The organism is Colwellia sp. MEBiC06753, from assembly GCF_053470325.1.
This window is the reverse complement of the sequence record NZ_JBQMTM010000011.1, coordinates 1-115,343: the sequence shown is the minus strand read 5'-3', so window position 1 is coordinate 115,343 and position 115,343 is coordinate 1. Positions and strand designations below refer to the sequence as shown.

General features: G+C 41.0%; 103 protein-coding genes and 1 pseudogene (1 of these 104 running past the window's edge). 28 read left to right on the top strand and 76 right to left on the bottom strand.

The window, feature by feature from the left end; translation table 11 throughout:
- The 8 genes from ACOB82_RS10365 to ampD all read right to left on the bottom strand — a co-directional run.
- A protein-coding gene (locus tag ACOB82_RS10365; RefSeq protein WP_448212914.1) for a hypothetical protein crosses the window boundary here: on the bottom strand, positions 1–64 show its beginning. 1,205 nt of this gene lie to the left of the window's left edge; the window shows 64 of its 1,269 coding nt (coding positions 1–64); the start codon lies at positions 62–64; its stop codon lies beyond the left edge, outside the window.
- A 16-nt stretch (positions 65–80) separates the two neighbouring features.
- Entirely contained in the window at positions 81–731 is a 651-nt protein-coding gene (locus ACOB82_RS10360) for a methylamine utilization protein (protein WP_448212913.1), read from the bottom strand.
- 348 nt (positions 732–1,079) lie between these two features.
- Positions 1,080–2,510 carry a dihydrolipoyl dehydrogenase gene (gene lpdA, locus ACOB82_RS10355; RefSeq protein WP_448212912.1) on the bottom strand — a complete coding sequence of 477 codons (1,431 nt, stop codon included), beginning with the start codon at positions 2,508–2,510 and terminating at the stop codon, positions 1,080–1,082.
- A 151-nt stretch (positions 2,511–2,661) separates the two neighbouring features.
- A complete protein-coding gene (gene aceF / locus ACOB82_RS10350; protein WP_448212911.1) occupies positions 2,662–4,356 on the bottom strand; it encodes a dihydrolipoyllysine-residue acetyltransferase in 1,695 nt (564 codons plus the stop codon).
- A gap of 23 nt (positions 4,357–4,379) precedes the next feature.
- Complete coding sequence (gene aceE, locus ACOB82_RS10345; protein WP_448212910.1) at positions 4,380–7,058, bottom strand: pyruvate dehydrogenase (acetyl-transferring), homodimeric type; 2,679 nt, start codon at positions 7,056–7,058, stop codon at positions 4,380–4,382.
- 150 nt (positions 7,059–7,208) lie between these two features.
- Positions 7,209–7,976: a pyruvate dehydrogenase complex transcriptional repressor PdhR gene (gene pdhR, locus ACOB82_RS10340; protein WP_448212909.1), complete on the bottom strand. Its 768-nt coding sequence runs from the start codon at positions 7,974–7,976 to the stop codon at positions 7,209–7,211.
- A gap of 611 nt (positions 7,977–8,587) precedes the next feature.
- Positions 8,588–9,430, bottom strand: coding sequence for a beta-lactamase regulator AmpE (gene ampE / locus ACOB82_RS10335; protein ID WP_448212908.1), 843 nt, complete (start codon positions 9,428–9,430; stop codon positions 8,588–8,590).
- Between the two features lie 13 nt (positions 9,431–9,443).
- Positions 9,444–9,992: a 1,6-anhydro-N-acetylmuramyl-L-alanine amidase AmpD gene (gene ampD / locus ACOB82_RS10330; RefSeq protein ID WP_448212907.1), complete on the bottom strand. Its 549-nt coding sequence runs from the start codon at positions 9,990–9,992 to the stop codon at positions 9,444–9,446.
- Between the two features lie 157 nt (positions 9,993–10,149).
- Between ampD and ACOB82_RS10325 the strand changes: the two genes are divergently transcribed.
- The 9 genes from ACOB82_RS10325 to yacG all read left to right on the top strand — a co-directional run bounded on the left by ACOB82_RS10325 (position 10,150) and on the right by yacG (position 18,246).
- A complete protein-coding gene (locus ACOB82_RS10325; RefSeq protein WP_448212906.1) occupies positions 10,150–10,662 on the top strand; it encodes a retropepsin-like aspartic protease family protein in 513 nt (170 codons plus the stop codon).
- A 100-nt stretch (positions 10,663–10,762) separates the two neighbouring features.
- Positions 10,763–11,659 carry a carboxylating nicotinate-nucleotide diphosphorylase gene (nadC, locus tag ACOB82_RS10320; RefSeq protein WP_448212905.1) on the top strand — a complete coding sequence of 299 codons (897 nt, stop codon included), beginning with the start codon at positions 10,763–10,765 and terminating at the stop codon, positions 11,657–11,659.
- Positions 11,660–11,819: 160 nt separating this feature from the next.
- Positions 11,820–12,263 carry a pilin gene (locus tag ACOB82_RS10315; protein WP_448212904.1) on the top strand — a complete coding sequence of 148 codons (444 nt, stop codon included), beginning with the start codon at positions 11,820–11,822 and terminating at the stop codon, positions 12,261–12,263.
- A gap of 136 nt (positions 12,264–12,399) precedes the next feature.
- Positions 12,400–14,103, top strand: coding sequence for a type IV-A pilus assembly ATPase PilB (gene pilB / locus ACOB82_RS10310; protein ID WP_448212903.1), 1,704 nt, complete (start codon positions 12,400–12,402; stop codon positions 14,101–14,103).
- Between the two features lie 82 nt (positions 14,104–14,185).
- Positions 14,186–15,448 (top strand): type II secretion system F family protein, encoded by a 1,263-nt coding sequence (locus ACOB82_RS10305; protein WP_448212902.1) that lies wholly within the window; start codon positions 14,186–14,188, stop codon positions 15,446–15,448.
- Between the two features lie 131 nt (positions 15,449–15,579).
- Complete coding sequence (locus tag ACOB82_RS10300) at positions 15,580–16,464, top strand: prepilin peptidase (RefSeq protein ID WP_448212901.1); 885 nt, start codon at positions 15,580–15,582, stop codon at positions 16,462–16,464.
- A gap of 16 nt (positions 16,465–16,480) precedes the next feature.
- The gene (gene coaE / locus ACOB82_RS10295; RefSeq protein WP_448212900.1) at positions 16,481–17,083 is read left to right on the top strand and encodes a dephospho-CoA kinase; all 603 of its coding nucleotides are present in this window, start codon (positions 16,481–16,483) and stop codon (positions 17,081–17,083) included.
- A 131-nt stretch (positions 17,084–17,214) separates the two neighbouring features.
- On the top strand, positions 17,215–17,961 hold the full coding sequence (gene zapD / locus ACOB82_RS10290; protein ID WP_448212899.1) for a cell division protein ZapD: 747 nt from the start codon (positions 17,215–17,217) through the stop codon (positions 17,959–17,961).
- Positions 17,962–18,009: 48 nt separating this feature from the next.
- Positions 18,010–18,246, top strand: coding sequence for a DNA gyrase inhibitor YacG (yacG, locus tag ACOB82_RS10285; protein WP_448212898.1), 237 nt, complete (start codon positions 18,010–18,012; stop codon positions 18,244–18,246).
- 40 nt (positions 18,247–18,286) lie between these two features.
- On the opposite strand, the gene mutT is transcribed toward yacG, so the two are convergent.
- From mutT to ACOB82_RS10165, 24 genes are all read right to left on the bottom strand, one after another.
- Entirely contained in the window at positions 18,287–18,679 is a 393-nt protein-coding gene (mutT, locus tag ACOB82_RS10280) for an 8-oxo-dGTP diphosphatase MutT (protein ID WP_448212897.1), read from the bottom strand.
- A gap of 206 nt (positions 18,680–18,885) precedes the next feature.
- Positions 18,886–21,591: a preprotein translocase subunit SecA gene (gene secA, locus ACOB82_RS10275; protein ID WP_448212896.1), complete on the bottom strand. Its 2,706-nt coding sequence runs from the start codon at positions 21,589–21,591 to the stop codon at positions 18,886–18,888.
- A gap of 89 nt (positions 21,592–21,680) precedes the next feature.
- Positions 21,681–22,580 carry a M23 family metallopeptidase gene (locus ACOB82_RS10270; RefSeq protein ID WP_448212895.1) on the bottom strand — a complete coding sequence of 300 codons (900 nt, stop codon included), beginning with the start codon at positions 22,578–22,580 and terminating at the stop codon, positions 21,681–21,683.
- Between the two features lie 267 nt (positions 22,581–22,847).
- The gene (lpxC, locus tag ACOB82_RS10265; RefSeq protein WP_448212936.1) at positions 22,848–23,762 is read right to left on the bottom strand and encodes a UDP-3-O-acyl-N-acetylglucosamine deacetylase; all 915 of its coding nucleotides are present in this window, start codon (positions 23,760–23,762) and stop codon (positions 22,848–22,850) included.
- 127 nt (positions 23,763–23,889) lie between these two features.
- Positions 23,890–25,047, bottom strand: coding sequence for a cell division protein FtsZ (gene ftsZ / locus ACOB82_RS10260; RefSeq protein WP_448212894.1), 1,158 nt, complete (start codon positions 25,045–25,047; stop codon positions 23,890–23,892).
- Between the two features lie 73 nt (positions 25,048–25,120).
- The gene (gene ftsA / locus ACOB82_RS10255; RefSeq protein ID WP_448212893.1) at positions 25,121–26,356 is read right to left on the bottom strand and encodes a cell division protein FtsA; all 1,236 of its coding nucleotides are present in this window, start codon (positions 26,354–26,356) and stop codon (positions 25,121–25,123) included.
- A 3-nt stretch (positions 26,357–26,359) separates the two neighbouring features.
- Complete coding sequence (locus ACOB82_RS10250) at positions 26,360–27,145, bottom strand: cell division protein FtsQ/DivIB (RefSeq protein WP_448212892.1); 786 nt, start codon at positions 27,143–27,145, stop codon at positions 26,360–26,362.
- Positions 27,142–28,062: a D-alanine--D-alanine ligase gene (locus tag ACOB82_RS10245; RefSeq protein WP_448212891.1), complete on the bottom strand. Its 921-nt coding sequence runs from the start codon at positions 28,060–28,062 to the stop codon at positions 27,142–27,144. Before ACOB82_RS10245 ends, ACOB82_RS10250 begins: the two co-directional genes overlap by 4 nt.
- Entirely contained in the window at positions 28,063–29,550 is a 1,488-nt protein-coding gene (gene murC / locus ACOB82_RS10240; RefSeq protein WP_448212890.1) for a UDP-N-acetylmuramate--L-alanine ligase, read from the bottom strand.
- Positions 29,543–30,631, bottom strand: a complete 1,089-nt coding sequence (murG, locus tag ACOB82_RS10235) for an undecaprenyldiphospho-muramoylpentapeptide beta-N-acetylglucosaminyltransferase (RefSeq protein WP_448212889.1) — start codon at positions 30,629–30,631, stop codon at positions 29,543–29,545. Before murG ends, murC begins: the two co-directional genes overlap by 8 nt.
- Positions 30,624–31,835 carry a cell division protein FtsW gene (gene ftsW, locus ACOB82_RS10230; protein WP_448212935.1) on the bottom strand — a complete coding sequence of 404 codons (1,212 nt, stop codon included), beginning with the start codon at positions 31,833–31,835 and terminating at the stop codon, positions 30,624–30,626. Before ftsW ends, murG begins: the two co-directional genes overlap by 8 nt.
- Positions 31,836–31,851: 16 nt before the next feature.
- Entirely contained in the window at positions 31,852–33,237 is a 1,386-nt protein-coding gene (murD, locus tag ACOB82_RS10225; protein ID WP_448212888.1) for a UDP-N-acetylmuramoyl-L-alanine--D-glutamate ligase, read from the bottom strand.
- Positions 33,238–33,277: 40 nt separating this feature from the next.
- The gene (mraY, locus tag ACOB82_RS10220; protein WP_448212887.1) at positions 33,278–34,360 is read right to left on the bottom strand and encodes a phospho-N-acetylmuramoyl-pentapeptide-transferase; all 1,083 of its coding nucleotides are present in this window, start codon (positions 34,358–34,360) and stop codon (positions 33,278–33,280) included.
- A complete protein-coding gene (gene murF, locus ACOB82_RS10215) occupies positions 34,360–35,742 on the bottom strand; it encodes a UDP-N-acetylmuramoyl-tripeptide--D-alanyl-D-alanine ligase (protein ID WP_448212886.1) in 1,383 nt (460 codons plus the stop codon). Before murF ends, mraY begins: the two co-directional genes overlap by 1 nt.
- The gene (locus ACOB82_RS10210) at positions 35,739–37,292 is read right to left on the bottom strand and encodes a UDP-N-acetylmuramoyl-L-alanyl-D-glutamate--2,6-diaminopimelate ligase (RefSeq protein WP_448212885.1); all 1,554 of its coding nucleotides are present in this window, start codon (positions 37,290–37,292) and stop codon (positions 35,739–35,741) included. Before ACOB82_RS10210 ends, murF begins: the two co-directional genes overlap by 4 nt.
- On the bottom strand, positions 37,285–39,033 hold the full coding sequence (locus ACOB82_RS10205; RefSeq protein ID WP_448212884.1) for a peptidoglycan D,D-transpeptidase FtsI family protein: 1,749 nt from the start codon (positions 39,031–39,033) through the stop codon (positions 37,285–37,287). Before ACOB82_RS10205 ends, ACOB82_RS10210 begins: the two co-directional genes overlap by 8 nt.
- Entirely contained in the window at positions 39,030–39,344 is a 315-nt protein-coding gene (gene ftsL, locus ACOB82_RS10200; protein WP_448212883.1) for a cell division protein FtsL, read from the bottom strand. The genes ACOB82_RS10205 and ftsL overlap by 4 nt, the downstream gene beginning before the upstream one ends.
- Before the next feature lie 5 nt (positions 39,345–39,349).
- Complete coding sequence (gene rsmH / locus ACOB82_RS10195) at positions 39,350–40,288, bottom strand: 16S rRNA (cytosine(1402)-N(4))-methyltransferase RsmH (protein WP_448212882.1); 939 nt, start codon at positions 40,286–40,288, stop codon at positions 39,350–39,352.
- A gap of 2 nt (positions 40,289–40,290) precedes the next feature.
- On the bottom strand, positions 40,291–40,749 hold the full coding sequence (mraZ, locus tag ACOB82_RS10190) for a division/cell wall cluster transcriptional repressor MraZ (RefSeq protein WP_448212881.1): 459 nt from the start codon (positions 40,747–40,749) through the stop codon (positions 40,291–40,293).
- A 251-nt stretch (positions 40,750–41,000) separates the two neighbouring features.
- A complete protein-coding gene (locus tag ACOB82_RS10185; RefSeq protein ID WP_448212880.1) occupies positions 41,001–42,089 on the bottom strand; it encodes an ABC transporter ATP-binding protein in 1,089 nt (362 codons plus the stop codon).
- 119 nt (positions 42,090–42,208) lie between these two features.
- Positions 42,209–43,768: an ABC transporter permease gene (locus ACOB82_RS10180; protein WP_448212879.1), complete on the bottom strand. Its 1,560-nt coding sequence runs from the start codon at positions 43,766–43,768 to the stop codon at positions 42,209–42,211.
- Between the two features lie 59 nt (positions 43,769–43,827).
- Complete coding sequence (locus tag ACOB82_RS10175; protein WP_448212878.1) at positions 43,828–44,826, bottom strand: Fe(3+) ABC transporter substrate-binding protein; 999 nt, start codon at positions 44,824–44,826, stop codon at positions 43,828–43,830.
- Positions 44,827–44,957: 131 nt separating this feature from the next.
- Positions 44,958–45,830, bottom strand: a complete 873-nt coding sequence (locus ACOB82_RS10170) for a sulfite exporter TauE/SafE family protein (protein ID WP_448212877.1) — start codon at positions 45,828–45,830, stop codon at positions 44,958–44,960.
- A 21-nt stretch (positions 45,831–45,851) separates the two neighbouring features.
- Positions 45,852–46,364, bottom strand: a complete 513-nt coding sequence (locus ACOB82_RS10165) for a YcxB family protein (RefSeq protein WP_448212876.1) — start codon at positions 46,362–46,364, stop codon at positions 45,852–45,854.
- Positions 46,365–46,484: 120 nt separating this feature from the next.
- Between ACOB82_RS10165 and ACOB82_RS10160 the strand changes: the two genes are divergently transcribed.
- Positions 46,485–47,327: an HDOD domain-containing protein gene (locus ACOB82_RS10160; RefSeq protein WP_448212875.1), complete on the top strand. Its 843-nt coding sequence runs from the start codon at positions 46,485–46,487 to the stop codon at positions 47,325–47,327.
- Positions 47,328–47,423: 96 nt separating this feature from the next.
- Here ACOB82_RS10160 and ACOB82_RS10155 read toward each other — a convergent pair whose 3' ends face one another.
- The 13 genes from ACOB82_RS10155 to zapE form a co-directional block, all read right to left on the bottom strand.
- Positions 47,424–48,899: a substrate-binding periplasmic protein gene (locus ACOB82_RS10155; RefSeq protein WP_448212874.1), complete on the bottom strand. Its 1,476-nt coding sequence runs from the start codon at positions 48,897–48,899 to the stop codon at positions 47,424–47,426.
- A gap of 195 nt (positions 48,900–49,094) precedes the next feature.
- Entirely contained in the window at positions 49,095–49,574 is a 480-nt protein-coding gene (locus ACOB82_RS10150) for a ClpXP protease specificity-enhancing factor (RefSeq protein WP_448212873.1), read from the bottom strand.
- Between the two features lie 3 nt (positions 49,575–49,577).
- Positions 49,578–50,219 carry a stringent starvation protein SspA gene (sspA, locus tag ACOB82_RS10145; protein ID WP_448212872.1) on the bottom strand — a complete coding sequence of 214 codons (642 nt, stop codon included), beginning with the start codon at positions 50,217–50,219 and terminating at the stop codon, positions 49,578–49,580.
- Positions 50,220–50,300: 81 nt separating this feature from the next.
- Positions 50,301–51,002 (bottom strand): cytochrome c1, encoded by a 702-nt coding sequence (locus ACOB82_RS10140; RefSeq protein ID WP_448212934.1) that lies wholly within the window; start codon positions 51,000–51,002, stop codon positions 50,301–50,303.
- On the bottom strand, positions 50,999–52,261 hold the full coding sequence (locus ACOB82_RS10135; RefSeq protein ID WP_448212871.1) for a cytochrome b: 1,263 nt from the start codon (positions 52,259–52,261) through the stop codon (positions 50,999–51,001). The genes ACOB82_RS10140 and ACOB82_RS10135 overlap by 4 nt, the downstream gene beginning before the upstream one ends.
- The gene (petA, locus tag ACOB82_RS10130) at positions 52,261–52,851 is read right to left on the bottom strand and encodes a ubiquinol-cytochrome c reductase iron-sulfur subunit (RefSeq protein WP_448212870.1); all 591 of its coding nucleotides are present in this window, start codon (positions 52,849–52,851) and stop codon (positions 52,261–52,263) included. The genes ACOB82_RS10135 and petA overlap by 1 nt, the downstream gene beginning before the upstream one ends.
- Before the next feature lie 288 nt (positions 52,852–53,139).
- Positions 53,140–53,532, bottom strand: coding sequence for a 30S ribosomal protein S9 (rpsI, locus tag ACOB82_RS10125; protein WP_448212869.1), 393 nt, complete (start codon positions 53,530–53,532; stop codon positions 53,140–53,142).
- Positions 53,533–53,535: 3 nt separating this feature from the next.
- Positions 53,536–53,964: a 50S ribosomal protein L13 gene (gene rplM / locus ACOB82_RS10120; RefSeq protein ID WP_448212868.1), complete on the bottom strand. Its 429-nt coding sequence runs from the start codon at positions 53,962–53,964 to the stop codon at positions 53,536–53,538.
- Between the two features lie 225 nt (positions 53,965–54,189).
- On the bottom strand, positions 54,190–54,588 hold the full coding sequence (locus ACOB82_RS10115) for a hypothetical protein (protein WP_448212867.1): 399 nt from the start codon (positions 54,586–54,588) through the stop codon (positions 54,190–54,192).
- A gap of 111 nt (positions 54,589–54,699) precedes the next feature.
- Positions 54,700–57,831 carry an error-prone DNA polymerase gene (locus ACOB82_RS10110; protein ID WP_448212933.1) on the bottom strand — a complete coding sequence of 1,044 codons (3,132 nt, stop codon included), beginning with the start codon at positions 57,829–57,831 and terminating at the stop codon, positions 54,700–54,702.
- 11 nt (positions 57,832–57,842) lie between these two features.
- On the bottom strand, positions 57,843–59,252 hold the full coding sequence (locus ACOB82_RS10105) for a Y-family DNA polymerase (RefSeq protein WP_448212866.1): 1,410 nt from the start codon (positions 59,250–59,252) through the stop codon (positions 57,843–57,845).
- Entirely contained in the window at positions 59,252–59,947 is a 696-nt protein-coding gene (imuA, locus tag ACOB82_RS10100) for a translesion DNA synthesis-associated protein ImuA (protein ID WP_448212865.1), read from the bottom strand. The genes ACOB82_RS10105 and imuA overlap by 1 nt, the downstream gene beginning before the upstream one ends.
- Positions 59,948–60,075: 128 nt before the next feature.
- Positions 60,076–61,191 carry a cell division protein ZapE gene (zapE, locus tag ACOB82_RS10095; RefSeq protein WP_448212864.1) on the bottom strand — a complete coding sequence of 372 codons (1,116 nt, stop codon included), beginning with the start codon at positions 61,189–61,191 and terminating at the stop codon, positions 60,076–60,078.
- Positions 61,192–61,364: 173 nt separating this feature from the next.
- Here zapE and ACOB82_RS10090 point away from each other — a divergent pair, with 173 nt between their 5' ends.
- Together ACOB82_RS10090 and ACOB82_RS10085 are read left to right on the top strand one after the other, a co-directional pair.
- Positions 61,365–61,817: a YhcB family protein gene (locus tag ACOB82_RS10090; RefSeq protein WP_448212863.1), complete on the top strand. Its 453-nt coding sequence runs from the start codon at positions 61,365–61,367 to the stop codon at positions 61,815–61,817.
- Between the two features lie 81 nt (positions 61,818–61,898).
- Positions 61,899–63,254, top strand: a complete 1,356-nt coding sequence (locus ACOB82_RS10085; RefSeq protein ID WP_448212862.1) for a Do family serine endopeptidase — start codon at positions 61,899–61,901, stop codon at positions 63,252–63,254.
- 113 nt (positions 63,255–63,367) lie between these two features.
- Here the strand turns inward: ACOB82_RS10085 and yjgA are convergent, their stop codons facing one another.
- Positions 63,368–63,880 (bottom strand): ribosome biogenesis factor YjgA, encoded by a 513-nt coding sequence (gene yjgA, locus ACOB82_RS10080; RefSeq protein WP_448212861.1) that lies wholly within the window; start codon positions 63,878–63,880, stop codon positions 63,368–63,370.
- A 104-nt stretch (positions 63,881–63,984) separates the two neighbouring features.
- Here yjgA and pmbA point away from each other — a divergent pair, with 104 nt between their 5' ends.
- On the top strand, positions 63,985–65,328 hold the full coding sequence (gene pmbA, locus ACOB82_RS10075) for a metalloprotease PmbA (RefSeq protein WP_448212860.1): 1,344 nt from the start codon (positions 63,985–63,987) through the stop codon (positions 65,326–65,328).
- Between the two features lie 73 nt (positions 65,329–65,401).
- Here the strand turns inward: pmbA and mgtE are convergent, their stop codons facing one another.
- The 12 genes from mgtE to ACOB82_RS10015 all read right to left on the bottom strand — a co-directional run bounded on the left by mgtE (position 65,402) and on the right by ACOB82_RS10015 (position 74,990).
- A complete protein-coding gene (mgtE, locus tag ACOB82_RS10070; RefSeq protein WP_448212859.1) occupies positions 65,402–66,760 on the bottom strand; it encodes a magnesium transporter in 1,359 nt (452 codons plus the stop codon).
- Positions 66,761–67,207: 447 nt separating this feature from the next.
- Positions 67,208–67,483: an HPr family phosphocarrier protein gene (locus ACOB82_RS10065; protein ID WP_448212858.1), complete on the bottom strand. Its 276-nt coding sequence runs from the start codon at positions 67,481–67,483 to the stop codon at positions 67,208–67,210.
- A complete protein-coding gene (rapZ, locus tag ACOB82_RS10060; protein WP_448212857.1) occupies positions 67,483–68,337 on the bottom strand; it encodes an RNase adapter RapZ in 855 nt (284 codons plus the stop codon). The genes ACOB82_RS10065 and rapZ overlap by 1 nt, the downstream gene beginning before the upstream one ends.
- Positions 68,338–68,340: 3 nt before the next feature.
- The gene (ptsN, locus tag ACOB82_RS10055) at positions 68,341–68,796 is read right to left on the bottom strand and encodes a PTS IIA-like nitrogen regulatory protein PtsN (protein ID WP_448212856.1); all 456 of its coding nucleotides are present in this window, start codon (positions 68,794–68,796) and stop codon (positions 68,341–68,343) included.
- A 3-nt stretch (positions 68,797–68,799) separates the two neighbouring features.
- Positions 68,800–69,087 carry a ribosome hibernation promoting factor gene (gene hpf, locus ACOB82_RS10050; protein WP_448212855.1) on the bottom strand — a complete coding sequence of 96 codons (288 nt, stop codon included), beginning with the start codon at positions 69,085–69,087 and terminating at the stop codon, positions 68,800–68,802.
- A 27-nt stretch (positions 69,088–69,114) separates the two neighbouring features.
- On the bottom strand, positions 69,115–70,620 hold the full coding sequence (locus ACOB82_RS10045; protein ID WP_448212854.1) for an RNA polymerase factor sigma-54: 1,506 nt from the start codon (positions 70,618–70,620) through the stop codon (positions 69,115–69,117).
- An 88-nt stretch (positions 70,621–70,708) separates the two neighbouring features.
- Positions 70,709–71,440: an LPS export ABC transporter ATP-binding protein gene (gene lptB, locus ACOB82_RS10040; protein ID WP_448212853.1), complete on the bottom strand. Its 732-nt coding sequence runs from the start codon at positions 71,438–71,440 to the stop codon at positions 70,709–70,711.
- A complete protein-coding gene (lptA, locus tag ACOB82_RS10035) occupies positions 71,441–71,947 on the bottom strand; it encodes a lipopolysaccharide transport periplasmic protein LptA (RefSeq protein ID WP_448212852.1) in 507 nt (168 codons plus the stop codon).
- On the bottom strand, positions 71,913–72,479 hold the full coding sequence (gene lptC / locus ACOB82_RS10030; RefSeq protein WP_448212851.1) for an LPS export ABC transporter periplasmic protein LptC: 567 nt from the start codon (positions 72,477–72,479) through the stop codon (positions 71,913–71,915). Before lptC ends, lptA begins: the two co-directional genes overlap by 35 nt.
- Complete coding sequence (kdsC, locus tag ACOB82_RS10025) at positions 72,476–73,024, bottom strand: 3-deoxy-manno-octulosonate-8-phosphatase KdsC (protein WP_448212850.1); 549 nt, start codon at positions 73,022–73,024, stop codon at positions 72,476–72,478. Before kdsC ends, lptC begins: the two co-directional genes overlap by 4 nt.
- Positions 73,024–73,995, bottom strand: a complete 972-nt coding sequence (locus tag ACOB82_RS10020; protein WP_448212849.1) for a KpsF/GutQ family sugar-phosphate isomerase — start codon at positions 73,993–73,995, stop codon at positions 73,024–73,026. Before ACOB82_RS10020 ends, kdsC begins: the two co-directional genes overlap by 1 nt.
- 14 nt (positions 73,996–74,009) lie before the next feature.
- Positions 74,010–74,990, bottom strand: a complete 981-nt coding sequence (locus tag ACOB82_RS10015; RefSeq protein ID WP_448212848.1) for a calcium/sodium antiporter — start codon at positions 74,988–74,990, stop codon at positions 74,010–74,012.
- A gap of 319 nt (positions 74,991–75,309) precedes the next feature.
- Here ACOB82_RS10015 and mlaF point away from each other — a divergent pair, with 319 nt between their 5' ends.
- From mlaF to ACOB82_RS09975, 8 genes are all read left to right on the top strand, one after another.
- Positions 75,310–76,116, top strand: a complete 807-nt coding sequence (gene mlaF, locus ACOB82_RS10010; RefSeq protein WP_448212847.1) for a phospholipid ABC transporter ATP-binding protein MlaF — start codon at positions 75,310–75,312, stop codon at positions 76,114–76,116.
- Positions 76,116–76,892 carry a lipid asymmetry maintenance ABC transporter permease subunit MlaE gene (gene mlaE, locus ACOB82_RS10005; protein WP_448212846.1) on the top strand — a complete coding sequence of 259 codons (777 nt, stop codon included), beginning with the start codon at positions 76,116–76,118 and terminating at the stop codon, positions 76,890–76,892. The genes mlaF and mlaE overlap by 1 nt, the downstream gene beginning before the upstream one ends.
- 34 nt (positions 76,893–76,926) lie before the next feature.
- Positions 76,927–77,397: an outer membrane lipid asymmetry maintenance protein MlaD gene (mlaD, locus tag ACOB82_RS10000; RefSeq protein ID WP_448212845.1), complete on the top strand. Its 471-nt coding sequence runs from the start codon at positions 76,927–76,929 to the stop codon at positions 77,395–77,397.
- Between the two features lie 2 nt (positions 77,398–77,399).
- Positions 77,400–78,044, top strand: coding sequence for a phospholipid-binding protein MlaC (gene mlaC / locus ACOB82_RS09995; RefSeq protein ID WP_448212844.1), 645 nt, complete (start codon positions 77,400–77,402; stop codon positions 78,042–78,044).
- A complete protein-coding gene (locus ACOB82_RS09990; protein ID WP_448212843.1) occupies positions 78,044–78,346 on the top strand; it encodes an STAS domain-containing protein in 303 nt (100 codons plus the stop codon). Before mlaC ends, ACOB82_RS09990 begins: the two co-directional genes overlap by 1 nt.
- A gap of 21 nt (positions 78,347–78,367) precedes the next feature.
- Positions 78,368–78,625 carry a BolA family protein gene (locus ACOB82_RS09985; protein ID WP_448212842.1) on the top strand — a complete coding sequence of 86 codons (258 nt, stop codon included), beginning with the start codon at positions 78,368–78,370 and terminating at the stop codon, positions 78,623–78,625.
- A 21-nt stretch (positions 78,626–78,646) separates the two neighbouring features.
- Positions 78,647–79,909 carry a UDP-N-acetylglucosamine 1-carboxyvinyltransferase gene (murA, locus tag ACOB82_RS09980; protein WP_448212841.1) on the top strand — a complete coding sequence of 421 codons (1,263 nt, stop codon included), beginning with the start codon at positions 78,647–78,649 and terminating at the stop codon, positions 79,907–79,909.
- Between the two features lie 255 nt (positions 79,910–80,164).
- Positions 80,165–81,406 carry a sterol desaturase family protein gene (locus ACOB82_RS09975; protein WP_448212840.1) on the top strand — a complete coding sequence of 414 codons (1,242 nt, stop codon included), beginning with the start codon at positions 80,165–80,167 and terminating at the stop codon, positions 81,404–81,406.
- On the opposite strand, the gene ACOB82_RS09970 is transcribed toward ACOB82_RS09975, so the two are convergent.
- The 4 genes from ACOB82_RS09970 to ACOB82_RS09955 all read right to left on the bottom strand — a co-directional run bounded on the left by ACOB82_RS09970 (position 81,359) and on the right by ACOB82_RS09955 (position 86,484).
- Positions 81,359–82,018, bottom strand: a complete 660-nt coding sequence (locus tag ACOB82_RS09970; protein WP_448212839.1) for a lysoplasmalogenase — start codon at positions 82,016–82,018, stop codon at positions 81,359–81,361. The two genes, ACOB82_RS09975 and ACOB82_RS09970, sit on opposite strands and share 48 nt — an antisense overlap.
- Before the next feature lie 33 nt (positions 82,019–82,051).
- Positions 82,052–82,807: a SapC family protein gene (locus ACOB82_RS09965; protein WP_448212838.1), complete on the bottom strand. Its 756-nt coding sequence runs from the start codon at positions 82,805–82,807 to the stop codon at positions 82,052–82,054.
- A gap of 175 nt (positions 82,808–82,982) precedes the next feature.
- Positions 82,983–85,208, bottom strand: a complete 2,226-nt coding sequence (locus tag ACOB82_RS09960) for a dehydrogenase E1 component subunit alpha/beta (protein WP_448212837.1) — start codon at positions 85,206–85,208, stop codon at positions 82,983–82,985.
- Positions 85,209–85,299: 91 nt separating this feature from the next.
- Positions 85,300–86,484, bottom strand: a complete 1,185-nt coding sequence (locus ACOB82_RS09955; RefSeq protein WP_448212836.1) for an acyl-CoA dehydrogenase — start codon at positions 86,482–86,484, stop codon at positions 85,300–85,302.
- A 238-nt stretch (positions 86,485–86,722) separates the two neighbouring features.
- Here ACOB82_RS09955 and ACOB82_RS09950 point away from each other — a divergent pair, with 238 nt between their 5' ends.
- Positions 86,723–87,556: a LysR family transcriptional regulator gene (locus ACOB82_RS09950; protein ID WP_448212835.1), complete on the top strand. Its 834-nt coding sequence runs from the start codon at positions 86,723–86,725 to the stop codon at positions 87,554–87,556.
- Between the two features lie 153 nt (positions 87,557–87,709).
- On the opposite strand, the gene ACOB82_RS09945 is transcribed toward ACOB82_RS09950, so the two are convergent.
- The 4 genes from ACOB82_RS09945 to ACOB82_RS09930 all read right to left on the bottom strand — a co-directional run bounded on the left by ACOB82_RS09945 (position 87,710) and on the right by ACOB82_RS09930 (position 92,352).
- Complete coding sequence (locus ACOB82_RS09945) at positions 87,710–89,254, bottom strand: methyl-accepting chemotaxis protein (RefSeq protein ID WP_448212834.1); 1,545 nt, start codon at positions 89,252–89,254, stop codon at positions 87,710–87,712.
- A 318-nt stretch (positions 89,255–89,572) separates the two neighbouring features.
- Positions 89,573–91,246: a M28 family metallopeptidase gene (locus ACOB82_RS09940; RefSeq protein WP_448212833.1), complete on the bottom strand. Its 1,674-nt coding sequence runs from the start codon at positions 91,244–91,246 to the stop codon at positions 89,573–89,575.
- A 267-nt stretch (positions 91,247–91,513) separates the two neighbouring features.
- Positions 91,514–91,867, bottom strand: a complete 354-nt coding sequence (locus tag ACOB82_RS09935; RefSeq protein ID WP_448212832.1) for a hypothetical protein — start codon at positions 91,865–91,867, stop codon at positions 91,514–91,516.
- 113 nt (positions 91,868–91,980) lie between these two features.
- Complete coding sequence (locus ACOB82_RS09930; RefSeq protein WP_448212831.1) at positions 91,981–92,352, bottom strand: hypothetical protein; 372 nt, start codon at positions 92,350–92,352, stop codon at positions 91,981–91,983.
- Positions 92,353–92,729: 377 nt separating this feature from the next.
- Here ACOB82_RS09930 and ACOB82_RS09925 point away from each other — a divergent pair, with 377 nt between their 5' ends.
- From ACOB82_RS09925 to ACOB82_RS09915, 3 genes are read left to right on the top strand one after another with little or no spacing between them, the layout of a single operon-like run.
- On the top strand, positions 92,730–94,229 hold the full coding sequence (locus ACOB82_RS09925; protein ID WP_448212830.1) for a sensor histidine kinase: 1,500 nt from the start codon (positions 92,730–92,732) through the stop codon (positions 94,227–94,229).
- A gap of 33 nt (positions 94,230–94,262) precedes the next feature.
- Entirely contained in the window at positions 94,263–94,820 is a 558-nt protein-coding gene (locus ACOB82_RS09920) for a hypothetical protein (RefSeq protein ID WP_448212829.1), read from the top strand.
- On the top strand, positions 94,820–96,190 hold the full coding sequence (locus ACOB82_RS09915; protein ID WP_448212828.1) for a sigma 54-interacting transcriptional regulator: 1,371 nt from the start codon (positions 94,820–94,822) through the stop codon (positions 96,188–96,190). Before ACOB82_RS09920 ends, ACOB82_RS09915 begins: the two co-directional genes overlap by 1 nt.
- Here the strand turns inward: ACOB82_RS09915 and ACOB82_RS09910 are convergent.
- The 8 genes from ACOB82_RS09910 to ACOB82_RS09875 all read right to left on the bottom strand — a co-directional run bounded on the left by ACOB82_RS09910 (position 96,187) and on the right by ACOB82_RS09875 (position 110,319).
- Positions 96,187–100,476: a PAS domain-containing protein gene (locus tag ACOB82_RS09910; protein ID WP_448212827.1), complete on the bottom strand. Its 4,290-nt coding sequence runs from the start codon at positions 100,474–100,476 to the stop codon at positions 96,187–96,189. The genes ACOB82_RS09915 and ACOB82_RS09910 overlap by 4 nt on opposite strands.
- A gap of 142 nt (positions 100,477–100,618) precedes the next feature.
- Positions 100,619–101,080 carry a TlpA disulfide reductase family protein gene (locus tag ACOB82_RS09905; RefSeq protein ID WP_448212826.1) on the bottom strand — a complete coding sequence of 154 codons (462 nt, stop codon included), beginning with the start codon at positions 101,078–101,080 and terminating at the stop codon, positions 100,619–100,621.
- Positions 101,081–101,181: 101 nt separating this feature from the next.
- Positions 101,182–103,254, bottom strand: coding sequence for an ATP-binding protein (locus ACOB82_RS09900; RefSeq protein WP_448212825.1), 2,073 nt, complete (start codon positions 103,252–103,254; stop codon positions 101,182–101,184).
- A 42-nt stretch (positions 103,255–103,296) separates the two neighbouring features.
- Complete coding sequence (locus ACOB82_RS09895) at positions 103,297–104,697, bottom strand: hypothetical protein (RefSeq protein WP_448212824.1); 1,401 nt, start codon at positions 104,695–104,697, stop codon at positions 103,297–103,299.
- The gene (locus ACOB82_RS09890; protein WP_448212823.1) at positions 104,687–106,039 is read right to left on the bottom strand and encodes a putative bifunctional diguanylate cyclase/phosphodiesterase; all 1,353 of its coding nucleotides are present in this window, start codon (positions 106,037–106,039) and stop codon (positions 104,687–104,689) included. The genes ACOB82_RS09895 and ACOB82_RS09890 overlap by 11 nt, the downstream gene beginning before the upstream one ends.
- Positions 106,040–106,081: 42 nt before the next feature.
- Complete coding sequence (locus tag ACOB82_RS09885) at positions 106,082–106,816, bottom strand: response regulator (protein ID WP_448212822.1); 735 nt, start codon at positions 106,814–106,816, stop codon at positions 106,082–106,084.
- A gap of 195 nt (positions 106,817–107,011) precedes the next feature.
- A complete protein-coding gene (locus tag ACOB82_RS09880; RefSeq protein ID WP_448212821.1) occupies positions 107,012–108,130 on the bottom strand; it encodes a PepSY-associated TM helix domain-containing protein in 1,119 nt (372 codons plus the stop codon).
- A 50-nt stretch (positions 108,131–108,180) separates the two neighbouring features.
- Positions 108,181–110,319 (bottom strand): TonB-dependent receptor, encoded by a 2,139-nt coding sequence (locus tag ACOB82_RS09875; protein ID WP_448212820.1) that lies wholly within the window; start codon positions 110,317–110,319, stop codon positions 108,181–108,183.
- A gap of 382 nt (positions 110,320–110,701) precedes the next feature.
- On the opposite strand from ACOB82_RS09875, the gene ACOB82_RS09870 reads away from it, so the two are divergent.
- Genes ACOB82_RS09870 through glpK form a run of 3 tightly spaced genes read left to right on the top strand, consistent with a single transcriptional unit; the run spans position 110,702 to position 114,811 of the window.
- Positions 110,702–111,697 (top strand): YeiH family protein, encoded by a 996-nt coding sequence (locus tag ACOB82_RS09870; RefSeq protein ID WP_448212819.1) that lies wholly within the window; start codon positions 110,702–110,704, stop codon positions 111,695–111,697.
- Positions 111,698–111,707: 10 nt separating this feature from the next.
- Positions 111,708–113,309 carry a glycerol-3-phosphate dehydrogenase gene (gene glpD / locus ACOB82_RS09865; RefSeq protein WP_448212818.1) on the top strand — a complete coding sequence of 534 codons (1,602 nt, stop codon included), beginning with the start codon at positions 111,708–111,710 and terminating at the stop codon, positions 113,307–113,309.
- Between the two features lie 23 nt (positions 113,310–113,332).
- Complete coding sequence (gene glpK, locus ACOB82_RS09860; protein ID WP_448212817.1) at positions 113,333–114,811, top strand: glycerol kinase GlpK; 1,479 nt, start codon at positions 113,333–113,335, stop codon at positions 114,809–114,811.
- Between the two features lie 176 nt (positions 114,812–114,987).
- Here the strand turns inward: glpK and ACOB82_RS09855 are convergent, their stop codons facing one another.
- Both ACOB82_RS09855 and ACOB82_RS09850 read right to left on the bottom strand, forming a co-directional pair.
- Positions 114,988–115,176: a hypothetical protein gene (locus ACOB82_RS09855; protein WP_448212816.1), complete on the bottom strand. Its 189-nt coding sequence runs from the start codon at positions 115,174–115,176 to the stop codon at positions 114,988–114,990.
- A 42-nt stretch (positions 115,177–115,218) separates the two neighbouring features.
- Positions 115,219–115,343, bottom strand: a pseudogene (locus tag ACOB82_RS09850) (IS1595 family transposase); the annotation flags it as partial.

Below are 115,343 nucleotides of genomic sequence, written 5' to 3'. Positions count from 1 at the left end.
TGCTAAGGAGGAATAGACTAAATAAAATAGCAATTTGACTAGCTTTGCTTGCAACAACATTCATATCTATTCCTTAACACTTATTCGTATTCTGATAGCTCATCCACCACAATATCTTGATCAGGGTACAATGACTGAGTTAACTGAAAGCTGATCTCATTTCCAACTAAAGTAAGATGTTGCCCGCGTTTAACATCGGCTTCATTAAATCTTGGGTGCCAAATTTTAATCGCGCTAATTTGTTCAGTTAAGGTAAATTCTACGTGGCCATGCGCATCGGTTTGTGCAAAATAAGGCGACTCAGCCACATAAATATAACCAGACATCCAATCATGAATGTTACAGCCCATGGCAACAATACCCGGTTTATCAAGCAAAATAGGCGTCGGTAATTCTTCACGATATAATTTCAACTCAAAAGATTTTGCCGGTGAAAATGAATAGACATGATGCTTAGTGTCGTCAGCATTGGGAAATGTAACACTTGTGCCTTTTAGCACTGGTAATATATGCGGTACAAAGCGCTTATTTATTTGCGTCATTGACGCAGTTAAAGAAGCTGTAGGTGGTATGTTAACTTCGTTTTGAGCTTGCTCATTATTCGCTTTAGTAAACACTTCCACCACTGCTCCAACTAGAGGCTTTCCCTCTTGTGTTACAACATTGACCGATAGCTGCTGAGCAGATACCTGCAGCGTGAATACAGCGATTAATACTAATAAATATCGCACTACTACCTCATTATTTTTTTACGCTAATTTAATTAATCGGTTTATTAAACTAATTAACTCTAGCTGCCAGCTTACAGTCAGCCAAATAATTTAACCCTGTCACTGAATATACTCACATTAGTTTTTATAAATATCAATCTCTTATCAAGAGGATAGTATCTTTGTCGTATAAGTCTGGCTTATAGACGCACCTCCGAATACCCAACCTATAAAACCAAATTCTTAAACCTAACTCTTATTACTTAACACTTAAAAACTAGGTAACAAAAAAGGGACCGAAGCCCCTTTTATTTTCTTTCAACTTATTCTTTGAAACAGTTCTTGCTAACCATTCTTTAGAACAATTGATTACTTTTTCTTTTTAACGGCTTTAGCGTTAGGTAAATCAGTGATTGAGCCTTCAAAAATTTCAGCTGCTAAACCAATTGATTCATTTAATGTTGGGTGAGCGTGAATCGTTAAACCAACATCTTCAGCATCTGCGCCCATTTCAACCGCTAAACAAATTTCACCTAACATTTCGCCAGCGTTAATACCGACAATTGCACCACCTAGTACACGACCAGTTTCTTTTTCAAAGATCATCTTAGTCTTACCTTCAGTACGTGCTGAAGCAATTGCACGACCAGAAGCTGCCCATGGGAAGTTTGCTACTTCAATGTTTAAGCCTTGCTCTTTCGCTTCACGCTCAGTTACACCTACCCAAGCCATTTCTGGATCAGTGTAAGCAATTGACGGGATACAACGTGGGTCAAATTCATGTTTCTTGCCAGAGATAACTTCAGCAGCAACGTGCGCTTCATGTACCGCTTTGTGAGCAAGCATAGGTTGACCAACTACATCACCAATTGCAAAGATATGAGGAACGTTAGTACGTAACTCTTTAGAAACGTTGATAAAGCCACGCTCATCAACGTTAACGCCCGCTTTGTCAGCTGCTACTAAGTGACCATTTGGCTTACGACCAACCGCGACTAAGATCTTGTCGTAACGAACTTGACCTTCAGGTGCGTTCTTACCTTCAAACGTTACATATAAACCGTCGTCTTTCGCGTCAACGGCCACAACTTTAGTTGAAAGCATCATGTTGAACTTGTCTTTGTTGTACTTGGTATAGATTTGAACAATGTCTTTATCTGCAGCAGGTACTAATTGATCAGCAAATTCAACCACAGAAACGTTTGAACCTAACGCGCTGTATACGGTACCCATTTCTAGGCCGATAATACCGCCACCTAGCACTAACATTTCTTCAGGAACATCTTTAAGTTCTAATGCACCTGTTGAGTCAATAACGCGAGGATCGTCATTTGGAATAAATGGTAAATCAATTACTGAAGAACCACAGGCAATAATTGCATTATCAAAGCTGATAGTAGTTGTGCCATCAGCACCTTCTACTGCAATAGTTTTATCTGAAGTAAATTTACCGTAGCCCGTTACTGTTTTAACTTTACGTGCTTTAGACATACCGCCTAAACCACCAGTTAATTGACCAATAACGCTTTCTTTCCAGCTACGAATTTTGTCTAAATCAATTTCCGGCTTACCAAAAGTTACACCGTGAGATGCCATTGCAGCGGCATCATCAATGACTTTAGCAACGTGAAGCAATGCTTTAGATGGAATACAGCCAACGTTTAAACATACACCGCCTAACGTTTCACGGCTTTCTACTAATACTACATCTAGGCCTAGATCCGCAGCACGGAATGCCGCTGAATAACCACCTGGGCCTGCCCCTAAAACTACTACTTGAGTTTTAATTTCGTTGCTCATGCTAACCTCAAATTAACTTTTGTGTAATTACGGGCATTGCTAGTTAAGTCACCCGCAAGATTGATTCTGATTTTTCTGGTGGAAGTTTACTGAAACTTCCACCAGAACTCTATCTTTTCTCAAAGATAATATTGGTACTATTCGTGAAAAACTACAGGATAAGTTTACGAATATCCGACATAACGCTGGCAATATGCACAGTAAAGCGTGCCGCAATCGCACCATCAATCACTCGATGATCGTATGACATTGATAATGGCAACATTAGTCGCGGTGCAAATTCTTTACCATTCCATTTAGGTTTCATTTCAGATTTTGACACCCCTAAAATCGCAACTTCTGGCGCATTAACAATTGGTGTAAATGCCGTACCGCCAATGCCGCCTAAGCTTGAAATAGTAAAACAGCCACCTTGCATATCAGTTGCTTTTAGCTTGCCTTCACGCGCTTTAACACTGATTTCGAGTAATTCTTTAGAAAGTTCGTAAATGCCCTTCTTATCAACATCACGAACTACCGGCACAACTAAGCCATTTGGCGTGTCAACAGCCACACCGATATGACAATATTTCTTAAGAATTAAGCTTTCACCGTCTTCACTCAAACTAGAGTTAAATACAGGGAACGCTCTAAGCGCATCAGCTACCGCTTTCATAATGAATACTAATGGCGTGATCTTAAAGCCAAGCTTTTGCTTTTCAGCCAACACATTTTGCTCTTTGCGGAAGGCTTCAACATCAGTGATATCGGCTTCATCAAATTGAGTAACATGCGGAATAGTTACCCAGCTGCGATGTAAGAATGGACCTGAAATTTTCTGAATACGGGTAAGTTCTTTAACTTCAATTTCACCAAATTTAGCAAAATCAATTTTCTTACCTGCAACTACTTGTAAGCCGCCTTCACCGCTCGCTATTGAGCTGCCAGCATTCGCTTTCGGACGTGATAGTTCGTATTTCACATAAGACTGTACATCTTCTTTTAAAATACGTCCTTTACGTCCAGAGCCTTTCACTAAGGTTAAGTCAACACCGAATTCACGCGCTAAACGGCGAATTGATGGCGAAGTATATACTTTGCCCGGCGCATTAAATTCGCCCGCATGAGGGTGATGCGGCACTGGTGCTGCTTTTTGCTCAGGTGCAGGTGTGGCTTCTTGAACTGATGCAGCCGCAGGCGCCTCAACAGCTGCAGGAGCCGGCTGCTCAATTGCTGCTGGCGCGCCGCTATTGGTTTCAACACGAATAACTAGTGAGCCTGTTTTTACTTTATCGCCGGTAGCAACTAAGACTTCTTTAACAATACCGGCATGTGATGATGGCACGTCCATGGTTGCTTTGTCTGTTTCAAGGGTGATTAAACCATCTTCTTCGGCAATTTCATCACCAACAGCAACAAGTACGTCAATAACATCAACTTCGCCATCTTCGCCAATATCTGGTACAAAAACATCAACCACTTCACTGCCACCAGCAGCAGGCGCTGGTGCTGATGTTTCTGCATTATCGGCTACTGGAACGGCAACTGGCGCTTCTGGTGCCGCAGCAGGCTCTGGTTCTACACTTGCTGCTGGTTCAGCAGCTGGCGCACTTTCACTTGAGACTGCACCAGCAACTTTCATTTCACCAATAACATCGCCTTCTTTAATTTTGTCACCAACGGCAACATTAATCGCTGTTAGTTCCCCAGCCATTGGCGCAGGAATATCCATTGATGCTTTATCAGTTTCAACAGTAACAATTCCTTCATCAGCCTCTAATGTATCGCCAACCGCGACACAAATTTCAATCACTTCAACTTCATCGCCACCAACATCGGGAACTAGAATTTTTTGAATGTCAGACATAGTTAATTCTCCTCAGTTCCTAATTATGCGTAAAGCGGGTTGATTTTAGCGGTATCGATATCAAAGCGTTTAATAGCTTCTGATACAACACTGCGCTCAACATCACCACGGTTAGCCAATTCAAATAACGCTGCAACCACAATATATGATGCGTTTACTTCAAAATGACGACGTAAGTTAGCACGGCTGTCAGAGCGGCCAAAACCGTCAGTACCTAAACAACGGTACTCGGTATCGATATATGCACGTACTTGATCTGAGTAATTTTTCACGTAGTCAGTTGCGGCAATTGCTGGCCCTGCATCTTTAGTGATCACTTGACCAATGTAAGGCACTTTCGCTTCAGACTCAGGGTTTAGCATATTTTGACGAACCACTTCCTGACCTTCGCGAGCAAGTTCATTAAACGAAGTTACTGAGTAAACATCGCTTGAAATACCATAGTCGTTGGCAAGAATTTGTGCCGCTTCACGTACCTGTAAGAAAATAGTACCTGAACCCATTAATTGAACATTAGCTTTGGCAGATTTCGGCTCGACACGTTCAAGCTGATAAATACCCTTGATAATTTGCTGTTCAACATCTTTACCTTCCGGCATTGCAGGGTGTTGGTAGTTTTCGTTCATTAGCGTTAAGTAGTAGAAAATGTTTTCATTTTCTTCGTACATACGGCGTAAGCCTTCACGAATAATTACCGCCACTTCATAACCGTAAGTTGGATCGTAAGTTACACAATTCGGAATAAGACCTGCTTGTACATGCGAGTGACCATCTTGGTGCTGTAAGCCTTCACCATTTAGCGTTGTTCTACCTGCAGTAGCACCTAATAAGAAACCACGTGCTTGGCTATCGCCTGCCGCCCAAGCTAAGTCACCAACACGTTGGAAACCAAACATTGAGTAGTATATGTAAAATGGAATGGTTGTCGCATTACAGGTTGAGTAAGAAGTACCTGACGCCACCCAAGAAGCCATTGCCCCTAGCTCGTTAATACCTTCTTGTAATACCTGACCTTTCTTATCTTCACGGTAGTAAGCCACTTGATCAGCATCTTGCGGCACATATTTTTGGCCTTCGTTCGCGTAAATCCCCACTTGACGGAACAAGCCTTCCATACCGAAAGTACGCGCTTCATCAGGAATAATTGGTACCACACGTTTACCAATTTTCTTATCTTTTAATAACGCATTTAAAATACGAACAAAGGTCATGGTGCTTGATACTTCACGATCACCAGAACCTTTGGTAATAGCTTCAAACGCTTTTAAAGATGGAATTTCCAACTCTTCTGAAGCTTGTTCGCGACGCGCAGGTAAAGTACCACCTAACGCTTCTCGACGAGCACGCATATACTGCATTTCAGGGCTATTTTCATCAAACTTGTAGAATGGTAATTCTTCTAATTGATCATCTGCAATTGGCATATTGAAACGATCGCGATATTGCTTGATTGATTCAAGATCCATTTTCTTAACGTTATGAGCAACGTTTTGTGCTTCACCAGATTGACCTAAACCGTAACCTTTAACCGTTTTCGCTAAGATTACCGTTGGGCGACCTTTGGTTTTCATTGCGCGATCGTATGCCGCGTACACTTTCACTGGATCATGACCACCACGGTTTAAACGCCATACGTCTTCATCAGACATATTTGCCACCATAGCAGCAGTTTCAGGGTATTTACCAAACCAGTTTTCGCGGGTGTATTTACCACCTTTGGCTTTACAGTTTTGATATTCACCATCAACCGTTTCATTCATTAACTGTAATAATTTACCTGAAGTATCACGAGCAATTAGCGGATCCCAGTAAGAACCCCAAATCACTTTGATCACTTCCCAGCCTGCGCCGCGGAATGTACCTTCAAGCTCTTGAATTATTTTGCCATTACCACGTACCGGACCATCAAGACGCTGTAGGTTACAGTTAATCACGAAACATAAGTTGTCTAAGCCTTCACGGGCAGCAAGGCCAATTGCACCTAATGATTCTGGTTCATCAGTTTCACCGTCTCCTAAGAAACAGTAAACACGCTGGTCTGAACAATCTTTAATACCACGATGGGTTAAATACTTTAAGAAACGAGCGGTATAAATCGCTTGCAGTGGACCTAAGCCCATAGAAACGGTAGGGAACTGCCAGAAGTCCTGCATTAAGTGCGGATGTGGATAAGATGATAAACCGTTACCATCAACTTCTTGACGGAAGTTATCCATTTGCTCTTCAGTTAAACGACCTTCTAAAAATGCACGGCCGTAAATACCTGGTGAAATATGACCTTGAGCAAAAATAAAATCGCCGCCATTTTCAGGACCCGCCGCTTTAAAAAAGTGGTTAAAACCAACATCGTAAAGCATTGCTGATGATGCAAAACTACCAATATGGCCACCAAGTTCTAAATTCTTTTTCGATGCACGAAGCACTAGTGCCATCGCATTCCAACGAATTGCTGCACGAATACGTGCTTCAATAGTTTGGTCAGCTGGCATATGCGGCTCTTGCCCCGGAGGGATAGTGTTCACATAAGCTGTTGTCGCTTCAAACGGCAAATGAGTACCACCACGACGGGCACGTTCAATTAATTTTTCTAAGATGAAATGAGCACGCTCTGGACCTTCGTTATCCAAAACTGCTTCTATCGATTCAAGCCATTCTTGAGTTTCTGCTGAATCTACATCAAATTGATTTGGGAGCTCAGACATAATTTACTTAGTCTCCGTATTGTTATTGAGTTTAAATCTTTTAAAGATAGTTAACATTGAGTGATTTACTTAACTAATTGCTCTAGTAAATTAACTATCCGCTTAATTTTCTTTTAAATACTGATGAGTGACACTGAACAGTGACGCTAATCAGTAACGCTGCATCCGGCGCATTGAACGCTCCATTCGGCTGCGCTCTTCAGTTAAATTTAGAAGCACCTCTTCAATTAACGCCAAATGGCGATGACTGGCACCCCAAGCTTTTTGTGGCTGACCACTTAATATCGCGTCCATTAGCTGGCGACGATAGCCAGTTATCTTGCTAAAAACATCAGGGCGTCTAGCAAGCACTGTTAAATTTTGTTCAATATTGTCGATAATTAAGCTCGACATACTTCGTGCTAAATGCAACATAATAGCGTTGTGGGAAGCCGCGCAGATTGCTAAATAAAATTCAAATACCGCTTCAGCTTCGGCGCGATAATCATTTTCTATTTGGGCATGACCAATGTTCTCATGCTTTAATTTGATTTCTTCAAAATCCGCTTCGGTACCACGCATTGCTGCATAATAGGCAGACATACCTTCAATACCGTAACGAAACTCTAATAGATCAAATTGCGTTTCGTGGCTGTTTGCTAACAGGTCAAACAAAGGGTCTGAAAGGCCACTTAACAATTTATCTGCGACAAAAGTACCACCACCTTGTTTACGGGTTACTAACCCTTTGACTTCCAACTTTTGAATGGCTTCTCTAAGTGAAGGTCGAGAAACTTCAAACTGAGCAGCGAGCTCTCGTTCAGGAGGTAACTTTTGACCAGGCACTAAACTGCCCTCAACAATCATTTGCTCAAGTTGAGATAAGATCACATCCGACAGTTTTTGTGGTTTCGTTTTCACACTGTTAATAGCAACCATAGCGCTTTACTAACAACCTTCAATTTTTAAAAAGTGATGTTGTGCTAAGAACATTCTCACTTAATTAATTAAACTTTTATCGCAATTTAGCTTGAGCAAAACCCTAAACCGCACTGCAAATTTAAACGCAACTCAAAATGGTAAATTGGTCTTACCAATGAGTTTTAAGGGTAATAAACTAACAAAGAATCCACTGGCTGTAAATAAATTTAGCTGATGAGAAAAATAATGCGAACAAGCATTTTTTGCTGCAACACCAATAAAAATGGGCTACTGACAAGATTTATCAAAGAGGTCTGAACAGTGTTTACCTAATAATTCGCAAAAGGTATTAGTTGGGCTATAGATCAATATGCGGTTTTAGATGTAGCTCACTATATAAGTTTAGATATGAGTCGTTGAAATATTTACGAGATACTAGCATTCGCGGGCATGACAATGATTTTTTGGTCATTGGAGTAAGCAGCGATCTTATGCATTTACTTCGTCATCATGTTTCTTTTAGTCATTGAGAAGAAAGCCACAACCTTATGCATCCTTACCGTCATTGCGGCGAAAGCCGCAATGACGGTAAGGATGCATTTATATTATTTGTTTTGCAAATTGCAGTTCTAACTAATTACGCCAGTTATGGTTAACACAGCCACAGTAGCTAGAAGTAAAAGCACATTACGTTTTGCCAATCTAACCAGCAAGCAGGGTTCTGCTGTACAGTCTCTGTCATCAACCATTATATCTTCTGATTTTTGCGCAACGTCGATCAATAAACATTGCGGCAGCTTATTTACCTCGAAAAGGTTTTCCAACCACACAGGAAAAGCTTTGGAAAAATGGCCAACCAGCATAAAGCCAAAGGAAGCAACCCGCACTGGCAACCAATCGGCCCAATATAAAATTTTGCTATAAGTATCAGTTATAGCGGGGCTTTCTGGTTCTTGAAGGCGAATGTTACGTTGCTGTTCTTCCAAACTACATAATAACCGGTAAAACACTGCACCAGCTGCACCAAATACAACAAAATACAACATCACAGCAATGTAATATCGATAGTTTAGCCAAATTAGCGTTTGACCAAATCCATAATCGGGTAAGTTTTTATCTGATATCAATTGTTGGTAATGCATATCGCAAGTGGTTAATTCACCTTGATAGGCAGACTTCAAATAGCATTTATACGTATCGCGAGTTTTTACACAGCCAAAACAGATAATTAACACCACTGTAGAAAGCAATAAATCAATGGCAGAGTCATCAATTAAAGCCAGTACAAAAGCAACAATAATTACCGGAACAGCAAGCAATAAAACAGGATATAGTGCCCCTTTAACACTTTGATAAAAATTTTGCTTTTGAGCAAAACTCATATAATGACCAAAGACATAATTAAACTGCCAAAAAGGCGATGACAATTTTTTCTCAGCAGCAAGTGAAATAAGTAGGCTAATTAACCCCATAAACATTCCATTATTAATTTTTCAGTAGCGAATAGAAATATTGCCAGTCAAAAGACTCACCTGGATCTGTTTTTCGCCCAGGAGCAATATCACAATGACCAACGATGTTATTATGAACAATAAGTGGATAAGATTCTTGCAGTTTTTTAACTAAGCTGACCAGTTGCTGATATTGCCTTTCTGTGTAGGGTTCATTATCTGTACCTTCTAATTCAATGCCGATAGAAAAGTCGTTACAGCGTTCGCGCCCAGCAAAGTTCGAAATACCGGCATGCCATGCTTTATCGTCAAAAGAAACATATTGAATAACCTCGCCATTACGGCGAATCAAACAATGGGCAGATACTTCTAGTTGATAAATGTCGGCAAAATAAGGGTCGGCTTTTTTATCAAGCCGACCTAAAAACAAGTCGGTAATATATGGCCCGCCAAACTTTCCAGGCGGTAAAGAAATATTGTGAACCACTAATAAGCTTATATCAGCATCAGGTTCACGCGGGGAAAAATGCGGAGATGCTTGATGTTCAATATTTTCAAGCCAACCGTTTTTAATTGTGAGCATTTGTGAAAAAGTAAGCCATAGTTAAGAATTTTCCGTATCATAATATAACGAGTGTCAAATACAATTGGCATTAAGTTTTATCGATGGCATAAGGCTTTATCGATTTTACCAATCATTACTAGCAACAAAACTGATAAATTTTACTCAATAACTAACTATGAATAATAACTCCAACTCTCTTGGCAAAAGCTTTATTTGGATAGCATGGATAATCGCTATTGCGCTACTGGTCTATATTTTTCAAGGTGTTTTAGATAAACAATGGAACCCTAATCAACAACCTAGCAGCCATCTATCAACTAGCGGTAAAGCAAGTGTCACGTTAAAGCAAAATCGACAGGGACATTACGTGACTAACGGCACGATAAACGAAACGCCAGTGGTATTTTTGTTAGATACTGGCGCAACGCAGGTAAGTATTCCTAGCCATATTGCCCAGCAAATAGGTTTAACCGGCACGGGGTCTTACCCAGTACAAACAGCCAACGGTACCGTAACAGTTTATCGTACTCACCTTGATTCACTGTCGATTGGTAATATTTATTTGTATGACATTAATGCTCACATTAACCCAGCCATGAGAAGCGACGAAATTCTTTTAGGCATGAGTGCACTAAAAAAGGTAGAATTTAGCCAAACTGGAAATCAACTTGTACTAACACAACGTTAACTACCGCACAACGTTAATCACTGCGTACATTAACTGTCACGTAAGGTACAAGATTAATTTCACATTCACCAATGCATTAATTCATAGAGAAAGAGAACAAATGTTGCCACAAGCACTTTTGCAAGATATTACACACACAGTTTCATGGGCATTAAGAGAAGACTTAGGCTTAAAAGAAGATCAACCCATTTGTGCAGAGCATGATGTAACTGCGATGCTTATTCCTGCTGAAAATCAAGCTGTAGCGACTATCGTTTGTCGCGATGAAGCAATTATTTGTGGTGTAGCTTGGGTCAATGAAGTATTTAAGCAATTAGATGCCACACAAGAATCAACTACAAACATTACTTGGTTTGTTAATGATGGCGAAAAAGTTAAAGCCAATACCGTACTATGCGAGCTTAACGGTAATGCACGTACCTTATTAACCGGTGAACGTGTTGCATTGAACTTTTTACAAACGTTATCAGGTACCGCGACCTTAACTGCACAATACGTTAATACGTTAGGTGATTCTAAAACGAAATTACTCGATACTCGAAAAACTTTGCCGGGTCTAAGAAGCGCGCAAAAATATGCAGTAAGTTGTGGTGGCGGTACTAACCATCGCATAGGTTTATTTGATGCTTACCTTATCAAAGAAAACCATATTGCCGCTTGTGGCGGTATCGACAAAGCCATTTCAACCGCCCGTAAAAACCAGCCTTCAATCAAAGTGGAAGTGGAAGTTGAGTCGATTGACGAACTTAATCAAGCATTAACCGCTGGTGCCGACATTATTATGTTAGATAACTTTACCACGGCAATGATTGAACAAGCAGTACATATTACCGAAACCTATAATCAAACACATACTCAGCACACCAAACTTGAAGTATCGGGCAATATGACTGAAGAAACGCTCGTTGAATATACTAGAGCCGGTGTTGATTATATTTCATCCGGCGCACTAACCAAGCATCTTAATGCCATTGATTTATCAATGCGCTTTTCTTAATAATTTTTAAGAATAAATAAGGTTAATTTTGTGTTAAAAAACAAGCGTTCTATTAAATTTTGATAAATTTTTAAAAATAATTGATTACAATATTTTACATATCTAAATTTTTGGTGCAGTATGCAATTAGCCCCCGTAATGAAAGATGGAATTATTTATTATGAATAACATTCAAAAAGCTCAAAAAGGTTTTACACTAATTGAATTAATGATCGTGGTAGCGATTATCGGTATTTTGGCTGCGGTAGCGTTGCCTGCGTATCAAACATATACCCAAAAAGCTAAATTTACTGAGGTAGTTTTAGCAATTAGCCCAGTAAAAACAGCAATGGAAATTTGTACTCAAAATGGTAATACGCTTGCTGATTGTGCAAATACAGCTACTGCTGCAGGCGCTGCTGTTGAAGGTGCTAGACTTAAAGCTTCTGATGCTGACTTAGTTGCTTCTGTAACAGTTGCCGCGACAGGTATCACCGCAACTGCAGTTTCTACAGATGGTTTTGCAGGTGAAAATTACATATTAACGGCGACCTTAACAGCCAATAACTCTATCAACTGGGATATAGATCCATCAAGTACATGTTTAGCAGAAGGTTTCTGTTAATAGTTCTTTCAAATTCTTTAAAAAAGCCCTAGTTAGGGCTTTTTTATTGTCTTAATTACTATTTATCTTTGTTTTCCCGCTTTGAATTAAGCTAGACTGAAAGTCAACTAATTAGTTAATACTGTTATAGAAGGTTATGAAAGGAATTCATCAGCAATCGAGCTTGCTATCAGCACTTGCTAAAAATAATCTAATTTCTTCAGAACAAGCTAAAGAAATTAGTGATAACTTTGTAAAACAAGAAAAGTCGTTTATTCGCTATTTGGTCGAAGATAAACACTTAAATAGTCATTCATTAGCTTCCATTTTTTCTCGCTCATTTGGCATTCCTTTAATTGATTTAAGCCAGTTCGATACCACCTTAGTACCCGAAGGTGTACGTAATGAAAAGTTGATTCGTAAACATCACGCTCTACCACTTTATTTACGTGGCAAAGTGCTATTTGTTGCGATGTCAGATCCAACAGCACATGATGCATTAGAAGACATTCAATTTAATACCGGCTATGCTTCAGAATTAGTGTTAGTTGATGAAGAAAGTTTACAAAATACCATAGATGTTGTTCTTGAGTCTGAATCTGATGCGCTAGATATTAGTGATATTGATTCAGATGAGTTATCCGGTTTAGAAGTTCAGGAAGAAAAGTCGGATAATGAGCCTGTAGGCAACGAGCAAGATGATGCGCCAATAGTTGTCTATATTAATAAAATTTTATTAGATGCCATTAAAAAAGGCGCCTCCGATTTACATTTTGAACCTTACGAACATGCCTACCGTATTCGGTTTCGCATCGATGGGATTTTAAACGAAATTGCTAAACCGCCAGTTTCACTTGCTTCTCGTATGGCTGCGCGCTTAAAAGTTATGTCTAAGCTTGATATAGCAGAGCGCCGCGTACCGCAAGATGGTCGAATAAAGCTAGCACTTTCAAAGAAAAAATCCATCGATTTTCGTGTTTCAACCCTACCAACTATGTGGGGTGAAAAAATCGTAATGCGGATTTTAGATTCATCTAGTGCCATGCTTGGCATTGATATGCTAGGTTATGACCCTGAACAAAAGAAAATTTATTTAGATGCTCTTGATCAACCCCAAGGGATGATTTTGGTAACTGGCCCAACTGGTTCTGGTAAAACCGTATCTTTATATACTGGCTTAAATATTCTAAATACTCCAGAGCGTAATATTTCGACCGCAGAAGATCCGGTGGAAATTAACTTAGAAGGTATTAACCAAGTACAAATTAACACAAAAGCAGGGTTAACCTTCCCTAGCGCCTTACGCTCTTTCTTACGTCAAGATCCCGATATTGTTATGGTGGGTGAAATTCGTGATTTAGAAACCGCAGAAATTGCGATAAAAGCAGCACAAACCGGTCACTTAGTATTATCAACACTACATACTAACTCTGCTGCTGAAACCCTTACTCGTTTACTTAATATGGGGGTACCAGCATTTAACGTGGCAAGTTCTGTAAGTATTATTATCGCGCAACGTCTTGCGCGTAGGCTTTGTACCCAATGTAAAGCTGAAGATGATATCCCTCACCAGCATTTAATTGAGCTGGGCTTTCCCGCCGATAAGGTAGGCAGCTTTAAAATATATAAACCTGTAGGATGTGACGACTGTACTGGCGGCTATAAAGGTCGTGTAGGTATCTATGAAGTAGTAAAAATTACCCAAGAGGTGGCCTCCATTATTATGGAAGGTGGTAACTCATTAGATATCGCTAAACAATTTCAAAAAGAAGGCTACAATAATTTAAGGCAGTCTGGCATAGTAAAAGCAATGAATGGCGTAACTAGCTTAGCAGAAGTTAATCGGGTAACTGCAGGGTAATGGCTACTCAATACCTAAAGAAAGCGTAAAAACACCTAAATAAAATGTCTAATCAAAGTGTCTAAATAACTAGGAAGTAACTATGGCAGTATCAACAGCAGCAAAGAAAAAGGCGTCAAAAGGCGTTAAAGTTAAGGCTAATGATACGTTTATTTGGCAAGGGGTTAACCGTAAAGGTAAAAAAATATCCGGTGAGCTTTCTGCTGCAGGTATTTTAGAGCTAAAAACCCAACTAAAAAAACAAGGTATTACTCCTGGTCGTATAAGGAAAAAACCTAAACCTCTATTTGGCTTAGGAGGTGGCGCCAAAGCTATACAGCCAGTAGATATTGCCAATATCACTAGACAAATAGCAACTATGCTTGGCGCTGGTGTGCCGCTTGTCCAAAGTATTGAAATGATCGGCAAAGGTCACGATAACCCCAATATGCAAAAGTTATTGGGCGATATAGGGGTAAAGCTAGCCTCTGGTCTTCCACTGTCTGAATGTTTACGTGAACACCCTAGGTATTTTGATGATTTATATTGTGATTTAGTTGCCTCAGGTGAGCAATCAGGCGCCTTAGAAACTATCTACGATAGAATTGCCACCTATAAAGAAAAAGCCGAAGCATTAAAAGCCAAAATTAAAAAGGCGCTTACCTACCCAATATCAGTACTTGTTGTTGCTATTATCGTAACATCAATACTACTAATTTTTGTGGTACCGGTGTTTCAAGAAATATTTGCTAGCTTTGGTGCGGATTTGCCAGCCTTTACTTTATTAGTAATTGCCATTTCTGAGTTTATGCAAGCTTATTGGTATCTTGGCTTAGGTGCATTATTTATTGCAGGTTACTTATTTAAACGCGCACATAGATCCAGCCAAGATTTTAGAGATAAGGTCGATGCGTCAATATTAAAAATTCCCGTTATTGGCGATATTTTAGATAAAGCAGCAGTAGCTCGTTATGCCCGAACTTTATCGACAACGTTTGCAGCCGGTGTACCATTAATTGATGCTTTAGAGTCAGCAGCTGGCGCATCAGGTAACGCTGTTTATCGCGATGCAATATTAGAAATTCGCTCAGAAGTATCATCGGGTATGCAAATGAATTTAGCCATGCGTAACTCTAATATATTCCCTGACATGGTCATTCAAATGGTTGCCATTGGTGAAGAATCTGGCGCGGTAGATGATATGTTAGCCAAAGTGGCCAATGTTTATGAAGCCGAAGTGGATAATGCCGTTGATAACTTAACCGCATTATTAGAGCCGATGATTATGTCAGTTCTCGGTGTCGTCATTGGTGGCTTAATTATCGCCATGTACCTGCCAATTTTCCAAATTGGACAAGTGGTTTAAGCACTCAATACATTATTGAAAGCCATTAGTTAACTGTTGACTGACAATTGTTTAACAATGGCTTTCTTTTATCCATATTTATTATCTTGTTAACATTTATATAGTTTGCATTTATAAATTTCAGGCATTTTATGATCGACAATATCTTCACTACTTTTGAGCAAAGCCCAGCATTTTATTTTGGCGCTGTATTGCTGTTTTCTTTGGCTGTTGGCAGCTTTTTAAATGTCGTTATTTATCGACTGCCTAAAATCATGGAATATAACTGGTATCAGGAATGCCGTGAATTTTTAAGCGATGAAGTGCCAGAAAAGCCAACTCGTAAATTAAACGCTATCACCTTATCTAAACCTAATTCAAGTTGCCCACACTGCGGCCACCAAATTAAGTTCTATGAAAATATTCCCGTTATCAGCTGGCTTGTTTTAAAAGGCAAATGCAGCAAGTGCCAAGCAGCAATATCTAAACGTTATCCAATTATCGAACTTATTACCGCCACACTTGGTGTAGTTGTCGCATCGCACTACGGCGTTAGCTGGACAGCATTTTGGGTGTTGCTGTTAACTTTTGCCCTGATTGCCTTAACCATGATTGACCTCGATCATATGCTGTTGCCTGATCAAATCACCTTACCGTTTTTATGGCTAGGGTTATTAATTAATCTTAATGGCACAATTGTTCCGCTTGAAGATGCGGTTATTGGCGCTATGGCAGGTTATTTAAGTTTATTTAGTGTGTTCTGGCTATTTAAACTGCTAACGGGCAAAGAAGGTATGGGCTTTGGTGACTTTAAATTAGTTGCACTATTTGGCGCTTGGATGGGCTGGCAATTGCTACCTTTGCTGATTTTAATGGCGTCATTAGTTGGGGCTATTGTTGGCATTGCGCTAATGGTCTTTAAGAATCATCAGCGTGATCAGGCAATTCCTTTTGGCCCCTATTTAGCAGTCGCTGGCTGGATATGTTTGCTGTGGGGCAATCCTATTTGGCAATGGTATTTAAACCAGCTCGGTTAGATAGAAAGCATATTTTATGATCATAGGACTAACTGGCGGTATTGGTAGTGGCAAAACTACCGTTGCTAATATGTTCGTTAAATTAGGCATAGATATTGTTGATGCTGATATTGTCGCACGTCAGGTTGTTGAAGTTGGCACACCAGGCCTTACAGCAATTGCCGAACATTTCGGCCAAGATATTTTACTAGAAGATAACACGCTTAACCGTGCTAAGCTTCGCGAAATCGTTTTTTCAGATAAACAGCGGCAAACTTGGCTCAATAACTTAATGCAACCGCTAATAAGAGCAAAGTTACTTAAAGACGTCGCCGCTTGCAAATCGCCTTACTGTATTATTGTCGCACCGTTATTGTTAGAAAATGGTCTAGAGAAAATAGTTAATCGTGTACTAGTGGTTGATGTTGATGAACAAAGCCAAATCAAGCGTGCAACAGCTAGAGATAATTGCGATATACAAGTCATTAAAAATATCATTGCTGCCCAAATAGCACGAGACAAACGGCTAGCATTAGCCGATGACGTTATTGATAATAGTGAAGCTGACTTAAGCCTAGTCGAACAACAAGTTGAACTACTGCACCATAAATACCTAGCGCTGGCACAAACTAATAACTAAAGGCTTCCGCTAACACTATTTGTCAATCATATAAGCCGCTAGCAAACAAATATGACGGTTAAATGAAAATTATTCGCCATTTGCATTCGAAGTCGTTAGTATAAGTGCAACAATTAACCTAACATATTGCTATGGCAACAGTTTTATATGAACACCCGCTCAATGAGCGTATCAGAAACTACCTAAAACTTGAGCAACTCATCGCTCAGGCAAGCCATTGTTCATCAGAAAACATCACTGACAACTATCAGGTGTTCTTTAACGCCTTGTTCGCCATACTTGATACGTTAGAAAGAAATGATATTCGCGGCGAGCTAATAAAAGATCTGGAAAAATTAGAGCAGCATTTAGTTGTTTGGTCTAAATCACCGGAAGTAGATGGCTCTGCATTAGCGGAAAACTTGCAACAAATCGTCAACTTAACCTGCATACTTCGTAGTAAAGCATTACCTTGGAGTGCACTTCGCGAAGACAAGTTATTATCGTCGATAAAGCAGCGCTTTGCCATTCAAGGGGGTAGCTCTTTATTTGATTTACCACAATTGCAATTCTGGTTAAATCAGCCAACATCGACAATTAAAAAAGATCAACTAGAGTGGATAACAAAATTAGACGTACTTGCTCAGTCGATTGAGCTGGTATTAAAGTTTATTCGACAGCGAAGTGACTTTACCTCAATTAATACTGAAAGTGGTTTTTTTCAAGATAATGGCGAAGGATTATTACTACTTCGAATTAAACTTTCTGCTAACGCTAAATATTATCCCACCGTGAGTGGCAACAAATTCCGCTATTCAATTCGTTTTATGCTGCCTTGCGAACAAGTGGGCAAAAAGTACCTGAATCAAGCAACCTCATTTGAATTAGCCAAGTGCTAGCGATATACTTCGCTCAGTGTTTCCAGCCTAGCTAATTAGTGGTACCCAATGACATTAACTGTAAAATGCCCAACTTGTGAAAAAGATGTTCAATGGACAGAAGCAAATAGCTTTCGCCCCTTTTGTAGCGAACGCTGCAAGCTAATAGATCTAGGCGATTGGGCTGAAGAAAATCATAAAATTTCTCAGCCAATGCAAAGTGCTGATCCGATCTCTGAAGAAATGTTAGACGCACTGGAAGATCAGTTTATTCAACACCATAAGTTTTTTGTTGAGCCAGAATAGCATTTCCATCAGGCCATAGCTAAGCAAGTAATTAGCTTTACTAGCTCTGTTGAGTTTGTAAACGCTCTACAATAGCAACATTGGCCTCTGGAAAATCAATGTTAGATAACTCATCAAGTGTTACCCACTGCTGATCATTACCTTCGGCTGAATTAGGTTCGCCTAGATACTGATCAACAATAAATATTTCAAGCTTAACCTGTTTATCACCATAGTCATGATTAATAGTCATGAATTCCTGACACGCAAGCACATCAATTGAAACTTCCTCTTTTAACTCTCTAGCAAGCGCCTGAGCGACAGTTTCATCACTTTCCACCTTGCCACCAGGAAATTCCCATTTCCCTCCCTGATGAACGTCTAAGTGCCTTCTAGTTAAAAACACTTTGCCATTATTTAAGATAACGCCAACAGCGACTTGTATAACTTTCATATGCTTTTCCCTAATACTACTTTAACTGGGCTCTTTTATCTGGGCTCTTTTATCTGGGCATAAGAAAGGGGAAATTAATCCCCTTATGTTTGAGCCATCTTGCCTAAGCTGATCGATTGAAGTTCGAGTTGATTGCACGGAATGTAGCCCCTACATGAGTACAATCAATAATGAAATTCAGCCTAACAGCGACGGCCTTTAAAATTTTAACTTAGCTTACCGTGACATTGCTTATACTTTTTACCAGAACCACATGGACACGGATCATTACGCCCTACTCGTGGCTGACGTTGCTGCTGCGGTGCAACTTCATTTTCCGCTTCCTGATGTTGGTAATGCTTTGGTAGTTCTTCAGCTTTGCGGTGCTGTTCTTCTACCGCTTCAACATCTGATTCCGCCTGAATACGTACTTTACTTAAAATACCAATCACATCATATTTTAAGTTATCTAACATTTCTGAGAATAACTCAAACGACTCACGCTTATATTCTTGTTTCGGGTTCTTTTGAGCATAACCACGTAAATGAATTCCTTGACGCAAGTGATCCATTGCCGATAAATGCTCTTTCCAATGTGAGTCTAAGCTTTGTAGCATAACCGCTTTTTCGAATTGGCGTAGCACATCAGCACCAACCATTTCTTCTTTAGCACGGTACGCTGCTTCAAATTCCGCTAGAATTTTTTCACGTAACGTTTCTTCGTGTAAGCTCTTATCTTCTTCTAACCATTTAGCAATTGGCAGCTCGGTATTAAACTCACCTTTCAAGCGCTCTTCTAAGCCTTGAATATCCCACATTTCATCTAATGATTGTGGTGGAATATGTTGGTCAATAACACCGTTAATTACATCTGAGCGAATCGCGTCAATTACTTCACCAATATCGCTTTCATCTAGCAATTCATTGCGCTGTTCGTAAATGACTTTACGTTGATCGTTGGCAACATCGTCAAATTCTAATAATTGCTTACGAATATCAAAGTTACGACCTTCTACCTTACGCTGGGCATTTTCAATACTCTTAGTTACCCAAGGATGTTCAATGGCTTCACCGCGTTCCATACCTAGTTTTCGCATCATATTAGCAATACGCTCAGACGCGAAAATACGCATTAATCCATCTTCCATAGAAAGATAGAAACGTGAAGAACCCGCATCGCCTTGACGCCCTGAACGACCGCGCAACTGATTATCAATACGACGTGACTCGTGACGTTCTGTCGCAATAATATGTAAGCCACCAAGTTCTAATACTTTGTCGTGCTCTTCTTTCCACTCTGCTTTTACTTTCGCAATTTGCTCGTCGGTTGGATTGCTTAACTTAGCAATTGCCGCATCTAAATTACCGCCTAGTACAATATCAGTACCACGACCGGCCATGTTGGTGGCGATAGTCACCGCACCAATTTTACCGGCTTCAGCAACAATTTCAGCTTCCTGAGCATGGAATTTAGCATTTAGCACTTTATGCTTAACTTTAGCTTTTTTAAGGTAAGCAGATAAAAACTCAGAAGTTTCAATACTAATAGTACCTACTAAAACTGGCTGACCGCGTTCAACGCAATCTTTAATGTCTTCTAAAATTGCTTCGTATTTTTCTTCTGCGGTTAAGTAAATTAAATCCGCCATATCTTTACGGATCATCGGACGGTGCGTTGGCACTATCACAGTTTCTAAACCGTAAATATGGTTAAATTCAAAAGCTTCAGTATCTGCAGTACCTGTCATACCTGACAGTTTGTTGTAAATACGGAAGTAATTTTGGAAAGTAATAGAAGCAAGTGTTTGATTTTCATTTTGAATGGTTACACCTTCTTTCGCTTCAACCGCTTGGTGTAAACCTTCAGACCAACGACGACCTTCCATCGTACGGCCAGTATGTTCGTCAACGATAACGATTTCGTCATCTTTAACAATGTAATCAACATCTTTTTGGAATAAGTTGTGAGCACGAAGCGCAGCCATTACATGATGCAATAATGAAATATTCGATGCGTCGAACAGAGATTCACCATCTTTGATCAAGCCTTTTGATTGTAAAATTTCTTCAATGTTAATTTGGCCACGCTCAGTCAAATAAACTTGCTTGGCTTTTTCATCAACAGTGAAGTCGCCCACGACGAAATCTTCTGATTGACCAGTTTCTTCGTCTTTATCTTCTTCACTTTGACGCTCAAGACTTGGCACAATTTCATTAATTGCACGGTATAACGCTGAGCTATCTTCTGCTTGACCCGAAATGATTAAAGGCGTTCTTGCTTCATCAATTAAGATTGAGTCAACCTCATCAACAATTGCGAAATTTAATGGACGCTGTACGCGATCTTCTGGAGTAAACGCCATGTTGTCACGTAAGTAATCGAAACCAAATTCATTATTGGTACCGTAAGTAATATCGCATGCGTACGCGGCTTTTTTCTCTGGCTGAGAAATACCCGGAATATTACAACCAACCGTTAACCCTAAGAACTCAAACAAAGGACGTGACCAATCAGCATCACGTTTAGCAAGGTAGTCATTAACGGTGACGACATGAACGCCTTTACCCGTTAAACCATTTAAATAGGCCGGTAATGTGGCGGTTAATGTTTTACCTTCACCTGTACGCATTTCTGCAATTTTACCTTGGTTTAACACCATGCCACCAACTAACTGCATATCGAAATGGCGCATACCGAAAACGCGTTTACTGGCTTCGCGTACCACCGCAAAAGCTTCTGGTAAAACGGCTAATAAGGCTTCACCATTAGCAATTCGCTCTTGAAATTCCGCGGTTTTCGCTTTTAGCTCTTCATCGCTTAGCGCTTCGATTGTTGGCTCTAACGCATTTATTGTATTTACTTCTTTGCGCATTTTTTTAAGTAGTCGGTCATTTCGACTACCAAAAATTTTTGTTATTAACTTTACAAACATCTTGTTAAACCATTTTGGGAAGACAATTCTTCAACTAAAAAAATTTCACAGCAGTAAGCACTGCCGTAAGTAAAATTTACTTATTTAAGTTACTTTGCTTTACGATAAACGTACTTTATTGGGTTGATTTGACTGTTATTGCGTAATATTTCGTAATGAACATGGGGCCCAGTTGAGCGCCCAGTACTACCCATTTTTGCGATAATTTGACCCTTCTCAACAACATCACCTAATTGCACTTGCAATATTTTGTTATGCCCGTATCGAGTCTTATAGCCATCACCATGATCAATTTCAATTAAATTGCCATAGCCATAGCGCTCACCTGCCCAACTCACCACACCAGAAGCGGTAGCAATAATTGGCGCATCTTCTTTACCCGCAAAATCAACACCTTTGTGCATTGCCGGTTGGCCATTAAATGGGTCTTTTCTTACACCGTAGTATGAAGATAACCACCCTTTTTCAATCGGTCGGCCTGACAAATAACTGCTACTTTGTATATGGTGACCTAGCGTTAGTGATTCAAGTATTTTTAATTGTTTTTCTTTCTGACCAAGATTTTGTTCTAGTAAATCTATGTCTAATAACAGATCTGCAAGCGTTTTATTGTTGATCTCATCGGTCGCTTGAATAGGACCACCCGACGGCGGCAAGGTATCAAAATTAAACTCTTCTTCGGGGATATTATTTTCCGTTGCTAAACGTTCACTCAAGGCATTTAGCCTTAACACTTGCGATTGCAGTTCCGCTATTTTCAAGGTAAGTGCGACAACCTGTGGCTTATTTGATGGTGAGAGTTGCTCGATAGGTTTGTCTAGGTCAATTGCCAATGAGTCAGCCATTGGCGCATTATTGGCGGTAATAAATAAATGTACTATCAAGCCAGAGACAAGCGCAAATATCAGTACAGCAGACAACCAATGAAGCTTGCTAAGTTTCATTGAAAATCTGACATTATTACCACGATATAATAAAGTTAAACTCATTGTTGCTAATCGTTCTCTCGCTGATCAAACTTGGTGATAAGCCTTCACCCAAGTTTTCAATTGAAAACAAATTTGACTAAAAACCGGAGCAGCACTTTGGCATAATTTCGACTAAATGCCAATAACTAAAAGGCGCAGCCCGATTGTACAAATAATTCTAATACGATAAATCTTAAGTTAATAGCTAGTTGCAAAACAAGCGCTTGGCACTGGCATTAACGAAAAAGACCGGTATCAAACCGGTCTTTTAATAAATTATGCGTTAGGCTAGCTTAATGCGCCAACTTCTTGGAACATAATTGGCGCTTTCGCTTCATCTTCATAACTTGCCCATTCCCAAGCATCCGTTTGCTTGAAAACTTCACGAAGCAAAATATTATTTAGCGCATGGCCCGATTTAAAGGCTTTTAATTCACCTAAAATACTTACGCCACCCATGTATAAGTCACCGATAGCATCAAGAATTTTATGTTTAACGAATTCGTCGTCATAACGTAATTCGTCTTTGTTTAGCATGCGATACTCATCAAGCACTATCGCATTTTCTAAACTGCCGCCAAGCGCTAAATTATGTGAGCGTAAAAATTCGATATCTTTCATAAAGCCAAACGTACGCGCGCGACTAATTTCTTTGATAAATGAAGACGTAGTTAAGTCCATTGTCATGTTCTGACCCGTTTTAGAAATCACTGGGTGCTCAAATTCAATTGAAAAATCAACTTTAAAGCCTTCATATGGCACAAGTTCAGCCCACTTGTCACCTTCTTCAACACGGATTGGTTTTTTAATACGTAAAAAACGTTTAGCTACATTGAGCTCTTCAACACCAACCGATTGAATCAAGTAAACGAATGGTAAGGCACTACCATCCATAATTGGGATTTCTGGCGAGTCGACATCGATAATCAAGTTATCGATACCTAAACCTGCTACAGCAGAAAGAAGATGTTCGACGGTGGAAATCTGCACACCTTCTTCATTAACCAAACAGGTACAAAGCGTAGTTTCACCTACAGCTTCTGGCGTTGCTTTAATATCAACGACAGGAGTTAAGTCGACGCGACGGAATACAATACCAGTATTAGCAGGCGCAGGACGGAGAGTGACCCTTACCTTTTCACCTTTATGCAAACCAACACCAACTGCTGAGACGCTATCTTTTAATGTACGTTGTTTAATCATGTTCGCCTTTTCTTTAGCCAAAATTTCGGACAACATCCGACCACCTAAATTCGCGGTGGCGTAATGTACCAAAAATTACCAAAAAAATCAAAATATCACATTAAACGCTGCGCGCTGACTAATAAAATTAGTCAGCTTGCTTACGTAAAAACGCTGGGATATCTAAATAATTATCTAACTCACGCTGTGATGTTGTCACTGGAGCTTCTTTAGCTTCAGGCATCGCATTCACCATAGGTTCGGCCTGTGGCGTTGAAATATAATCACCACCAACTACTTGCTGCTCTACTACTGGCGCAGGGTTAACTAAAGTGATATCAGGTTTGCGCTCGGCGCCAATACCTGTAGCAACTACTGTTACACGTAGTTCATCAGACATTTCAGGGTCAATTACCGCACCAACTACTACAGTAGCATTTTCAGAAGCAAAAGCCTTCACCTGGTTACCAACTGTTTCAAATTCGTCAATGCTGATATCCATGCCAGCTGTAATATTAACTAAGATACCGCGAGCACCAGCTAAATCGACATCTTCTAATAACGGACTAGCAATTGCAGCTTCTGCAGCTTCTTGTGCGCGATCTTCACCTGAGGCAATACCTGAACCCATCATGGCAGTCCCCATTTCAGACATAACTGTGCGTACGTCAGCAAAATCCACGTTGATTAAACCTGGGCGGGTGATTAATTCTGCAATACCTTGTACCGCACCAAGTAAGACGTTATTTGCCGCTTTAAATGCATCTAATAACGAAGTACCAGGACCTAAAACTTTCAGTAATTTTTCATTTGGAATTGTGATTAATGAATCAACATGCTGCGCTAAAAACTCAATACCTTGATCGGCATAGTTCATACGCTTTTTGCCTTCAAATGGGAACGGTTTAGTAACAACCGCTACAGTTAACACGCCCATTTCTTTCGCTACTTCAGCAACAACCGGTGCTGCACCTGTACCAGTACCACCGCCCATACCAGCAGCGATAAATACCATATCGGCACCTTGTAGCGTTTGACGGATCGTTTCACGATCTTCTTCAGCGGCACGACGACCAATTTCAGGGTTAGCACCTGCGCCTAAGCCTTTGGTTACATCACCACCTAACTGCAAGGTAACATTGGCTGACGAGTTACGTAACGCCTGTGAATCGGTATTAGCTGTGATAAATTCAACCCCTTCAATGGTTTGACTTACCATGTGTTCAACAGCGTTACCGCCACCGCCACCAACACCAATAACTTTGATTACTGCTTCTTCGTTGTGATCTTCCATCAATTCAAACATTTTCTTCTCTCCGTTTTATTAACGTTTTTTGTTCCACCAAAAATAAACATCTGCTATCGACTAGCGATAACGGTTAAAATTCGCCTTTAAACCAGGCAAGAACGCGCGACCATAAATCAGTCACACCTTCCGGATTCTTTTTACTTGCTTCTTCGCTGCTACTTTCTTTCATACCGTAATGCAATAAACCAACTACCGTTGAATATGTAGGGTCGCTCACGTATTCATACAAACCTTCAACTGGCAATGGCTTAGCAATACGTACCGGCATTTGGAATACTTCTTCAGCAAATTCCACTACCCCTTCCATTTTCGCTGTACCACCGGTAAAAACATAACCTGCAGCAATTTGATCAACGACACCTGCTTCACGCAGTTCTTCATGGATCAATTCAAATAATTCGTGATATCTCGGCTCTACGACTTCAGAAAGTGTATGACGCGACATGGTACGAGCCGGTCTGCCACCGACGCTTGGCACTTCAATGCTTTCTTCCATACTGACCATTTGACGAAGTGCGCAGGCATATTGCACTTTAATATCTTCAGCATGGCTCAGTGGTGTTCTAAATATTTTGGCAATATCGCTCGTCACCTGATTACCGGCCACTGGAATTACCGCGGTGTGGCGTAGTGCGCCACCAGTAAATACCGTTAAATCCATAGTGCCAGCGCCCATATCTACCACGCAGATACCTAATTCTTTTTCATCATCAGTAACAACGGCATAACTTGATGCTAGCGCTGAAAAAATTAGCTGATCCGCTTTTAAATCACAGCGCTCAACACATTTCACCAAATTCTTTGCCATGTCATTGGCACAGGTAACAATATGCACTTTCGCTTCCATACGAACGCCAGACATACCAATTGGGCTTTTAATACCGTCTTGGCAGTCAATACTAAATTCTTGTGGCAACACATGAAGCATGCGTCGCTCAGCCGAAATAGGCACCGAGCGTGCAGTGTGAATCACGTTATCTACGTCTTCTTGCACTACTTCGTTATCACTAATTGGCACCATGCCATTTTCGTTTTGACAGCTAATATGCTTACCTGAAATGCCCAGATAAATAGAACTAATTCGGCAATCTGCCATTAATTCAGCTTCGTTAATTGCTCGCTGAATTGATTGGATCACCAAATTTAAATCGTTAACGCCGCCTTTATCCATGCCTCGCGATGGTTGATTGCCGACACCAACAATGCTTAATTTATTTTCTGGGGTAATTTCACCCACGGCGACAGATATCTTGGATGTACCGATATCTAACCCTACTACTAATTTTCTGTCTGCCACTTTTGCCATCACTTAAACTCTTTGCTCTTGAGCAGCGGGTTTCCAACCGACCGCTACTCCGGTGTCATAACGAAGATCAATATAATCAATTACTTCATCATCTTTTTGATACTGTTTTATTTGAGGGTAAATATCCATAAAACGCTGTACGCGCCCCCCTCGCTCTTCCCTGCCTAAATTTAACTGCACGCCATCACTCAAGGTTAACTGCCATGAGAAGCGTTCAGTAAGTACTAACTCATCAATACTTAAATTCCGATAAGCTAATAAACCGCTTAAACTTTTAAAGTTGTCTAGCGCTATTTGCTCACTCCCTTCAGGACCAAAAAATTCTGGTAACTTTTGCTTTACCCGATCAGCTGATGCCTGAAACGCGCTGCCAAATTGATTGATAAAAAAATCACCATTCCAGCGGGCTACTGGCGACTGATCAACCACATAAATTTTTAATTCATTCGGCCATTGCTTACGCACCGCTACCGAATATACCCAAGGCAATTGATTGACACGTTGCTGCACTTGGTTAACATCCACTTTAAAAAAGTTGCCAATGTTAAGCGGCTCAATAGCCGTTAAAATATCGTTCTCTACCGTGTAAGGCATTTCACCGCTGATCACTACCGACGTCACTGGTGAGGTTTCTTCTGCGCTTACCCGTTTGCCGACAAACCAGCCCACCGATAACATGCCGATAACCACTAACAAAAAAAACACTAAGCCCAACCAAAACGTCCAGTGCACAGCAGTGCCACCTTGGTTCGGTTGTTCTGTGTTAGTGGTCATTGCGGCTTGGCTCATACGTTAGCTAACTCCACAATGCGTGTCACTAATGCATTAAAATCTAAGCCATATACTTTCGCTGCTTTTGGCACTAACGAAGTTTCTGTCATGCCTGGTACGGTATTTACCTCTAACAACTGCCATTGCCCTTGGTTGTTACGCATCACATCAACGCGACCCCAACCTTTGGCACCAACGGCGTTAAATGCTTGTATTGCAAGCGCTTTAAGCTCAGCTTCATCGTTATCGGATAAACCACTTGGGCAATGATAAGCAGTAGTTGTACTTTGATACTTCGCTTCATAGTCATAAAACTCGCGTGGCGTTTCCATATGAATTGCTGGCAGGGCTTCTTCACCTAAAATCGCCACAGTAAATTCAGGGCCATTAATCCACGCTTCAACTAATACGCGTTCATCAAACTCAAAAGCATTGGTTAACGCAGCAGCTAATGCCTGTGCATCACTGACTTTTGCCATGCCAATGCTTGAACCTTCAGTCGCAGGTTTAACCATGGCCATGCCACCTAAACGCGCTAGCACTTGCTCGCAATTAGCCATATCAAAATGGGACTTTTCAATTAATTCAAATGGCGCTGTCGGTAAACCTTGTGCTTGCCAAATTTGTTTAGTGCGCACTTTGTCCATCGACAGTGCTGAGCCTAAAACTCCTGAGCCGGTATAAGGTAAACCCAAATATTCTAGCGCGCCTTGTAAACAGCCATCTTCACCGCCACGACCATGTAGCGCGATAAATACACAATCAATATTTTTCTCAGCTAATTCGGCAATTGCAGTAAATTTTGTATCAATTAATTCAACATTAAATCCAGCTTGGCTAAGGCCGTTTGCTACCGCTTTTCCAGAATTCAGTGACACCTCACGCTCGGCAGAATTTCCGCCATACAGCACCACAACATTTTTAACTTCTGTCATTTATTGCCCTACCTTAGACGTAGTTAACTTAGCCGAGTTTAAATTAGACGTGTTCAATAGCGGATGAGCACTTAACGTGCTCGCGATCGCACCGATATTGCCGGCGCCTTGAGTTATCACCATGTCACCATCTTGTAACTGATTAGCCAGTAACTCAGGCAACTTATCTACGTCGCTAACATAAACCGGTTCAATTTGCCCGCGCAGTCGAATCGCGCGTGCCAAAGACTTGCTGTCTGCTGCGGCAATTGGCGTTTCACCAGCGGCATATACATCAAGTAAAAATAAGCTATCCACTTCCGATAACACTTCAACAAAGTCTTCAAATAAATCGCGGGTACGAGAATAACGATGCGGCTGAAATACCATGGCTAAGCGTTTTTCCGGCCAACCATTACGCATTGCCTTGATGGTAACTTCCACTTCTTTAGGGTGATGACCATAATCATCCACCAACACCATTTCACCAGCAGCTGTTGATAAATTTGCTAACTGCTCAAAACGACGACCAATACCTTGGAATTCAGATAACGCTTTGATAATTGAGCCATGAGCAACGCCTTCATCATTTGCCACAGCTATCGCAGCCAACGCATTCAACACATTGTGCTGACCAGGTAAATTTACCGTGGCATCAAATGCTTTATTTCCTTCAATGACCACGCTAAAGCTGCTCTTATCAGCCGCTTGTTGATAGTTAGTGGCACGAACATCAGCATCTTCGCTAAAGCCGTAAGTAATCACTTGCCTTGCCACTTTCGGTAAAATTTCACGCACTACTGGGTTGTCAATACACATGATCGCTACCCCATAGAACGGCAAGTTATGAAGGAACTCTAAATAGGTATCTTTAAGCTTTTCAAAGTCACCTTGATAAGTTTCCATATGGTCTTGGTCAATGTTGGTAACGACAGCAACCATTGGCTGCAAATGCAAAAATGATGCATCTGACTCATCGGCTTCAGCCACTAAGTAACGGCTATTACCTAGACGAGCATTGGTACCAGCACTGTTTAATAACCCGCCAATAACAAACGTTGGATCAAGCTGACCTTCGGCAAAAATACTGGCAATTAAACTAGTTGTTGTCGTTTTACCATGCGTACCAGCAATGGCGATACCGTGACGGAAGCGCATCAATTCTGCGAGCATTTCGGCGCGACGCACAACAGGAATACGCTGCTCAAATGCTGCAACAATTTCAGGATTGCTATGATCGATGGCAGTAGAAACCACAATCACGCTAGCGCCTTCAATATTACTGGCTTGGTGACCAATATTAATTTGAGCACCTAATGCCGTTAAACGTTGAACGAAGGCATTTTCCTGAATATCAGAACCTGAAATTTGATAACCTTCGTTAAGCAAGACCTCAGCAATACCGCCCATACCGGCACCACCAATACCAACAAAATGAATCTGCTTAACGCGACGCATTTCTGGCATTTTTATCGAAGCTAATTGACTATTCACTTGTTGTTTAACCATGTGCCACTAACTCCTTACAAGCATTTGCAACTTTGGTAGTGGCGTCTGCATGAGCGGCATCTAATGCCGCCTTTGACATATTTCGAATCACGGTATCTGAACTAAATAAGCTATTTAACATTTGCGCTAAAGTTGTACCGTTAAAATCTTTTTGGGCGATTAATTTAGCAGCGCCGCGGCTAACCAAGTAATTAGCATTCTTGGTTTGATGATCATCTACCGCATGTGGCAGTGGAATAAAAATTGCGGGCTTACCAGCCATTGCCAATTCTGAAACCGTCAACGCACCAGCACGACACACCACAACATCCGCCCAGTTGTAGGCTTCAGCCATATTGTCGATAAACTCAGAAACTTTAATGCGCTCTGCCGGTAATTCTGTCGCTTGATAACGCGCCTCTACATCTTCGGCATTACCTTTACCGGTTTGGTGCCAAATATGAATTTGCTGTACTTGAATTTGTTTAATGGCATTTGGCACAGTTTCGTTAAATACTTGTGCGCCTAAACTACCACCAATCACTAGCACTTTTTTAGTGGTAGTTGGCTGTACCGAGACTACTTGCTCTAATTCCACCATTTCTTTACGTAGTGGATTGCCTACAACTTCAGCATGAACTCGTGGCTTAAATGCTCCCGGAAACGCACATAACACACGTTTGGCAATACGCGATAAATAACGGTTACTCATACCAGCAACGGCGTTTTGCTCATGCAGCACTAACGGCTTACCAAGTAGCCAAGCAGCAACACCACCTGGCGCACTGGCGTATCCGCCCATGCCTAAGACAACATCAGGGTTAATCCCACGGATAACACGAATTGATTGCAATAATGACTGTAATAATTTGAACGGCAATTTGATCAATTCTTGCCAGCCTTTATTACGCATACCAGCAATATTGATAAAAGAAATTGGGTAACCGTGTTTTGGCACAATATCGGCTTCCATACGTTTTGCCGTACCTAACCAATGAATATCCCAACCTTCATTTTCTAATGCTCTAGCTACTGCAATGCCTGGGAAAATATGGCCACCGGTGCCACCGGCCATCACCAGTAATTTAGGCTGTTTAGACATCAGCAGCCTCCTGTTTACTCTCTTGCTTAGCAGGACGACGGGTTGATTTCGTCGCTTGTAGACTTTGCAATCGAATTTCATGATCAATTCTTAGCAAGACAACAACGGCAATGGTCATAATAATAATTGAGCTACCGCCATAGCTAACCAAAGGCATAGTTAAGCCTTTAGTTGGCACAATACCAGCGCTTGCACCAATATTTACTGCAGCCTGAAAACAAAACCAAATGCCAATACCATAGGCAAAAAAGCCTTCAAAATACTTTTCTTTATTCACGGCCTGACGGCCAAGCAACAACGCCTTAATCACTAAAATACAACTCAAAATTAAAATGGCGCTTATGCCAACAAAACCAAACTCTTCGGCAAGCACAGCCATAACAAAGTCAGTGTGTGCTTCCGGTAAATATTCCAATTTTTGAATGCTATTGCCTAAGCCTTGACCAAACAATTCGCCACGACCATACGCCATTAACGACTGGGTTAATTGATAGCCACTGCCAAAGGGATCTGCCCAAGGATCAAGGAAGCTGGTAACGCGGCGCCAGCGATAGGGTTCAAAAATAGCGAGCAATGATAGCGCACCGACGCCAACGCTCGCAACAGCTATAAACTGCCATAATTTCGCACCCGCTAAAAATAGCAGACCAAAGGTGGTTACGAACATTACAACCACTGTTCCTAAGTCTGGTTGCAATAGCAACAACATTGCCAAAACACCAAATACAATCAATGGTTTAGCAAAGCCCTTGATGTTCTCCATTACTTCGTCACGGCGACGCACTAAATAAGCAGACAAGTAGCAAAAAAAGAATAGTTTTGCCGGCTCTGCCGCCTGAACAGTAATGGGTCCCAACACAATCCAGCGAGTTGAACCATTAACTGAGCGACCAATCAATAACACCACCATTAATAAGACAATGGTTAACAACAATAATTTGCCACTATTTTGATGCCACCAACTCATTGGGATTTGTAAAGTAAAGGCTGCAATAACAATGCTTAAGCCAATATAAATTGCGTGGCGTGTGACAAAATGAAACGGATCGTTAAATAAACGTTCGGCAACTGGCATTGATGACGTTGCCGCCATAACCAAGCCTATGGTGTATAAAGTCACCATTAATATCACATAAGTGCGATCGAAAGTAACATTGGCATTGGTTTCTACCTTCATCCACTCAGGCACTTGTGGCATGGTCATCACACGTAAAGAGAAGTTAGCTGCCATGTGCAATTTCCTCTTGTGAAGTGCCCAGCTCTAGAACTGCTGAAGTAAATGCTTGCCCACGTTCAGTGTAATTAGCAAACATATCAATGCTGGCACAGGCTGGCGATAACAAGACCATATCACCTGGTTGTGCTAACTCTTTGGCAAAAGTGACCGCTTGCTGCAAACTTTCAACCGCAATGCCATCGCTACTGATAGCTAGTATTTGCTGCTGATCTTTACCCAAAGCAATGACATGACTAACGTGATTAGCCAATACTGAATGCAGTGGTTCGAAATCAGCGCCTTTTCCTTCTCCACCAGCGATAAGTATTAACTTGTTGTCGCTAGTTAATGTCGGTGCCAAGCCTTCAATTGCGGCAATGGTTGCGCCAACATTGGTTGCTTTTGAATCATTCACCCATTGTATGCCATCGTTAGTGACTATCGGCTGACAGCGGTGTGGCAAGCCATTGTATGAGCGAATTGCCTGCACCATTTGGTTGAGATCCCAGCCAAGTAAATAACCGATAGCGAGTACCGCTAAGCAATTACTCGCATTGTGCATTCCACTAAGTGGCAATTCACTTAGCGCAATTAAACGTTGGTCACCAAATGCCAAATAATAGGCTTGTTGCTCTTCAGTTTTATGGGCAACAATACCAAACTGACCATGAGCTGGCTGATCTATGCCAAACGAGACTGTATCAATTGACACTTCTGGAACCGTGGCAGCGTCTTGGCGATTAAATACGCCGTGTTCGGCACCTAAATACACTCGCTGTTTAATACGTTGGTAATTAGCCATGGTTTGATGACGATCTAAATGATCGTCCGATAAATTCAGCACACAGGCTACTTTCGGCGTTAAACTTGATGTGGTTTCTAACTGAAAACTCGATAGCTCTAAAATAAGTAACTCAGGGTCTTTATCCAAAGTATCTAGCACTGGCACACCAACATTACCGCCAAGCTGGGTATTAATTGATAACTGCTGGCCAACATGGTTCAACAAAGTCACCACCGTTGATTTGCCATTAGAGCCGGTAACGGCAACGACAGAAGTTTCTTTTAATCTTGCATAAAGCTCAACATCGCCCCAGACCTGACAATTTGGCGCAATACTATTGGCAATTTCACTTTGATTCAGATCGACACCTGGGCTTACTAGCAATACTTCAGCACTTGCAATTAAACTTTGATGCCACTGCCCTGTATGTAACTCAATAGTTGGGTATTGTTGATTAAATTGAGCAAAGCTGTCGTTTTCAGCGCGACTATCGTTTACTGCAAAGCTAAGCCCGTTGCTCGCTAAAAAGCGAGCAAACGACATGCCGGTTAGGCCTAAGCCCAACACAACAATTCGCTTATTTTGTAGTGGTGATAAATCTAACATTCTAATTACTTGCTCTTTTTAATCTATCTTAACGCTGCAGTTATCTTAATTTCAGCGTTGCTAAGCCAACCAATACTAATACCAAGGAGATAATCCAAAAACGCACGATCACGCGCGGCTCTGGCCAGCCCTTTAATTCATAATGATGGTGAATAGGCGCCATACGGAATATGCGCTCACCACGTAATTTGTATGAACCTACCTGCAAAATGACTGACAATGTTTCCATCACAAACACACCGCCCATGATAAATAACACTAATTCTTGACGGACTAATACCGCTATTACACCAAGACCAGCACCTAACGCTAAAGAGCCAACATCGCCCATAAAGACTTGCGCCGGATAAGTGTTAAACCATAAGAAACCTAAGCCCGCTCCAACAATGGCCGTACAAACCACCACCAACTCACTAGTTTGGGCAATGTGAGGAATATTTAAATAACCAGAAAAGTTAACGTTACCTGTCATATAGGCAAAAACTGCAAACGCGCCCGCCACCATAATCGTTGGAACAATCGCCAAGCCATCTAAACCGTCGGTTAAATTCACCGCATTACTGGTGCCAACAATGACAAAATATGCCAGTGCAATATAAAGCAAGCCCAGTTGCGGCATAACATTCTTGATAAATGGGATCAGCAATGCCGTTTCTGCGGGTGATTGCGCTTGAGAATATAAGAACACTGCGGTTGTTAGGCCGATAACGGTTTGCCAAAAATACTTCCAGCGAGCAATTAAGCCATTAGCGTCTTTTCGAATTACTTTACGATAGTCATCGACAAAGCCAATAATGCCGAAAGAGGCAATAACAAATAACGTGGTTAGCACATAAGTATTCGATAAATCGCCCCACAGTAGGGCACTGACAATAATCGATGCCAGAATCAATAACCCGCCCATAGTCGGCGTGCCTGATTTAGATAAATGACTTTCAGGGCCATCATCACGTACGGTTTGGCCTATTTGCATGCGCTGTAATGCACGTATAAGCTTTGGACCAAAGTACAATGAAATCACTAATGCCGTTAACGTACTGACAATCGCGCGGAACGTCAGATATGAAAAAACATTAAAACCAGAATAATATTGGGTGAGGTACTCGCCTAACCAATAAAGCATTATGCGTGCTCCTCTACGTCAAGGCCTCGCCATTGAATAATGGCTTTTACTACGTGCTCCATATGGGCACTACGCGACCCTTTCACTAAAATCGAAATATCTTGTGATTCATTCGCTAAATGCTCAAACAATGTCTCAAGTAAATGTTCTTTTGAACTAAAATGTTGACCATGTTCACCAAACGCATCAGCGGTGCTTTGGCTAAGCACCCCCAACGTCATTAAGTAATCTATGCCTTGGTCTTTAGCGTGTTCGCCAACTTCTTGATGATAACTTCTCGCTTCACTACCAAGTTCGGCCATATCACCCAAAATTAATACTCGATAACCTGGATAGCTTGCCAAAAGCTCATTGGCCGCTTTAATTGACTCAACATTGGCGTTATAGGTGTCATCAATCAAACGACAATGGTTGTTAAGCGAATAAACATTTAATCGGCCTTTTACCGACTGCATTTCAGCTAAGCCTAATTTAATATCATCTAGGCTAGCACCACATTCAATGGCAATTGTTGCTGCAGCCACTGCATTACAAACATTATGCTTACCTGGCAGTACTAGCTGAATATAAGTACTGCCAATTGGCGTGTGCAGTTTAAAATTGGCACACCCGTGTTCGTCTAAGGTCACATCAGCACTGTAATAATCAGCTTTGTTGGCACAAGAGAATAATCGAACATCTTTATCTTCTAATCGCCACTGCCATTTGCTGGCCCACTGAGTATCTTGGTTATAAACCGCGACGCCACCTTGTGGAATGCCATCAAAAATTTCGCCTTTGGCACGCGCTACGCCACATAAATCACCGAAACCTTCGAGGTGAGCCGCTGCGATGTTATTGATAATGGCGACATCAGGTTTAACCAAACTGGTGGTATAGGCAATTTCGCCAATATGGTTAGCGCCCATTTCAATCACCGCAAAATCATGCTCGTGGGTTAAGCGCAGTAACGTTAACGGCACGCCAATATCGTTATTAAAATTGCCATTGGTGGCTAAAACATTACCTAAACGCGATAAGATCGCGGCTACCATTTCCTTAACTGTGGTTTTACCGCTACTGCCAGTAATACCAACGGTTTTCGGCGCTGTTTGTTGTTTAACGTAAGCGCCGATTTTACCTAGCGCTAAACGGGTATCTGGCACAACAATTTGCGGTAATTTAGTTTCAACTTGGTGATCAACAATTACTGCACTAGCACCTAAATTAGCCACTTGTTCAATAAATTTATGACCATCAAAGTTAGGGCCTTTCAGCGCTAAAAATACTTGCTCAACGGTCAATGCTCGGCTGTCAGTAACAATCGCATCAATGGTGCGATCATCGCCAATTAACTGGCCGTCAGTTACGGTTGCGATTTCAGACAAGTGCAAAGTGATCATTGTTGTTCTCCGCCTTGATAAAATTGACTGACGACAGCGCGCTCATTGTATTCAATAATTTTTCCAGCAATGTCAATGTTGCTTTCGTGGCCTTTGCCCGCTAATAACACCACATCATTTGGTTTTGCATGGATAAGTGTTGATCGTACTGCTTGATTGCGATCTAACATAACTGTGATTTTTTCCGTACGTGTACAACCCGATAAAATATCGTGGGCAATCAATTCTGGTGCCTCACTTCGCGGGTTGTCATTTGTAATAATAACGTGCTGAGCATATCGCTCAGCAATACTGCCCATTTGTGGACGTTTACCTTTGTCACGGTCGCCACCGCAACCAAATACGACCCAAAGCTCGCCCTGACAATGCTGCTGACAAGCAACTAAGGCATTTTCTAGAGCATCTGGGGTATGGGCGTAATCAACAATCGCCGTTGGCTTGTTGTCAGCAAAATATGTTTCCATACGGCCTGCACTTGGCGTTAGTTGGCTAATGGCTTGAGCGATACGTGCAAGCGGAATATCTAAAGCCAATAATGTCGCCACTGCCGCTAAGGCATTATCAACATTAAACATGCCTAGTAGCTGACTATTCGCTTTAACGCTCTCATGTTCGGTATTAATGGTAAAGCTAATGCCATGAGCACTTAGCTCAATATCGCTAGCTTGAACAAAACGAGCATAACGCGCGATCTTTTCACTGCGACCGTAGGCAATTACCGGCTGTTCAAGTTGCTTAAGCCAAACTTGACCATAATCATCATCAGCATTAATCACAGCAACCTGCGATTGCTGACCAGAGAAAATTTCAAACTTAGCTTGTGCATACGCTGCCATCGTTTGATGATAATCAAGGTGTTCACGGGTTAAATTGGTAAATACCGCTACGGCAAATTGACCTGCCTGAATGCGTTGCTGTTCAAGGGCATGTGATGACACTTCCATCGCCACATGACTGATATCTTGCTCAACAAAGCTCGCCATTAACTGATTTAATTCAGTTGGCCCTGGAGTGGTATTGGCAATCGGCGTCAAATTTTCAATCATGCCTGCGCCAGTAGTACCTATTACCGCAGCTTTATGCTGACAAGTGTTCAGTAAGCTTGCGATCATTTGGCTAGTGCTGGTTTTACCATTGGTACCAGTGACGCCAATTAAGGTTAATTGCTGTTGTGGGTTTTGATAATAAATTGCCGCTAAATCAAATAATCGCGTCGCTAAATTATAAAACTGAATGATTTTCGCAGTATTTATTGTGCCATCAGCCTGTTCAACACTGCGCTCAATCATATTTCCGTGCTGCTGGCTATGATGACACTGCGCCAAAATTAATCTAGCGCCAGCGGCAATTGCTTTTTCAATAAACTGACGACCATCACTGGCTGAACCGATAACCGCACAAAAAATATCACCGGCTTTAATCTGACGACTATCATTAACTAAGTCACCCGTTGCCATAGGAGAAAATTCAATATCAAACGCCGCTAGCGCTTGACTGATAGCATGCTCAGGTAAATTATTTGGTATAGAGTTAGGCAATGGCTTATGCATCATTGCCTCCTTTACGCTGCGTCGCAGTTGTTGGTAAGTGAACAATACGGTTTTTATCTGGCGCAATATTTAACACTTGCATCGCACCTTTCATAACTCGCGAAAAAACGGGTGCCGCAACATCACCACCGTGATACAAATCACCACCTGGCTCATTTATTACCACCACAACCACAACTTCTGGGTCATCAATTGGTGCCATGCCCGCGAATAAACCGACGTAGTCATTCCCGTAACCACCAGCAATCGCTTTAATGCTAGTACCTGTTTTACCGCCAACGCGATAGCCTTCAACTTTTGCTTTTTTCGCGCCTTCTTCTACTACCGCCTCTAACATAGTTCTAAGTTCGGCCGTTAGCTTCTCAGAAAAAATGCGCTCACCTTTTGGTGGGGTATCAGTTTTAACAATCGATAACGGTAATTTTATGCCGCCATTTGCAAACGATGTGTATAAACGAGCCAGTTGCAATGGACTAATCGCCAATGCGTAACCAAACGAAAGTGTTGCTAATTCAAATTCTGACCATCGTGGGCGATCATGCATCATGCCTTGAGTTTCACCAATTAAACCGATGCCCGTTTCTTGACCAAAACCCACTTCAAAAAATTTATCTAATAGGTACTCTTTAGGAAGTGACAAGGTTAATTTTGCCGTCCCCATATTCGATGAATGAATTAAAATTTCTTCCATCGACAACACTTTACGGTTAATTGGATCGCTGACGCGACGGCCACCCAAGCGCATCCAACCTGGACTGGTATCTACTTTGGTATCGGCTGATGCCACACCAAATTCCATCGCAGTTAACAAAGATAACGGCTTCATGGTTGAACCCGGTTCAAACATGTCGGTAATAGCGCGATTACGGAATTTGTGCGCTGGGGTATTCGATCTGTCATTTGGGTTGTAAGACGGCGAATTAACCATAGCTAATAATTCACCGGTGTGAACATCAACCACTAATACCGAGCCTGAAGTGGCTTTAAAGGCCTTAACGGCCCCTTTTAGTTCACTGTAAGCTAACGCCTGAATACGCTGATCAATACTGAGTACCAAATCTTGGGGCGGCTGCGCTTCTTCCACCGACAATATTTCAATTTTGCGGCCTTTAGCGTCTTTTCTAAATTTTTTCTCGCCGCCCACGCCAGTCAGTAAGGTATCGTAAACCCGCTCTATACCTTCAATACCTTTATCGTCAACATTAGTAAAACCAACAACATGAGCACTAATTTCCCCTGCTGGATAAAAGCGTTTTGATTCTTTACGTAGGTAAATACCCGGGATTTTCAATTCTTTTATGTAATTGGCCATGACTGGCGAAACTTGGCGCTCGACATAAACAAAACGTTTGTTTGGGTGGCGAACAATACGGCTGGTTAATTTATTGACGTCTTGGCCAAGCACATCGGCCAACGCTTGCCAGTGTTTAGTCATTGATAAGGCGTTGTGATCCATTACAACTTTTGGATCTGCCCAAACCGTTTCTACCGGTACAGATACCGCAAGCTCGCGACCATTGCGATCTAAAATAGAACCACGTTGCACTTTGCTTTCCGCAGTTCGTAAAGAGCGCATATCACCTTGCTCTTTTAGCATGTCTGGTTCAATAACCTGAATGTAAGCGGCGCGCGCCATCAGGCTGCCATAGATCAATACAACAATTGACAGCACAACGTAAAAGCGCCAAGCAACTGTGCTTGGTTTTTGTTTCGCTTTATTTTTTTTGTTCGCAACTGTCATGGTATTGTAATTACTATTTCCGACTCTGTATCTGGGCGGTTCATATTCAGAAGCTCCGCTGCCTTTTTTTCTATTGTGCTATGTTCAGCTAAGCTGTTTTGCTCAATAACTAAATTTCGTCGTTCTATTTCTATTTCATCGCGCACTGTTAACAGCATTTCCAGTTCACTGGTGGTTTGGCGATTTAAATGAGTGAAGTAAATCACTGCAAACGCTGAACCTATAACCGCTAACAGCAGTATGTAAGTGAACAGGTGTTGTTGAATATCATGTAAAATATCAACAACTAAGGCTGTATTTTTAGCCGCCATTAGCGTTACGCTATACGCTCAGCAACACGTAACACCGAACTTCTTGATCTAACGTTACGTTCAACTTCTGCTTTGCTTGGTTTAGTTTTACGCCCAACCAAACTTAATTTTTTACCTTTATTTAATTCAGCTTCACTAATCGGCATACCGCGAGGTACTTGCTTACCTTGTGAATGCTTACGCATAAATTGCTTTACTAACCTATCTTCTAGTGAGTGAAAACTAATCACTACTAAACGACCACCCGGTTTTAATACATCAAGTGATGCCGCCAACGCTTGCTCAATCTGATCTAACTCAGAATTGATATACATACGAATGGCTTGAAAACTGCGAGTGGCAGGATGTTTTTTAATTTCTCTTTGCGGTGCTGTGGTAGCAATGAGTTTGGCTAATTCACCAGTACGAGTCAGCGGATTTTCTTCTCGGCTATCAACAATCGCGTTAGCAATACGCCAAGCATGTTTTTCTTCGCCAAAGGTTTTTAATACCCAGCTAATATCTTCAACATCAGCACGCGCTAACCACTGTGCCGCCGTTTCGCCACGAGTAGTGTCCATTCGCATATCCAGCGGGCCATCTTTCATAAAACTAAAGCCACGCTCGGCTTCATCAAGCTGAGGTGATGACACACCAAGATCGAATAAAATACCGTCAACGTTGCCATTAAGTGCACGCTTGCTCGCGATATTGCCAAGCTCGGCAAAACCATGATGCTCAATAGCAAAACGTGGATCGTCTTTGAAAATTTCCGCGGCAGCTATCGCGGTTGGATCGCGATCAATCGCAATTAGTTGGCCGTTATCACCCAGCTGGGAAAGAATTTGTCTCGAATGGCCGCCTCGACCAAATGTACAGTCGATATAAGTGCCATTTGGATCAATGGCTAAGGCTTCGATTGCTTCATCAAGCAATACTGAAATGTGTGAACTTTTATCAGGCATTTTTATAATGATAAATCTAGTAATCGTTCAGTTAATTCGATTTCGCCTGCTTGGATTTTGCTAATGCCGTTTTGCATTTGTGCTTGCCAAGCCGATTCACTCCAAATTTCAAATTTCTTTAATTGCCCTACAAGCATTACGTTCTTTTCAAGCGATGCATGCTGACAAAGAGGGCCATTAATTAATAAACGTCCGTTTTTGTCCATCTCGCAATCGGAGGCATTGCCAAGGAGAACTTGTTGTAACAAACGTTCTTGTGGATTCATTGATGACAATCCACACAGTTTTAATTCAATTTCTTCCCATTCAGGAAGCGGATAAAGCAGTAAACAAGGATGTTGAATATCAACAGTACACACCATTTTTCCCGCGCAATCGGCAATAAGTTCCTCGCGATACCGAGTTGGCATCGTGATTCGTTTTTTGCTGTCGAGCGTAATCGCACTGGTGCCTCTAAACATAACCTTATTTAGGAGTAACTGAACAACTCAGATCCACTATTCCCCACTTTTTCCCACATTTGTACAGTTTAGAGAGATAGACAACGGGATGTCAAGCAAAGAATAGCGAAATTGATCGCGCTATAAGCCAGAAAAATCAGGCGATCGAGCGAAGTAGATGATTCTGTGGGATTTTGTGGATCACAGGCCCTAAAAAATAAATTTTTACCGGAATTTAACTAAATTTTGAACCACTGATAATATAAACAGCACTATTTTGTGGAATAAATGGCTGGGCATGGATAAAGCAAATATTCGTGTTCGATTACAGTCACTGCAACCTTATCATGTAGGGCAAATATTTGTGGCGAATAAACACTTAATTGGCTAATTGAAAGTTCATCATCTTGATTAATACTGGCTAAGTGATAGTGAAAACCATGTTCAGTAACATTAATATGAACAATTTCAAGTTCAGCACTGTCATCCGCACTAATTTCAAGGTATTGCGGCTTAAGCAAAAGGTAAGCGCTTGCTTGCTCGGCAATCAATGGCAGTTGTGCGTATTGCGTATTATCGAACTTAAGGTTGCCAAGCGCTGTTCGTAACTCGGTTGCAGAAGGTAAGCACGCTACCCAACTGCCTAATTGCAGAAAATCAGCTACTTGATAGCTATTTGGCGCTTGGCAAATATCTGCTGGTGCGCCAAATTGTAGTATATTCCCTTCGGCCATTACCGCCATTTTATCGGCAAATGTGAACACTTCATCTTTATTATGGGTTACAAAAATCGCACTCATATTTAGCGATTTTAATAATTGCCTAAGTTCCAGCATTAGTGACTGACGTAAACGTGAATCAATATTTGAAAACGGTTCATCAAGTAATAGAAGTTTCGGACGTGTCGCAATTGCCCTAGCAATCGCTACTCGCTGCTGTTGCCCGCCCGATAATTGATGTGGATAACGATGATTAAACTCAGCTAGCTCTAGCATGCTTAGCAACTGATTAATTCGAATCTGCTGCTCAGCTTTTGACATTTTCGTAATACCAAAACCAATATTTTGCTCAACAGTTAAGTGCGGAAATAAAGCATAGTCTTGGAAAATCATCCCAACATGGCGCAGCTCTGGGGCAACCATATGTTCAGGTGTGATAGGCGAGAGCCCTTGCAAACTAATGTCACCAGATTGCTGAGCGATAAAACCGGCAATGGTATTTAACAGGGTAGTTTTACCACAGCCACTCGGTCCGACTAGGCCAAGAATTTCACCAGAAGCCAAAGTAAATGAGACATCAGTTAAGATTGCTTGATTATCGATTACCACATGCAATTGCTCTAGTGTTAGAACTGTACTCACTTACCACTCTTCTTTTTATAAAATATGATTTTGCCGTGCAGTGTACCTTAGCTCAGGAGCTTCACCAACAGCCTTAATGTTCGATTATGTATTACTTTAGGTATTCGTTAAGGTTTTAATTAATGTTTTGCTTTGTTTAACCAAATAATAGGAATTAAACCAAACACGACAATTAATACTGCGCCAATTGCGCCTTGCTCCAATTGTTCATCAGAAATCAGCTGAAAAATGAAGGTACTTAAGGTTTCAAAGTTAAATGGTCTTAGCAATAGTACCGCAGGTAGTTCTTTCATCGACTCAACGAATACCAGTAACCAGGCGACAACAATCGAACTTTTCAGCAAGGGCAAATGGACTTTAACTAAACTTGGCAATAAACCTACGCCTAAACTGGCAGGTGCTTTATCTAAGGTCGCAGGAATTTTATCAATCCCCGCATTAATAGCGCCATGAGAAACTGCAGCAAAGCGCACAACAAAAGCAAAAACTATGGCGAAGCTTGTACCGGATAAGATCAATCCAGGTTGGCTTAAATTGAACAATTTAGCCAAATCATTAAGCCAATGATCTAACGGACCAAAAGTTGCCATTAATGCCATCGCCAGCACAGTTCCAGGCACCGCATAACCAAAGCCTGATAGTTGCAAAGGCAACCCGTTAACTTTGCCCTGATAAAATCGATTAAATAATGCTAAAAGTAACGATATAACCACAGCTACGGTCGCTGCAATTGCCGATACTTGCAACGTTGCTAAGCCAATAGTGAATAGCTCAGCCATTTGTTCAAACTGGGTATAAGCTAAGGCCATATCGATCAATAAATAAAACGGTAATACAAAGCCCATAATCACCAATAACCAACAGCTAAAAATACCAAAAACTTGCTGGAGTTTAGTCAAAATAATTTTGTCATTGTCGGTATTAGGACGGTTAGTTTGATGACGTTGTCCTGCGCGAGATTTTTGCTCTGCGACTACCACAAATAACACCAGTAGCAATAGCACACTGGCCAGCGCATTGGCCGCTGCCATATCGCCATAGCCTAACCAAGTGTCATATATCGCCGTTGTTAAGGTATTTACCGCAAAGTATTGTACGGTGGCAAAGTCGGCAATGGTTTCCATCATCACAATAGTGGCAGAAATCATAATGGCAGGACGCGCTAACGGTAGGGCAATTTTAACTATTGATTGTTTTGCGCTTAGCCCTAAGGTTCGGCCAGCCCGTAATAAATTTTTATCCTGAAGCTCTAAGCTAGTGCGCGTTAGCATATAAACATAAGGGTATAACACCAGCGCCAAAATAACTGCTGCTCCTTCTAATGTTCGCAAATCAAAAAACCAATAATCACTGGCCGATTGCCACGAAAAAACGTCTCTTAGTAACCGCTGAACCGGTCCAGCATAATCAAATAGATCAGTATATAAATAAGCGACTAAATAACCCGGCATCGCCAATGGCAGCAACAGTGCCCAACGCAAAGCTTTTGCGGAATATAAATTAGTTTGGCTAATTAAAAAGGCACTAGGTACGCCAAACAGCAATGATAGTGCGACAACCCAAAATGATAGCCATAGGGTATTTGAAATATAGGTTGGCAAAACCGTTTGCCAAAGGTGTTTAAATAACTCACCTGAATCGCCGATACTGGTAAACAGCATAACGAACACTGGCGCCATCAGCGCCAGTGCTACAATCCAAGTGATGGACTGCCAAATTTTATTAGTTTGCCCAAATATCACAGATCAAATTTAGCTTGGTCAAGCAGCTTTAATGCAGTTTTACGGTGCTTGGCAATGGTTTCTAACGACAAGTCATCCGCTTTAAATTCGCCCCAAGACGCAACAAGTTCAGATTTTGCAACGCCAGCTCTTACTGGGTATTCCATGTTCAATTCTGCATACATTTTTTGTGCTTGCTCTGAAGCTAGAAACTCAATTAGCGCCTTACCCGCATCAGCATTTGGCGCGTGTTTGGCTAAACCAACACCAGAAATGTTAACATGGGCGCCACGGTTTGCTTGATTGGGAAAGTTAATATTGACCGCATCAGCCCAAACCTTTTGCTTTTCGTCCATTAACATTTTACCGAAATAGTAACTGTTACCTAATGACACATCGCACAAACCTTGATGAATAGCTTGGACTTGGCCGCGATCATTACCTTGTGGCTTACGTGCAAGATTTGCTTTAACCCCTTCTAACCAAACTAAGGTATCAGCTTCACCATGCTCAGCAATCATAGAAGCGACTAATGCCACATTGTACGGGTGCTTACCACTGCGCGTACAAATTTTGCCTTTGTATTTGGCATCAGCTAAGTCTTCATAATTAATTTCAACGTCGCCTAAACGTTTGGCAGTGTAAATATTACGAACACGGGTGGTTAAACCAAACCAGGTATTATCTTCTGCCTGAAACTGGCTAGGAATCGCCTGCTCTAAGACATCAGAATTTACTGGTTGCATTAAGCCTTTATCTTTTAGCTCGACTAATCGGCTAATATCTGTGGTTAGCAAAACATCGGCAGGGCTGTGAGCCCCTTCTCTGGCTAAACGTTCTGCAATACCGCTTTTAGCAAATACCACATTCACTTTTACACCCGTTTCATCGGTAAATGCTTTAAATAAAGGTTCCACTAAAAATGGTTGGCGATATGAATAGACATTTACTTCACTGGCAAATGCCGAAATCGATGTCATAACCAAAGCTGATAAGCAAAGAATTTTTTTAATCATGAGGTGCCTATTTAAAATTGTGTTATTGCTGTTTTCATTGTTGCGCAAGAGTAATTAACCAATATAACGCTGTCAAGGCTTTTGCGAATAATTCTCATTTATATTTCTAATGAGCTTATTTTTGAAGTTAATTAAATGCCAAATGCACCAATGATTAAAAGCCAAAAAGCAAAAAACAACTTGAGTTTACGTGCCGACAAATAAGTCACTAAAGATTTCGCTAAAATACCACCAATAACTGCCCCAGGGCCTGCAAAAATAACGACTTGCCAATACACCGAAAAGTTAACTAATGTATGCTGCCAAATCGCAGCCCAAACCGTTAATGCTGACACCACAACCGCAGCTGCAACCGCCATTGTTACATCAAAACGCCTTAAAATCAGATAGATTGCTAAGATTTCACCTACACCAACCGATAGCCAAGCGGTAATAGCCCCGCCAACAATGCCAATTACCACCAAAGCAATATAGTCATACCACTGTAACTGGCTTGACTCTCGTTTCGGCTTAATTAAGTACACAGACGCAACAATAAAACAGCCAAGCAATAGCGAAAACCAACTAAAGCTATGATGTAAACTTGTTGGTGATGCTAGCTGCCATTGATAAGTGCTGAGCAATCCAAAAATAGAAGCGATAGTGACTAAGGTAATAATACGTTTAAAGCCTTGCCATAATTTTAATTCGCGCTTATCGCTATAATAATGTCGGTACCAAGTCAGCGCACCAGCTGTCATGCCAAAGCATTGAATACCGAAGCTTGTGGCAATTGACTGAACTTCACTAAACTCTAGGTGGTTAAACATCGGGATAAATATCACGCCGCCACCGGCACCTGTTGAGTTGGCAAAAATCGCTCCTAATGTCCCTAAAAAAGTAAAGACCACATAATTGGAAAAATCTTCACTAGGTAAGCCTGATCCCCAAATTAATACGGCCCAGCCAATTAAAAACGTAAGTAAAAAAACGGGGTTAACTAAAATTGAGCGGTTATTAGCCATAAGAGTTTTTCGCTTAACCTATTAGCTGTCGCTGACGTGCTTGGTTTGGAGTGAAACATTTCTTGCCTTTTGACGCAGAAAATCTATTGCTAAATCGGATAATATCGATGCAGAAACGTAGTGTCCTTGCTGCTGAACTTTTATGACAAAACCCTTCTCTGTACATGTAATGTCGGTTATGTCTGACCAAAGAAATTGTTGTTTTACATAGGGCGATTCAATATTAATGCCATTTTCATCCATGTGTAAAGTAACGTCATTATTGCCACTACGCCCAAGTAACTGTCTGGTTACCCACCATGGTTTTTGAAAACGAACACTTACTGCTTCTACAAAGCCTAAAGCAACAATAAAGCTACTTATATATCCATTTAGCTCAGTGAAAAACCATAAAATACTTCCCAGCAAAATAAAGGCAAAGGCCTTTTGATAGGACTGAAAAAACGACTTCGCCGCGACAGTTTGCTCGAAGCATTCAGTTAAATAAGGTTTATTTAGTGTAAAAGTTATAGAATATGAAAATGGCTCGGACATATAGCTAGGCAAAGTAATTAATGCGCGTTTTCTGGTAATTTTTAATGCGCGTAGTATTGCATAATGCTTTAATTATATGAATGATTAAACACAATGAAATTCCAACTTGGTTGACTGACTATGCAAAAAACTCCTCAAGATTATGCACTCGAAGCGCAAGAGCTATGTGTATTGCCAGATATCTATTTAAAACTTAGTGAAATGCTTGCCAAAGATGATTGTACTTTGGATGAGTTAGCGGAAGTCATTAAACTAGAGCCAGCAATTGCTTCCACCCTATTGAAAATAGCCAATAGTGCGATGTTCAACTTCCCACGCGAAATCGACAATATTTCCAAAGCACTATTACTTTTGGGTCTAAAAGAAGTGAGCAATTTGGTCAATGCTTATGGGGTTACAGCCGCGTTTTCAGGGGTCAATCCTGACATTATGAATCTCGATAAATTTTGGGAAATTAGTGTAGATTGCGCTTTAATTTGTCAATATTTCGCCAAAGAGAAAAAAATAGCAAACCGCGACAGTATTTTCTTATCAGGCTTATTTCATAACTTAGGTGAATTAGCTATTGTTCATATCGAGCCTAGCAAAGTCCAGTTCTGTGAATCTTACAGCAAAACAGAAACACCATGGCAGCGCCAATCTGAAGCCTTCGGCTTTACGTTTGCCGATGTCAGTGCTGCATTACTAGAGCTTTGGCAGTTACCAGCGTCAATTATAAAACCCATTACCGACTTTAATAACGCCTACCAAGATGAGGTATCTGAAGAAAGTAATTTGCTTTATGTCGCTTCCCGATTAGCAATATTAAATGCCCATCCAGGAATGTACTCAAAGAAAACATTTGTTGGCCAGCATATTTTGGATGACTTAGGCATTAATGCACAAGACATTGATGACGCACTAGAATACTGCAATGCCAAAGCATTAGAGCTTATTAACGCATTCCCTATTATTCATAGCTAAATAATAGTTAAATAATAGTTTTAGCTGCTACCATGCTAACTGGTAGCAGCTAACTTCACACTAAAACTTTGTTTTTCATAAATTAAATAAGCTTAGTTACTTCAAGTTAAACGCACTGGCAAACAGTTGTTCAAACTTTTCTCGAGCAATTACGTTCGACTCTTGACGATGCTTTGAATAAAAATAATCAGTGGTTTTAAATAAGTCTAATTGCCGATTAAATTCGGCTAAAAATAGTTTATTATCCGGTGTGTTATTACACATCAAGTAGCCTAATGTAATGTCATAAGAGCCATTAAGCGGATAGCTGTAAAGAGGTTCATCACCAACCAAATACCAATGATTTTTTACGATGGTTGGGTATTCAATTAACATTGAATATTTATCATTCGCCAAGCCCTTGAGCTGATCAAACGTGTTATTGCCCATATTAACCATATAGTGAGCAGGGAGCTTAGCCAACTCATTATTTATTGCCTCGTTGAAAAACTGACCATTGGCAATGCCTAATGTTAACTTGGGCCATTGCTTAAAAATATCCGCAAGCTTATTGGGCGCTTGCTGTTCAAGTGCTAACGGTTGTTTCGTGTATAGGCGCAAACCTGGATACATAGTAACGGCATGACTAAATAAATATTTACTTTGCCTTGCTGTTGTTTTGATTTTATTAGCTAAGCAAATATTTTCCTCGCCACTTAAGGCTACATCATCCTGTGCAAATGACGTGTACTTAGCTAGTTCAACATCATAGCCTTTAACTTTCCCTAGCAGTGGCGACAAAATATCGCTTTCAAGTGTGCCAATTCGGTTAAAACTCGAATTACGCAATAAATTAACGTCTCGGGTTTTAATAATGATTTCAACTATCGAACTATCAAAACTGTCGAAGTTAGCATGTTGGTACCACTGTGGTGACAATGCTTTGAGCTGACCTGATTTTCGCATTGATGACATGTGCTGATCGTAATGTTCCGCCAGTTTCTTACCACCGTCTGTGCGAGCAAACGCTAAATAAATCTTGCGCTTGGGTAAAACCTCAAACGAGCTCAGAACATTTTGATATTTTTTCGGGAGGTTGTATCGATAATCGATAAAGACATCAGTTCGACCTTTCACCACCATGTCAAAGCCTAAACTGTGCGCATTAACTAAATAGGCTTGATGTGGTACATCTAAGTAATTATCAAAACCATAACCTCGCATCCATGAAATGGTAAGTCCATTTAGATCCTTTAGCGATTTTATTGGGTGTGACGATGGCTTAAAAAAGCCAAGCACCGGATCTTCATAATCTAAATGCCAGCGAGGTAAATATGCCTGCTCGAGATCCTCTCTAAAAACCCCGATGATGAAGTCTAGCTTCCCTTGTCGAAAATTGTTAATTGTGCGTTGATAGGTATCAAATTTAAGTACTACTTCGTATTGAGAATAAACTTTTTTAATAAGTTCGTTGTAAACACCACTACCATCGTGATTTGTGTAACCTGACCACTCTACTACGCCAACATTCAATATTTGCGCATTTAACAGCAAGCTTTGAAACAGCAATAAAAAACCAATTGCTACACGCAAGGAAAGACCCCTTAATCAAGAATCCAAGTTATAACGGTAGATCATTACCATTAAGCACTATGATGGTTAAAGACTATATTAAAACGTAGCCCTAAATATGAGTTTACTCAACTAACTGAAAGGTTTGTATGCATTCAAAGTACATTTAAAGATAAATATAAGCAATAGTAACCAATGCCACTATTGCTTATGATATTACTTAATGACTTTTAAACTAGGCTTGGCACTAGATTTAGCTTTGTCGCGAGCTTTAGACGGCTCGGCTTGGGTAGCAGGTGTTGTTTGTTTTACACCGGTCAACTTAGGCTTTTTAGGCTTGCTAGGAACAACATCTGGCATTGCTTCTGTATGCTCGATTGGTAACGATGTACCAGCGCCATTTTCTTTAGCGTAAATAGCACCTATTGCGCCGTAAGGCACCACTAAATGCTCTAATTTACCACCAAAACGGGCAGTAAATTCAATCGCTTGCTCGCCCATAGTAATACTACCAACAGCACCAGCAGAGATATTAAGCACGATTTGACCATCATTAACAAATGACATTGGCACTTGAACACCAAAGACACTAACATCCACTACGATATAAGGTGTTAGTTCGTTATCTGAAATCCAGTCATAAAAAGCCCCAACAATGTAGGGCTTATTAGAAGTCATTTTAATTTGATCAGACATAACTTATGCTGGGTGGCCGAAGCGTAGTTCACGCTCAGCTTCAGTTAATGACGCTTGGAAAGACTCACGTTCAAATAACTTCAACATGTATGACTTAAGCTCTTGTGCACCTTGGCCAGTTAACTCAATACCTAATACCGGCAAACGCCATAATAATGGTGCTAAGTAACAATCAACTAAGCTGAACTCTTCACTCATAAAGTACGGCGCTTCATTTAAAATTGGCGCAATGCTTAATAAGCTTTCTCTTAATTCTTTACGTGCTTTTTCTGCTTCGCCCGCTTCACCATTTAAAATAGTGCGTGCAAGACTATACCAGTCTTGTTCGATGCGGTGCATCATTAAGCGACTGCGGCCACGAGACACCGGATAAACTGGCATAAGTGGTGGGTGCGGAAAACGCTCATCTAAATATTCGATAATAATATTTGCTTGATATAACGCTAATTCGCGATCAACCAAAGTAGGCACTGTACCGTATGGATTTAAATCAATTAAATCTTCAGGAAGGTTAGCTAAATCCACTAAGTGAATATCAACGCCAACGCCCTTTTCAGCCAACACGATACGTGTTTGGTGACTGTACATATCATCTGCATGAGAATACAACGTCATTACTGAACGCTTATTTGCAGCTACGGCCATAAAATGCCTCCAACTATATTTGCTAAAAACTGACAAAGGGGGCTAGTGCCCCCAATCAAATAATTTACTTAAGAGCGCTCACTAATGAACGTCTCTCCAGTATTCCTTCTTCAAGAAGTAAGAAAGGATAAATAGAATGATAAGGAAGCCGATAACCCACTTACCTAATTCTTTACGCTCTAATTTATTCGGCTCACCAACATACTCTAAGAAGTTAGTTAAGTCGCGAACGAACGCATCGTATTCTTGCTCGGTCATGGTACCACCAGTGGCTGGTGATAAATTACCATGCTCATCCATAGTGCGTACACCTTGCAAGTTTTGTAACACATGCGGCATACCAACATCTTTAAAGATCTTGTTATTCACATTAAATGGACGTGCCGGATCTTGATAGAATGAACGTAAGTAAGTGTAAATCCAATCAGGACTTCTAAAACGTGCTTCCAATGTTAAATCAGGAGGCGCAGCACCAAACCACTTAGCAGCTTCTTTCTTAGGCATAGTGTTTGTGATGTGATCTCCTACTTTTTCGCCTGTGTACATCCACTCTGCTTTGCCTTCTTCTTCATCAATACCTAAATCAGCAAACGTGCGATTGTAACGTTGGTATTGAAGCTGATGACAACCTAAACAGTAGTTGATATATGATTTAAAACCGCGCTTTAACGATTCTTTATCAGATAAATCATTACCCGCAGAATCTAACGGCAAACTCGGACCTGCTGCAAAGGCAAATACAGGAACTAATGCCAAAATGGTTAATAAAATCTTTTTCATTATTTAATCACCCTTTCTGGAACTGGCTTAGTTTTCTCGCCTTTAGAATAGAACCAAATAGCTACGAAGAAACCGAAGTAACCTAAACTTGCGATACGACCAATCAAGTTAGCAAGGTCAGATGCAGGTAACGTACCTAAAACACCTAACACAATAAAGCAGATAGCGAATTGCGTTAAGTTTAATAAGTGCCATTTACTACGGTAACGTACTGATTTAACTGTACCACGGTCGAACCAAGGTAAGGCAAATAACATACCGATAGCCGCAAACATCGCGATCATGCCTAATAACTTATCAGGTACAACACGTAAAATGGTATAGAAAGGACCAAAGTACCAAACAGGAGCAATATGCTCTGGTGTTTTCAAACCGTTAGCTGGTTCAAAGTTTGGCGCTTCAATAAAGTAACCACCACCTTCTGGCGCAAAAAACATAACCCAACAGAATAAGATCAGGAAGCCAGCAACACCCATAATATCTTTTACTGTATAGTAAGGATGGAACGGAACGGCATCAACAATATCATATTTGTCAGTGTATTGTTTGTGGTACTTAAATTTAGAAAGCTCTTCAGGTTTTACACTGCCTTTGGGTTTTTTAATATTAACGCCTTCTGGGTTATTAGAACCCACTTCATGTAGCGCTAAAATGTGTAAGAACACTAAAACAACAAGTACTAATGGTAAAGCAATAACGTGTAGTGCGAAGAAACGGTTTAACGTAGCGCCAGAGATAACATAGTCACCTTTGATCCAAATCGTTAAGTCTTCACCAATAACCGGAATCGCACCAAAAAGTGAAATAATTACCTGTGCGCCCCAGTAACTCATATTACCCCAAGGTAATAAGTAGCCCATAAACGCTTCAGCCATTAACACTAAGAAGATTAACATACCGAAAATCCACAACAATTCGCGTGGTTTTTGATATGAACCGTACATTAAGCCACGGAACATATGTAAATACACAACAACGAAGAATGCAGAGGCTCCAGTAGAGTGCATATAGCGTAATAACCAACCGTAATCAACATCACGCATGATGTATTCTACAGAGGCAAATGCACCTGCGCCTGACGGTTCATAGTTCATAGTTAACCAAATACCCGTTAGGATTTGGTTAACTAGTACTAACATGGCTAAAGAGCCAAAAAAGTACCAAAAGTTAAAGTTTTTCGGTGCTGGGTATTGAAGCACATGTTTATTCATCGCTTCCATCATAGGTAAGCGTTGTTCTATCCAAGCTAGAAAGTTATTCATTATGCGTCTCCCGGTGCAACACCAACTAATAAGGTGCCTTCTTTAGGGAAAGAGTGCTCTGGCACAACTAAATTAAGTGGTGCAGGAACGCCTGAGAATACACGGCCAGCCATGTCAAACTTTGAACCATGGCATGGGCAGAAGAAACCATCGGTAATACCTTCAACAATTTCTTCAAAGTCACCTTTGCGGTATGTTGGAGCACAACCTAAGTGAGTACATACACCTAATGCCACCAAATACTCTGGGTTAATTGAACGGTGCTGATTAGCGGCATATTCTGGTTGCTGAGGTTCTTCAGAATTCGGATCGCGTAACTGATCTTCATGCTTCGCTAAGTTTGCGATAACGTCTTCTGTTCGGCGAACCACGTAAACCGGCTTACCACGCCATTCTGCACGAACCAATTGACCTGGCTCAATTTTCCCAACATTGACTTCAACCGGAGCACCAGCAGCTTTCGCTCGGGCACTTGGGTTCCACGAACCAATGAAAGGCACAGCCACACCGACAACACCTACACCACCAACTACAGAAGTAGCCGCAGTGAGAAAGCGTCGACGGCCGTTATTAACGGGCGTATTGCTCATTCAATTTCTCCAATTTTATTAATACCTAATAACTATAGATTATTATTGTTTCTAGTTAAGAAGCAGCGCCTCTATTTATTAGGCAAACTAGCGACAAAAAAATTTTTATGATCATAATGAAAACCCCTTTTTTTTACAAGGTAATTCACTAATGTTTGCAGTAGTTTGTGAAAATAAGTGACAAAATATTTCTAAATTGCGCAAAGAACAATCACTACTAGGAAAGTAAAAACGATAGAGATAAAAAAACCGGCATGCAGCCGGTTTTTTGAAATAAACAACGTAATATTAACGTTTCGAAAATTGTGGCTTTTTACGAGCCTTGTGTAAACCAACTTTCTTACGTTCAACTTTACGAGCATCACGAGTTACAAAGCCAGCTTTACGTAAATCACCACGTAAAGTTTCGTCGAACTGCATAAGTGCACGAGTAATGCCGTGACGGATAGCACCAGCCTGACCTGACATACCACCACCAACAACAGTAATGTTGAAGTCGAATTTCTCTAACATTTCAACTAGTTCTAATGGTTGACGAACAACCATACGAGCTGTTTCACGACCGAAGTACTCAGAAATGTCACGTTTGTTAATAGTTATTGCACCGTTACCAGCTTTCATGAACACACGAGCAGTTGAGCTCTTGCGACGACCAGTACCGTAATATTGATTATCAGCCATTGCTTACAGCTCCAAAAGTTGTGGTTGTTGTGCAGCATGCTTGTGCTCAGGGCCAGCATACACTTTTAACTTGCGGTACATTTGACGACCTAAAGGACCTTTAGGAAGCATACCTTTAACCGCGAACTCGATAGCACGCTCAGGCGCTTTATCGATAAGCTTTTCGAAGCTAATTTGCTTCAAACCACCAGGGAACTCAGTGTGCGAGTAGTAAATTTTACCTTTCGCTTTGTTACCTGTTACTTTTACTTTCTCAGCGTTAACAACAACGATGTAATCGCCTGTGTCACAGTGAGGTGTATATTCTGGCTTGTGCTTACCGCGTAAACGGCTAGCAATCTCAGTAGCGATACGACCAAGAGTTTTGTTCTCAGCGTCCACTACAAACCAATCGCGTTCTACGCTTTCAGCTTTTGCTACAAAAGTTTTCATTTAAAAAACCCAATTAATAATGTTACTAAACATGATAACGCCCTAGCGTTATCGGTTCAAAAGGCTACGCAATTACCCCTTCGAGTATCGAGCCCGTTGCCTACTTCCGGGAAAGAAATAAGCTTTGTAACGTAGGGAGCGCAGGATTATACAGAAATTGATTTTAAAGATCACGTATAAATTTTAATCTTTTGATGGTTTTTCTGCTAAAAATTTCAGCATTGTTTAACTAAACAACACATTAATATTTGGTAAAATATCGATCGCATCTTGTGTCAACGCCTGTTGCCGCTCTTCTTCGGTTAATACACCTACGAAAGGGGTTTCACGTCTTAATCGCTTCATTCGCGGGCTATCTTCTAAAATAGCATTAATAAACAAAGTGTTGTCATCATATATTTCAATAATAGATAGCCAAGTGATATAAGCACTATATGATAGCCGGCCAGCTATTTTTCGCTGTTGAATTGTCTGCTTAACTGATGGTAAAAGTTCTGGGTGAGCTAATAATTTTTCCGCCATCGCTTTATGAATCACCCAAATTTGCTTATCAATATATTCATCCTTAATCCCGCGTTTTTTTATTTGGTAACGTCGTTGCCGCTTTTTCTGTTGATCTCGCATTCTGTTTTACCTAATAGTTACCTTGGCTTGTTTACGTTAGCCTTGTTTACATTAGCTTAGCCACGTTTGCTTAGTCGTGTTACTCAGATAATTTATTGGTAATGCTAGGGCCTAGTGAAAATCCCTCGATTGATATTCGAAGTCTTCCAATAACGGCGTTACATCGGTTAAACGCCCAGCAATAACATGAATAACATTTTGCTGTTTTTCTATCACGCCAACGACTTTTAATATTTTTGCAGATAAAAATGCCTGCTTTTGCGCCCTAGCTGTTGCTAGCCACACCACTACATTAATATTACCAGTCTCATCTTCTAATGTAACAAAGGTAACTCCTGATGCCGTGCCTGGACTTTGGCGTCCGGTTACCACACCAACTACAGTAACAATGGCTTGGTGGCGTATTGTTAGCAAGTCACTGGCTGATAGGCAATTTCCTACCTTCCCCGTTGATTTTAACAAAGTAATTGGATGTATACCTAAGCTAACCCCAGTAGATTGATAGTCCTCTATGAGGTTGTCAAAAGCACTTGGTTCTATTACATAGCGCTCTATAGGTTCATTAACTCCACTGACTAAAGTTGATGTTGCGCTACCTTCAACAGATTCAAGGGGAATATGACCAAATAGTGGTAGTTGATGCTCTCTATTTAATAAATGCCAACGCGTTGCATAGCGGTCACCGCCCAGAGCCTGTAAACAATTAGCACTAGCTAACGCTTCTAGTTGATCCTGACGAAGCCCTAGTTGATAAAGCTGGCTAAACTGAAGAAATCCTTGAACTGGTCGTTTCGCGATTATTTTCTCCACCGATGACTGGCTTAGCCCCTTCACTAATTTTAAACCTAAACGTAGCACCTTTGCATTTTCGGTTAATTGATGGTGCCAATCCGAATGATTAATACACGCTGGCAACACCTTTACATCATGACGTTGAGCATCTTGAATTAGCTGCGATGCCGAATAAAACCCCATTGGCAAACTATTTAACAACGCACAATAGAACACCTCGGGGTAGTAGTATTTCAGCCAAGCAGAAACATAGGCTAAAACCGCAAAACTAGCAGAGTGTGATTCAGGAAAACCATACTCACCAAAGCCACATATTTGCTCAAAAATACGCTCAGCAAAATTGATTTCATAACCTCTTTCGATCATACCGTTAATAAGCTTATCTTTGAATTTATCAAGCTCTCCGGTTTTCTTCCATTTACCCATAGCACGTCGCAGTTGATCAGCTTCTCCGCCAGTAAAGCCAGCAGCTACCATTGCCAGTTTAATCACCTGCTCTTGGAAAATCGGCACACCTAATGTTCGCTTAAGCACTGACTTAACCTGTTCAGATGGGTAAGTGACTTGTTCTTCCCCACTTCGTCGTTTTAAATAAGGATGCACCATACCTCCTTGAATCGGCCCTGGGCGAACAATGGCGATTTGCACGACTAAATCATAATAACTTGCCGGCTTTAACCGAGGTAACATACTCATTTGAGCACGTGACTCAATTTGAAACACCCCAACAGTATCTGCCTGCTTCAGCATATTATAAACTTGTGGGTCATCTGGCATTTTAGTGATTGTCGCAATTGATAACTGCTGCTGGTAGTGGTGTTTAATCAAATCAAAGCTACGACGAATAGCACTGAGCATGCCTAAAGCGAGAATATCAACTTTCAGTAATTCCAAAGCGTCTAAATCATCTTTATCCCACTGAATAACGGTGCGCTGTGCCATTGCTGCATTTTCAACTGGCACTAACTCATGCAACGGTCCTTTAGAAATAACAAAGCCGCCAACATGTTGTGACAAATGCCTAGGGAAGCCCTTAATTTCATTAACTAACTGAATAAATAGCTGTCCTTGGCGACTATGAGTATCTAAACCTAGCTCACTAATTTGCTGGTACCAAGGTTGCTGATTATCGCGACGGTTTATATTTTTTATAAAAAAATCTAACTGAGTTTCATTTATCCCCAAGGCCTTGCCGACTTCACGAATCGCACTTTTTAATCGATAAGTGATCACTGTGGCAGCAATCGCGGTGCGCTGACGACCATATTTTTGGTAAATATATTGGAAAACCTCTTCACGGCGCTGATGCTCAAAATCAACATCAATATCAGGTGGCTCTTTTCGCTCTAACGAAATAAAGCGTTCAAACAACACCGATATTTGTCTTGGATCAACTGAAGTTATTTCTAAGCAATAACACACCACAGAGTTCGCTGCTGATCCTCGTCCTTGATAGAGAATTTGCTCGCGCTTCGCAAACTGCACAATATCGTAAATGGTAATGAAAAAGTGTTCATATCCCAATTGAGCAATTAACGACAGTTCTTTGTTTATGGTCTGCTCAATCGCTACTGGCACGCCGTCAGGAAAGCGAAAGTTCTTGCCTTTTTCTACTAAGCTAGCGAGGTAATCTTTAGCAGTTTCACCTTGTGGAATTAGCTCTGCAGGGTATTCATATTTAAGTTCCGATAAACAAAAATGACAGCGATTGGCTATCTCTAAGGTTTCTGCCAGTGTCTGAGCATCAAATAATTTGCCAAGCTTTGGTAGAGGTCGTAAGCTCCTTTCGGCATTACTTAGCGCTGACTTACCCAGCTTATCTACGGTGTTACCAGTGCGAATAGCTGTTAATACATGCTGTAGCGGTAAACGTTGGGGCTTGTGCATCAAAGCGCAGCCCACAGCCACTATTGGTAACTGATATTGTTGAACCAACTGCTGACAATAACTTAGGTAATGGTGCTCACCTGAAACTAAATTGCGTGATTGTGCCAACCATAGCCGCCCTGAGTGATGTTTAACTAACCAATTTCCCCACCACTTATCAGCAACTTTATTACTATTAGGTTGCCACAACACTAGACAACGGCGAACAGATTTTAAGTCCCACTCTTCAAGCCGGTAACTGCCTTTTTCACAACGGCGACGACTATTCGTGATAATACGGCAAAGCTCAGCATAGGCTTTGCGATCAGGTGCCAGCAACGTTAGTGTCGCCTGATAGTTATCGGCTAAGCAAACTTTAAACATCGCTCCAACTATTAGCTTAAGTTTAAGCTGGTGCTGTTTAATGTGTTGATAAGCTCTAACTACCCCGGCAACAGAGCATTCATCAGTAATAGCTAACGCGCGATACCCTAAATCACTGGCGGTTTGCACTAATTCTTCAGGGTGTGACGCTCCCGTAAGAAAAGAGAAGTTACTCTGACAAATAAGCTCTGCATAAGCCATAGCCATAGCCATCAACCAAAATAACCATGAACAAACCAGGTCTGATCTGGCTGACGATAAAGCCAACACCAGCGCCCGCTTGTTGTTCTACCGATAAAGTAATCTCGAATAACACTTTGCTGCCACCAATGGCTTTCAATACGCTCAGGGCCAAACATTATGCTCACAGGTTCATCAACTTTAATCGGCGCAGGTAATAGATAACTAGGCCTGATTAGCGACTGCGCACTATCTTGTACCTTGTTTAGCTCGCCATTATCGTTTGCTGCTTTTAGCGCTTGCGCTTGTTCCGGTAAGTGACTGTCAGCACAGCCCAGTTGCCAAACATTAGCATCGCCCAATTTCGCTTGCAGTAAACTGATCAATACTGTTGGCGCTATAGCGTTTTTCCCTTGTTCAAATAATTGATTAACCTGATATTGCTTAGCTACCAAAACACTACATGATAAGTTAATAGCCACCACTGGCTGCTTTAATTGAACACTTTCCAGCTTTAACTCAATTAATTGCAACCAATGGCTTGCGCTATCACTGGGCTCAGCACTATTAACAGTAAGCGTCACCCCTTGCTCTTCTCGATAAGGAAAAGTCAGTAAAAGCTGCTGACTGGCCAGATTGCGTACTCGTAAATAGTGCTCTAATTTATTTACCATCCGCATAAGTGGCGGCTTAAGTGTTGAGACTTGCTTCACCTCATAAAGTAATTCAAGCGAGTCAGTAAATGCTGGGGTTGGCTGGTAGAATGTTAACGGTAAAACATAGCGCCCAGTAAGCTGACCAAATAGTAATAAGAACTCACTATCGAAGCGCTTGGCTAGCGCCTTAGAATCTAGCTTAATTAGCTGCGCAAGGGTTTTAATACCTAATCGCTGCAAAGCACAATGAAATTTTGATGGCGTAAATACCAACTCTACTGGTAATTGAGAAAATACCTGTTTAATTATACTGACGTCATCAGAAAGTAAATTTTTTCTAGCACGGGCAATTGCCCTTGCCATTGCTGGCTGTTCAGCCGTAGCGTAATAATAACTAACCCCAGCTACAGCTAAATTGTCAGTTAACGCTTGCCAGCATAGTGATAAGCTTTTATAAAGCGCCAGCATATTGCCAATGCCAAGATAAAGACCGTCTGGTTGATCAAAGGCAATATCAGCAACCCATTGGTACAAGTTTTCAGCTACCCCCTTAAGTTGCTTATTCTCGACAGAAACGTCATAGGGTAGCACCTGCACATGGCGACACATAGCACAAGCAGTTGCTAATCCCATCCCAAGGCGAATACCTACATTTTGCGCCGCTTGATTCAGTTGTACCACTTGATTGGCTTTTGCATCAACAATAATAAGCGCTTGCTGTTCCGCCTCTTGAATGAACAGGCTATCTAACTGCAACTGGGGAAAATAAAGGTATAGCCACAACATCAGTTAGCACTTTGTCTGTTCGCCGTGGAAGCTGAGAGTGCTGAGAACGCAATTACATTATCGGCCAAAGGTAGGTGAACAAAATCAGGCCAGCGTTTAGCCATATTTAAACCAAAAAATTGACTAGGTTTGCCTGCTTTACAGCGATTAACTTTAACATTAAGCCCATATTCTATTGCTTCAAACGTGAGGCTCAATGCAACCGGTAAGTTATAACTAGCTTGCGGTTGGCGATAAATAAGCAGGCTAGCTTGACCTTGCTCAGCAGCAAGATTTAGTCGACGCACCTGAAACACTTCAAAACTTTGATGCCACAGAACAACACTTGCACAACAACCACTTTTCAAACATTGTTCAGCACACCAGAGCGCCTCACTTGGTTGAGGTGTTAACAGCAAGACATTGTCGATATTAATTTGGTTATGACGGAGAAACTCACTGCCAATCATTGCTGGCGGGGCAATAAATACCAATAAACCTTTGTGCTGCTGTTGCTGCAAGTAAGGTAAAAACACTCGCAATTCACCAATACCATTGGCAGTGCGTATTTCCACGACTCCCGTTTCTGGTATGCCACCACCAATTTTACTGTCCAGCTCTGGGTAACCCGAAGCACAAACGTGCTGCTTTTGCTGCTGTATCACTCCCTGCCATAGCCATTGGCGATTATGTAAAGTATCAAGTAACGACTGCATAACAACACCGATTTATACTGTTTATTTATACAGTATAAATCGGTGTTGTTAATTATTCAAATACAAAAAAGCTCTGCCGTGGCAGAGCTTGCTAAGCTAAAGAAAATAAAGAAACTTAATCTTAAAAGCTAAGGTAAATGCTCACTCGCTAAATAATCGCGCGACTGCATTTCTTGTAACCGACTTAAGCAGCGCTTAAATTCAAACTCCAAACCACCATAGCTATACAAAGCTTCCATGCTGGTTTCGGCGGAAATAATCAATTTAACTTTACGTTCATAAAACTCATCAATCAGGGCAATAAAGCGTCTGGCAGCATCATCGCAATCGCGATTCATTTGTTTTACATTAGCCAATAGCACGGTGTGATAAACTTTACTCAACTCCATATAATCGCTTTGACTTCGCGCACTTTCACACAACTCACTAAATTCAAATTGTACAACACCATCAGATTCTTGAATGCTGGTTAAGCTACGATGATTAATGGTGATTTTTTTACCTTGCTCTCCGGCTTCCACCGATAACTGATTGAAATATTTATTTAAGTTTTCACTTGCCTGCTTATCTAACGGATGATGATATATTTCCGCCTGCTCTAAGGTTCGCAATCGATAATCAACGCCACTATCAACATTAACCACTTCACAATGTTGGTTAATCAAGTTAATTGCCGGTAAAAATCGCGCTCGCTGCAAACCATTTTTATATAAATCGTCAGGAATAATATTCGAGGTCGCCACTAATGTGACGTTATGTTTGAATAACTCTTCAAACAAAGTGCCTAAAATCATGGCATCAGTAATATCAGAAACAAAAAACTCATCAAAACAAATAATGCAGGTTTCATCGGCAAAGCGCTTAGCAATTATTTTTAAAGGATCTGACTGTCCACCTAAGCTTTTCATCTCTTCATGCACACGGTGCATAAAACGGTGAAAATGAACCCGCATTTTATTTTCAAATGGTAAGCAGTCAAAAAAAGTATCCACTAAATAGGTTTTACCACGGCCAACCCCGCCCCAGAAATATAACCCTTTAATGGTTTTGGTTTCTTGTTTAGCCACCACCCGCTTCCAACGATTAAACACTTTTTTAAATCCAGTCACCGGCAGCGGTTTATTTTGAAAGTCTTCAAATAAGCGCTGTAAATGTTTTACCGCATTTTCTTGAGCTTGGTCATATTGAAAATCATCACGCTGTAAATCATTTTGATATTTTTCTAAAGGTGAGAGATGGATCATTACGTCGGTTTTTCCACTGTGAAATCTGACTGAAAATAGACAATTGCGCTTGAAAAAAAATAATTAGCAAGCATATTCGCTATATCAGACAAATAATTAACGCTATATTTAGCTTATATCTTTGACGATATTTTCACTAATTTTTCAACTGAATACAACGAGGAAACTGCTATATGACTGCTGTAATGACTATTGTTCTTTTATTAATTGGCGGTGGCATAGGCTTTGTTGCTGGCCGATTTTTATCTGCATCATCAAAGGAAAATAAGCAACTAACTGATCAAATTCAACAAAGTGAGGCGGCATTAAGCCAATATCAAAATGATGTTGCTGCACATCTTGAAAGTTCTGCGCAACTTTTAGCAAAAATGAATGAAACCTGCCAAGTTGCGATGAAACAAATGGAAGAAAGCACGTCATTACTGCAACGTGCTACACCACAAGATGCTGATGTTATGCCATTTTTCTCACAAGAAACCCAAGAGCAACTGGCAGAAACCGTTAAGTTAAGACACGAGAAAAAAGCTGCAGTTGATGAAAGTGTTACTGAAGCACCACTTGATTACTCTGGTCAAGCAAGTGGCTTGTTTGGTGATAAGAAACAAAGTGTTACAAATGCCGACTAACAAAAACCTGAACTAATGGGGAACGACTTAGTCTGTTATTGAGTATCTATGCTTAATTCATTTTAAGGAGTAATTTTAAGTATGAGCAAACTGTCTATTGTTATCAGTGCTGCATTAATTTCTAGCTCTATAGCCCTTGCTGGTGCACCAGCTTATGCCAACTTACCTACTGCTATTGGCGGTACAGAATTACCCAGTTTAGCGCCTATGCTTGAACGTGCCACACCAGCAGTGGTCAGTATCTCTGTTAAGGGGACACACGAAGTTGAGCAACGCGTACCAGATGCCTTTAAGTTCTTTTTTGGCAACCCAAGAGGTGGGCAACAACCGCAAGAACGACCATTCCAAGGCTTAGGCTCAGGTGTCATTATTGATGCTGACGAAGGTTATGTCGTCACCAACAATCATGTTATCGCCGAAGCAGATGAAATTTTAGTTACCTTAAAAGATGGCCGTCAGGTTGAAGCGAAAAAGATCGGCAGTGATGAAGAAAGTGATATTGCATTACTGCAAATTGATATTGATGACTTAACTGAAATCAAAGTGTCAGATTCAGACCAGTTACGCGTTGGTGACTTTGCCGTTGCCATTGGCAGCCCTTTTGGTTTAGGGCAAACGGTCACTTCAGGTATTGTCAGTGCGTTAGGTCGTAGCGGCTTAAACATTGAAAACTTTGAAGACTTTATTCAAACCGACGCTGCCATCAACAGCGGTAATTCAGGTGGTGCATTAGTTAACTTACGTGGTGAACTTATTGGTATCAATACTGCCATATTAGGCCCTAATGGTGGTAATGTCGGTATTGGTTTTGCCATCCCTAGTAATATGGCCAAAAACTTAATTAACCAAATTATCGAATTTGGTGAAGTGCGTCGTGGCGTACTGGGTGTTGCAGGTCGAAGCGTCAACAGCGAAATTGCTAAAGCAATGGAGTTAGAAACCACCCAAGGTGGCTTTATTGAGCAAGTATCTCCTGACTCTGCCGCCGCCGAAGCAGGCCTAAAAGCCGGAGATGTTATCACTAAAGTCAATGGCAAGAAAATCAAAACCTTTGCTGAGCTACGTGGAAAAATTGGCTCTATTGGTGCAGGTAAAACCGTTAAATTAAGCGTATTTAGAGACGGGAAAGAAAAGCAGTTTAACGTCAAGCTTAAACAAGCTGAATCAGCCAATGTTGAAGCAGCAACCATGCACCGCATGTTAGAAGGTGCCGAGCTTGATAACCAAGCTGATGGTAAAGGGGTTGAAATTACCAGTGTCGAACGTGGTAGTGCCGCAGAAGCTGTAGGTTTAAAAGCAGGCGATTTAATTACCGGCATTAACCGTACGCGCATCAGCACTATTGGTGAACTGCGAAGTTACTTAAAAGACAATAAAGGCGTATTAGCACTCAATATTGTTCGCGGTAATCGCACTATGTATTTAATGATCCGATAGCTAAATAGGTGTTATACCACTTAAAATAAATACAACTTAAAAATGGAAAAAAGCCCAATCAATGATTGGGCTTTTTTATTCAGTTAAGACGAGGCATAGTTTTCAATTAAAGCTTAGCGAGAAAACTCTTTAATGTAAGCAATTAAGTTTTTAACGCCTTTGCCTTTTTTCTCTGCCGCAACTTCTTTCGCTGCCTGCCTGACTAATTGCCGTAATTTTTGACGCTCCATGGTAGGGGTTTCAGTTAATAACGACTCAATCGCATCGTTACCACCAGCAATTAAATCATCCGCCATTTGTTCATATTTGTTTTGTAATAACGTTTGCTGCTGATGTTTATTATTCAAGACATCAAGCGCCGCTTGAATGGCATCCTTATCCGCTTCTAATAACAATTTGGCGACGAAACGCGCATGACGCCTTAAGGCATCAGGCTTAGTGATAATTTTATCTGCCAACACCATAGCATCTTGCATATCTTCATTTAATGGCAGTTTATTACGCTTACTTTTAGGTAAACGCATTAACATTAACGCAAAATCTTGCAATTGGTGCATTTCACGTTTTACATCAGTTTTACTTTTATCTTCATCGAATTCATCGATATCGTGTTCTAAGTGGTGCATAATATTGGCATTAATTACATTGTTGCCCGCTATTATACAAAAAACCTGCAGGGAAACACACAACAACGTCGTATTCAAATGCGCCGAATAATCGGATCGATCAAATGAAAGAAGTAGACAGCATCAACAATCAACTTGAACATGTTAAAAATCGCGTAGCTAACACCTTATCGTTAGCAAAAGAGCTTGGAGCCGACAGCGCAGAAGTTGCCATGAGCCGCCAGCAAGGCCTAAGCGTAAATACCCGCATGAGTGAAGTTGAAAATGTTGAATTTACCAATGACGGTGCCTTAGGAATTACTGTCTACAAAGATGGTCGTAAAGGCAGTGCCTCGACCGCCGATTTATCTGAGGAAGCATTAAAAAACGCGGTTAAAGCTGCTATTGATATCGCCAAATACACTTCTGTTGATAGCTGTGCTGGCTTAGCAGATAAAGATCGCTTGGCGATGACCCCCGAAGATTTAGATTTATATCATCCTAAAGCTATTTCAACTGAGCAAGCCATTGCCCTAGCTACTGAATGTGAGCAAGCGGCCTTTGATGCTGATAGCCGAATTACCAACTCTGATGGTGCAACATTCGCTAGCTTTGAAGGCTTTAAAGTATATGGTAATACCCATGGCCAATTGGTGGGTTACCCTAGCACACGTCATAGTTTAAGCTGCGTTAGTATCGCCACCGATGGTGACGATATGCAGCGAGATTATGCCTATACAGTTAATCGCGATTTTGACTTACTGACATCAGCCAAAACTATTGGTCAAAATGCCGCGCAAGAAGTTATCTCTCGATTACATGCACAAAAGCTCAGCACTCAAAAAGTGCCAGTATTATTTAGAGCGGATATCGCTAATACCATTTTTGGTCACTTTATTGCCGCAATTAGTGGCGGCAACTTATATCGTAAATCATCATTTTTACTTGATGCCTTAGGCCAGCAAGTTTTTCCTGAGCACTTAACTATAAATGAGCGCCCACATATCAAAAAAGCATTAGCAAGTGGCGCATTTGATAGTGAAGGTGTTGCCACCATTGACCGTGAAATTATTAAAGACGGCGCATTAGCAACCTATCTACTCACTAGCTATTCTGCACGTAAACTTGGCATGGCAACAACCGGTCATGCCGGTGGTATTCATAACTGGTTAATCACCGCCAATGGTGGCGATTTTGATGCCATGCTTGCCAAACTCGGTACTGGTTTATTGGTCACAGAATTAATGGGGCAAGGGGTTAACGTGGTTACAGGTGATTATTCACGTGGCGCTGCGGGCTTTTGGGTAGAAAATGGTAAAATTGCTTATCCGGTGGCTGAAATTACCATTGCTGGCAAATTACAAGATATGTTCAAAAACATTGTCGCAGTCGGCAGTGATACCGATATGCGTGGCAGCATTCGTACTGGTTCGTTGTTAATTGAACAAATGCAGATTGCTGGTAACTAGTCAGCAATTTATCTCACTCTTTAATGCCTCGCTTATTGTCACTCAGTGACTTAAAAGAGTAAGAATAGAAGTGCTATGTTAGCAATAACATCGCTGTGCCAAGGAAGGCAAAAATACCAACGACATCAGTTATCGTTGTTAAAATAACACTACCTGCCAACGCTGGATCTATATTCATCCGCTTTAATAATAATGGGATTAAAACCCCTGCCAAACCAGCAGCGGTTAGGTTCATTAGCATAGCAAAGGCAATTACCCCGCCTAACATTAAATCTTGCTTCCAAATAGCAACAACACTGGCAATTAGCACCGCCCAAATTAAACCATTTAGAAAGCCAACCGCTAACTCTTTATACAATAACGAACGGGCATTACTGTCACCAACGTGCCCTAGCGCAATACCACGAATAACTAGGGTTAAAGTTTGATTACCGGCGACCCCGCCCATGCTAGGCACTAATGAATTTAATACAGCTAAGATTGCCAATTGACTAAACAAGTCTTCAAACATGCTGGTAACAGCAACAGCAAGTAAAGCGGTAACTAAGTTAACACCAAGCCAGATTGAGCGCTGACGAGTACTTTTCAGCACAGGAGCGAACGTATCAGCCTCATCATCTAAACCAGCCATACTCATTAACGAGTGTTCTGCATCTTCACGAATAATATCAATGACGTCATCAATGGTAATACGGCCGAGCAACCGGCCTTCTTTATCAACAACAGGGGCAGAAATCCAATCGTAGCGTTCAAATAGCGCTGCAACATCATTTTCTGGCATTTCTGGTGGTACTGCCTCAATATCCTGATCTATCAGGGTATTAACTACAGTTTCTGGCTTAGAGGTGACAATACGTGACAACGAAACCGCACCAATAAAGCGATTAAAGCGATCGACTACATAAAAGCTATCGGTTGCTTCAGGCAAGTCGCCTTTTAGCCGCAAATACCTTAATACCACATCGACTGAAACATCAGGGCGAATAGTAATGGTGTCGGTGTTCATAATACCGCCGGCGGTATCTTCCTCGAAAGAAAGTGCGGTTTCTACACGGGCTCGATCTTGAATATCCATGCTATTAAGCACTTCTTGATACACCGCATCAGGCAATGTTCGAAGTACTTCGGCAATATCATCAATATCCATGCCTTCTGCAACCGCAGCCAGCTTTTCAGGGCGCATACTTTTTAATATGCCCTTACGTACTTCCTCATTTAACTCTTCAAGCACGTCACCTTGTAAATCGTGATCAATGAGCTGCCAAATTAATGGTCGGCTTTTAGCGGTAGATGATTCTAAAATTAATGCGAGATCGTAGGCGGGCAAGGTTTGCAATAAATTCCGAACATACACGAACATACCACTGCCAAGAGCTTCATTAACTTCTTGCAGTCGTTGTTGAATTAAATCTTGTTCTGAAATATCCGGCATAAATCACCCTGCACGGCAAAAATTCGTACTGACACTGATTAAATAGTGACGATTAAATGAGAAGTCACTGCCGACAGTTTATCTATGTTTTATGTAAAAATGACGACAGTGATTAGAGCGTGTTGAACTTTGCGATATAAATTTTGTTCGAATTTAATGGCTTTTAATCTAGGCACACCAAGTGAAGTTTGGTTATTCCAAATAAATGCGGTGTAACAACGAGTAAAAGCCATTAAAACGAATCGATAGACAGTGTCAATTGAGCTTATCTACTGCGTTTTCGCTTATTTATGTGGAATAACCACATTATATAAGCTCAGCCTTGTATATAAACTCAGTTGATTACTGCAAAATCATACAGCAAAGTTCAACACGCTCTTATTAAGTGTATATGATTGAGGGATGTTTTTCAGCTACTTTTTAGCTAAGCGTAGGATTTAATAGTAATTATTCAGCTTCATCAAAACGCTGACTAATCAGTTGGCAAATGCTAGTCAAGGCATGTTCGGCATCATCGCCATCAGCAATTACCTTCACTGTTTTCCCTTGGCCGCCCGCCAATAACATTAATGCCATAATGCTATTAGCATCTGCCGCGTTGTCACCAAGACTCACGGTAATACTAGAATTAAATTGCTGGCTTAGCTGCGCTAACTTCGTTGCCGCTCTGGCATGTAAGCCAAGCTTATTGATGATTTCTACTTCTTTTTCTAATACAGGCATTAGGTACTCTTAATATCGATATCTCTATGGCGAGATTGGACATCGTCACGCTCTTTTCTAAAGTTACTGGCAAGTAGTTCTGCAATATAAACCGAACGATGTTTACCGCCAGTACAACCAATAGCTATGGTGACATAACTACGGTTATTACGTTCTAAGTGTGGCAACCAAGTCATTAGAAAACTATTAATTTGCCAAACAAATTTAGTGACAATTGGCTGGCTGGCAAGAAAGTCTCGAACGGGGGCATCAAGGCCGGTTTGGGTTTTTAACTCTTTATCCCAAAATGGGTTAGGTAAAAACCTCGCATCAAAGACATAATCGGCGTCTGCTGGAATACCATGTTTAAAACCAAAGGATTCAAACACCAACACCATAGAGCCTGTTTTCTTACCTAAAATACGTTCACGCACAAGATCTGATAACTGGTGTGGCGATAACTGGCTGGTATTGATATATAAATCAGCGCGGGTCGATACTGGCTCTAGTAATTTCTTTTCTAACGATATTGCCTGATCGAGGGCGATATTTTGTCGAATAAGTGGATGCAAACGGCGGGTTTCGCTAAAACGTCTAATCAGATCATTATCATTTGCATCAAGGTAGAGTACCGTTAGTTCAACCGCTGATGGCAAATAATCAATAATTTCTTTTACATCATTAGGATCAGCAGGAAGGTTACGCACATCTAAACTTACAGCTACGGTATCGTAGTCATTAATAACCGTGTGAGTTAGTGCCGGCAATAAATTAACCGGGATGTTATCTACGCAATAGTAGCCTAAATCTTCCAGCACTCTTAGTGCCACTGACTTTCCTGACCCTGAGCGGCCACTTACAATAATTAACTTCATGGCTTACTCTTGAGCATCACTTATGATTTGGTAAAGCTCATGATTGTCTCGGCAACGTCGAATTTGTTTGGTTAATTGTTTATCACTAAACAGCTTGGCAATACTTTGCAGGGTTGATAAGTGCTCTTGGCAGCAATCTTCAGGTACAAACAACGCAATAAAAATATCAACTGCGCGGTTATCTATTGCATCAAAATCTACTGGCTGCTCTGAGGTCATTAATACAGCAACCACATGATGAGTCCCCGTTAAACGTCCATGAGGTATGGCAATGCCATTCCCAATACCCGTGCTACCCATTTTTTCACGTTCCATTAAACTTTCTAAAAGCTCAAAAGTAGAGTGTTCAGGAATGCGATGCGTCGCTACTGCACAAATTTGTTCGAGGATTTTCTTTTTACTTTGAATTTGGACTGCACAGGATGTGCAGTCCTCGGTGAGTATATCTTGCAGCTTCATAAGTTAATGCTGGGTTATCTTACCTTTGTATTTAAGAATTTGACGATCTAACTTATCAATCAGTGAATCTATTGATGCGTACATATCTTGGTTTTCTGCTGAGGCATGCACTTCAGAACCATTCAGGTGAACCGTCGCTTCTGCTTTTTGCTTTAATTTTTCTACTGTAAGAACGACATACACATTATTGATGTGATCAAAGTGCCGCTCTAGCTTTGCAAACTTGGTGTTAACGAAATCGCGTAATGAATCTGTCACTTCCACATGGTGGCCTGATAAATTAATTTGCATAAGCTCTTTTCCTCATTGCTTGATTACTTATAGTAAACTTTTTCTTTGATTTGACGGTGGAATAGATAAAGACTCTCGGTATTTAGCTATAGTCCGTCTCGCCACATTAATGCCTTGTTCGGCCAGCAACTCTGCCATTTTGCTATCACTTAATGGCTTCGAAGGTACTTCTGCTGAAACAAGTTTCTTTATTAATGCTCTGATAGCTGTTGATGAACATTCCCCCCCGTTTTCAGTACTTACGTGACTTGAGAAGAAGTATTTCAATTCAAAAATACCTCTTGGTGTGTGCATGAATTTTTGCGTCGTTACCCGCGAGATCGTTGATTCATGCATATCAACCGCTTCCGCAATATCATTCAACACCATAGGTCGCATAGCCTCAGGGCCATATTCAAAAAAACCTTGCTGGCGTTGAACAATACAGTTAGACACTTTTAATAGCGTTTCGTTGCGACTCTCTAAACTTTTTATAAACCATTTCGCTTCTTGCAGGTTAGCACGAATAAATTGGTTATCATCTGATGACTTCATTGTTTTGGTCATGGCCGCATACTGTTGATTAATCGACAGTTTTGGCGCAGTACTTGGGTTTAGTTCAACCACCCAACGACCATTTTTCTTTTCTACGGATACATCAGGGATAACATACTGATCATCGCTTTTAATGACGGCATCACCAGGGCGAGGATTTAACGACTGAATTAAACGAATGACTTCACGTAATTGGTCTTCTTTTAATTTCGTCTTCCTCATTATTTGACGATAGTCACGATTACCCAATAAATCAATGTGCTCAGAAATGATTAATTTACTTTCCGCTAAATAAGGCGTTTCTTTGTCAAATTGATTCAATTGAATCAGTAAACATTCAGGTACTGAACGCGCAGCCACACCTACTGGGTCAAACATATTTACCCGTTTAAGTACGGCTTCGACTTCATCTAATTCAACATCGTCAATGCCAATACTTTCTAAAATATCTTCTGCTGATACGGTCAAATAACCGGCATCATCAACAGCATCAATTATCGCCATGGCAATGGCTTCATCAGTTTCTGTAAACGGGGTTAATTCCATTTGCCAGCGTAAATGATCTTGAATCGACTCTGTTGTTTCGCCTTGATAAACATAGTCATCGCTGCCAGATGTGCCAATACCAGAACTAGAAACCCCTGCACTAAATGAGTCATCCCACGTAGAATCAACACTTAACTCTTCTGGAATATCATTTTTTTCCATCGCATCGGTGGTGCTAACTTCATCGGCGCTTGGCGCAGCATCTTCACTACCATCACTATAGTTTTGCTCGGACTGAGCGCTGGCTGAATATGACGCTTCTTCAATGCTGGTATTATTATCGTCTTGGTTATTGCTAGACTCATCCACTTCTAACAATGGATTGCTTTCAAGCGCTTCCTGAATTTCTTGTTGTAAATCAAGCGTCGATAATTGTAATAACTTAATCGCCTGCTGAAGCTGAGGCGTCATGGTAAGTTGTTGACCAATCTTAAGTTGAAGTGATGGGCGCATCGAGTATTTACAAGTCCTATTGTTCTAATTTAGCTTTAAACCAATTTAGCTTTAAATTGGTGTTAATTTATTAATGTTATATTGCTTACTATAGCTTGAATTGCTCGCCTAGGTATACATCTCTTACTTGCTGATTTGCAAGAATTTGATCTGAATTACCTTCAGCAATTAATTCACCGTGACTGACGATATAAGCATGTTCACAAACATCGAGGGTTTCACGGACATTATGATCAGTGATTAATACGCCAATTCCGCGCTGTTTCAGATGAATAATAATCTTTTTTATATCGCCAACCGAAATCGGATCAACACCAGCAAACGGCTCATCTAGCAAAATAAAACGCGGGTCTGCCGCTAATGCCCGAGCAATTTCGACACGTCGGCGTTCACCACCTGATAAACTCATGCCAGTATTATCTCTAATATGGCCAATATTAAATTCTTCAATAAGCAGCTCTACTTTTTCTTCCCGCTCAAGTGCAGAGAGATCTTTTCGAGTTTGCAAAATCGCCATAATATTTTCGTATACGGTTAATTTACGAAAAATAGACGCTTCTTGTGGTAAATAGCCAATGCCTCGCCGCGCTCTTTCATGCATCGGCAATAAAGTTAAATCTTCATCATTTAACATGATTTGGCCGCCATCATTCGGCACTAAACCAACAATCATATAAAACGACGTTGTTTTACCAGCACCATTTGGCCCAAGAAGACCAACAATTTGCCCTTCCCCCACTTGTAAGCTGACATTTTTAACAACCTGTCGACCTTTATAGGCCTTTGCCAACCCTTTGGCAGATAATGTACCCTCTGCCATTTAATTATTACCTTTTGCTTTAGGTTTTAATATGGTGGTCACAGATTGTTCACCGCCTTCTGCTTCCAATTGTTCAGTTAAGGTATTGTAGACAATTTTATCACCGCTCACTTCACTGCCAGCTTGACGCAATAAAGCGTTGCCAGTGATAGTTATAGTATAGGTTGACGGCTCGTATTTAATTTCATCTGCTTGCAGGCGAATTTTGCTGCCATCTTCAAGTTGTTGTTCAAATACCGCTGGCTTACCTTTGGCTAAATAGGTTTCATTACCACGTTGTTCTTGGCTATAAACCTGTACTAAATCAGCCTGAATAGACAATGTTCCTTGAGTAATATTTACATCATCCAAATAACTGGCAATCCGGTTTTTTAAGTCGCCCGCTTGTCGTTTAGATTTAATAACAATCTCTTTTTCAAGGTCTAATTTTGCCGCGTATACTGGGGCAATAACGACTAACGCTATTGCCGCGTTAGCTAGTAGTTTTTTGATAAATCGTTTGCACATGCTCAGTCAATGTCATCTGTTTAGTATTTAAATCAATAATCAAGCCAGAACCATACATGGTAAAATCTTCTCCTTGAATCATGATCGTTTGATCAGAGCTGATTATGTTGGTATTCAAGTCTAATTCAAGGTACTTACAATGTATCTCTTTAATTAAACTATTTTCTTCCATCGCTGTTAACAACACCCTATTTTTTAATATCACACGGTTATTGCTATAAAGCGTGCCTTCAGCCGCTGCAAGTTTCCATGGCAAGGTATTATCTTTAGGGAAAATGGTATAGTTAGGAAATTCCAAGCGAGTAAACGAAAGCTCAGCGTAATGTTCCATGCGTTGGGCTTCAATTTTGTAGGACAATTTCCCTTCATCATTATAAATATCGCTGTTTAACACTTCGGCAATAAAGTCTGGTGTTAGTTCCGTATCAATAACATTAATATTATCCGTCTGTGCTTTGCGCCAATGCACAACGCCGTATGTCATCAGGCTAAACAACAAGATGGCAAATGCGAGCCAATGTAATCGGCTCATATACTTGCGCCTTTAGCCCCAGCCAACGTTTGCTGACTAAACATGATTAAATCACACAATTCTCGTACTGCGCCAAAGCCACCTTTGGTAAAGGTTTGATAATCAGCATGTTTAATCACATAAGGGTGAGCGTCTTGAACGGCAACTCCTAAACCAACATGCGAAATACATGGCATATCAGCCATGTCATCACCAATGTAAGCCACCTGCTGAGGAGAAAGCCCAAGCGTGTTCAATATGTCTAACATCGCAGGCATTTTATCTTCTTGGCCTTGAACAATATGTTTCACCGTTAACGCTGTCATACGTGACTCAACTATGTGCGAACGTCTGCCAGTAATAATCGCCACTTCGACACCAGAGTTTATTAATGCTTTAATACCGAAGCCATCTTTAGTATGAAACGCTTTAAGTTCCTCACCATCGTTACCTAAGTAAATACGGCCATCAGAAAACACACCGTCAACATCGCAAACTAGCAACTTTATCGCTTTGGCTTTTTCAATAATGCGCTGATCAACATCACCATAAAGGGTTTCTACCATTACAGTACTCCCGACTTTAATAAGTCATGCATATTCATCGCACCAATCGGCTTTTGATCTTCATCAACCACAATCAAGCCATTTATTTTTTTGTCTTCCATTATCTTAAGTGCCTCAGCCGCCAGCATATCTTGCTCAGCAACTCGTGGCGATTTAGTCATTACATTGGCAATCACATCTTGGTGAATATCCACTTGATTGTCTAGTATTCGACGCAAATCACCGTCGGTAAAGATACCCACTAAACTCCCCTGTTCATTGACTACGCCAGTCATACCTAAACCTTTTTGTGACACTTCAACTAAGGCTTCTTTGATAAGCGCACGTTCACCAACAATCGGCAAGCGCTCGCCAGTATGCATAATATCAGACAATCTTAATAGTAAGCGTTTGCCCAAACTACCACCTGGGTGAGAAAGCGCAAAATCATCAGCAGTAAAACCACGAGCCTTTAGCAAAGCGACAGCGATGGCATCGCCCATTACTAAGGTTGCGGTAGTGCTAGAAGTTGGCGCTAAACCAAGCGGACACGCTTCTTGTTCAACGTGCACACATAAATGGTATTCCGCTAACTTCGCCAATGTTGACTCTGGATTACCCGTCATTGAAATTAAGGTCGCACCGATACGTTTAATCACTGGCGCTATCGCTAGTACTTCACCAGTTTCTCCTGAGTTTGATATAGCAAGCACAATATCATCTTTAGTGATCATACCTAGGTCGCCATGACTCGCTTCACCGGGGTGAACAAAAAATGCGGGTGTACCTGTACTGGCTAAAGTCGCTGCTATTTTGCCACCGATATGCCCGGATTTACCCATGCCAACAACAATAATACGACCATGGCACGTCATCATTGACTGACAGGCTAGCGCAAACTCTTGATTAATAAAGCTATGTAAACCTTTAACCGCATTGGTTTCAATATCAATAACTTGTTTAGCTAAGGCAATAAAGTTGAATTCGTTCATAAGACTCAGTTCCGTTATGCCAAGTTAGAAAAGAGTAACACTTGATAGCCGATGAAGGTTAAAAACAGCACCCCACCTTTTAATCGTGTAATTCTAAACGCACCTTTTTTACGGCTAAAACATAATGCAAATAGCAGTAATGTGACACCAACCATATATGGGGCGTCGCGCGTTGCAGCACTGGCATCAATAACTCCAGGAGCAATTAAGCCCGGCAATGACAGCACAGCCAAAATATTGAAAATATTAGAGCCAATAATATTACCCAGAGCTAAATCATCTTCTTTTTTGATGATACTCATAATACTGGCGGCCAACTCAGGTAAGCTGGTGCCAATGGCGATAATAGTTAAACCAATCACTAAATCACTGACACCAAAAGTTTTGGCAATAAATACTGCAGAATCGACTAAATAGTCAGCGCTAAGTGGCAACAAAATAATCCCCACAATTAACCAGAACAATGCAATACCATTACTGGTTGCTTCTGGCACTTCAGCTTCAGCTTCAACAATCATAGGGTCGTCAACGGGGTTGCTTTTTGCACGTTTTAAGGTAATAACCAGTAATGTCGCAATATAAACAAAAAAGCCCAGCATCAAGATACAACCTTCGGTAAACGAAAGCTCAACATCCATCAACATTAAATAAGCAATAACTGTAATTAATAAAATTAACGGTAATTCACGCTTAATGGTTGAAGAAGATACCTGCATAGGTTGAAACAGCGCGGTTAAGCCTAACACCAAGGCGATGTTGGTAATATTGGAACCTATCGCATTACCAATAGCCGTATTAGGGTTGCCAGCCATTGACGCAGTTGCTGCCACCATCATTTCTGGAGCCGACGACCCCATTGCGACAATAGTTAAACCGATAATCATTGGTGAAACACCAAAGTTACGCGCCACAGACGAGGCGCCATAGACAAATTTATCAGCACTCCAAACCAGTACAATTAACGAAACGATTAAAATAACGACTTGCAAAAACATTCAACACTCCTGATAAGTAGCTAAATTGTCGCTGTTAAGCTGATAAAAAAAAAGAGGAAAATGAAATTAGCTGTAAATATGCCGGCATTTGTTTAAAAAACCAACAAAAGCCTAATAAGATTTACGCTAACTATTGGTTATAAATTCACAAACACATTTACTAATCGACTCATAAACCGCAAAGTTTAGTATGGCTTACTTCACACTTAGTGACATTTAATCTGTAAATAATTGTCAATTTCGGATGAACAATTTTAGCTGCTAAGGTAATATTCGCCTCTTACAACTCACTTGTTAATTCAATGTTAAGCTCTGTTCGATGATTGATTCCTTAGTTGAAATAAAAAATATCACCTTTAAGCGTGAGCAACGAGTAATTTACGACAATATCAGCTTGTCTATCCCTAAAGGCAAAGTTACAGCGATTATGGGGCCTAGTGGCATAGGTAAAACAACGTTATTGCGATTAATTGGTGGGCAAATAAAACCTGAATCAGGCCAAATTTTGTTTGATGGCCATAATATACCGGCGTTAAACCGTAGCGCGCTTTATGACGTAAGAAAGCGCATGAGCATGTTATTTCAAAGTGGCGCTTTATTCACTGAAATGTCGGTGTATGACAATATCGCTTTCCCCATTCGCGAACATACAAAATTGCCTGAACATATCATTGAAAAAATGGTTTTAATGAAGCTAGAGGCCGTTGGTCTACGCGGCGCACGTCATTTGAAACCAAGCGAATTATCAGGTGGTATGGCAAGGCGCGCGGCCTTAGCTCGAGCGATTGCATTAGATCCAGAGCTCATCATGTACGATGAGCCATTTGCTGGCCAAGATCCAATATCAATGGGCGTCATTGTTCGTCTTATTAAGTCGCTTAATGATGCCTTGGGGCTAACTTCAGTGGTGGTTTCTCATGATGTACCTGAAGTCATGAGTATTGCCGATTATATTTATATTATTGCCGAGCAGAAAATTATCGGTCAAGGTACGCCGGATGAAGTGCGCAAAGCCAACTCGCCATTGGTTAAACAGTTTGTCGAAGGTGAAGCTGATGGCCCTGTGCCCTTTCACTTTAAGGCGCCACCATACAAGGAAGAATTATTGCGAGGCAGCAAATCATAATGAATGCATTAATTAATTTAGGTAGTAGCACTTTACGCTTTATTGCAGGCCTTGGTCATGCTGCATTAATGCTGTTTGCTGCCATATTTCAAGTGCCCAACCCAAGAAAAGGCTTTCCGCTTTTAATTAATCAGTTATACGCAGTTGGCGTATTATCACTGATCATCATTATTGTATCAGGCACCTTTATCGGCATGGTACTGGCGCTTCAAGGCTATACCATTTTAGTTGGCTATGGCGCAGAAGCGAGCTTAGGGCCGATGGTAGCGTTATCACTACTTCGTGAATTAGGGCCAGTAGTTGCGGCACTATTATTTGCTGGTCGCGCAGGTTCAGCGTTAACCGCAGAAATAGGTTTAATGAAAGCGACTGAGCAGCTATCAAGTATGGAAATGATGGCGATTGACCCATTAAGACGAGTCATCGCCCCAAGATTTTGGGCGGGCTTTATCAGCTTACCTTTGCTAGCAGCCATTTTTTCCGCTGTTGGTATTTTAGGTGCTCACTTAGTGGGTGTCGATTGGCTTGGCGTTGATGGCGGTACGTTTTGGTCAGTAATGCAAGCGCAAGTTGATTTTCAAAAAGATGTGCTTAATGGCATAATTAAAAGCGTCGTTTTCGCTTTTGTTGTGACATGGATAGCGGTTTACAAAGGTTACGCTTGTGAACCAACGTCAGAAGGTATCAGTAGAGCAACTACCGCAACGGTAGTGCAGTCTTCATTACTGGTATTAGGGTTAGATTTTGTATTAACCGCATTAATGTTTGCTCGTTAATCGGTTGAAAATTCATTTGAGTTAGGTGAAAGACATGACGTCTAAAAGAGTTGAATTAATGGTTGGTTTTTTTGTCGCGTTAGGTATTGCTGCGTTATTAGCGCTGGCTTTAAAAGTGGCAAACTCTGGCATTTCTGGCAATGGCGACACATATGAACTGTACGCTAAATTTGATAATATTGGCGGCTTAAAAGTACGTTCACCAATAAAAATTGGTGGTGTAGTTGTCGGCCGTGTTAGCAAGATTTCCCTCGACAGTGAAGACTATACACCGGTGGTGACTTTGGAAATATTTTCTGAGTACCAAGGTTTTTCAGAAGCAACGTCTATTTCAATATTAACCGCGGGCCTGTTAGGTGAGCAATATTTAGGCTTAGAGCCGGGTTTTATTGATGAGTCTGTCGGATTTTTAGAACCAGGCGATTACATTGAAGATACTAAACCTGCATTAGTATTAGAAGAGTTAATTGGCCAATTTTTATTTAGCCAAGGAAGTGGTGAGTAAACATGATGATTAAAAAAATTTTAAGCAGTTTTTTCGCAGTAGTTTTAGCATTTTCAGCGCATGCTGAAGTGGAAAAGTCGAATCCGTACACTATGATCCAAAAAGTTGCGGATATTACCTTTAAGCGTTTTGCTAACGAGCAAAGTACTATTCGCCAAAACCCGAACATATTAAAAGATATTGTTCGCGAAGAGCTATTGCCATATATCGACTATCGCTACGCAGCCTTTAAAGTAATTGGCGTAAACTTAAAAAACACCACCGAAGAAGAACGCGCAGCGTTTGTTCCTGTTTTTAGAGACTATTTAGTAACCTCCTACGCGCAGGTCTTCACCTTATATAACAATCAACAAGTTGAATTTGAACCAGCTAAAAAACTGGGCAATGAAAAAATTGTTGCAGTAAATACTCGCGTGCTAGAGCCTGGCCGCAACCCAATTGATATTTCTTTCAAAGTGCGTAAAAACCACAAAACTGACGAGTGGAAAGCCTTTGATATGATTGCTGAGGGCGTTAGCTTACTTGATAGTAAACAAGCAGAGCTAGCCAGCATTATTCGCCAGCAAGGCATAGCTGCTGCGACAACTATGTTAAAAGAAAAAGCTGAACGCGATGTCACCTTTAAATCAGATGAGCGCTCAAACTAATGAGCGCTTTGTCTATCCAGATCACTGATAACAACGCTAGTTTAGTCGGCGATCTTAACAGCACTTCAATATCAGCCTTAAAAAAGCAAGCGCACAAAGCGCTACTCACGTCAGACGCGATGAGCATAAGTTTGGATCAAGTGAAAGATGTTGATACTGCCGGTCTTGCTTGGTTACTTTATCTTATTGAACAAGCAAACCTCTGCAAGTGTCGGTTAACATTTGCAGACTTACCAGAAGATTTATTAAACTTAGCCAAATTAAGCGCTGTAGACGAATTTCTTTCGTCACCTTCATACTAGTATTTTCATTAGGAGATTCCCTTGGAAGTTTCTGAAATAGAACAAATTATTAATGACGCCATTACCTTAGACGAGTTACATGTCGCATTCGACGGCTCGCAATGTAAAGTCATCGCGGTAGCTGAAATATTCGGTGAATTAAGCCGAGTTAAAAAGCAGCAGGCTATTTCAAAGCCATTAGCGCCAGCAATAAATGATGGTCGAATCCATGCTTTAACGGTAAAAACTTTTACGCCAGAGCAATGGAAAAAAGACAAAATGTTTAACCTTCCCCTTTAACCATTAATAAGATATAAGCCCTTGGATTCATTTAAAATTAATGGTGGTAATCCACTACATGGCGAAGTCACTATTTCTGGTGCTAAAAACGCCGCCTTACCAATTTTGATGTCAGCTATTCTAACTGATGAACAAGTGTTCATTAGCAATGTACCGCGTCTGAACGATATCAACACCACCATCAAATTATTAAATCAGCTAGGTGCTCACGTTGAGTGGTTAGATGAAAACAGCTTATCAATTACTGCAGGTTCAATTGATCAGCATATTGCCTCATACGAATTAGTAAAAACTATGCGTGCCTCAATATTGGTGCTTGGTCCTTTATTAGCAAAATTTGGTCATGCTGAAGTTTCATTACCTGGTGGCTGTGCTATTGGTGCTCGTCCGGTTGATTTACATATTCACGGCCTAAAGTTAATGGGTGCTGATATTGAAGTCGATCATGGTTATATCAAAGCGAAAACCAATGGTCGCTTAAAAGGTGCCACCATTTTCATGGATACCGTTAGTGTTACTGGCACTGAAAACTTAATGATGGCAGCCGCGCTTGCTGACGGCACAACGATTATCGAAAATGCTGCACGCGAGCCAGAGATTGTTGACTTAGCCGATTGCCTTAACGCTTTAGGTGCCAAAGTTTCTGGTGCTGGTACTGATATGCTTACCATTGAAGGCGTTGAAAAACTGCATGGTGGTCAACATCGCGTTATGGCTGATCGCATTGAAACAGGTACCTTTTTAGTCGCTGCTGCGGTAACCCAAGGTAAAGTTAGATGCATAAACGCCGAACCTAAAGCCCTTGATGCGGTATTAAGTAAATTACAAGAAGCTGGCGCTGACATCACCACTGGTGAAGATTGGATTGAACTTTCAATGACCAAACGCCCGAAAGCGGTAAACGTTAAAACGGCTCCGCACCCAGCATTTCCTACCGATATGCAGGCACAGTTTGTTACGCTAAATGTCTTAGCTGAAGGTTCGGCTCGCATTACCGAAACGATTTTTGAAAACCGATTTATGCACGTGCCTGAGCTGCAACGTATGGGTGCAGATATTGCTCTTGAAGGCAATACCGCAATTACCACTGGCGTTACTGAATTAAATGGTGCACAAGTGATGGCAACTGACTTACGCGCTTCGGCAAGTTTAGTGATTGCCGGCTTAGTGGCAACATCAGAAACTCAGGTTGATCGTATTTATCATATTGATCGCGGCTACCAACATATTGAAGATAAATTACAAGCCTTAGGCGCTGATATTCAGCGTGTTAAAGGTAGTTAATTAATTGGCCAGTTAATTTTTACTAGCCTTTTTAACCTCTACTTTTAAAAATCCTCTTTTCCATGCCGACATTTCTAGGCCCACAATATTGTGGGCTTTTTTATAGTTAATTTTTACAGGTTTATTGGCCGCTTCGCTTCATCGCATAAGTCAACTAAGGGTGACTTATGTAGTCACAAAATATCGTAGCCAGATCAATACTTTGTCTTTAATATAACCTATAGTGTCATCAGGATTCGTTTAAATTTTGCTGTTATGAGCTTTATAGTTACTGCAATTCCATTTTTCTTATTACTCATTATCATCGAATTAGTTGTTGATCGTATTAGGGGTACGCACTATTACCGATTTAATGACGCGTTAAGTTCATTAAGCTTAGGCATATTCAGCCGAATTAGCGGCATACTAATGGCGATGATCCCGTTATCAGCCTACTTTTGGATCTATCAACATTATGCCATTTTTCAATTTCCTAATAATGAGCCTTGGCTGTGGCTTTTAGCGTTTATCGCTTACGACTTAGGTTATTATTGGGTGCATCGTTTTGGCCACCGCATCGCTATTATGTGGGGTTCACATGTGGTGCATCACTCCAGTGAAGAATACAATTTAACTACGGCATTGCGTCAAACTGGCACACCAAGCGCTTTTGGCTGGTTAATCTTTTTACCACTCGCGTTTATCGGCATTAGTCCTTATTTGCTTGTCGCCTGTGGCTCGTTAAATCTTATCTACCAGTTTTGGGTACACACTCGCCATATCAATAAACTGCCAGCATGGTTTGAAGCAATCTTTGTAACACCTAGTCACCATCGCGTTCACCATGCATTAAATCGCGATTATATTGATAAGAATTTTGCTGGAGTATTTATTGTTTGGGATAAGCTATTTGGTTCATTTCAGACAGAAAAACCTGATGTTGATATTGTTTACGGCGTCAGCCATCAATTAAATAGCTGGAACCCTATTTGGGCTAATATACAAGTTTATTGGTATTTGTTATTAGACGCACTGCACACTAAGCGCTGGCAAGACAAAGTAAAGCTTTGGTTTAAGCCGCCAGGTTGGCGTCCACAAGATGTATCTGAGCAAGCACCAAGACAATACATTACCACTAAAACCATCAGTAAATATGAAACGCCACTGCCAAAAACTATTAAGTACTATTTAGCCATTCAGTTTATTAGTTGTTTAGCTTTAGTATTTGTATTTATGCTGAATGCTCGCTCTTTTGCCAGCTCAGTTAATTTAGTGTTATGCCTAATTGGCACCTATAATCTTGTGGTAATTAGCGCTATTCAAGCGCAAAAGGGCTGGTCAATTTATGGTGAACCACTACGCTTAGTTGTCACAAGCGCTGCATTATGGCTATTGCTAGCGAGTGACACCAGCACAATAGTATTTGCCGGCATCCTAAGCTTTAGCATAAGTTCGATGTTAATATTTACCTTAATTTGGCAGCGTACGGCTAAACTCCGACTGCCTAACCCCAGTTAACATTAAGTACTGCGCGGCATAATAAGTTAGCATCACCCAGTGACTAGAATAAGCTAACGGTGTGCTGAAAATACTCAAGGCGAGAATAGCGTCTGAGCATAAAAAGCTTAACGCACCAACGCCGACTAACTTGGATAACCGACTTTGCCATGCAGCAATTGCCATTAAGGTGATAACGGCTAAATATATGGCAACAGATATCATTAAATCAGCTGTTTTCGGTAACACTACAAACGCCATTGCAGCTGCAAACAAGCAAATGGCAATAGTCATTAGTTTTTGGTAAGCCAATAGCTTTACGCTGCGTAACCGAAAGTAATTAATGGCATAAAGTAATTGCGCTACTAGAAACGCTGCTAAGCCAAAAATAAAACTTTGTTCAATGGTTAATGCCAGCATAATATCGCCAATCGCTGAAGCAACCAACGCCGCTACGGTCAATAATCGAGTTACACCGGATAAATTAATGAGCGCAATTATTATTAAACAAAATATTGGTAACGCTTTAACTGCAAACTGCCCCAAAAATGGTGTGCTATTTATCAGTAAAAGGTAGCAAATGGCAGAGGCGAAAAAGCTAAAGGTTAGTAGTGAAGTTAGTTTTGTTGGCATAATTCTTATTATTAGGGTCTGCTGAACTTTCAGTTAATAACTCTGTTTATTAACGACATTTAGCTTAACGCCAACGATACCTTCACCCAATTTCGCGTGGCCTTGGATCAGCCGATTAATTTGAGTTAATGACGATAACATTGCATAAATAGGCCCGTAATAGCCTTGGGCCAATAACTCAGTTTGCTGAGCTTGTTCTAGACTGTTGAGTTTTTCTTCGTCTAAATAGTAAAGTCCTGTTAACGTGCTGTTTTCGCCACTTGCCAACGACAGCACTAAATCGACTGCTTGAATAACACCTAATTCTTTCATGTGTTTGATGAATTTACCGGTTGCCACTTGGCTGTAATACATTTGTTCAAGCTGCTGATTAATCTTTTTAAAGTAGTCAGTTGGCTGTTCGTTTTCAAACAATTGCTTACCGTTTTCATCACCTACCAAATTACTGTCCATGTTGAGATACGGCACAATATTTTTATCATTGTCAGGATCCATACCTAAGGCAAATGGCATAGCACTGGCGGCAAATGGAATATAAGCCAGTTGATGTTCACCTTGGTCATTAGCCAGCACATTACTGTTTAAGGCAAACGAGGTTAATGCCGCAATCGACATAGTTTTAGTTTCACTATTTTCAATAAAAAATAGTGGGTAACTTGACGCTGCCTGCAATAGCTCATTTACCGTTACCGACAAATGGTGCTGATTGGCTATAAATGCCCAATCAATCGCTGGACTAACAGTTAAGCTTTGATGCTCGCTTGGTTTTATCGCTTGAAAATCACTCATAATTATTTAGTTTTACTATTCATTTATTATTGTTGTAGCGCGGTATTTTCTATCTGTACAAATATACCATTACATAGCCAACACCGTTTCACAAGCGCGAACAGCTGCTCACCAATACTTAAACCCAAACATCAACCAATATATAAACCAATAAACGAAGGTCTGTTGCTCTTGGCTAATTCTTCACTAACTCAATCACTTTATTAACAATTTGTTGAGTTGAGGGCAGTACATGATAAGCCGCAGCACCTAATGGAATAAAGCTATCTTTGGCGGTAATTCGGCTGATATTAATATCAGCTGAATTTGGCATTTGCTCGGTAAGTAGCGTCACCAAAGCTTCGCTAATTGAACCCGTTTCTCGGCATTCATCAACAATTAGCACTTTAGAAAAATCATTAACCTGTTTAACTATGCCAGCTTCATCAAGTGGTGCCAGAAAGCGTAAATCGACAACGCTAATCTCGATACCTTGAGCTGCGAGTTGTTGCTGCGCCTGCCTCGACAAATAACAGCCATTGCCATAGGTTAAAATACACAGCTGTTGACCATTGCCATGCACGCGAATGCCCGTATTTATTTTATGATCAGCTAGCGCTTGATAGTGATAAGGGAATGTCCATTTGCCATCACCTTCTTCCGCTAAATCTTTAGTCATATAAAGCGCAATTGGCTCTAAGAAAATCACCACTCTTTGTTGCTCTTGCGCTAGCTTTATTGCACTGCGCATCATCTCCACGGCATCTTCACCGTTTGATGGGCAAGCTAATATCACCCCGGGAATATCACGAAATACGGCAAATGAATTGTCATTATGAAAATGGCCACCAAAGCCCTTTTGGTAAGCCAATCCTGCCACTCGAATAACCATAGGGTTAGTAAACTGTTTGTTGGAAAAAAACGACAGGGTTGCCGCTTCACCACGAATTTGATCTTCAGCGTTATGGACATAAGCCAAAAATTGAATTTCCGGCATCGGCAAAAAGCCATTGTGTGCCAAGCCAATCGCGCCACCGAGTATCGACTGCTCATCAAGCAAAGTATTCATCACGCGATTTTTACCAAAGCGTTCACTTAGCTTAGTGGTAACGTTATAAACGCCACCTTTTCGTGCAATATCTTCCCCTAACATCACGATATTTTGTTGTTCTGCCAGTGCATCCAATAGCGTCCAGTTAATTAACTTGGCTAAGTGCTGAGGTTTCGCCAAATTATGTTTATCATGACTAAAAAGCTGTTCCCGCTCTTGCTTAGAGACTTTGCGATAAAGCTCACTGCACTGCTTTGCAGTTAACCCATCAGGCACTATGCTGTTCATGACCTCTTTGGCATTTGCTAATTTTGGTTTTGTAATGGCAGCATTCACCCGTGACGCAATAAGCTTGGCAACATCATGATAACGATTAATAATGTCCTGCTTACTTAGCACCTGATGAGTGAGTAATAATTGGGCGCTGTGCAGTAATGGATCTTGGCTTTCTATTTCAGCAATTTTCGCTTCATCACGATATACAAACTCGGCATCAGATCCTGCATGCCCTAATAACCGCACCATATTGACATGCAAAAACACCGGTCGATGCTGCTCGCGTGCAATCTTGGCGGCAAGTTTGGTTTTTTCATAAGTATCTATCAGGTTTAAGCCGTCACAATACAAATATTGAATACCAGCTCTGTGCTGGAAATTAGCGGCAATCCAGCCTTTAGGGGTTGAGGTTGAAATTCCAATGCCATTATCTTCACAAATAAACACAATTGGCATCGGGATCGACTGATAGGCGCACCAAGCGGCGCTATTAATTGCCCCTTGCGCCGTTGAGTGGTTAGCTGAAGCATCACCAAAATTACAGATAATCACGCTATCATTAGGCATTGTGCCTTGATGATTTAATCGTGACGCCAGCCCAATGGCAAAAGCGGCGCCCATCGCTTTGGGTAAATGCGAGGCGATGGTGCTGGTTTGTGGGGGAATATTTAATGCTTTCGAGCCTAAGACTTTATGGCGACCACCAGAGATAGGATCGTCACTGGATGCCGCAAACGATAACAACATTTCATCAATTGGTGCGCCAAGCCCCGCCTCTTTCGAGCGTTGAATGCAAAAAGCGCCGCTGCGGTAATGCAAAAATGCCATATCATCAACATTAAACGCTTTGGCGTAAACAGCATTACCTTCATGGCCAGCACTACCAATGGTATAAAAACTTTGCCCTTGCTTTTGCATGTCCCGCGACTGAAAGTCTAAATGGCGACTAATCAATTGCGAGTCAAATAAATCAATCAACGCCTGATGGCTTAAGCCCACTTCTTCAGGCATTTTAGTGCTAGAAAGCGCCGGCAATTGCTCTGATTCAACAAAGCGAACAAAGTTTTCTTTTACCAATTGGTTGCGATCGACCATAAATATCCTTTTTATTATTTTTTTAAAAAGTTCTGGGTATTAAAATCAGCACAGAAAAATCAATATAAAAAATTAGCTTAAAAATTTAACGCTAGAAAAATGCCTGCAAGCCGGTTTGTGCTCGCCCTAAAATTAGCGCATGGACATCGTGAGTGCCTTCGTAGGTGTTGACTGCTTCTAAGTTCATCACATGCCTAATAACATGGAACTCATCGGCAATACCGTTGCCGCCGTGCATATCACGAGCCATTCGCGCAATATCTAATGCTTTACCACATGAGTTACGTTTAATTAGTGAAATAGACTCGGTTGGTAGCTGTCCTTCATCCATTAAACGTCCAGCCTGTAAACATGCCAATAAACCGGTAGTAATTTCAGTTTGCATATCCGCCAATTTCTTTTGAATTAACTGAGTTTGTGCCAATGGCCGACCAAACTGCTGACGATCTAAGGTGTATTGCCTCGCGCTATGCCAGCAAAATTCAGCCGCACCCAGCGCACCCCAAGCAATGCCGTAACGAGCTTTATTTAAGCAGCCAAATGGCCCTGATAAGCCTTGGGCATGAGGCAAGATATTGTCAGCAGGTACAAAGACATTATCCATTACGATTTCGCCAGTAATTGACGCTCTTAATGAGAACTTGCCTTCAATTTTTGGAGCCGACAGCCCAGCCATGCCTTTCTCTAAAATAAAGCCACGGATAACATTATCAAGCTTGGCCCAGACCACAAAAATATCGGCGACCGGCGAATTAGTGATCCACATTTTACTGCCGGTTAATTGGTAACCACCGTCAACTGCAACCGCTCGGGTTGCCATGCTCGCCGGATCAGAGCCAGAATTCGGTTCAGTTAAACCAAAGCAACCAATCAGTTCACCGGTTGCTAATTTTGGCAAATACTGCTGTTTTTGCGCTTCGCTGCCATAGGCAAATATCGGATGCATCACCAATGACGACTGAACACTCATTGCACTTCGGTAGCCGCTATCCACTCGTTCAACTTCTCGGGCAATAAGGCCATAGGAAACATAGTTAACGTCTGCACAGCCATATTGCTCTGGCAAGGTCGCCCCTAAAAGCCCGAGTGACCCCAGTTCTCGCATTATCTCTACATCAAAATGTTCATTGCGATTGGCATTAAGAATGCGCGGCATTAATTGCTCTTGGCAATAATCATGCGCACTATCGCGAATTAAGCGCTCTTCTTCAGTAAGTAATGATTCAAGTAACAGGGGATCTTGCCAATTAAAGGCAGCACGTTTTGCATCGCTCATAATGTTGTCCAAATAAAGTTGTCCAAATTAAGTGTTGTTCAAATTAGACGTGGTTCAAAGAATATCTTTCCATGCTAATCAAGCTTTAGCTAAAGTTAAAATACATTTTCACTAGACTAGCTATAGTTTTTAACTATACATTAAATACACCAGCAATAAGCAGGCTTTAGCAAGACATAATTTAAAGCCCGTTAAGTTAAAGCTTAACTTAAGCCCTAACAAAAGATAATTAGAATACATGGACTTACGCTCACTTAAATACTTTATCGCAGTATATGAAGGCCAAAGCTTTAGCGCCGCAGCCAAGCAATGTTTTATTGCGCAGCCGTCAATTTCTGCAGCTATTGCGCAATTAGAAGCCATGCTTAACGTCATCTTGTTTTCACGGCATGCTCGCGGTATTAAACCAACGCCAGCAGGTGAAAAACTCTATCCGCTGGCAAAGAAATTATTAGGCCAAGCCAGTGCGATTACCGCAACTTTTAATGAATCAGTCAATCACCCTGAATTTAAACTGGGTGTAACTAAAGGTTTAGGGGTCAAGCGCATGAGCGCTTTGCTAAAAGACTTCACCAGCAAGGCACCCAGTATGGCCTTAACTTTAGTGAACCCAGACGCCACTTGCGATGCTCGAATTGTCACCAAAGAAGAGCTATTAAGTGGCGAAACTGCGTTAGCACTTTGGCAGGAAAAGTATTTACTGGCAATGCCTTATGATCACCCGTTATCGCTAAATTCAACGGTCGCATTAGCGGATTTTGAACAACTGGCCATGATAAAGCGATCTCCCTGTAATGCTTGGCAGCAATTAGAGGAAGTCTTAGTTCAAGCGGGAATTACGCTGGATATTCGCGCGCAAATTCAAACTATTGATTATGCCTTAGGTTTGGTAAGCGCTGGCGTCGGGTGCGCAATTTTACCTGCCTATAATGAAGTGTTATCCCACAAAGACATCGTCTTTCGGCCAATTGAACGCTTATCGCTAAGTCGAGAAATTGTGCTGGCATACACTAAAGAAAGCCCTCTATTATCAACGCTGATAAAAGTATCTGGTAACCACCTGCAAGGCTAAAGCTTGTTGCTCTTTGTGGTATAAATTTGTCGATGTTTTTATCACTTGGTTAAAACACCAATAGCGCTTTATAACAACAAAAAAGCTGCGATAACGGTTAAGTTATCGCAGCTTGCTATTTACTTTGATATTGAAAGTTACTAATAAAGTAACTTATTTAAAGGTAGTACTCATACCTTCAATATCTTCAACATTCTTAAATACACTCACACTATTATTTTCAACCTGGCGTGCTATTTCTGTATTTTCATGTGAGATGCCACTTATGGTGTGAACGCTTTGGGTGATTTCATTAGCAACAACAGACTGTTCTTCGGCAGCAGTTGAGATTTGCGCGGTAACATCACCAAGTTCATTCATCATTTCAATGACATTATCCATTGATTCTTTTGCTTGCATCGATTCTTTATCACACTGCTCGGCATTGTCTTTGCTCGTTAACATCAATGAACTCCAAGAAACTAGGGTCTCTTGTAGTCCTTTTACCGAACCGCGAATTTGCTCGGTTGCACCTTGCGTGCGGCCAGCTAAGGTTCTCACTTCATCGGCAACAACCGCAAAGCCACGACCTTGCTCACCCGCTCGAGCAGCTTCAATCGCCGCATTTAGTGCTAACAGGTTTGTTTGATCAGCAATACCTTCGATTTCCGCCATAATACTAGCGATTTCATCGGCATCTGCCACCAACTTATTTGCCGTGTTCGCGGCATTTTCAACGTCATTCGCCAAAACACTAATTTTGTGTTGGCTTGAGCTCACCACATCAATGGCATCACCACAGGTAGCTTGCGCTGCTTTAACTTTGTCATAAGCACCCGTAGTATTTCGGCTAACTTCATCAATGGTGCTACTCATTTGAGTAATGGCAGTAGCTAGCTGATCTAGGTGTGAGCTTTCTTCCATGATCCCTTCAAAAGACTTAGCCGCTGAAGCTTGCAGTGCCTCCGCAACAGTTTTTAGATTGCGACCTGAATCATTACCACGCCCTAAAATCGTTCTAATTTTGGCACAAAGAATTTGTATAGGATAATCGATTATACCTATTTTCCCTTTGCCACTTAGAATAAGTCGGGTTGGGCTATCAAACTTAGTTTTAATGTCACTGGCATAGGCAGGGAAGCTGATCAGTTCTTCTGAATAAATCGCGACAATCGCCGCCATTAATAGCAGTGGGATCAGAGCTAATAAGAAGTTACCTGACAACCAAGCAGTTGCCACCGCAGCAATAACCGTTGCGGCAGCAGCTAAGCCATTTTTTAGCCCTTGATTTGCATGAAAATCAGTAACTGATTTACCTTGATTAATTGCATCATAAAGCGCTTGAGCTTTGTCTTTCGCTTCTTGCGTCGGTTTACAACGTACCGATTGATAACCAGTAACCACACCATTTTCATATAACGGCGTTACAAACGCATCCACCCAATAATAATCACCATTTTTACAGCGGTTTTTTACTAAACCACGCCAAGAGTCACCACGCTGTAACTTATCCCAAAGGTCAGCAAATGCCGCTTTTGGCATGTCACCATGGCGAACAATATTATGCGGTTTACCAATGAGTTCTTCAGGGGTATAACCTGCGACATCGCAAAAAATATCGTTAGCATAAGTAATCACACCGCGGGTGTCGGTAATAGAAACCAGTTGTTCTGACTCTGGAAATAAGACTTCCTTGCCATTTGATGATGAATTAGTCATAAAATTTCTTAAACCTGTTTGGGTTTTAAACTGAAAAAATTCGCAATTTGAAAATAAGTGTTGCGCTAAATCAAATTAATGCACCAGCAATGTTTTGTAAAATTGATTTATTTCAAAGAACTACACTTAAAATTACTCAGAGGATACTATAGTTTTACTAAAAAAATATTACCACCACTTCTGTCGCATATTATTGGGCGATTACCGAAACTTTCCAGTAACAAACTGCTATTTACTGAATTTAAACTGAGCTTAAGTTATTTATTCCGAAAAAAAAGCGCTTATTAAGCGCTTTTATAAAATAAAATTATCAAACAGTTATGGTCGCAACTCATCTCGAGCCGCTTTAAATTCTGAGCCCTGATGCCAATTTGGCCATTGGTTTGAATTAATCACATCAAGACCGGTCAAGAAATAAAGCTGTAAATCTTCAATCGCCCCATCCATTACCCAAGAATCATCATATTCATCACTTGGGCCGTGGTAATGGTTTTTCAGGTATTCCATTGATTTCTGCTCGCCGTATTCAATGCCTTTATCATTATGAACATAACCCGAGTTAGGATATAGCATTGGTACACCAAACTTAGCTAATTCAAAGTGATCTGAGCGATAGAAATAACCTTTTTCCGCTTCTGCATCCGCTTTTAATTCACGACCTTGCTCTTTAGCTCGAGTCGCTAAATAGCCTTCCAGTTCGCTCATACCTTTACCAATAACGGTCACATCTTTAGTTCGGCCAAAATTATTTAAGCCATCCATATTTAAGCCACCAATGGTTTTATCCAAAGGTACCAATGGATGTGCGGCATAATAAGCTGAGCCTAATAAGCCTTGTTCTTCAGCAGTTACCGCTAAAAACATTACCGAGCGCTTCTGTTTTTCTTCTAACGCAGCGAATGCTTTTGCTAACTCAATCAAACCAGCGGTTCCAGTGGCATTGTCTAAGGCGCCATTGTAAATGCCATCGCCTTCGGCTTCAGGGTTTGTACCAATATGATCCCAATGTGCCATGTAAATAAACACATCTTCGGGTGATTCGCTTCCTTCAATCATGGCGGCAACATTGCGTGAATTAACTTGAGCTAATTGCGTTTGCACCGCGACACTAGCCTTTACTGGCATAGGGACAGCTTTAAAGCCTGGCGTTTGAGCGGCCTGATACATTTCCGACAACACTAAGCCTGATTTAGCAAACAAGGCTTGGGCGTAATCGTAAGTAATCCAGCCCTCAATGGCTGATAAATCATCCCCTTTATTTGTTCGAACCATATCAAACTGTGGACCTGTCCAACTGGCACTAACTGTTGGCCAACCGTAAGCCGCAGGCTTAGTATCATGAATAATGATGGCGCCAGCTGCACCTTGGCGTGCGGCTTCATCAAATTTATAATCCCAACGACCATAATAGGTCATGGCATTGCCATTAAATAATTCTGGGTTTTGGGTTGCGTAACCTGGGTCATTAATTAACATCACTACCGTTTTGCCTGTCACATCAATATCTTGATAGTCATTCCAGTTACGCTCTGGTGCATTAATGCCATAACCAACAAACACTAATTCGCTATTTTCAATTGCAGCCTGATCAATTTGGCGACGTGTCCACACCACTTGGTCAGCACCATATTTTAATGCTAAGTCTTGCCCTGCTCCTGAAAACGTTAATGTTGGGCTGTTAATCACTTCCACTGACGCCAATGGCACATTTTGGGTATAGCTATCACCATTGGCTGGTGCTAAACCAATATCTTTAAACGCGGAAACTAAATAGTTCACCGTAAGTTCTTCACCTTCGGTGCCTGGTGCTCGACCACCGAATTCATCAGAAGCAAGTGTTTTAACGTGTTGAGTGTATGATTGCTCAGTAATGGCGTTTTTAGCATCAAACGCTTTTACCGGCATTGGTTCGCTGACGGTTTGCTGCGTTGGCGCGGGGTTGCAACCAGTGAGTAAGGCTAACGGGATTAAAGTGCCCAGCATCTTTTTCATGATTTATCCTATCGAATAGCTCGAAATTATTGTTATTGTTCAAGTGTTATTGTTCAGCTAAGGCTATCACTTTTACTACGCTTACCCAATAGCGAAAGGCAGCAGATAAAATCAATAGACCAAACGATAATCAGCAAGCCGTATACTACAAACCTTTAATGGTAAACTTTTAACAGCCGGCCTTTTAACGGTAAACAATGACAAATAACAATAACTAACGCTAACCTAGGATAAAAACATGCAACCAAATATTTTTGCAAATGTCGATTAAGCAATTTTAAGTTGCTCCGCCTGAGTCGCAACTTTCTTATTATCTTTAGTATCACATTCAATCGAGAGTGTGGCATTTTCAGCAACGGCTAACTGGGACTCATTACCCAGCCGTAACTCTTTAACACCCAAGCGCTGGCACATGGCTTTGAAAGTTTGTAGATCTTGAGCAGTAAATTGTTGGTCACTCGCATGTAGTGCACCATCTAAAAAGGCAAAATCACCATTGATGTTCATTTGCGCAATTGCTTTGTAGGGCTTTCCATAGCTATCAACTTTAAGTGCACGAACCATTTTTACTTCAAAAATCCAGTCATCCATGTGCACACAACGTGAAATAGCTTCAGTCATTTTCTCACCTGTGGTTAATCATCTAAAAAATCTCCCGATAAAAAAGCCGATTGTAGGTTGGGGAACAATCGGCAAAAAGGAAAGATCACAGTTGTATATTAAAAAGGCTGATTTTAGATATTAGTTTTTAATTCTACTTTCGCTAAGTAATCTTTTAGCTCTTGTTGGCTAATACCGTTGTCAGCATTAACATCAATTTTTTTGAATTCTTTTTTAAGGAGTTCATTGTTGGCACTACCTAACTCAACTTCAGTTATAACACCATTTTTATCAGCGTCTAATGGCTCAAATAACTCGGTATGTGCAACAACTTCGTCTGCCTTTACATTGGCAGAGCGCGCAACTGATGACTTTTCTACCGCAACGTTAGCTTTAGCATCAGCTTTGGCTTTGTCAGCAAGGTTATTATCTGCTTTGACTACGGAAGATAACGCGGCACCAATAACGACGAACGCAGAGAGTTTTAAAAGGCTAATGTTTTTCATGGTTGTTTCCTTGTTTTTTATCTAAATACAGGTATTGATTATATTTGCAGGTGGTTAACCCCCCTGAACTGAACCTGATATTGCAGCTAACACACCAACATTTATAACCCACTGTTTTTATTTGATTTATTTAAAAAACCAGCAAATACATCCTCAAAAAAACACAAAAACCGTTGCTAGTTAGCGACACTAAAAGAAATTTCTTCGCAAATTTAATTAACATCAATCTCAGTATAGAAAACTTATAATTAAATTTCAGTCAGTTACAAACAGAAACTAATGAAAAACCAACTGTTGCCAGTTAGCGACAGTGTTGAATTTGTGCTATAAACCGCATACAAACTGAGGGTGTTTCTCTAGCTGGTAAAAGAAAATTAATGTCTTTAATACTCACCAAGTTTAATCAAACGTTACAACACGTCGCCCAACTGTCGATTAAGCGACTAACCGTACTCGGCTTTACTTTAGTGTTGGCACCACTGTTAGCAACGTTAGTATTTATGGCGGAACAAACCAAAAACGTATCTAATGAAGGAGCACAGACTGTTTTAGAGGTCTCAGCATTAGTAGAAGCAAATGAAGCGTTAACCTTAGCATTAACAAAAGCCGAACGTTTTGCTAATCAATTTATCGTGTTACGCGATGAGGAATTGCTTGATAGATTCAGTGTTGAACACTTTAAAGCCATCAGTGTTATTGAAAATCAATTTAACCTGATGCAAGACCCTAAGCTTACCAGTGCCTTAGCGTCGCTGACTGAAATATTGTCGCAGGTAGCGATTAAGTTGCCACGTTTACCACCATCGTTTGATGAACTATCAGAAACTGAGCGAGTTTTTCAGCAAATCGCCGATCTTAATCACGCTATTAATGAGCGAAGTGGTCAACTCATTCAAGTTGCCGCGCTAGAAATAAGAAACCAGCAACAAAATGTTGATAGCTTAATTTACAAAAGCTTATTAATTATCCCTATATCTATTTTTATCGCAGGTATTTTCACGCTGTTAATTACTCGACCACTCAAGCAGTTGGTTAAACAAATACAGGTATTAGAACAAGGTAAGTTTGAACAAAAAATTGAGATATCAGGGTCTGCAGAAGTTAAAGAAATAGCCAATGCATTAGATATTATGCGCACTCGGCTACACGCCTTAGAACTACAAAAATCAAGCTTTATTCGCCATATATCCCATGAACTCAAAACCCCGTTGGCAGCAATTCGAGAAGGCAGCTCGTTACTGGATGATAATAGCCTTGGTCAATTAAATGCTAGTCAATATGAAGTCAGTCAAATCATTGTTAGCAATGTCAGCCGACTACAGCAGCTTATTGAAGACTTACTGGCATTTAATATCGTGCTCGACTCAACTAGCTTGCAAGACAGTGAGAAATTCGAACTGTTGCCACTTATTGAACAAGTCATTAGTCAGCATCGCTTAACGCTTGATAAAAAGCCTTTACAGTTACGGTTAGATATTCCCGCCATCGCGGTTTACAGCAATCGCAAGCAACTCGCGGTAATTATTGAAAATTTAGTGTCAAACGCCATTAAATATGTCCCGGCTAAGCGCGAACTAACGATAAGTGCAGACATTGATAAACAAGCTCTAATTTTAAAGGTTAGTGATAATGGCGATGGTATCAGCGAAACCGATCAGCGACGTATTTTCGAGGCATTTTATCAAGGTGCAGCGCCTGATACTGGTGACATTAAAAGTAGTGGCTTAGGTTTGACCATAGTGAAAGAGCTAGTGATGCGTTTGAATGGTCAAATTGACATTAGTTCTAGCCAAGAACCCGACAACCATGGCACAACCTTTACCGTCACTTTACCAAGGGCAATTTATCTTGAGCCTTCAGGTCATCAACACAACTAGCCGCACTACGACTCACAAAAACGAAGGAATACAATGAAAAAATTTCCTAAAAACGCCCCAATAATCGGCTTACTTATTAGCCTCTTGCTTACTGGCTGCAGTCAGTTCAGTGGTGCATTTTCTCAGCACTCTACCGGCGAAAAGCCAGTAGATTTAGGTGCTTATTATCAATGGATAAAAGCATTAGAGCCTAAACAATTATCAGCCGAAATAGCGCTGCAAAAGCAACGAGTGACGAATAACCAAACCAATGCACAAATTTACTTGCTTATGCTTCATAGTTTGCCTTCGGCGCCAATTCATAATCCTTATATTGCCAAGTCGATGCTTAATGATGGCGCGTTTAATCAATACCTGTTTGCCCATGTTTCTAGTGAAGATTTAGCCTTAATCACTTTGTTGCGCGATCAGTTGAACCAACAATTACTGTTGATACAAGCGCAAGAGAAGCAATCATCACAAAATAAGCAAACAATTGCCCAACTTAAGCTAACCAATACCATGAAACAAAATGCGATCAATTCTTTAAATGACAAAATCAAACAGCTCAAGGCTATTGAAGCTCAACTCAGTACTCGGGAGAATCAATAATGACTAGTCAAACTTTAGATCGTGCGTCAAAACGTATTGTTATTGTTGATGACGACCCAAGCTTGTTGCGTTTGCTCAGTATTCGACTATCCGCGGCTGGCTACCAAGTTGAATCGGCCGAAAATGCCAAAATTGCCTTAGGCATAATCTCCAGTGTTGAGCCAGATATGGTGATCAGTGATTTAAAAATGGAAGGCATGGACGGCTTTGCCTTGTTTGAGCAAGTTAGGCAACAAAAGCCACAACTGCCGGTTGTGATCATGACCGCTCATGGCACCATCCCCGACGCGATTAACGCCACCAAACAAGGGGTTTTCAGCTTTTTAACTAAACCATTTGAAAGTCAGGTTTTGTTGGAAACGGTAGAGCAAGCATTGAAGCTGCAACCTTCCGGTAATTCACCAGCTGATACCGAACATTGGCGCAAAGACATTATTAGCCGTAGCTCAAAGATGGCTCAGTTACTACAGCAAACTAAACAAGTAGCGCAAAGTGACTTTAGCTTATTAATTTATAGCCAAAGTGGCACTGGTAAAGAGTTGCTGGCTAAAGCTATTCACCAAGCAAGTCCTAGAAAAGATCAGCCATTTACCGCGATTAACTGTGCCGCGATCCCAGAAGCATTACTGGAGTCTGAGTTATTTGGTCATGTAAAAGGCGCGTTTACTGGCGCAGAAAAGCGTCATGTCGGTTTATTTGAAGCCAGTGATCAAGGTACCTTATTTCTTGATGAAATTGGCGATATGCCATTAAGTTTCCAAGTAAAACTGTTAAGAGCACTGCAAGAAAAGGAAATTCGGCCAGTCGGTAGCACCACAGCGGTAAGTGTTGATGTACGAATTATTTGCGCTACCCATAAAAACTTACGCAAAGCAATTTTAGAAGGGAAATTTAGAGAGGACTTGTACTATCGGTTAAATGTTGTCGAATTAGAGCTGCCACCGCTGTCAGAGCGCCGTGAAGACATTCCGCTTTTAGCCCAACATTTCCTAGCAAAGAAGAAAACTCAGGGCGGCAATACTAGGATCACTGGCTTTTCACAAGAAGCGATGGAACTATTAATCACTGCACCGTGGCCAGGGAATATTCGCCAACTTGAAAATGTCATTGAACAGAGCATCGCGCTATCAACAGAGCCAATTATTAGTGTTGACTTGATCAATAATGCCTTAAGAAATAAACCAAGCGGCTTACCTTCATTCCAAGAAGCACGTGATCAATTTGAACGAGACTATTTAGTAAAACTATTAAAATTAACCAACGGCAATATTACCCAGTCGGCAAAGATAGCTCAGCGTAATCGTACCGAGTTTTATAAATTGCTTAGTCGCCATCACCTAAGTCCGGAAGCATTTAGAGAGATAAACTAACGGGCAGTTATTTTGATGTACTGGTTAATCATTTTAGCCAGTGCAGCTTTATTTATTGGCTTAGCAAGGTAGTCGTTCATTCCAGCGGCCAAACATTTCTCTTTGTCGCCTGCCATTGCATTGGCGGTCATAGCAATAATAATCATATCTTGATGCTGTTTCCCTCCTTTACCCTGTCGAATGCTTTGTGTGGCTTTAAAGCCATCCATCTTCGGCATTTGAATATCCATTAATGCGAGGTCATAGCTTTGTTTTGCTTTATTAAGTATGGCTAGCGCCTCTAGACCGTCACCGGCAATATCACAATCAATACCAAGCTTATTCAATACCCCTTTCGCAACCATTTGATTAACGCGATTGTCCTCCACCAATAACACATTGACCTCATCAAATAACTCTTTATCGACAATATCGATATTAGGTTCATCGGTGCTGGTCAATTGCTCCGCGAGCGCTTGCGGCATCACAAGATGTTCGTCTTGGCCAAACACCAATGTGATGATATTAAGTAACTTAAATACCGTTACTGGCTTGGCGAGTTGATGAATTTTGTGCTCATTCGGTAATGAGCTATCCAATTTATCTTGCATATTGGTCAATAACACTAACTGACGTACGCCTAAGTTTTTGTATTGTTCAAGCGTTGCAACTAACCAGTCGTGCCCGTTATCAAACAACTGGTAATCAATTAGCAGTAAATCAAATGGTGTTGCTGTATCAAATCGTCGTTGCGCAAGCTCTAAGCCGTGTTGCACATCATTAGTTGTTTCGACTTCTAGCTGCCACGCAGTTAGTTGTTTCGCTAACATCTCACGATTAGACTTATTCGCATCTACAACTAAAACGGCACCTAATTCAGAAAAATTAGTTGAAGCTACTGAGGAACCTGCAACCTTACCAACCTTAATATCGCAAATAAAATGGCTGCCTATATCAAGTTCACTAATCACCTGAACATCGCCATCCATACGTGAACATAGGCGCTTAACAATCGTTAAACCTAAGCCCGTACCGCCATATTTTCGGGTGGTGGATGAGTCAACCTGACTAAAGCAATCAAATAACGCTGCTTGTTTTGATGGTTCAATGCCTATACCTGTATCACTAACCTTTAGCTTTAATCGCCATGCACCTGCATCGTCATCAATTAACATCAGCTTAACGGCAACTTCACCTTGGTGAGTAAACTTAATGGAGTTACTAATAAGGTTGGTAAGAATTTGGCGAATACGGCCAGGGTCGCCAATGATTTTGGCACTAGGTAATGCCGAAGTATCTAAAATAAGTTCAAGATTTTTAGATTGTGCAGGTAAGGCTAACGACTCAATTAACTCCCCTGTCATCTGCACTAAATCAAACGGTATCGCTTCTAACTCGAGTTTACCGGCATCAATTTTTGAGAAATCCAATATGTCGTTAATCAGCTGCAATAATGAGTTGGCACTACTTTGGGCAATATTGACCTTATGATGTTGCTCGGTGGTTAGTGGCGTATCCTCTAGCAATTCCAACATACCAATGACCCCATTCATTGGCGTTCTAATTTCGTGGCTCATGCTAGCCAAAAATTCATTTTTGGCGGTTGACGCAGCTTCGGCAGCAATTTTTGCTTGAGTTAAGGCAATTTCATTTTCAACTCGTTCAGTAATATCATAATTAACACCAACTAAATTAGTCACTCTGCCAGTCTCATCACTCTTACTGATTGCTGAGGCTTTAATATGCCTAACCTCGCCATTTGGCCAACGAATTCGAAATTGCGTATTAATCTTGCCACCGCGTTCAATTACGCTATTTAAAGTTGCACTAAGTTGCTCTATATCTTCTGGATGTAAAGCGCGCTTCCAAGCATCAATAGCCCCACCAAACTGCTTAGGTTCAACACCATAGATTTTGTACATCCAATCATCCCAAGTAATCTCATTGGTTAAGACATTCAAATCCCAAACACCAATCCCCGCGGAATCGGCGGCTAACGCCATTCGCTGGTTTTGATCTTGAATTAACAATTCAGTTGCTTTACGTTGGGAAATATCTATATGGGTACCTATCATGCGCTTAGGTTTGCCATCGGCTGTCCACTCTACGACCTTACCGTTATCATAAACCCACACCCAATGCCCAGCTTTATGCTTCATTCGCGTTTCAATTGAATAATAGGTAGTTTCACCTCGCCAGTGCCGTGCTAAAAGCTGTTCGGAACGAGCCAAATCTTCGGGATGAGCCAATTGCAACCAAGTATCAATGCTGACAGGTTCTAGCTCAGATAATCGATAGCCGACAATGTTAGCCCATCGCTCGTTAAACACAGTTCGGCCGGTTTCAATTTCCCAATCCCAAATTCCCACTTCGGTCGACTGCATAACAAATGCTAAACGTTCGTTACTTTCCGCTAACGCGCGCTGAGCTAAAACTCGCTGAGTGATATCTTGGAATGAACCATAAATACGCACGCAAACACCCTCTCTAAATTCGGCCTGACCATTACTGGCAACCCAAATTTCTCGACCTTTGGCGGTGGTCAGCTCCAACTCCTCATGAAATGGTTTACCATTTTTAATCAGCTCTTGAGTAAGCTCAACAATGCGACCACGATTAAAACCGGGTTTATAAAAAGCAATAGCGGCATCAAGTTCCGGCAGATAGTCTTGTTCAACTTCATGTATGGCTTTAGTTATTGGTGACCAATACAACTGGCTTTTCTCTAGGTTAAGTTCCCACGCACCAATCATTGCCAATTGGCCCATTTGTTCCATTAATTCCTGCTGAGAGTTCACTTGTTTGGCTTGTTTCATGGTTGATATTTCAAAACCAATCCACTGTGCAATTAATTGCACTAATTCCAATTCATTAGCGGTAAAAGGTGCAGGGTAAGGCTCAGGACTTGAAAAACTCAAAGTACCAACAGCTTGGCCATCTACTTTCAGTGGTGCACCAATATAAGCTTCTAAACCAAACTCTTGATAGCACGGGTGATAGCTGATCTCGCTTTCACCGGCTTTATGATATCCCACTGCTTTGTTAGCATTTAACGTATGTACACAATAAGTATTATTTAGCTCGAAAATATCACCGGGCTTAACGTTATCATCCTGCGCGCAAATAAAGTCGACTTTATAATCGTTACCTACAATTTCGCTCACTATCCCTAATGGCAATTGAAATAGTTGGCAACCAAAAACCAGCAACTGTTGAATTTTATTGGTGGAAGTTAAATGGGGATCAGCGGTAATTTCATGTAGTTTAGTCAGCGCCATGCCCATATATTTCTGCTCAGAAATATCATTTTGCAAAACAATATAGCTTTCAGTTCTTCGCAAAGCACTTTTAAGCGGAACCACTGTAGTAGAAAACCAAAATTCTCGGCCGTTTTTAGCACGCGTGGTTATTTCTTTACGCCAAACATAGCCTGACTGAATATGTTCGGCAATGGCACTGAAGTCTGCAGTGAGCTTGCCATCACTTAATAATATATCAAATGAGCAGCCATTGAGTTCATCAAGTGCATAACCATAAGTTTGGTAAAACTTTTCATTGCACAAAACAATTTGACCACTTAAGTCTAACTGGATCACTACCGAGTGCTTATTCATGGCAAATTGAAAATCTGCCACCCGATTGCGCTCCTGTGTTAAACGTTCATAGGTTTTCCCTAACCAGGCACGCATCGGCTTGAAAATTAGCCAAGCCACTAAAAAAATGGTGACGATAGTGACAACCCAGATGCCAGTTGCCAGATGTTTTAACTGTTCAATGTGAAAATTAGTAATCTTTTCATACAGTTTTACGACAGCATCTAGCTCAACTAATAACGATTGAGCGTTGAGTAAGTAAAATTGTGCCTGATATTGATTGGCGACGACTGATGAGTTTGCTATTAATATTGCTGAGTCTACAAAGTCATTAACTTTTTGATTCAGCCCCAAGCGCCCTTGATAACGTTGAGTAATCAATAACGCATGTTCATCTGATAGTTTAGTGAGTTTATTGTTAAGAAAGCGTTGGTTATCTTTCATGCGGTTAGCCGCATTAATCAATTCATTGGCCACTTCACTTTTGCTTTCACCTTTATATTGATTATTAATCAACGCTTGAGCATAAAGACTAATTTTTTGCGACAGCATGCGCTGCTCACCGGCTCGGTTGATTAGCTCAGCAAAGTCATCCTGTGCATTAAACTGACTTTCAAGCACAATGTAAGAACAAGTAACCAATACACCAATCAATACTAGTGCTAACAAATAGCGCTTAGTAAACCGGGAAAGTATGGATTGTGTGCTAAGCATGTACGCTTCCTTGATCACTCACATCGTTTGGTGTTTAGTTATTGACATTAAGCCTTACAACTTAGGTGAACTATTACTTCAACTTTCGATCATCGCAAGTTTGGCTAGCAATCTATCTTATTGATTAATTTCAATAACTTCTTTAATTAACCGTTAATAACTGCTCAATATGCTGCTGATATTTCACCTTTTTTTCCTGATTAAACCCCGTATGCCGAGCCACTATTTGCCCTTGTCGATCAAAAACAATACTACTGGGCATACCTTTTAGTTTATATGCTCGAGCAATTAAGCCTTTGGCGTCATAAATCACCGTTAAATCACTTGAAAGTTGCGCGAGAAATTCATCTGCATTGGCTTTGTCCGCATCTAAATTAACCGTAATCACTTTAAATCCTTGCTGCTGATATTTAGCTTGCACCTCGCTCATCCAAGGAAATGATTGTCGACAAGGAATGCACCATGACGCCCAAAAGTCGAGGTAAACAACATTGCCTTTATTGTTCGCTAGCGCCGCTTCAAGCTGCTGAGGTGCACTTAACTCCTCATCGGCGAATAAGGAAAAATGACAAAACAAAGTAACCACTAAAATAATTATTTTCATGTAATTTCAATAACCTATTAATTGACCTAATTATCATATGCTTAATTAAAGCTAACTTCAGCTTTAATTGTTCGCTTAAGCTATTCCTAAATTTCAATAATTTACACCGCTAGTTGTTGCTCGCTGATTAGCCCGATCACTTGAGCAAGTTCACTATTAATTGCGGGCATTAAGGCAGTAGCCGCTTGTATCTCATTTTTGGCTGCCAACTTCTCTAAACCAGCGCATAAAAGGTGTAACTTATCGGCACCGATATTACCTGCGGTACCTTTAAGCGTATGACTTGCAAGTTTTAATGCCTCTGTTTTTTCATCACTTAGCGCCTGTGTTATGTCATCAACCATTGCTGGTGCTTGTGCTTCTAACATAATTAACAGCTTTTTATAAAGCGCTACATTGCCAGTTAATCGCTTAATAGCTGCTGCGCTATTTAAGCTTAATGTTTGCTGCTCTGTATTTTTCTGCTCTGTATTTGGTTGATCTGTAATTTTTCGACCTGAAGCTTCCTGAGCTGGAGCTTCCAGGGTTTCACTTTGTTGTGCTTCATTTCTCACAACAGTATTGTCTACTTGCGAAACTTGCTGATTAGCCGCCTGCTGGGGCGCATACTCGATAAACCGTGTTAACAACGGGTATAACTTTGATGAGTCTATTGGTTTAGTTAAATATTCATCCATCCCAACGTTAACGCATTTTTCGCGTTCATCAGACATGGCATTGGCAGTAACGGCGATAATTGGCGTGGCGCAATATTGCTGACCAGCATCGCCTGCACGAATACGTTGAGTCGCCTGATAACCATCCATAATTGGCATTTGGCAATCCATCAAAATTGCGTCGATAACAGTGTTTGTGGCTGACGCTTCAATTAAACGTTCTATCGCTGTTATCCCAGAGTCAGCGACAATACTGTTGGCCTGTACTTGTTCAAGGAAATGGCACAAAATTTCAACATTTATATTGTTATCATCTACCACTAAAAAGGTTTTACCAGCAAGTATCGGAAAATCTAACATTTCATCTTCGAACTTAGTTAAAGAGCCTTTATATGCCGCTAAGCGCTGAGTATCAGCAGTGAACAGCTGTCCAAAGCTAATCATAGCTGTTGGTCGACTTAACAGCGCAAAAGCATTTCTCATTTCAGGATATGCCTCAGAGTGGCGAGTCAGCAAAATAGTTCTAGGCAGCAATTCAGCGTTTGATTTAATCGCTTCATATTCAGGATAATGAGTGTCAACAATCAAATAATCTACATCGTGCAAATTGCTATTAGTTTGCTCATCAATGGCGCCACCAAACATTTGGATCATGTTTTGCCACTTAGTAAGTAGGTATGGCTTTTCTATTAATAACTTAAATGATTTTCCCGCTAATATTTTTGGCGCTACACGCGATGTTGCTTGTGCTAACGGCGTATCTACATAAAAACTAAAGGTACTGCCTTGGCCTTTAACTGAGTTCACCGAAATATCACCAGCCATTAAATGACATAACTGCTGGCTAATCGCCAACCCTAAACCTGTGCCGCCAAATTGCGCTGCAATCGTGTTATCTGCCTGAACAAACGAGCGAAATAATTTAGGTTGCATTTCTTTATCTATGCCAATACCAGTATCATTAATAGCAACGTTTACCCTAACTTTATCAAGTAATTCACTCGTGCTGGCAACCACACTAACACTACCTTTAGGCGTAAATTTTAAGGCATTCCCTATTAGGTTATTTAAGATCTGAACAAAGCGACCATCATCCACCGCTATGGTTACATGCTTAATGCCAGTGACATCTACTTCAATATCAACATCTCTCTCTAAGGCTTGTGGTGATAATGAAATCACCGTATTTTCAATTACTGAACTAATATTCACTTGATGAATATCCAGCTCTAATTTACCCGCTTCAATTATGGATAAATCAAGCACATCATTAATTAGTTGGGCCAATGCACTCGCACTGGTATTCATCATTGCTAACAATGACTGCACAGGTTCAATATGTTGATGTTTCGCCATCAAACTTAAAGAGCCTAATAAGCCATTGAGGGGGGTGCGCATTTCATGGCTAATAGTTGAAACAAACTGACTTTTAATATTGGAGTGCTTTATTGCGCGCTCCCGCTCTATCTCTAATTCTTTGGTGCGGTCTTTCACTTGTTGCTCAAGTGACTCATTCATCGCCTGTATTTCTTGCTCATGCTGTATTTGTTCATAAATATCTTACATAAACAAGGCATTACCTATTTTCTGGTAATTTTCGTCTAATATTGGCGATGTTTTAATGCGGATATCACGGCCACTCGCAGGCGCTTTAATGGTAAAGTCGATATTTTTTAAGTCTTTATACTTTTTAACTTTTTCTACTATTTCGGCGGGAAAAATCTCGGTATTGGCAAGCGATTCTTTGCCACTAATACTGCCAAGGGCAGGAAATAGCTCAATAGCAGCTAGGTTAAACGTTTCAAGCTCAAGCTGATTATTAACCGCGATAATACCATCAGACGCCCCTTGAATAATGGCTTCAAATTCTGTGCGAGTTCGTCTAAGTTGCGCCAAACTTCGAGTATAAGAAAATAAGAAGGTGCTAACTACTGCAACGCCTAAAATAAAAACAGCTAAATAGCCGAGTGAAGATAGACGTTTATCAAATAATAATGCGTCAAAATCATCTCTTGGGAACATATTAATTAATTGAAATTGGGAGGCACCGCCAATCGCGGCGGGGGCAAACTTTAGTGTTTGCGAATAAGATAAATAACTAGCTTCATCTTGTTGTTTAAGTAGTGATAAGTTTTGCCAGTGCCAAGGTAAGTTTTGATAAACGCTAGTTAACGTAGTTTCAGGTGATAAGTCCTTAGTAAACTGTAAATTTGCATTCGGGTGCTCAATTATATGGCCGTCCTGATCTAACAGCAAAAACTGAGCGTCATGGGAATTACTAATACTTTGAAGTGTATCTATCAGCTGACGGGGCGTGACATTAATGACCAACAAGGTCTGTAATTGGTTATTCTGATCATAAATTGGCGTTGCAAAGCGAATGGTCGGTTTTAACGGATACTCTATCGCACCATTTTCTCGGTTAAGGTTTAGTTCTGAGGTATAAATAGTGCCTTCCGACAGTTTTATTGTCTGCTGCACGTAATCGTGTTCAAATTTATTTTGCAACTTTGCCGCTGGTATTCGTTTAATACTATTGCCCAGTAAATCCACTCTAACTAGTTCTTTACCTGAATTCGCATCAATTAATCGTAACTGCATAATGTCAGCATAATTTCCGGCTAATGAAGTAAAGATTGCCGCTAATCTATTTTCCCATTGGGCTAAATACGTACCATCTAGCGGGTCAACACCGTCATTGGCTCGCGTTCGATTTATTCCTTGAATGGGCGGGGTGTCTTTTAAAAAATTTAAATGACGAGATTGGCGGCGTAAAAACTCATTAAACAGACTTGCCTGCTCACGGCTGGCATCTTCCAAGTTATCTAATACTTCAGTATTGGTGGCATTTATTTGGCTGGTATCTTGTACTTTTACAATCCATACCACTAAACATATAAACAGAAAAATTAAGACCGGCACAAAAAACTTTTTTAACGTGACAAACTGCTTAATGGTCATATTTTACCTTTTCGTTTTTAGTTAAAAGCCGCTCAAAATCAGTGCTCGGCACAGGTTTACTAAAGTAATACCCTTGACCAATATCACAGCCTAGTTCTAATAGTTTAGTACAATGCGCCTTTGTTTCTATACCCTCTGCAATAATCGTTAATCCTAACGCGCTGGCTAGGCTGATAATTGCTTTGACGATACTCAAGCTTTGTTCGTCGTCTAACATATCAAAGACAAACGACTGATCAATTTTCAAAATATGGACATCGAAAAATTTAAGATATGAAAGGCTAGAATAGCCAGTACCAAAATCGTCAATTGAAATCGAAATATTAGCCGCTTTAAATTGATTGAGCAGCGTGCGGGTTTCGTCAAAATCATTCATCAAGGCCGACTCAGTCAGCTCTAATTCTAAATACTGGTGCGGCAGTTGAGTTTGGTTAAGTGTTGCTAATACTTCTTGATAAAAATTAGGGTTAGCAAATTGTTTAGCCGCAATGTTTACCGCTACTTTCAACGGATAGCCCGCTTGTAACCAGTGATAAGCCATATCACAGCTTTTACGTAACACTTGCTGACCAAGTTTATTAATTAAACCAATATCTTCAGCAATCGGAATAAACTCAATAGGGGAAATATATTTATTATTATGTCGCAGTCGCACTAATGCTTCAGCCGCAATAATCTGCTGGGTTTGTAAGTCAATTTGTGGCTGGAAATGCACTTCAAGCGTATCGTGCTCAATTGCATGGCGTAAAATAATTTCAGTACGGTGGTGCTGCAATAACTTGGCTTCAAGTTCATTAGAGAAAAATGAATGTTGATCCCGTCCTTGCTCCTTGGCACGATAAACCGCAACGTCAGCATGGCGCATCATTTCTTCTTCGCTATCAGCATCAATCGGATACAAACTAACTCCGATACTAACGGTTAATTTATAGTGCTTACCGTCTAGCTCAAACGGCGCTCGAAATGCTTCGACAATACCTGCAGCAATGCTATTAATCTCACGATAATTATTTAAGTTTGGCACCAATAGCACAAATTCATCACCACCTATTCTAGCTAAAGTACTGCTTGCCCCTTCAAAGCGTCTTAATCGATCCGCCATAAGCTGAATAACTTTGTCGCCAGCATAATGGCCAACGGCATCGTTCAATAACATAAAGCGATCTATATCAATTAATAACAAGCCAGTAATAGTTTGAGTTTCTTTGGCAATTTTAATGGCTTGAGAGATGCGGTCGTGAAGCAAAATACGATTAGGTAAATCGGTAAGCTGATCATGATTAGCCATATGGTTCATTTTCACACCCAGGGCAATTGCTTCGCTCACATCATGAAATGCCATCACCGCTCCAATGGTTTTGCCATTGTATTTAATTGGTGCTGCCTAGTCTTCAATGCGATAAGTTGTACCTGCCCGACTGACTAATTGGCAATTAAGTGCCAAAGCAACATTTCGGTTTTGCTCTAACGCTAAACGAACTGGGTTGATAATTTGATGTTTGGTTTCTGCATCACGAATTTCCATGATATTTTCAATCGGTCGTAACTTTGCTTCTTTATTGCTCCAGCCGGTCATATGCTCAGCTATTGGGTTTAAATGAGTAATTCTACCGTCACAGTCTATAGCCACCACAGCATCACCTATTGAATTAAGTGTAACCTTAAACCACTCTTTTTCTTTATGAGCCTGTTGCTGGGCTATTTTTAATGCAGTTTGTGTTTGTTGTAATTGAATATGGTTATTCACCCGCTGGCGACAAATGCTGCCATCGATTGGCTTAGATAAAAAGTCAATGCCGCCTTTAGCTAACGCCTGATGCTCTACTTCTACTTGAGTATGAGAAGTAACAAATATTACTGAAATATCGGCGGTTTCGGGTTCACTTTTTAACTTTTCGCAAAGGGTGATACCATCCATTTCCGCCATTTCAATATCTAACACCGCGACACATGGGTGTACAGTTTGCACGATATTTAGCGCTTCTTGACCACTTGCCGCACAATGTATATCTCCAAGGCCATCAAGTACTGACGCTAGGATCAATAAACTTGCAGGGTCATCATCTACCACCAAAATTGATGGGGTCGGTAATTGCTCAAATCCATTTTCGCTCATCATTCCACTCAACTTTAGTTTAAATAACCTATGTTGCTAATTGGTTTCACAAGATGTTAGGTAAAACTATAGTACATTTTTTAAACTAAATGTTTTAAATGCAATCAAGCACTTAGGTTTTACATTGTCTTAACAAAAAGACAGTAATGGCGAGAGACAACTGCGGCTAGCGCTGTAGACTAGTGCTATATATAAACGCTATTTTTTACGATGTTTGAGTTGCCTGATGTAACTTAGTAACCCAGTGATAGATAACCAAAATAAGTAAATGCCTGCGATACATATCAACACTTGGTAAATTCCGTTAATGCCATAGCCGCTATGTAAGGGGTAAAGTTGGTTAATTAATCGATATTGCCACGGCACCTGATCTGAGCGCGGCGATAACGTAATACTGGCAGTTAACGCATCAACATTAACGGAAGTGCGACCATTCGGGTGCCACTCGTCAGTTAAGCGAAAACGGAAACGATAAAAGTTCGCTTCGTGCTGTGGAAAACGAATATAGGTTGGCCAGCTATTTTCAAGCTGTTGTTGTTGAGCTAACGCTAGCGCATCAGCAGCATTAATCTGCTTGACTGAACTACCGACATTCGAGTTGCCAGTATCTAAGTTACTGAATTGATTAATCGGTTGAATGTGAGTTTGTGAACTAATCACCTTATTCGGTAATGACGATAATAACGGTGAGACCAGCTTTTGCCATAACATAATGGCACCAGTTAAGGTAATAATGATAAGCATTGGCGCCGCAACAATACCTGAGTGGCGGTGCAGTTGTAGTGCCGTTTTTTGTGGCACCGCACCAGGTTTACTAAAGCGCCAGCGAAAGCCTCTTCGCCCAGGCCACCACAACCAAATACCGGTGAAAATTAACACCAAGGCAAATATACCTGAAATAAGCAATATCACTTGGCCAGCTTTATCTAGCAGCAATTTCGTGTGTAAATGATGTAAATAGCTAAAGCCAGTGAGTACCATCAAATTATCTTGGTACGGGGTTAAACTGCCAATTCGATATAGCTGATGATGTTGATGCTTATCAGTCAAGGTCCAATAAGGCTCTTGCGCGTTTGGCGCTTTAACTCTTGCTGCCTGTTGCAGGTTAGCCAATAACGCTATTTGATTGAGCTCATCAGATAATGTTGCCAAGCTATAGTCGCTTGGCAGTGCCGCCTGCTGCGTCACCAATAGTTGGATAAGCGGCTTTTTATACGCCAATATACTGCCGGTTATCGCCATTAAAATTAATGGTAATAACGCCGCTAAACCTAACCAACGGTGCCAAAATCTCAAACGAAAAACTGCAGGCTTCATAAACTCACATTAATTAAGGGCTCCATTAATTAGGAGCCCTGTTCAGCTCATTAAAAACTAACTTGGTAAGATAAATTAATACTGCGACCCATACCTTTAAAGTTACGCTTATCATTAGGGTTAGATTGCGAATAATAAGTAAAGTAATCAGTATTAGTTAGGTTTTGAACGCCTAAAGTGAACGCCCCTTGCGCTACTTCCATGGTCGCACTTAAATCAACTGTGGTATAGCCATCAAATTGATTAATCACTTCACCTTCACCATTTTCACGGTCACGATCGAGTAAATGATTCACTTGTAAACGTGTAACCAAATTATCTGACCATGTGCGATCCCAGCTTAAGTTAATTCGATCTGGCGCGATATTTGAGCCGCCTAAATCAGTATCAACCCGGCCATCTTGATCTGAATCATAACGACCATCAGCAACCGCTAATCTTACGCCTAGTAAATCGGTATTGGTTGCCGTCCAGTTAATACGGAACTCGATGCCGTCAACTTCAGTTTTTTCACGTTTGACGGTGTAAATGCCATCTTCACCACGCTGTAATCGCTGACCAAAATCAGAGTCAGAGGTGTAATACGCGAGTTGCGCTTGTAAGTCCATACCTGCGTATTCAACGCCAAATTCAGTGTTTTCGGTTAAAATAGGCGTTAAATCAAGGAAAGTTTCAACATTTTGATCAGGTACATTAATACCACGCAGTACTCGACCAACATCTGGCATTGAGAATGCTTCAGAATAATTCGCAAATACGCGCCATTGCTCAGTCAACTGATAGGTACCGCCTAAATTGTATAGCGTTTGTGAAAACTCTGGGCTACCGCCGTTAACAAACTGGCTGCCGTAAGATGCTAACGTAGTAAAATCATCAACATTTAGTTTCGACTTTTCATGGCGAATACCAGCCGTTACCGTATACGGTGCATCGCTAGAAAACTCTAATTGTGCATAAGGTGCGTAGTTACGGTATTCCGTCGTTGGCACCCAAGCGCGTCCGGTTTGAATTAACGCCTGCCAAGTTTTATCTTTTAGTACGTCTAGGCCGTAAACTAAATCAAGTGGCATATCGAATAACTTACGCTTAACTAAGGTAACTTTCATACCGCTTTTTTCTGAATTATTTTGCGATTGATCGATCAAATCATCACCGTAAGCAGGGTCTTGGAAAGTTTTAATTGGCGTAGCTTCTGCGCCGTAAGTTGCTTCAAAATCTTGACGGAATAATTGAACCGCTAGTTGATGATCAAAGAAAGACTGATGCTGGTAATTTAGGCTAATAGTTGTCACATCATTTTGCGCAGCATCACCATTGACTTGACCTTTAATAGCAGAGCTTGGAATACCGGCATCTACATCACCAACCACTGAGATCCAGTTATTATTGCCTTCAATTTGGTAACGGTTAGCCATTACTTCTAAACGCTGGTTTTCCCAGTTGTAACCCGCTTTAATAAAACCATCAAAGGTTTTTGAGTCAACGGTATCGCCTTGCGTGTTATCAACACCGATAATATCGCCATTGGCATCATAAGCCATACCTGTACTGCGATAAGTTAAGGCAGCTAAGACATCAGCATTTTGCCAGTTATTAGCAACACTATAGTTGATACCCCAATCGCTGCTTTCTGCGATATCTTCAGTTTGCAAACCACCGTCAACACGAACTTTTTGCATTAAACCTTGCTCTGGCTTTTTAGTAATTAAGTTAATAATACCGCCAGCAGCACCTAAGCCATGAATCGCATTAGCACCGTGAAGTACTTCAACACGCTCAATTAAAAATGGGTCAATTGTATGGCCATCTCGACCACCACTACGCAAAGGGTTTGACTGAGGAACACCATCAATTAAGTACAAGGGCTTACGACCACGTAAGCTTTCCCCGGCGCTGGTCATTTTTTGACGACTTGGTGAAAAACTTGGTACTAAATTACCTAATACCGTTGATAAATCGTGATTTAATGACAACTGTTGCTGCAACTCAGTTTCATCAATGACTGTAATTGTGTTTGGGATTTGACTTAACGGTCTAGCCACACGAGAAGCGGTAACAACAATTGTTTCAACTTCATCAGCACTTGCGTTGGCGGAAGTATCGGCGTTGGTATTTTCTGCAAATGCCGGTGTCATAATCAATTGTCCAGCGATAATCGCACAACAAACTTTTGATAAATTAAATGTCATTCTTTTTCCTAGTAAGCGAGCTACGGGAGAGTATCAATTAAACGAAGGACTCGAAATATAAATGATAACCATTCTTATTACAATGTCTATTTAGGTTGGTATAATAACTATTAGCGACTTTTAGTCGATGCTTGAAGACATGTTTGAACAAAGCAAACGCGGTCGTTTAACTAGCAACAGCGAATAAATTCATACAAGTTGGCTTAAATCGAGTTATTTAAAAACCAATGATAAATAGTAATAAAGTAGCCTAAAGGTTAAAGTGAATTAATCCTTGAATTAAAGTGCCTTGTCCCAATTAAAAAGCGCAATTAGAAAGCGCTATTAATCAAGGAGACTTAATCAAAAATACTTAACTTGAATACGTAACTTGAATAGTTTTATGGCGTCTGGATATCTCAAATTAAAAGTAAACCTGCCAGGTGTTGCAACTGCAACCCTTATCGGCTTAGCGGCCATGTTTCTCTCAGAGCATTATGGCGCACCTGCCATGCTGTTTGCGTTGTTACTTGGCATTGCATTTTCATTTTTGCATCAAGAAACGAAGTGTAAAGCTGGCATAGAATTTACCGCAGCCACCATACTTCGCATTGGTGTGGCACTATTAGGTTTTCGTATTGCCTTTAACGATCTTATTGCACTAGGTTGGTCAACCGCGTTATTACTTATTGCGGCAATCATCTCGACAATCATTCTCGGTACAACCTTAAGCAAAGCTTTAGGCCTTAGCCGGCGCTTTGGCGCACTTACTGGCGGCGCGGTAGGTATCTGTGGCGCTTCGGCTGCCATGGCGATATCGTCAATAATGCCAGAAAATGAACACAAAGAGCGCGATACCTTGCTAACCATTATTGGGGTAACTGCGCTGTCAACGCTTGCTATGGTCTGCTACCCAATTATTGCCAACTACCTAGGATTGACTGAATACCAAACCAGCATTTTTCTCGGTGGGACTATTCATGATGTTGCTCAAGTGGTTGGTGCAGGTTATTCGGTATCCGAGCAAACAGGCGATTTATCGACCTTAGTGAAATTGGTACGGGTCAGCTTCTTAATGCCGGTTGTGTTAATAATGTTGTTGGTGATTAAGCGAAAATTTCAAGTTCATAGCCCCGACGCTAAACCGATTGGATTTCCGCCTTTTTTAGTGGCTTTTATCGTCATTATGGCGATTAACTCCTTAGTAAACCTACCAAGTGAAATAACCGATACCGCGACAGAAATTAGCCGTTTTGCACTAATCATTGCCATTGCTGCTATCGGCATGAAATCGAATTTAAGCAAGCTCGCTTGTGTCGGAATAAAACCCATTATTTTGATGGTTATAGAAACAACTTGGTTAGCGCTGTTTATACTAATAGCATTGCAATACCTTTGATAGGCTCAAAATGAGTAACCCATTGACCAATTCACCCCCCGTCAATTGGCAGTCAGACAATTCACAGCACTATGATCTGGTTATCATAGGTGGCGGTGTCAATGGCGCAGGGGTTGCTGCAGATGCAGCAAGTAGAGGTTTACGAGTGTTACTTTGTGAGCAAAACGATCTGGCATCGGCCACATCGTCTAAATCTAGCAAGCTGATACATGGTGGCTTACGTTACCTAGAACATTTCCAATTTTCGTTAGTCAAAAAAGCGTTAACCGAACGCGAAGTGTTACTAAAAAATGCCCCTCATATTATTCAGCCATTACGTTTTGTATTACCTCATCAGCCCCATTTGCGCCCAGCCTGTTTAATCAGACTTGGGCTGTTTTTATATGACCATTTAGCTAAGCGCAGCGCCTTACCTGATTCACAAGCCATTAATTTTAATAGTGAATCACCTTTGAAGCCTAAATTTACACAAGGGTTTATTTATGCAGATGCTTGGGTTGATGACGCACGCCTGGTGGTTCTAAATGCGTTAACTGCAAAGCAAAATGGCGCAGATATTCTTAATTACTGCCGCTGTACTCATGTCGAGCAATGTGCTCCTGTAGAAAAAAGTACTCCTGAAGAAAAAAGTACTCCTGCCGAACAAACTAATCATGTTGATCAAAGTAACGGCCATTGGCGAATTACGTTAACCCCACAAACGGGTGAAGATTTTTATGTAACCTGTGATGCTTTGGTTAATGCTGCTGGCCCTTGGGTTTCTTCACTGTTTGATCTAATTGATAATTACCAATCGCCAAGGCAAATTCGCTTAGTTAAAGGCAGCCATATTGTTGTGCCTAAAGTACACGAAAGTGACGATGCCTATATCTTACAAAACCCCGATCGCCGTATTGTCTTTGTTTTACCGTTTGAACAAGAGTTTTCGTTAATCGGCACGACAGATGTTGAATATACTGGCTCGCCAAGTGACGCGACGATTAGTGTTCAGGAAGTTGATTACCTAATTAACGTAAGTAATCAATATTTCAAACGGCAATTAACTCGCAACGATATCATTCATACCTTCGCTGGCGTAAGACCACTGCTTGATGATGAAGCTGAGCAGGCTCAAAACGTCAGTCGCGACTACACCATAGAGCAAAATTGGCATCATAACAGGCTGCCATTAATTTCAGCATTTGGCGGTAAAATTACTACCTACCGAAAACTCGCTGAAACCGTTGTTGATGCACTAGCACCAAGATTTCCGTTGATGAAGCCTTGTACTACCCAATGTACGCCATTATCAGGTGGCGACTTTAGCAATAGAGCGGATTTGTTCAATCAGCTTAGTGCTTGCTATCAATTTATCCCAAAACAAGTGTTGTCACGTTACATTCGCAGTTATGGCACCAATACCTTAGTACTACTTGAAAATATTGCTGCGCTTAGTGCAATGGGCGAAGACTTTGGTCATGGCTTGTACCAAATCGAAGTCGATTACCTTGTTAACCATGAATGGGCAAGGTACGCCGACGATATTTTATGGCGTCGCAGTAAGTTAGGACTAAAATTTAACCAGCAGCAACAACATAGGTTAGCCGAATATTTAGCTGCTAAAGGCGGCTAAAGGCAATTAAACTCGGAGCGTCAATGAGCAGATTTATTTTATCAATTGACCAAGGCACAACCAGCTCACGCGCCATCATTTTCAACCAACAAGGCGAGCTAGTGCATTCGGTAATGCAGGAGTTTCCACAGTATTACCCTGAAAATGGCTGGGTTGAACATAACCCTGACGATATTTTACAAACAGTACTGGCAAGCTGTAAGCAGGTGTTATTAGAGGCAAAAATCAATGCCAGTGAAATTTCAGCATTAGGCATATGTAATCAGCGGGAAACCACATTAGTGTGGGATAGAGCCACAGGTAAACCAATATACAATGCCATTGTTTGGCAAGACCGACGCACAGCCCAATATTGCCAACAACTTGATCAACAAGGGCATGCACAACAGATCACTGAGAAAACCGGCTTACTGATTGATCCTTACTTTTCAGCGACAAAAATTCGCTGGATTTTAGACAATGTAGAAGGCGCAAGAGCGGCAGCCGCGCAAGGACAGCTGGCTTTTGGTACGGTAGATAGTTATTTACTTTGGCATTTAACCGAAGGGAAATCTCATTTTACTGATGCAACCAACGCCAGCCGCACGTTAATTTATAATATTCATCAACACTGTTGGGATCAGGAGTTACTCGCGTTATTCGAGATACCGGCCAGCATGTTACCTGAGGTAAAAAACAGTGCTGATAATTTTGGTGTATGTCGGTTATTTGGCCATCCCATGGTTATCGCGGGTATTGCTGGTGACCAACAAGCAGCACTAATAGGCCAAGGATGTTTCAGTCCAGGTATGGCAAAAGGTACCTATGGCACCGGTTGTTTTGTCATGGTCAATACTGGGCCAAGTCCTTTGGCTTCAAGCAATCAGTTATTAACGACTATCGCTTATCAACTTGACGGAAAAGCAAGTTACGCAGTAGAAGGTAGCATTTTTATCGCAGGGGCTGTTGTGCAATGGCTGCGAGATAACCTTGGTTTATTTGACCAAGCCGAAGACACGGAAATACTATTACCACAAGTGGCTATCGATCATGGTGTCTATTTTGTACCGGCGTTTACTGGGCTTGGCGCTCCCTATTGGGATCCTGACGCACGCGGTGCCATTACTGGCTTAACCCGAGCGTCAGGCATTAATGAAATTGTTTGTGCAGGCATTCAATCAGTGGCTTATCAAACCAAAGATTTGATGTTGGCCATTGCCCAAGATGGCTTTACTATTCACACCATGCGCATTGATGGTGGCATGTCTGCCAATAATTGGTTTATGCAATTTTTAGCGGATATTTTAGCGATAACCATAGAGCGTCCGCTTACAGTTGAAACTTCTGCTTTGGGTGCAGCTTATTTAGCGGGATTACACGTTGAAGTTTACCAATCAACCGATCATATTCAGCAACTTTGGCAAAATGAACGCCGTGCTAAGCCAACGTTAGATAATGATCAGGTTGCGAAATTATACCTTGGCTGGCAACAAGCGGTTGCTAAGGTTTTATCAAAACCCTAGCGACTTAAATACCGTATATACACTTATGACTATTGTGATTTACCCATTAACTCTAGCCATTAATGCACTAAGTAAATATCGGTAATTCTTTTCACATTATCTACATTTACTCATTGAGTAGTTAGCTCTTTACAGCCCATTATTGCTGTTTAAAAAAGTAGCATTAGCTTTCAAGCTTATTTGCTTTCTTTATCAGATGAAGCTATTGCAGCCCCTAGTGCTACGCCAACAGCAATTCCCAAGCCAAGGCTAGTGCCTATTTCACCAGAGTTGTAGCCAATTGCCGCACCTAAAATAGCACCTATTACAAAGCCTATCACCACCGACCGTTCATGCTTATTTTTGCTATTGCTTTCAACGCACATATTTCACCCAAACGTCATCTGCATTCCTAAATATTGACAAGGCTATGTTCCCATTAACTGTTGTTGAATGCGAAATAGCTTGTTTTCATTAAGGTTTCCTGGAGCATCCATATACCTGAACCAACCAAGGTAATGATCAAGGTACTTTGTGGCGACTCCATGAAACC

Excerpts from the sequence above, each read along its gene's own strand:
- lpdA (WP_448212912.1), bottom strand. The coding sequence starts at position 2,510 with ATGAGCAACGAAATTAAAACTCAAGTAGTAGTTTTAGGGGCAGGCCCA.
- aceF (WP_448212911.1), bottom strand. The coding sequence starts at position 4,356 with ATGTCTGACATTCAAAAAATTCTAGTTCCCGATGTTGGTGGCGATGAA.
- aceE (WP_448212910.1), bottom strand. The coding sequence starts at position 7,058 with ATGTCTGAGCTCCCAAATCAATTTGATGTAGATTCAGCAGAAACTCAA.
- pdhR (WP_448212909.1), bottom strand. The coding sequence starts at position 7,976 with ATGGTTGCTATTAACAGTGTGAAAACGAAACCACAAAAACTGTCGGAT.
- ampE (WP_448212908.1), bottom strand. The coding sequence starts at position 9,430 with ATGGGGTTAATTAGCCTACTTATTTCACTTGCTGCTGAGAAAAAATTG.
- ampD (WP_448212907.1), bottom strand. The coding sequence starts at position 9,992 with ATGCTCACAATTAAAAACGGTTGGCTTGAAAATATTGAACATCAAGCA.
- ACOB82_RS10325 (WP_448212906.1), top strand. The coding sequence starts at position 10,150 with ATGAATAATAACTCCAACTCTCTTGGCAAAAGCTTTATTTGGATAGCA.
- nadC (WP_448212905.1), top strand. The coding sequence starts at position 10,763 with ATGTTGCCACAAGCACTTTTGCAAGATATTACACACACAGTTTCATGG.
- ACOB82_RS10315 (WP_448212904.1), top strand. The coding sequence starts at position 11,820 with ATGAATAACATTCAAAAAGCTCAAAAAGGTTTTACACTAATTGAATTA.
- pilB (WP_448212903.1), top strand. The coding sequence starts at position 12,400 with ATGAAAGGAATTCATCAGCAATCGAGCTTGCTATCAGCACTTGCTAAA.
- ACOB82_RS10305 (WP_448212902.1), top strand. The coding sequence starts at position 14,186 with ATGGCAGTATCAACAGCAGCAAAGAAAAAGGCGTCAAAAGGCGTTAAA.
- ACOB82_RS10300 (WP_448212901.1), top strand. The coding sequence starts at position 15,580 with ATGATCGACAATATCTTCACTACTTTTGAGCAAAGCCCAGCATTTTAT.
- coaE (WP_448212900.1), top strand. The coding sequence starts at position 16,481 with ATGATCATAGGACTAACTGGCGGTATTGGTAGTGGCAAAACTACCGTT.
- zapD (WP_448212899.1), top strand. The coding sequence starts at position 17,215 with ATGGCAACAGTTTTATATGAACACCCGCTCAATGAGCGTATCAGAAAC.
- yacG (WP_448212898.1), top strand. The coding sequence starts at position 18,010 with ATGACATTAACTGTAAAATGCCCAACTTGTGAAAAAGATGTTCAATGG.
- mutT (WP_448212897.1), bottom strand. The coding sequence starts at position 18,679 with ATGAAAGTTATACAAGTCGCTGTTGGCGTTATCTTAAATAATGGCAAA.
- secA (WP_448212896.1), bottom strand. The coding sequence starts at position 21,591 with ATGTTTGTAAAGTTAATAACAAAAATTTTTGGTAGTCGAAATGACCGA.
- ACOB82_RS10270 (WP_448212895.1), bottom strand. The coding sequence starts at position 22,580 with ATGAGTTTAACTTTATTATATCGTGGTAATAATGTCAGATTTTCAATG.
- lpxC (WP_448212936.1), bottom strand. The coding sequence starts at position 23,762 with ATGATTAAACAACGTACATTAAAAGATAGCGTCTCAGCAGTTGGTGTT.
- ftsZ (WP_448212894.1), bottom strand. The coding sequence starts at position 25,047 with ATGTTTGAATTGATGGAAGATCACAACGAAGAAGCAGTAATCAAAGTT.
- ftsA (WP_448212893.1), bottom strand. The coding sequence starts at position 26,356 with ATGGCAAAAGTGGCAGACAGAAAATTAGTAGTAGGGTTAGATATCGGT.
- ACOB82_RS10250 (WP_448212892.1), bottom strand. The coding sequence starts at position 27,145 with ATGAGCCAAGCCGCAATGACCACTAACACAGAACAACCGAACCAAGGT.
- ACOB82_RS10245 (WP_448212891.1), bottom strand. The coding sequence starts at position 28,062 with ATGACAGAAGTTAAAAATGTTGTGGTGCTGTATGGCGGAAATTCTGCC.
- murC (WP_448212890.1), bottom strand. The coding sequence starts at position 29,550 with ATGGTTAAACAACAAGTGAATAGTCAATTAGCTTCGATAAAAATGCCA.
- murG (WP_448212889.1), bottom strand. The coding sequence starts at position 30,631 with ATGTCTAAACAGCCTAAATTACTGGTGATGGCCGGTGGCACCGGTGGC.
- ftsW (WP_448212935.1), bottom strand. The coding sequence starts at position 31,835 with ATGACCATGCCACAAGTGCCTGAGTGGATGAAGGTAGAAACCAATGCC.
- murD (WP_448212888.1), bottom strand. The coding sequence starts at position 33,237 with ATGTTAGATTTATCACCACTACAAAATAAGCGAATTGTTGTGTTGGGC.
- mraY (WP_448212887.1), bottom strand. The coding sequence starts at position 34,360 with ATGCTTTATTGGTTAGGCGAGTACCTCACCCAATATTATTCTGGTTTT.
- murF (WP_448212886.1), bottom strand. The coding sequence starts at position 35,742 with ATGATCACTTTGCACTTGTCTGAAATCGCAACCGTAACTGACGGCCAG.
- ACOB82_RS10210 (WP_448212885.1), bottom strand. The coding sequence starts at position 37,292 with ATGCATAAGCCATTGCCTAACTCTATACCAAATAATTTACCTGAGCAT.
- ACOB82_RS10205 (WP_448212884.1), bottom strand. The coding sequence starts at position 39,033 with ATGACAGTTGCGAACAAAAAAAATAAAGCGAAACAAAAACCAAGCACA.
- ftsL (WP_448212883.1), bottom strand. The coding sequence starts at position 39,344 with ATGGCGGCTAAAAATACAGCCTTAGTTGTTGATATTTTACATGATATT.
- rsmH (WP_448212882.1), bottom strand. The coding sequence starts at position 40,288 with ATGCCTGATAAAAGTTCACACATTTCAGTATTGCTTGATGAAGCAATC.
- mraZ (WP_448212881.1), bottom strand. The coding sequence starts at position 40,749 with ATGTTTAGAGGCACCAGTGCGATTACGCTCGACAGCAAAAAACGAATC.
- ACOB82_RS10180 (WP_448212879.1), bottom strand. The coding sequence starts at position 43,768 with ATGGCGCCAGTGTTCGTTATGCTGTTTACCAGTATCGGCGATTCAGGT.
- ACOB82_RS10175 (WP_448212878.1), bottom strand. The coding sequence starts at position 44,826 with ATGATTAAAAAAATTCTTTGCTTATCAGCTTTGGTTATGACATCGATT.
- ACOB82_RS10170 (WP_448212877.1), bottom strand. The coding sequence starts at position 45,830 with ATGGCTAATAACCGCTCAATTTTAGTTAACCCCGTTTTTTTACTTACG.
- ACOB82_RS10165 (WP_448212876.1), bottom strand. The coding sequence starts at position 46,364 with ATGTCCGAGCCATTTTCATATTCTATAACTTTTACACTAAATAAACCT.
- ACOB82_RS10160 (WP_448212875.1), top strand. The coding sequence starts at position 46,485 with ATGCAAAAAACTCCTCAAGATTATGCACTCGAAGCGCAAGAGCTATGT.
- ACOB82_RS10150 (WP_448212873.1), bottom strand. The coding sequence starts at position 49,574 with ATGTCTGATCAAATTAAAATGACTTCTAATAAGCCCTACATTGTTGGG.
- sspA (WP_448212872.1), bottom strand. The coding sequence starts at position 50,219 with ATGGCCGTAGCTGCAAATAAGCGTTCAGTAATGACGTTGTATTCTCAT.
- ACOB82_RS10135 (WP_448212871.1), bottom strand. The coding sequence starts at position 52,261 with ATGAATAACTTTCTAGCTTGGATAGAACAACGCTTACCTATGATGGAA.
- petA (WP_448212870.1), bottom strand. The coding sequence starts at position 52,851 with ATGAGCAATACGCCCGTTAATAACGGCCGTCGACGCTTTCTCACTGCG.
- rpsI (WP_448212869.1), bottom strand. The coding sequence starts at position 53,532 with ATGGCTGATAATCAATATTACGGTACTGGTCGTCGCAAGAGCTCAACT.
- rplM (WP_448212868.1), bottom strand. The coding sequence starts at position 53,964 with ATGAAAACTTTTGTAGCAAAAGCTGAAAGCGTAGAACGCGATTGGTTT.
- ACOB82_RS10115 (WP_448212867.1), bottom strand. The coding sequence starts at position 54,588 with ATGCGAGATCAACAGAAAAAGCGGCAACGACGTTACCAAATAAAAAAA.
- ACOB82_RS10110 (WP_448212933.1), bottom strand. The coding sequence starts at position 57,831 with ATGGCTTATGCAGAGCTTATTTGTCAGAGTAACTTCTCTTTTCTTACG.
- ACOB82_RS10105 (WP_448212866.1), bottom strand. The coding sequence starts at position 59,252 with ATGTTGTGGCTATACCTTTATTTTCCCCAGTTGCAGTTAGATAGCCTG.
- imuA (WP_448212865.1), bottom strand. The coding sequence starts at position 59,947 with ATGCAGTCGTTACTTGATACTTTACATAATCGCCAATGGCTATGGCAG.
- zapE (WP_448212864.1), bottom strand. The coding sequence starts at position 61,191 with ATGATCCATCTCTCACCTTTAGAAAAATATCAAAATGATTTACAGCGT.
- ACOB82_RS10090 (WP_448212863.1), top strand. The coding sequence starts at position 61,365 with ATGACTGCTGTAATGACTATTGTTCTTTTATTAATTGGCGGTGGCATA.
- ACOB82_RS10085 (WP_448212862.1), top strand. The coding sequence starts at position 61,899 with ATGAGCAAACTGTCTATTGTTATCAGTGCTGCATTAATTTCTAGCTCT.
- yjgA (WP_448212861.1), bottom strand. The coding sequence starts at position 63,880 with ATGCACCACTTAGAACACGATATCGATGAATTCGATGAAGATAAAAGT.
- pmbA (WP_448212860.1), top strand. The coding sequence starts at position 63,985 with ATGAAAGAAGTAGACAGCATCAACAATCAACTTGAACATGTTAAAAAT.
- mgtE (WP_448212859.1), bottom strand. The coding sequence starts at position 66,760 with ATGCCGGATATTTCAGAACAAGATTTAATTCAACAACGACTGCAAGAA.
- ACOB82_RS10065 (WP_448212858.1), bottom strand. The coding sequence starts at position 67,483 with ATGCCTGTATTAGAAAAAGAAGTAGAAATCATCAATAAGCTTGGCTTA.
- rapZ (WP_448212857.1), bottom strand. The coding sequence starts at position 68,337 with ATGAAGTTAATTATTGTAAGTGGCCGCTCAGGGTCAGGAAAGTCAGTG.
- ptsN (WP_448212856.1), bottom strand. The coding sequence starts at position 68,796 with ATGAAGCTGCAAGATATACTCACCGAGGACTGCACATCCTGTGCAGTC.
- hpf (WP_448212855.1), bottom strand. The coding sequence starts at position 69,087 with ATGCAAATTAATTTATCAGGCCACCATGTGGAAGTGACAGATTCATTA.
- ACOB82_RS10045 (WP_448212854.1), bottom strand. The coding sequence starts at position 70,620 with ATGCGCCCATCACTTCAACTTAAGATTGGTCAACAACTTACCATGACG.
- lptB (WP_448212853.1), bottom strand. The coding sequence starts at position 71,440 with ATGGCAGAGGGTACATTATCTGCCAAAGGGTTGGCAAAGGCCTATAAA.
- lptA (WP_448212852.1), bottom strand. The coding sequence starts at position 71,947 with ATGTGCAAACGATTTATCAAAAAACTACTAGCTAACGCGGCAATAGCG.
- lptC (WP_448212851.1), bottom strand. The coding sequence starts at position 72,479 with ATGAGCCGATTACATTGGCTCGCATTTGCCATCTTGTTGTTTAGCCTG.
- kdsC (WP_448212850.1), bottom strand. The coding sequence starts at position 73,024 with ATGGTAGAAACCCTTTATGGTGATGTTGATCAGCGCATTATTGAAAAA.
- ACOB82_RS10020 (WP_448212849.1), bottom strand. The coding sequence starts at position 73,995 with ATGAACGAATTCAACTTTATTGCCTTAGCTAAACAAGTTATTGATATT.
- ACOB82_RS10015 (WP_448212848.1), bottom strand. The coding sequence starts at position 74,990 with ATGTTTTTGCAAGTCGTTATTTTAATCGTTTCGTTAATTGTACTGGTT.
- mlaF (WP_448212847.1), top strand. The coding sequence starts at position 75,310 with ATGATTGATTCCTTAGTTGAAATAAAAAATATCACCTTTAAGCGTGAG.
- mlaE (WP_448212846.1), top strand. The coding sequence starts at position 76,116 with ATGAATGCATTAATTAATTTAGGTAGTAGCACTTTACGCTTTATTGCA.
- mlaD (WP_448212845.1), top strand. The coding sequence starts at position 76,927 with ATGACGTCTAAAAGAGTTGAATTAATGGTTGGTTTTTTTGTCGCGTTA.
- mlaC (WP_448212844.1), top strand. The coding sequence starts at position 77,400 with ATGATGATTAAAAAAATTTTAAGCAGTTTTTTCGCAGTAGTTTTAGCA.
- ACOB82_RS09990 (WP_448212843.1), top strand. The coding sequence starts at position 78,044 with ATGAGCGCTTTGTCTATCCAGATCACTGATAACAACGCTAGTTTAGTC.
- ACOB82_RS09975 (WP_448212840.1), top strand. The coding sequence starts at position 80,165 with ATGAGCTTTATAGTTACTGCAATTCCATTTTTCTTATTACTCATTATC.
- ACOB82_RS09970 (WP_448212839.1), bottom strand. The coding sequence starts at position 82,018 with ATGCCAACAAAACTAACTTCACTACTAACCTTTAGCTTTTTCGCCTCT.
- ACOB82_RS09965 (WP_448212838.1), bottom strand. The coding sequence starts at position 82,807 with ATGAGTGATTTTCAAGCGATAAAACCAAGCGAGCATCAAAGCTTAACT.
- ACOB82_RS09960 (WP_448212837.1), bottom strand. The coding sequence starts at position 85,208 with ATGGTCGATCGCAACCAATTGGTAAAAGAAAACTTTGTTCGCTTTGTT.
- ACOB82_RS09955 (WP_448212836.1), bottom strand. The coding sequence starts at position 86,484 with ATGAGCGATGCAAAACGTGCTGCCTTTAATTGGCAAGATCCCCTGTTA.
- ACOB82_RS09950 (WP_448212835.1), top strand. The coding sequence starts at position 86,723 with ATGGACTTACGCTCACTTAAATACTTTATCGCAGTATATGAAGGCCAA.
- ACOB82_RS09945 (WP_448212834.1), bottom strand. The coding sequence starts at position 89,254 with ATGACTAATTCATCATCAAATGGCAAGGAAGTCTTATTTCCAGAGTCA.
- ACOB82_RS09940 (WP_448212833.1), bottom strand. The coding sequence starts at position 91,246 with ATGAAAAAGATGCTGGGCACTTTAATCCCGTTAGCCTTACTCACTGGT.
- ACOB82_RS09935 (WP_448212832.1), bottom strand. The coding sequence starts at position 91,867 with ATGACTGAAGCTATTTCACGTTGTGTGCACATGGATGACTGGATTTTT.
- ACOB82_RS09930 (WP_448212831.1), bottom strand. The coding sequence starts at position 92,352 with ATGAAAAACATTAGCCTTTTAAAACTCTCTGCGTTCGTCGTTATTGGT.
- ACOB82_RS09925 (WP_448212830.1), top strand. The coding sequence starts at position 92,730 with ATGTCTTTAATACTCACCAAGTTTAATCAAACGTTACAACACGTCGCC.
- ACOB82_RS09920 (WP_448212829.1), top strand. The coding sequence starts at position 94,263 with ATGAAAAAATTTCCTAAAAACGCCCCAATAATCGGCTTACTTATTAGC.
- ACOB82_RS09915 (WP_448212828.1), top strand. The coding sequence starts at position 94,820 with ATGACTAGTCAAACTTTAGATCGTGCGTCAAAACGTATTGTTATTGTT.
- ACOB82_RS09910 (WP_448212827.1), bottom strand. The coding sequence starts at position 100,476 with ATGCTTAGCACACAATCCATACTTTCCCGGTTTACTAAGCGCTATTTG.
- ACOB82_RS09905 (WP_448212826.1), bottom strand. The coding sequence starts at position 101,080 with ATGAAAATAATTATTTTAGTGGTTACTTTGTTTTGTCATTTTTCCTTA.
- ACOB82_RS09900 (WP_448212825.1), bottom strand. The coding sequence starts at position 103,254 with ATGAATGAGTCACTTGAGCAACAAGTGAAAGACCGCACCAAAGAATTA.
- ACOB82_RS09895 (WP_448212824.1), bottom strand. The coding sequence starts at position 104,697 with ATGACCATTAAGCAGTTTGTCACGTTAAAAAAGTTTTTTGTGCCGGTC.
- ACOB82_RS09890 (WP_448212823.1), bottom strand. The coding sequence starts at position 106,039 with ATGGCATTTCATGATGTGAGCGAAGCAATTGCCCTGGGTGTGAAAATG.
- ACOB82_RS09885 (WP_448212822.1), bottom strand. The coding sequence starts at position 106,816 with ATGATGAGCGAAAATGGATTTGAGCAATTACCGACCCCATCAATTTTG.
- ACOB82_RS09880 (WP_448212821.1), bottom strand. The coding sequence starts at position 108,130 with ATGAAGCCTGCAGTTTTTCGTTTGAGATTTTGGCACCGTTGGTTAGGT.
- ACOB82_RS09875 (WP_448212820.1), bottom strand. The coding sequence starts at position 110,319 with ATGACATTTAATTTATCAAAAGTTTGTTGTGCGATTATCGCTGGACAA.
- ACOB82_RS09870 (WP_448212819.1), top strand. The coding sequence starts at position 110,702 with ATGGCGTCTGGATATCTCAAATTAAAAGTAAACCTGCCAGGTGTTGCA.
- glpD (WP_448212818.1), top strand. The coding sequence starts at position 111,708 with ATGAGTAACCCATTGACCAATTCACCCCCCGTCAATTGGCAGTCAGAC.
- glpK (WP_448212817.1), top strand. The coding sequence starts at position 113,333 with ATGAGCAGATTTATTTTATCAATTGACCAAGGCACAACCAGCTCACGC.
- ACOB82_RS09855 (WP_448212816.1), bottom strand. The coding sequence starts at position 115,176 with ATGTGCGTTGAAAGCAATAGCAAAAATAAGCATGAACGGTCGGTGGTG.